Genomic DNA, 111482 nt, shown 5'->3' on the forward strand with positions numbered 1-111482 from the left:
CGGCCGAAAAGTCGGTGAGCTTGAAAGGCTCGGAGCGGGGATCCTGGAAGTTGCAGGTGTTGATGACCCGCCCGTAGGTGAAGACCTTGGCTTCGTGGGGCGAGTTGGGATTGCCGGTAACCCCATGCCGCCGCAGCATCTGGGCATGGGCGGCCAGGAAGTGCTCCACCACCACTAGGTCGCTATCGATGAAGACGATGATGGATCCCTGGGCGTGGCGAAACCCCAGGTTGCGAGCTGCAGCAGGGCCGCGGTGCTCTTGGCACAAGAGTTTCAGGGGCGGCAAGGCCGGCGGCTGGCTCTGCAGCCATTCCACCGTCCCGTCGGTGGAGCCGTCGTCTACCACCACCACCTCGTAGCCGTCGTAGGGGCCGGGCTGCTGTTGCGCCAAGGCTCGCAGACACTGCTGCAAGATGGGAAGGCGGTTGTAGGTGGGAATGATGACGCTGATGTACACCGAGGATCCCTAGCGCTGCAGCCAATGTTAGCGTTTCGGAGGCTTTTTGACGGCCAGCCCAGCTATGGTTGTTCAAAAGAAGAGGGCGAAGCATTTCCTGCAGCTGCGGCAACTTGGGCGCCCAACCTGGAGCCTGCGCCTGCTCGGATTCCTCATGGCTGTGCTGCTACTGCTCCTCAAAGCGTGCGGGGGAAGAGGGGGTTTCTCTTCCCTAGAAGCCCTTCCTCCTCCAACTCTGCCTTCGCCAATGGCTGCTCCTGTTTCCCAGTTCACCATTGACGTTCGTTTCCCCGACAACAGCCTCACTCCCAGCCAACAAGCCATTGTCCGCAGCGCGGCCTTGAGGTGGCAGGAGATCATCATCGAGGATCAGCCGGATCTGCCGCCTACCACCATCCGGGCCGACGAGTGCGATGCGGGGTTTCCCAGCACCCCTCTTGATTTCCCCATCGACGATCTGCTGGTAGAGGTGCGGGCGAGAAACCTGGGCAACGAGCGGATTTTAGGGGGAGCCGCTCCCTGTTTTGTGCGGGCCTCCAATGGCCTGCCTTTCTACTCCGTTGTTGTGTTCAACAGCCAAAACCTCTCGGCTTTGGAAGAGCGGGGGGATCTGCCCATCACCGCCCTGCATGAGCTGGGCCATGCCCTTGGCTTTTTGCCCAGTGTCTGGAATCCCAAGGGGCTGACAGTGGGCTTGGTGGAGCGGGATCAGCCGACGCCGCCGGGCTATGACCCCCGCTTTATCGGCCCGCGGGCAGTTGAGGCTTTCTCCACGCTAGGAGGCAATGCCCCTTCTGTGCCGCTGGAGAACCAATTTGGGGTGGGATCCCGCGATTCCCACTGGCGGGAGAGTGTCTTGGGCCGCGAGCTGATGACCAGCCGTCTCGACCGGGGCGTGCCCAATCCCTTGAGCATCCTCACGGTGGGAGCCATGGCGGATATCGGCTACAAGGTCAATCCGGCAGCAGCCGATAGCTTTGAGCTAGGGCGCAGCCGGGTCATCTTGGAACCGCTGGAACCCTTGGAGCTGCAGGAGCTGGAGCTGGCCCTACCCCTACGGCGCTTTGACGCCACTGGCAGAGAGGTGGGGGATCCCTGAGCCTAAGAATGTTTACCCATAGCCAAGGTGCTTGACCTCAACAATAATGAGTGTTGGGTTGCATAACTTTCGCAATTGGCTATGGGCATTCTCAAAAAGCTGTTCGGTGGTCTTTTTTCCTTCTTTGGCATCCTCTTCGGCGGCCTGGTGGATTTTATTACCGGGCCTTTTCGCCCGGCCTCAACCCAGCCGGCAGCTTCCTCCAAGCCTGCTCCAACGGCTGCGCCTGCTAAGCCTAAGGTGGTGGTCGAGAAGCCGTTTGTGCCCAACGAGATCCCGGCTCCGCGTCCCAACCGTCGCCCCGGCCCAGCTTTGGATCCATTCCGCGCCATGGCCCAAGAGATCCTCTCGGCGCGGGCCTAGGTTGCCCGACTTTGTGAGGAGCAGCCCGTAAGATGGAGGTGGCTCTGGATCCTAGAGACTGCTCCCTATGTCAGAGCAAGAACGGCTGAAACAGCTTGAGCTTGAACTGGAGCAGGCGACTGCGGCTGCTGCTAGGTCGCGGAGCTCGTCCCAGGACAAAGCTGCCCTTTGGGCTTGGGTTGGGACGTGGGGGCGTCCCCTGCTGCCGGTCTTGGTCATCCTGGGCTGTATCCTGCTGGTTGGGCTAGTCTTTCGGGTGTTCGTCACCCTTCTCAGGTGGGCGGTGGTGGCGGGGCTGGGCTACCTGCTCTACGCCTGGGTGGTGGCACCGCGGTTGGGCCTTTCCACCAAAGCGAAGCCGAAGCCGGAGGATCGAGATCTCGACAGCTTCTAATGCGCAGGGATCCCCGCCGAGCCTATGCCTATCTGGCGGCAGCCATCTTGGGTTGGGCCACGGCAGCCAGCGCCTTTAAGTTTGGTTTGCAACACCTTGCGCCGACGGCCTTGCTGATTCTTTCGGCGGGCAGCTCCTGCCTAATCTTGGGGATGGCTCTGGTGGTAACAGGGCGGGCGCATCTTGTTGCCCAACAGAAGGGATCCCAGCTTGCCCTGTCGGCGTTGCAGGGGCTACTTAACCCGTTTGGCTACTACGGGGTGCTCTTCCAGGCTTACGATCGCCTCTCGGCCCAGGCGGCGCTGGCTTTGAACTACACCTGGCCGCTGGTGTTGGCTCTCTTGGCGGTGCCGCTGTTGGGGGAGCGCCTGCGCGGGCGGCTACTGCTGGCCTTGGGAACAAGCCTGCTGGGGGTGGTGCTGGTGGCCACGGGGGGATCCTGGGGCACCTTGCAGGTGGAGGATCCCTGGGGAGTGGTGCTGGCAGTGGGCAGCGCCGCTATTTGGGCTCTCTACTGGCTGCTCAATGTGCGGGATGGACGGGATGCCCTCCTGAAGCTGTTCATGGGATTTCTCTTCGGCAGCGGCTACTGTCTGCTGCTGTTGCCGTTTCAGGAGCTGAGGTGGACAATGGCAGGGCTGGGCTGGGCGGCCTACATCGGCTTGGCGGAGATGGGCTTGACTTTTGTGTTCTGGTTGCGGGCGCTGGAGCTAGCGAACGAGCGGGGATCCCTGGCCAATTGGGTCTATGTAACACCCTTCTTGTCGCTGGGGCTGATTGCGGTGCTGTTGCGGGAGCAGATCGCTCCCGGCTCCGTGCTGGGCCTAGTTCTCATCTTGGCCAGCAACCTCTGGGTCTCCTGGCGGGAAAGACCTCAGCCTGTTCTTTCCTGAGGCTATGGCAGTGAAGCCGGTCCCTCTGTATGTGGCGGCAACGGCCCATGGGTTTGGGCATGTCACTCGCCTGGCGGCGGTGGTAAACGCTTTGCGGCGGCGGGATCCCAATGTCCTGCCCATTTGGGTGACACCAGCCCCCCGCTGGCTCCTGGAGCGCTATGTGGAGGGGCCGTTTCTCCATCGACAGCGGGCCCTGGATGTAGGCGTGGTGCAGCCCGATGGTCTGCAGGCAGATCTGCCGGCTACGTTAGCTGCCCTCAAGACGTTCAAAGCCGGGGCTGAGGCACTGATTCAGGAAGAAGCGGAGTTCATTCGCGCCCAGGGGATACCCTTGGTGTTGGCGGACGTGCCGCCGCTGGCTGCAGCAATTGCCCAGGCCGCCAGGATCCCCTGCTGGATGGCGAGCAACTTCGGCTGGGACTTTATCTATCAAGAGTATGGCCCCCAGTTCCAGCCTTTTGTGGTCTGGATCCGCGAGCTGTACGGGCGGTGCCAGCGGCTGTTTCGCCTGCCCTTTGCCGAGCCCATGGGCGCCTTTCCCTACCAAGAGGCAGTGGGGCTGACGGGGTCGGATCCGCGCTACTTGGCAGAGGAGGTGGCCCAGCGCCTGGGGCTAGAGCGAGAGCGACCCACGGTTTTGTTGACCTTTGGCGGGCTGGGGCTGCAGGGCTTGCCCTACGGGCGGCTGGAGGATTTTCCCGACTGGCAGTTTCTCACCTTTGACCAGCAGGCTCCTGCCTTGCCCAACCTGCGAGTCCTAGACGGTCAAGTGTGGCGGCCAGTGGATGTGATGCCCCTCTGCCGCTGGGTGGTGTCCAAGCCGGGCTATGGCACCTTGGCAGAGGCACTGCGCTGTGGCACGCCCATGGCCTGTGTCAACCGCTTTGGGTTTGCCGAGTCGCCCCTATTGGTGGAGGGATTGCGGCGCTACGGCTGGCATCGCATCCTCTCTGCCGAGGAGTTTTTCGAGGGATCCTGGGACTTCTTGCGGGATCCCCCTCACCCTCCCCAGGCGCCGGAGGAGCTGGATCGCGGGGGCAATGAGGCCATTGCCGGCGCTATTGCGGCCTTCCTGGGGCAGTAGCATAAGAAGCAGCTTCCTAGGAGCGGATCCCATGGCTGGCAGCACGACTGAGTCTTTGCGGCAACTCTACGAGGAACTGCCCTATCCCAACGTGCCCCTCGAGACGTCAGGCCGCAACGCCATCGACAGCCTGTACCGCCTGAGCTGGACGACGGCCCAATACGCCCGTACCCGCGCCATCCTGCCCAGCGAGGGGATCACCATCCTCAATGTCGGCTGTGGCTCTGGCTGGGAGACCTTGCTCTTGGCGGAGGCCAATCCAGGGGCGCGGCTGGTGGCCTGTGATCTGGCGCCAGAGTCAGTGCGAGCAGCCGAGCGGCGCCTGCGCTACCACGGGTTCGGGGAGGTGGAGCTCTACGCCCTAGACTTGTTGGAGGTCGAACGGCTCGGGTTGCAGTTTGACTTTATCAGCCTTAACGATGTGCTCTATTTGCTGGACGACCCGGTGGCTGGGCTAAAGGCCCTCAAGCGAGTGCTCAAGCCAAACGGGATCCTGCGGGCCAACCTGCACCACGCCTACCAGCGGGAGGTGATCTTCCGCATGCAGGAGGCGTTCCAGCTGCTGGGCCTGTTTGAGCTGCCCACCCCCGAAGCTTGCCGGCGGGTGCGGGAGTTTATGGCCAGCCTGGCCTCCGACGAGCTGCGGGCTGCCCTGCACTGGGATCCCAAGATCTACAGCGACGACGGCAACATCCGGGCCAACTACCTCTTGCCTGGGGACAAGGGATTTCTGATCCCAGACCTGATGCGCATGCTCCAAGAGGCAGAGCTGGGCTTGGTTTGCCTCGTGGACTACGCCGACTGGGATCCGGCGCTGCTGTTTAAAGACAAAGCCCTGCCGGCTTGGCTAGAGGCGAAGCTGGACAGGCTCTCTCCCGCCGAGCAAAACCACCTCTACGAGCTGATCTGCCCCAACCACTGCCTCATCGACTTTTGGGCGGAGCACCCTGGCTCTTCCCTGGTCTTGCCCTGGAGTGATGAAGACTGGCTGAGAGGCAGGGTACAGCTCAACCCCATCTTGGCGGACAACGCTGAATTTCGCCACAACTTCGCCCAGGCCCACGAAAAAAAGCAGGAGTTTGCTATGAATTGGCCAGGGGCTAGCCGTGGGCGCCTAACCATTCCCGGGGCCCAGATGGCCTGGCTGGGATCCCTGTTGCAGGGGCCAACAGCGGTGGCCAGCCTCATCGAGCAAGCAGCCCAAGCCAATCAAATCGACCTGGAAGCGTCTCAGGAGCAGGTGCTCACCTACCTGGCAGGGCTGGAGTCGTTTCTGTTTGTGATGTTGGATCCCACCCCTTCCCAAGAGAAGAGGGTTCTCCTCTAGTCCTTGATTCACCGGACAATTGGCCATTTTGTGGCACAACTAACCTTCTGCCTTGACGTAGATGGGCTGAGCTAGTAGGCTAGCCGGTAATCTTCTTGAGTAGGCGTTTTGCCTAGGCTAAAGTTGGCTCCGTCTTTAGCCTGTGTGCCTTATGTGGGCAAGGAGCAACTACCTGCAGCTCGCGGGGAAGTCACGCCTGTGGAGATCCCTCTGGCAGGGTGGTAGGGGTGCCACTAGCCATGGGTCGCTGAAGCAGGAAGAAAGCCTCAACCCCAAGCGAAAGTCTGATTTTGCCCGGGGTTGTATAAGTCTTTCAGAGCGGATTTCAGAGCGGAACGCTAGACCCCGCTGCAAAACGGCAACTGCCGGCAGGCTAGGCCCAGGGATCGTCGTCGAAGGGGCTCTCCTGCCAATAGCCACCTGGCTGGGTTGGAGGAGACTGCTGAGGTGGGGGCGGTGGGTAGCCAATTGGAGGGGAAGGCGGCGGTGTGGGGATGGGAGTTGGCTTTTCCATATCCTCAAGCCGCGGCAGGTTAGCGGGTTTGGGCTCGACCCCGAGGCTTTTCAGCTTGGCCTGGGCCTCTTGGATCTGGGCGTTTAGCTCTTCCAAGTAGGCGCGGTAGTGGTTGACGGCCTCCAGGTATTGCTGAGCTTTGCGCTCGTTGTCTTTGATCACCGCTTCCAGCTCTTTGTTGCGGACGGTGTAGTCGGCCTCCTGGTTGGTAAGGTTTTCAATGGCCTGGTTGAGCACAGCTCGACGGCGCTCCAGTTGGGCAACAATTTCCGAGAGCTGTCGTTCCCGTTCGCTGAGGCTGCGCTCGCGGTTTTGGGTTTGCTCCAGTTGAAAGGCAACTTGGCTAAGTTGTTCGCGCAGGTGCATCACCTGGGGCTCGATCTCGTTGCGCTCCTGCTGCAACTCAAAGACCCGCGCCTCCAAGTTCTCTTTTTCCTGCTGCAGCACTTCTCGCTCGTTCAAGAGGCGGGTATAGAGCTGGTTGAGGAAGTCCACTTCCATCACCACCTGGCTGAGCTGGGTGGCATATTCCCCCACCAAGGCCAACTCCCGGGCCAGGTTTTGGGTTTCGCTGGTGGCTTGGTCAGTGAAAAAGGGAGGAAGCTGGGTGGTTTCTCGGAGGCGTTGGGCAAATTGCCTGAAGCGGAAGGAAAAGTTGCTCGCCATGGCCGGTGCAATAGCCTCGAAGTCGGGAGAATGCCGATGGTCTGGATTCCATCCAATCTAACATCGAGCTGCAGCCTCTTCGGGGCAGAAACCTGCCCTCAAAACTCGGCTAAAGAAAAGCTGGGCTTTAGGGTGTGGCTGTCTTGGCCGAGGAAGCTGGCCCTGGGGATTTGGGCTCCAGACCAGTTTCCACCCCTGCCTTATGGTTGGTTGGGATCCTGGCCAAACGGCGCAGCAGCCGCTGTAGCAAAAGGTTATGGCGAGTGCCAAAGCTGGAAAAGCGGCTTTCAATCTCTTCAGCAGGGATGGGGTCGATCTGGGCCAGCTCCAGATCGCTCAAGAAAAGAACCCGCGCCACAGCAAGAGGGATCTGCAAAAACACATTGGCTCCCCAAAAGCCAAGGGCAGCAATGACTAGACCCGCTAGCCGACTGCCATCGCCGGGAGTAAGGGGGGCAAAGAGAGGTGCCAAGTCGTAAAGACGCTCGAGAACCTCTAGCAGTAGGAACGCCGCCAACACCGTCAAGATCCTGTGTTCCGGGCTCACAAAAGCAGCCAGGATGCGGCGCTGGTCAGGGGAGAGCTCCTCAGGAGGGAAAGCGACCACCCACAGGCTGAAGACATTGAAGGGCTTGCGCCACTGCATGGCTAAAACCGGCCCAATACCTGCCACCGCCACTGCGGCCTGCTCCACGCCCACCGGCAGGAGGGGATCCCCCGTGGCCAACCCGATGACAGTTAGCCCTATCCACAGGGGGAAAAGGAGGATCCCCGCAGCGTGGATCCAGAGGAAAGGTTCCTGCCAGTGGCTGCGCATGGGAAGTCCCCGGGACACCCAAGCAAAGCTAGCGGCGGGACTTGTCCACCACTTCCAATTCTGTGAGGCGGAAGGTTACCAATTTATCCCAGTTGCCGCCTTCAAAAAGGACGGCAGCGTGGTCGTCGGTAACCCGCTGCACCTGGCCCTCAAAGAGGTAGTAGGTATCGTTGGGGTTGATGACCCGCACGGCAACGCCAGGGTAAATCGGAGGAAGCTCCTGGAGAAGGGAGGAAGGTGCAGTCATGACCGGTGTTTACGATTCCTCGCGGGCAAAAAGCCCTACCCTATTATAGGGGGGCATAGGGAAGACCCTCTTTGGCCCCTCCGTTCCTGGCCAAGCCAACCCCAAGCCATGCCTGCCGACCCAGTTTCCCAAACTTGGCACGTTTTGGTGATCGACGACGAGCAGGGAAGGCGAGCCTTGGCCCTCAGTGCCGCCACCTGAGATCCCAGCAACGCCATTGTCATTCATTCGGCGGCTGTTTCTCGTCAACACGCCCTGCTCTTGCGGCTACCGCAAAAGGACGGGCAGTACACCTACCGCTTGCTGGATGGGAATATCGAGGGCAAGCGCAGCACGAACGGCCTCTCGGTCAACGGGCAGAGATGTTTGAGCTGGGATCTCAAAGACGGGGATCAAATTCTGTTGGGAGAGCAGGTGCGGCTGCAATACTACGTTTGCCGCTCTTCTGAGGCCGACTTGCAGCAGTACCTCCAGGAGGTAAGCTTCCGCAGCCTCAAGACCCCAGTCCTGGATCGGCGGGCAACCACGCTGCAGCGGTTCGAGCCGTCCCCAGTCCAAGTAGCACCGCCGGCGCAGGCAGCGGCCAAGGTTGCAGAAGGGGAGCCGAGCTGGCGCAACCCTATCCGGCTGCTGGTGCAGACCATCTGGCGGCGCCTATGGGCGGAGCGGCAACCGTTCCATTAACTCTCAGGAATACCCAGCCGTTCCGAGGCTGGAGGGACAGGCTCTAGGGTGCCCTCAGCCCCTTGGCGATCTTGCTCTGTAACCTCGGCTTGGAGTTCTAGGAGAGAGGAAGGGGCCTCTGGAGCTGCCGTGGTGGCTGCTGTTGCTTCTCCACCCCCCAGCACTCCCCGCAGCCAGAGGGGGGCAACGAAGGTGGTGGCAATCACCATGACAATGATGCTGACGTCGAGGGCGTCGGAAAGAACACCGCTGGCCGATCCCACGCCGGCAAACACCAGGCCCACCTCACCGCGGGGAATCATGCCCACGCCGACAGCGTAACGGCTGAGGCCCGGCTTGCCAAACGCCCCCAGGCCAGCGGCCAGCTTGCCGAAAATGGCAACACTAACCAAGAAGGCGGCAATGATCAACCCTTCCCGGTTGGCAGGGAGGGTGGGGTTAAGGACGGCGAGGTTGGTTTTGGCCCCAACACAGACGAAGAAGATGGGCACCAGCAGGTCGGCAACGGGCTTGATCTGTTCTCCTAGCTCTTGGCGCTTGTCCGTTTCCCCCAAAATCAAGCCAGCGGCAAAGGCGCCCAGAATCGCCTCCAGGTGGATGGCCTGCCCCACGTAGGCCAACAGGAAAGCCAACACCAGAGCCGGCAGAAGGGGGTTGCCGCGGGTCTTCAGGTGGCTGAGGAGAGCCACAAAGTAGGGGCTGAGGAGTCGCCCCAAGACAATAGAGCCGACCAGAAAGACGACAGCGCTGACAAGGATGAGGCCCACATCGGCGACATCAACCTCGCCGGTTTTGGCCAAGCTCGCCACCACGGCCAAGATGATAATGCCCAACACGTCGTCCAGCACGGCGGCGCCAAGGATCACCTGGCCTTCGGGGGAGGTGAGCTTTTGCAGCTCGGCCAAGACGCGGGCGGTGATGCCAATGCTGGTTGCCGTCAGAGCTGCCCCCGCAAAGATGGCGGGGATGACGGGCACATGAAAAAGGTAGAGCAGGCCCAGTGTTCCCGCCGCGAAGGGGACAGCAACCCCAATAACGGCTACAGCCGCCGCCTGCGGGCCAACCCGCAACAGTTCCCCCAGATCGGACTCGAGGCCAATTTCAAAGAGGAGGATAATGACCCCGATTTCCGAGAGGACCTCGATGATCTCAGCCTGGGAGGCAAACACCGGCACCAGGGATCCCTCGTCAAGGCCAGCGGTGGCCTGTAAAAGTTGCATAAGAGCCGAGGCATGGGCCAAAGCAGGCAACGTCTCAGCAGAAGGCGGCCCCTCGGGAAAAACCAGCAGCCCCAGGGCAGAACTGCCCACCAGGACACCCCCCACTAGCTCTCCTAGGACAGGAGGAAAGCCGAAGCGGACGGCTATTTCCCCGGCAATGCGGCTGACCAAGTAGATAACCACCAGTGCCAGCAGCACCGCCACCAAGATCACAGGAGCGAGGTTGTCTCCCCCTGGCGGCTCAACGGAAGCAGCGGCTTCGACAGCTAGCAACACCGGATCCAAGACCCTCCCATGGACAGCTTTCCATCTAGGCTGGCCTCCGCAGAGCAGCATCTCTAGAGTCGCTCTGCCAGGAGACTGTTCCAAAGGCTAACCTCCTGCGTAGCCTGCTGGCAATGCCTAGGGGGCACGAATAGCGCCGGCTACCTGACGATGGGCGGAGGCCATCATCCACCGCTCCCAAGCTGGATCCCAGCCCAGGGGAACAAGGCGGCGCCGTGCAAGTGGCACAATGAGGAAGTCCCCTCTTGCCGGGTTTTCCGACAGGCCCTCTCTTGAATATGCGGCAGCTCCGTCTTCTCCTGCTGGTTGCCTGTTTCCTGTTAACGGGTTGGCTGTCTCCGCCTGCCCATGCTCTTCTCAACGACGACCGCTACGACGGCAACATCTTTGCCCTCTACGGCTCCAATGGGGGCATGGTTCCGCCGCGCGTCTCCCTAAAGCAGGCGAAGGAACAAGGGATCCCGGCCCTTCTTGTCTACTACATCGACGACAGCAGCGATTGCAAACGGTACGCGGCAACTCTCTCCAGCTTGCAGGTTCGCTATGGCCGGGCAGTCTATTTCATTCCTTACTCAGTGGATTCTCTTTTGCCAGGCGATGAGCGCGGCCAGTACTATAGCGGCCGAGTTCCCCAAACCCTTCTTTTTGACTCCCAGGGCAAGCTTGTCTACCACTCCATCGGCAACCGCCCCATCACGGAAGTGGAGAACGCCATTCGGGCTCTTTTCCAGCTGGATCCCCTTCCCCCGGGGGTGATCCAAGCCAAGCCCTTCAACGAAATTCAGACCGGATTTTTCACTCCAGCCAAGACCCAGCCGTGACAGCTCCTCCCGATTCCCCGGATCCGCTTGAGGCTTTGCAAGCAAGGCTTGAGATCTTACAGGCACGGCTAGCCGACCTGCGCCAGCTGGAGCGCCTGTCGCAGCTTTCCCCCGACCAATGGGCTGAGCTCCAGACGGAAGTCAGCCAGCTAGAAGAACGGCTGCAAGCCTATCTGCTGGAAGTGTTTCTCCCTGCAACCTTTTGGCAGGTGGTGCGCTTTGGCGGCCTGGGCCTGCTCCTTGGCATTGCCCTGCAGCGCTGGGTGCTGGGCTAGCTTGCTCTTCCCTCCGCAGCTACTGCAGATCCCGCTCTTGGGAGTGCCAGCAACGGCTAAGAGGCCAGTACAGAGCCGGTGCCCACAAACTACTTAAAATGGCCGAGGTAAGGACATTGCGTTGATGGTTCCACCAGATGCTCTCTAGGGAGCGGGGGCCGGCGCTGCCAAGGCTTCCTAGCGGGGAACTTGCCATGCCTGCCGGGGCAAAGGCCGTCAGCCACATCCATTGCAACGCCATCAGCGTTTCGGCAATCACCACCATGCCAAAGACAATCAAAGCTATGGAGATAAAGTCCTCGTGCACATAGCGCTGTTTCTGCAACCTGGCTGCGAGGATCCCGACCACGGCTAACCCCAGAGCATGGGTAGGATAGGGGTTGGTGAGGGCGTCCTGCAGAAACCCCAGGGTGATCCCGGCAACAGCCCCCTGCCAAGCTTTTCGCCGCACACTCCAGCACACCACCCAAATCAAAGGCCAATCGGGGGTCAAGCCCGCCAGCTCCAAGCCCGGCCCCCGCCACCACGGAGCCACCGCTGCTAACAGCCCTGACAGGACGGTAACCAGCCAGTTGAGGTGAGGTTTAAGAGGGGGAAGCCGCAGGTTGAGCATAGGGGTAGACCAAGGCCCATTCTAGAAACCCTAGCGGCGCCGACAGTTCAACAGTGGCCTGGGGAGCAGGGCTAGCATCTAAGTTAATTGCCCGAACTGTTCCCACGACAATCCCGGCGGGGTAGAGGCTGCTCAGCCCCGAGGTGACCACCACATCGCCCACCTCTACCTGAGGATTTTTATCAAAAAAGTCCAGAATAGCTTCCTGGCTGCCAGTGCCCCGCAAGATACCCATCTGCCGGCTGCGGCTTAGCGTCACCCCCACTCGACTGGTGGGATCGCTAATGAGCAGCACGCGACTGCTGTTGGGGGTTACTGCCTCAACCCGACCAATCAATCCTCCCGGCGCCACCACCACATCCCCTACCTTGATCCCTTGCCGGCTGCCGCGGTCAAGGGTAAGCTGCTGCCACCAGTGATCGGCACTGCGGCCCACTACGGCTGCCGGGATCTTCACCTGGGGCCCTTGCTCGGCAAGCTGCAGCAGCCGCCTTAGCTCGCGGTTTTGGTGCTGCAACTCGGCTACTAGGGCCTGTAGCTCACGGGTAGCGGCCTGCCGGAGCACCTCCTCGGGATTCACGACTGGACGGAGTGGGGCCGTGAGCCGAGTGTACGCCTCTACCAGCAGGGATCCCTTCGTTTGGCGCAGGCTTAGGGCGGCCCCTAGGGCCAAAGTAGCTAGGAGCAGCCCCCCAACCTTGCGCCTCCATTGGCGTAGCCGACTCAAGCACTACTCCTCTTAACCACTCCCACCCAAAATGGAGAGCTGCAAACCCTGCTAGGCCTTGAAGCTGGCACTCAACACCCGACCCAGGGTTTTGAAATCCTCCAAAACTTTCCCCGTGCCGAGCACCACGCAACTGAGGGGATCGGGGGCAATGTGAACCATGATCCCAGTTTCATGGCTAATCAGAGCGTCCAGGCCCTTGAGCAGGGCTCCGCCTCCTGCCAACATGATGCCACGGTCAATGATGTCAGCAGCAAGCTCCGGCGGCGTGCGCTCCAGGGTACGCTTGATGGCCTCCACAATCACTGAGAGAGGCTCGGCCATGCTCTCGCGGATCTCGGTGCTTTTGACCGTCACGGTACGAGGCAGGCCCGAGAGGAGGTGCAGCCCCCGCACTTCCATGCTCAGCTCTTCCTGAGTGGGGTAGGCAGAGCCAATTTGAATTTTGATCTCTTCGGCGGTGCGCTCCCCAATGGTAAGATTGTGGGCTTTTTTCATGTACTGGATGATGGCTTCGCTCAGCTCATCTCCTGCCACCCGCACCGATTCGCTCAGCACGATCCCTTGCAGGCTGAGGACAGCCACCTCAGTAGTGCCGCCGCCAATGTCGACAATCATGTTCCCTACGGGCTCCTGCACCGGTAGGCCAGCCCCAATTGCCGCTGCTACCGGCTCATCCACCAGGTACACTTCCCGCGACCCCGCCTGCAGGGCTGCCTCCATCACCGCCCGCCGCTCCACACCGGTCACCCCACTGGGGATGCCAATGACAATGCGCGGCGCAATCAGGTAATGACCTCCGTGTACCCGCTGGATGAAGTGCTTGAGCATCATCTCTGCCGTGTCAAAGTCGGCAATCACGCCATCCCGCAGAGGGCGCACGGCAACAATGTTGCTGGGGGTACGGCCCAGCATCTTTTTGGCCTCTTCCCCTACCGCCAGAAGTTGCTTGGTGTTTTGGTCGATGGCCACTACAGAAGGCTCTTGCAGGACAATGCCGCGCCCGGCCACGTAGACCAGCGTGTTGGCCGTGCCCAAGTCAATGCCCATGTCACGGGAAAAGCGGCTAAATAGCCCCAGCACGGTAGGTTGCTCCAGTTTTTTGTAAAGAGGCAGCAAGTCTTGCTACCTACTATAGTTCAACCTTGGGAGAGAGTGGAAAAGCAAAAGGGGGGCTAGGGTTGCCATGGAGATTGCCGCGGCTTTGTTCAGCTTGGCCACCCCCAACTTACCTCGCTTGCTGCGCTTTTACCAAGCCCTTCTGGGGATCCCGCCCCAGGTTCGGGTTCCTCCCCAGGGCGAGCCGGTGTATGGGGAGTTTCGGCTGCCGGGACTGCGACTGGGCCTCTACCACAGCCGTGAGCCAGAGTTGGCAGTCCCAGGAAGGGCAGCCAGCCTCTGCCTGCAGGTGCGGGATCTAGCTGGATACTTGGGATCCCTAGCGGCGGTGTTAGCCGAGTACCAAATCTCCCCTTCCCCTCTGCGCCAGGCCTTTCACGGCCAAGAGGTGGAGCTGTGGGATCCCGATGGCAATCGCATCGTCCTGCACCAGCCTTCGGCCCCTTTCTGGGAGGCAATGGCCCTAGGCCCGATCCCTCAAGAAGAGTCCTGGAGCTAACTGCACCTGGAACTGCCGCACTGCCAGGGGCAGGGTTTGAGGTGCAAAAAATAGCCCCCTCTTACAGAGGAGAGGGGAGCGATGAGAAGCTGGGCAAGCGAGATCCCTAGACCACAGCGGTCTTCTTCACCTGAGCCGACAGAGCGCCGGAGGCGTACTTAGCCGCCATCTCATCTAAGGTAACGACAGGAATTTTGGTGCCGTGACCGGCGCAGCCAAAGGCAATGTAGCGCTCGGCGCACACCTTTTGCATTTCCTTGATGGAAGGCTTGAGGAAAGAGCGGGGATCAAAGTCTTTCGGGTTCTCGGCCAGCGCGCGGCGCACAGCAGCCGTAATCGCTAGGCGGTTGTCCGTGTCGATGTTAATTTTGCGCACCCCATTTTTGATGGCCCGCTGGATTTCTTCAATGGGCACACCGTAGGTTTCGGGGATAGAGCCGCCGTACTGGTTGATGATGTCAATGAGCTCTTTAGGCACCGAGGAGGAGCCATGCATCACCAAGTGAGTGTTGGGCAGACGGCGGTGGATCTCCGCAATGCGATCGATGTCCAGGATGTCCCCTGTAGGCCGGCGGGAGAACTTGTAAGCGCCGTGGCTGGTGCCGATGGCTACGGCCAGCGCATCCACCTGGGTTTGCTCCACAAAGTCCACCGCCTGATCCGGGTCGGTAAGCAGTTGGTCGCGGCTAAGAGCCCCTTCGGCGCCGTGGCCGTCTTCCGCCTCGCCGCGGCCCGTCTCTAGTGACCCCAGGCAGCCCAGTTCCCCTTCCACCGTCACGCCAACCGCGTGGGCCACCTTCACCACCTCAGCAGTAACGGCTACGTTGTACTCATAGCTGGCCGGGGTTTTGGCATCTTCTTTGAGGGAGCCATCCATCATGACGCTGGTGAAGCCATTGCGGATGGCAGAGTAGCAGGTGGCGGGGCTGTTGCCATGGTCTTGGTGCATGGCCACGGGGATGTGGGGATAGGTTTCCACCGCCGCCAGGATCAGGTGGCGCAAAAAGTGTTCGCCCGCATACTTGCGCGCCCCTCGAGAGGCTTGCAGGATGACTGGACTGTTGGTTTCATGGGCAGCCTGCATGATTGCTTGGATCTGCTCCATGTTGTTGACGTTGAAAGCTGGAATGCCGTAGTCATGTTCGGCGGCATGATCCAGCAGGATGCGCATGGGAACAAGAGCCATCGCTTACCTCCTGAGGTGCTGACTCGATGCGTTTGAGATTTGCTTACTGTTAATCCTAAGGTATCTTTTACGTTTTGCGGGACAAGATCCCGGGATTTGGGGATCTCGCTGAACAATCCCTGCCACTGTTGGCTGCAATGCCCACGCTTAGGCGCACCAGGCGGCCTGAGAGCCCCAGATACACTGGAGGAGTATTGCTTGACATTTTGCTTGCGTTCGCTTGTGCGGAGGCGTGAGAAAGTGGACTTCAAGCCATGGCGGGTCTTGGGTGCCAAGCAAGGTAGGAAACTCGCCAGTCGAGATCCAAATCGCAGAAAACGGCGTTTGGCTTTGGGGGTAGGCTGGGCCCTCACCTGCTGGTCAGTGGGCCTTTCGGCAGTAGCTTGGGGGATCCCTGGGCAAGCGCCAAGTCAGGTGGCTAGCTGGGTAAAAGACAACCCGGTGCTGCGGCCCCGTCCAGGCGAGACGTTAAACATCCATCGGGTGGAGCCGGATGGATCCCGGTTTACTTTCTTGGCCTCAGTCGCCCCACCAGGCCGGATCATCAACCCCCTGGATCGGGAGACGATCCGCTCGGAACGGATGACCTTTTTTCGCCCACAAGGGCTGACGGCAGAGGATCTCTTTCGAGCTATTCGCGAGGTCTATGGCCCGGAGATCGCCGCCGATTTGGATCAGGCAGTGGAGGTCATCCGCTACCCGGCCCCTGCGGCCCTGGCTGGCAATCCCGGCTATAGCCTTGCCTTGGCCACGCAAGGCGTGGTGCTGCGGGGAAAGCAATTGGTGTATTGGCTAGAGCTGACGCAAAACCCCGATGGCCGCGTGCAGCAAGGGCAAGTGTGGGTGTTCCAAGAAGAATGGCTGCCTAAGGTAGAAGAGGAGCTGAGGCAGCGCTTCCCCTTGCAAGTCAAGGCCCGCTGAAGGGAGCGGCGGTGGTCTGGCTGGTTGGCTTTACGTTGTTTGCCAGCGCTTTCTGCCTCTTTTGGGGGCAGTTGTTGGTGGGCAAGTTGCTGCTGCCGCTGTGGGGAGGATCCCCCCTGGTGTGGGATACCTGCCTGGCCTTTTTCCAGCTTGTCCTGCTATTGGGCTACCTGTGGGCGGATTGGCTGGGGCGGGGCCGCTATCCCGAGCTGGGCGTACTGATCCACGGGATCCTCATGCTGGCGGGGCTTAAGTTTTTGCCTTTTGAGTTCAGGAGCCACCCGCAGCCGGAGGAGGCCTTTCCTCCCCTAGCCCTCTTGGCCAACTTGGCAGTCGGAGCAGGGGTGCCGCTATTGCTCCTCTCGGGGACGTCGCCACTGCTGCAACGGGGGCTGGGCAAGAGTAAGAGGGATCCCTACGGACTCTATGGAGCCAGCAATGCCGGCAGCTTGGCGGGACTGCTGGGTTATCCACTGCTCTTGGAGCCGCGGCTGTCTTTGGCTGAGCAAACCCATCTCTGGAGGGGAGCCTATGCGTTGGTGGCCGGACTGGTGCTCCTGGGCGGGGTGGGGCTGCTGCTAAAAAGACAGGGGACAGATCCCTCTGCCCTAGGGGAGCCAGTCGCAATCGGCAGGGCGGAGCCTAGCTTCTGGGGGAAGGGCTGGCGCTGGGCTGGCTGGGCCTTCTTACCGGCGGGTTTGGTGGTGGCAGTCACCACCCTCCTGACCACCGATGTGGCGGCGGTGCCCTTGCTGTGGGCCATCCCCCTGAGCATTTACCTGGTGACCTTCATGCTGGCCTTCGGCGGCATCCATCCCAACGAGTTGGCTTTGGGAACGACAGCTCTGCTGGCCTGCGGGGCGGTGGGGGCGCAGGTCGTGGGCTGGGTGAGGCCTTGGTTTGCGGTGTTGCCTCTACATCTAGGGGCTTTTGGCTTGGTGAGCTGGGCCTGCCACAGCCAGTTGGTCCGCTGTCGGCCGCCAGCCCAGCAGTTGACCCGGTTTTACCTGTGGCTGGCTTTGGGAGGGAGCTTGGGGGGCCTGTTTGCCGCTTTGCTAGCACCCCAGGTGTTTGAGGCGGTGCTGGAGTATCCACTCCTCCTGAGCCTGGCGCTGGCAGCCTTGGCGCCCCAGGGAGGACGGTTGGGCCTAGGGCTGGGGTTGGGGTTGCTCCTGCCCCTTTTGCTGGTGCACTTTCGTTTCCAGGCGCTCTTTCACCTTGGAGCAGCCGTAGGGCTGGGCTTGGGCTGGGCGGTGCTGGCCCTAGGGAGAGAAGGCAGGAGGGGATGGCCGCGCCGCCTAGGGGTGACCATGGGCTTGGTTTTGCTGCTGGGACAGCTCTGGCTGCCACCGGGGCTGCAGGTGGTAGCCAGCGAGCGCAGTGTCTTCGGCCTCCATCGCCTTGTGGAGTACCGCAACGAGGCGGGATCCTTCCGCAGCCTCCTGCACGGCACCACGCTGCACGGCAGCCAAAACCTGGATCCCCAGAAAGCCTTGGAGCCGCTCACCTATTTTTCCCGCCCAGGGCCGGTGGGCCAGGCGCTCCAGCGGTGGCGGGCGCAGCTAGGCTCTTCTCCGGCTCAGGTTGCGGTGTTGGGGCTGGGGATCGGCACCTTGGCCGCCTACGCCGAGCCGGGGGATGAGTGGACCTTTTTCGAGCTGGATCCCACCGTGGCCAACTGGGCAGGCCGCTACTTTGCTTACCTCGACTGGGCCAGCCAGCGGGCGCGGGTGCGGGTGATTCTGGGCGATGCCCGCCTCCGCCTGCAAGGGATCCCCGATGGCAGCTATGACCTACTGGTGATGGATGCCTTTAGCTCTGACGCTGTGCCCCTGCATCTGCTCACCCAGGAGGCCCTGACCCTCTACCTCAGCAAGCTTAAGCCCCAGGGCTGGCTACTTTTTAACATCACCCACCGCCACCTCAACTTGGCGCCAGTGTTGGCTGCCTTGGCCAGAGAATTGCAGCTTTCCGCCTGGCATCAAGCCCAGGAAGATCTCACCGCTGCCCAGCGCCAGGCGGGGCTGGCCCCTTCCCATTGGGTGCTGATGGCCAGAGGTTCCCTTGCTTTGCAGAGTTCCGACGGGGATCCCTGGCAGCCCCTTCTGCCCCAAGCCGGGGATCCCCTCTGGCGGGACGATTTTTCCAACCTGCTGCAGGTGCTCCGCTGGTCCTAGAGCTCTTGGTCTAGGAGGGGTGGAATTGGCAGAAATCGGGGAGGGACCACAGGACAGAGTTAGTATGAGTTATGATTGTTTGCAGCGTAACTGATATCTATCCGTGAGCACGGCTTATGTCTTCTTCAACTGGGCAAGCCCCCACCGCCGACTCTCAAACCGTCCTGGCCGCGGCCTCTGCACCTTGCTTCGTGGCCATTGGTGGCAGCCTGCGGCCCAACTCCCTGACCTATCGGGCCCTGGAGGTAGTGCGGCGCGAGTTCGAGAAGCTGGGGATACCGCTGCACCTTCTTGATTTGCGGCAGATGAAGTTGCCCTTTGCCGATGGTTCGGAATCCTACCCCGACTATCCCGATGTGGAGGTTTTGCGGGCAACGATGAAGCAGGCCGATGGGATCATTCTGGCCAGCCCGGAGTACCACGGCAGCATCAGCGGCAGCCTGAAGAATGCTTTGGATCTGCTGAGCTTTGAGCACTTGGAGGGCAAGGTCTTTGGGCTCATCAGTGTCTTGGGCGGCGAGAGCAACAGCGACACCCTTAACCAAATGCGCCTGATTGTGCGGTGGCTGCACGGTTGGGCGATCCCAGAGCAAATTGCCATCGGGCGGGCTTGGAGTGCCTTCGATGAGCAGGGCAACCTCAGGGACGAAAACCTGCGGCAGCGCTTCCAGCGCTTTGTGCAAAGTCTGGTAACCAATACGTCCAAATTGCGCGGGATCCCTCTCGTAACCAGGCAGTGAGGACTGCAAGTTAGCTCTGCTGACCCTCTCCCCCTAGGAGGGACAATACCCTGCAGGGGCATCTCCAACTGCCTTGGAAATGTTGGCTTCCAAGAAACAGCAGGGTTAAGGTGAGCCAAGAGGTGGCTGGGCCTGCTTTCCCTCAAACCTGCCCAGCCAATGCTTGAACTATGGTTCAGTCTGTTTCTCCTCACTCTAGTGGAGGGGGGGCAGTCTCTCCGCTAGTGGCCCTACAGGCAACCTTGCAGCAGATGCGGGAGCAGACCGACGCTAAGGCCCTGATTCAGCTCACGCTGGAGTATGTCAAGGCAGTGTTTGGGGCGCCGCTAATTTGGCTAGCCCTCTACGACCCTGCCAATCACCAGTTGGTGGGCCAAGGTGGCGTGACCCTGCGAGAGGAGGATCGACCTCTCTTGCAAGCTGCGTATCCCCTACAGCCGGGGGAGATCCTCGAGCAGGTAGTGTTCGAGCAGCGGCCCATCAGCGTGCCCGACCTTTCCCAGGAGCCGCGCATGGGTCTTTGGCAGCGAGAAGCCAAGCGGCTGGGCGGGATCCAAGGCTGCTTCATCTACCCCTTCTCTACGGTAGGGCGGCGGCGCTGCCTGGGGATCCTGATGCTGGGATCCCAACTGTGGGGCGCTACTACCCACGAGGAGGAAAAGGCGCTCCTGGGGATTTTGCTGGGGCAGTTGGCAGCCTCTTTGCAGAAGCTGGAAGATGCCTGGAAACGGCAGGCCGAAAAGCGCTTTGAAGAGTCGCTCCTGAGATTGGGGGCGGCGATGTGCCAGGCGGGATCCTTGCAAGAACGGGTTAGCCTGGTTACCCAGGAGCTGCAGTCCTGCTTGGGCGCCGTTCACATCCAGGTGTACTGGCACAAGCCCAGGGAGGGACGGTTTGTTCCCCATGAAAGCGCCGCTAGGCCTACTCCTGCCCCCACTGCCAGAGGAACCAAAGCCGGGGTAATCCCGATGGGAGAGGGCAGCCTTGCGCTCCGGGAATTGGGAAACCTGTACTCCTCTCTTGCTGCAGGCCAGGTGGTGGTGGGCGACCTGGAGACAACCCGCGCCGAGGTTCCCCTCAAGTTGATGCAGCAGTGGCGAGCGCAGTCGGCTTTGGCCGCCCCAATCCGGCTGCAGCAGGAGCTGCTGGGGTTTATCTGGGTGCAGTCGGAGGTGCCCCGTACCTGGCAAGCTGCCGAGCGCCAGTTGGTGGCCGCTGCCGCCCATGGGCTGGCCTTGGCCACTCCTCTGGAAAATCTGGATCGTCGCCTCCGCCAGTTGGCCGACGACCAGGAGTTCGTGCATCAGGTAGGCCAGGCCCTCTCCAACCCGGCCCAGCTGCAGCGGGCTCTCCAGCAAGCGGTGGTTGGCCTGGGCCAGCGCCTGCAAGCCGCCGCGGTAGCGGTGTTGACGCTGGATCCCAACCAACCTATCCCCCGCCTCTTCTACGAGTACCGCAGCGAGGGCCAGCAGGCTTTGCCGCAGCAGTTTAGCCCCCTAAGCGAGCAAGATTGGCAGGATCTGTTGCGCAGCGAGGTGGTGGTGGCAGAAAACTACGACCAAGATCTGCGCCTGCTCTCCTGGCGGCAGGAACTGGCCCCTCTGGGGGTGCGTTCCCTCATGCTCACCCACACGGAAGTCGGCGGCTCTGCCACCCCCCCTGCTCTTCCGCAAGGGCTGATCCTCGTGCTCCATCCCCAGCGGCGGGCCTGGAGCCGGGAAGAACGGCAACTGCTGCGCGGGATCGCCCAACCCGTAGGCCTGATCCTGAGGCAAATCCAACTGGAACAGCGGCGGCAACGGCAAGAGCAACTGTTCAACGGCCTGGTTGCTGCCTGTCTGACGCTGCAGAACCTGACTACCCTGCCGGAGCTCTACGCCGCCACCGTCCAACAGACGGCCCAAGCGTTGGGGATCCCCTTGGCGCTGGTGGTTAGTTGGCAGCCAGGGGAGAGCCGGGCCCGCTTGCAGCCGCCTTTTGCCGCCGCCCCCGCGTTTTACCCCACCGGCCCCACTGAGATCGATCGCCAGGATCCCTTGCTGACCCGTGCGCTGCAGGCAAGAGGACCCCTCCAGCTTTCCCAAGACCAGATCCCAGCTGCCAGCCGCACCTGGTTGAACTCGACGGGCCTGGGATCCTGGCTGCTGCTGCCGCTGGGCGAGGGCGGCCCCGAGACTGGCGACTCCCCTGGTCTGGAGCCACTGGGGGTTTTGATCTTGGGAGCAGAGGCAGACAAGGTTTGGGAGCCGGAGGAGCAGGCGGCAGCGACAGTGATTGCCCAAACCTGCGGCTGGACGCTGCGGCGCTTGCTTTGGGTACAAACGCTGCAGGAGCGGCAGGAGGTACTCAGCGAGCTGAACTGGTACAAGCACCGCCGCCTGCTGGATCTGCAAAACGCCCTGCTGGACAGCCTGCGCCGCCTAGGCCAGGTGCCAGCAACGCCAGGAGACGAGGCCACGCGCTGGCAAAAGGTGGTGGAAATTGCCAGAGGGCTGCGGGATCTGGCCGCCTCCGTGGAGCCCTTGTTGCAGGCAGAAACCTGGCAGGCGCAGCCGCAGTTGCAGTCGCTGTCTGTGGCTACTTTGGTGCGCAAGAGCCTGCGCCGGCTGGAGGGTCTGGCCCAGAAACGCAAGCTGTGGCCGCGCGCCCACGGCGACCTGAGCCTTACCGTCTGGGGGGATCCCGGACGCCTGGAGATGGTCCTCTGGGAGGTGCTGGTTGCCGCTGCTTTGCGCAGCCCGGAGGGGGGGCGGCTGGATCTGTGGAGCCGGGTCGCCGTTGGCGAGAGCGGTGCGGAGCACTCTGGCTATGCAGAACTGCTGGTGGTGGATCAGGGCCGCTTTGATCCCCACCTGCTGGCAGCCCTGCAAGGGGATCCCCGGCAGGTCGTCTCTGCCGATCCCTTGTTCCAGTCCCCGCTAGCGGCCAGCCCCGGCTGGGAGCTTAGCCTTTGCCAGCGGATTGTGCAGCGCCTGGGAGGGCAGCTGTCTTTCTACCTCTCCTCTGATGGGCGCTCGGTTTCCCAGCTGCTCCTGCCGCTATCTTTAGGGCGACAAAGCTCTCAGCAGCCAAAACAGGGGCAGGAGGGCCAGCGCTCCTCGATCTAGCCGCCGTAGCTGCAGACGGTGCCAGCGCAGAGGATGGTCGGGACCAGTTAGCCCTCGAGCTTGCATGGCCGCCGCTATCTCCTGCGCTCGCAGGAGCAGGTTTTCAAAAAAGCGCTCCACCAAAGCCAGAAGGGTTTGCATTCCACCCCGAAAGCTGAGGGATCCCCAGCGCACATCGCGGGTGCGCACCGCCCGCACCAAGTTCTGGACTTCCTCCATCACCAGCGGCAGGAAGCGGAGGGCCAAGGTGAGGGTGAGAATCACCTCGGCAACCGGCCAGCCCCAGCGCTGGAGAGGCTGTAACAGCCGGGCAATCCCCGCCGTAATTTCCTCGGGGGCGGTGGTCAGCAAGAACAAATTGGTGGCATAGAGCAGGGTAAAGATGAGGGTACCCAGCCGCAGAGCTACAGAGAGGGAACGCCGCGAGACTTGAAACGTTCGCCCTAGCAGGGAAACCTGCAGCAAACGGTAGCGGTAGGGAACTGGCCAGGCACGGGTTTGCTGCTGCCAGGCCTGGCTGGCCGCTGCCCTCTCCTTCACCTCCAGGTTGGAGTTGGAGATAAGTCCATAGCCCACCACCTGCGCATCCTGCCGCTGCGGCTGGGGGAAGACCCCTAAGCCATCGGGGGCGAAGCTGGTGATCCCAAAAGCAAGCAGGCTGAGGGCCAACACCAGCGAAAGCTGGCCCGACCAGACCCGGCGGGGCAGACGGGCTGCTACCGTCAAGAGCAGGAGAACCGCCACCACGGCCAGCCGCCAGCCACTGCTGGCCAAAATTGGGCTGAGGAGAAAGCTAAGCAACCAGGCCAACTTCACCCGCGGGTCAAGACAGTGCAGCCAGGTGCGCGGCTCTTCCAGATAGATCCCTAGCGGGGCATTGCGCAGAATATCCACCACCGGAAAGCGGGAAACAAGCTATTGCCTGGGCAAGGCAAATGGCAGAAAAGGCTTAGAGTCGCTCGACCAAGCGAGTTGAGCCCGATTGAGCGGCAATCCACCCTCCTGGCGCCCCCTCTTGCTCAACGCGCAACCAGACAGGTACCTGTCCTTCACCTACTCGCACCTCTACCACCCGCAGTAAAGCTTGGCGGGGGGCCGTCCCGACAATGGCTCCGCTTAGGCTAGGCTGCTGGCGGATATTGATGCCATCGTTGGAGATCACCCGCACCCGTTGGACTCCTTGCCACTCAGCCAGGGGGCCAATCAACTCAGGCTCAGGCGAGGGCTTGGCCTGATCCGAATTCTCAAGAGTAACCGGTGGCTGCTCCAGTTGCACCTGGGGCTGTTCCAGCGGCGGTGGTGGGGTGAACAGGCTGCGCAGTATCTGCCAGCTAACCACGAGGGAGAGAATGCCCCCGCCGACCACGGCAGCCAAGCGGAGGTGGAAGGAAGGAGCAGGAGGCTCAGGCCGACTTCGTCTAGAACCCAAGTGGCTGCGGTGGTGACGCTCCACCTCCTGCAGCCCCCTCTTGTAGGCCTGAAGGCTCCCTTCTGATGGGGGAGAGCTGGCTGGCTCCCCGTCCCATGGAGCAGGCCACTTGGGCAAGTGCGACGGCTCTTGGGAAACTCCCTGCGGGAAGGGAGCAGGCGGGTGATTAGCACCCCCAGCAGCGGGCGGTTGGGATAGAGGCAGGGTAGGAGGTGGAGATAGGGTACCTGCTGGCGAGCTCTCGCGGCTAGGCATCTCGTCCAGGTAAGCCTGCACCTGAGGGTTGTCGAAGTAGGTTTTCAGGCTAGCCTGGGCAGGATCCAAGGCGTAAAACTCTGGGAATACCTCATCCTGGAACCACTTTTCCGTAAAGCGACAGAGGCCTGGCAATTGATCCGGGGATCCGGCAGAGTGCTCCTCAATAAACTGCAAGGCTTCGGTTTCCTGACTGGCGCGTAGGTGACTAAGGGCTTCTTCAGTTTGCCCCAACAACAAGCTGCAGATAGCTTGCTCCAGATGCACATCTTGCCGCTGGGCGAGGCGAATCAGGTAGCCGCGCGCCCGCCGCACTAGAGCTGGCCGTTTCTCCACGTAGCCCGCTGTCAGCAGCACCTGCGCAGCCAAGTAGGCAGCGACCAAGGAAGGGCGCTCCGCCTCTTGCTCAAAAAGCTCCTGCTGTTCTTGTAGGGTGAGGTAGCGGCGCACGCGCTGGATGAAGCGTAAGAAATCTTCCGTACTCAAGCCAGAGCCATCTTGCCCACCGCCCTCAATGCCGCCCCGCTCGTCGAGCATGGCCTTGAGGAGAGCCAGCCCCTGCTGCCGCGCCAGGGCAGGAGCTGCAGCTACTCCTTTGCCCATGACAGCTGGGGCATTGGGGTCAAGGAGCTGCAAAATGCGGTAGGGGCGCAGCTTGCCCAGGTCGATGCGGAGCTCTGCCTGGAGCTGAGGAAAAGCCTGACACTCCTCCAGTTCGGCCAAGCCTGTCTGCAAAGAGTGCGCGGCTTCTTCATAGGCTCCTTGTCGCCAGGCTTCCCGGCCTAGCTCTAAACGGGCCACGGCCCGCCCCAAAATGGCATCAGAACGGGCGGGGTGTCCTTGATCAAGCATTTGCTGAGCCAAGCTTAAAGCCGCTGGGTACTCTCCAACTTCACAGCACAGGCACAGCACTCCCGGCAGAAGGGCCTCGTCCACCGTCAGGGTGGGATGCGCTAGGGTTAGGTGTTCGTCGTAGCTGCGCCGTGCCTCAGGGTCGAGCAGCACAGAAGCGGCCTCCTGGACAAGCTGGGCACGAGCCTCCACGGCCTGCGGCGAGAACCCCACCAGCCAAGAACGTTCGCCTGGCCTGAGCTCGCGGCGCTCTTGGTAAGCCTGTTCGATCTGATGCTTGTCTGCCCGTGGCGACAGCATCAAGATTCGGTAGTAGTCGAGGGGCACCCGCACCGTCATCATCTCTTACGTTGTTCTCCTGCTTGGGTCGTCGAGGTGGCGTTTTTGAACACCTGACCCGCCTCGACCTTAACTGTAGTCCTTTTCCTTAACAAAAGGGATCCCCCTGGAAAGCTGGGGCAAGAGGCTGATCAACCCCTCAGCGCTTTGGTTTGGAGCTGGGATCGTGCCCTAGGCCAACGCTTGCCACGACAGCAAGAACGAGCTGACCAAAAGCAGGGATCCCAACAGCCGCCGCCAGCCCCTCCAAGGAATCTCCGCCAAGACACCGCCAGCGCTCAGGCACAAGAAGGGCAGGGCCACTAGGCCCCAGCGGGCGCTTTGTTGTAGGAGGTACAGGGGCGGATCCCCCCGACCCTCCAGCCAAGTTGCTAGCAGGCCCATCCAGAGGGCATGGCCCAAGCCGGCCAGGCTGAGCAAAGTTTGTTGGCGTTCTTCCCAAGGCCAGCCCAGCCGCACCAAGGCTAGCCCTAGGGGCAACATCAAAGTAGCTAGCGTAGGCAGGCCAGTTGGGCCGCTGAGCGAAGGAGAGAGGGTCTCTGTTCCCCGGAAGCGATCCCCAAGCCCCTCCGCTCGCCCGAGCCAGGAGAGGCCCATCACCAACAGCAGCAAGGCTGATCCCTGCAACCCTTGCCGCGGCCGGTGTTGGCTAATCCACAGCAGCGCCCAGAGCAAGGCCAAGGGCCAAACTCGGTAGCTCAGCCCACAGGCCAGCGCCAACCCCTCCCAGCGCAGGCGGGATCCCGGCCTAATGCCGCTGCTAGTTAGTAAGACCAGGAGAGCGAGGATCTCGCTGCTCGGCTCCAACCCCTGGGTCAGCACCCAGGGGCTAAGCCCCCACAGGCCAGCGCTCCAGAAATTGCCCCAGCTCCAACACAACAGTAGGATGGCCAGACAGGCTAGGGTCGACAAGGTTGCCAGCAGTCCTTGCGGCGGGATCCCGCTTTTTTGCCCTAGCCAAGGCAAAAGTTTCTCTGCCAGCCAGTGGTAGAGGGGGAGTTCCAGCGGAGCAAGGGATCCCCCAGAGCTACTGGCAGGCAAAACGCGCCACCACGCTTCCTGAGCCGGTTCTGCTAGAAGGCGAAGCCGTTGCCCAAAGAGCAGTCCTACTCCCCCGCACAGCAGGCAGGGGCCTATCCAACTCAGCTTGGCCGGCTGCCGGCGCCGGAGTAGCCGTTTGCCCTGAGGAGGCATGGCGGGAGGAAACCTCACGGAGAAGAGGGCCTAGTCAACTCTAGATCGCCTGCTGAGGGACACCCCGACTGCTGCCAACGGCGGATAGCTTGGGCGGTGAGCCCGTTTGTAACGTCGCGAACGGGGATCCCGGCTCCAGTTACTCGGAGGCGCACCAACTGCCAGGGATCTCCTGGTTTATCCCGCAATACACAGGCCTCATAGGCCAGATGCAGGGTTTCGCTGCGCCGTCCCGCTAGAGGGTTGTCCGGCTGCGGCGGCTGCCGAGGGAGAACCAAGCGGCGCTCCAGCGTGGTGAAGTAGAGGCAAAAGCCCTGGGCAGTGGAAGCGGCTGGGCTATCCGCCAACTCCTTGGCAGCAAGAGGCTCGACCTGCGGCTGACCCACGAGTACCACCTGAAACTCTGAGCGGGAGCGGCTCAGGGCTAAATTGAGAAACAAAGGCAACTGGGCCGTCAGGGCCTCAGACCAAGTGTGGGGATCGCTGGCACAGACTTCTCCCCTGGCTAGTGTAGGAGCGAGGCCGGACAGTCCCAAAACCACTGCTAGAGCGGCTCCCCGCCTGCCTCCCAACGCCATTTCCCCAACCCTCAGCCCGCAGTCTCCACCAGCGCCTGAAAGCGCTGCCAGGCTGCCAGAGGATCGGCAGCTGCCGTGATGGGGCGACCCACCACCAGATAGTCCGCCCCCGCCTGCAGAGCTGTTGCAGGGCTACAAACCCGCCGCTGGTCGTCCCCCGCCTCTGGATCCCCCAGTCGGATCCCTGGGGTTACCAGCAGAACCTTCGGCCCCAGAGCTTGGCGCAGCCGCCCCACCTCCTGAGGAGAACAGACCAGCCCCGTCAAGCCCTGTTCCAAGGCCAGCTGGGCCAACTGCAACACATAGTCGCCGGGATCCCGCTCGATGCCCAGCTCCCGCCGCACCTGTTCAGGGCCAAGGCTGGTTAAAAGGGTAACTGCTAACAGCCGACAGGAACTGCCCTGGACGGCCGTTGCGGCTGAGTGCAACATGGCGCTCCCGCCGGCCGCATGGACGGTCAGCAAATCCACCCCATGGCCAACGGCTACTCGAACTGCCCGCCCCACTGTGCGGGGAATGTCGTGCAGCTTGAGGTCCAAGAAAATGCGCTTGCCCCGCTCCTTCAGGGCTTGCAGAATTGGAGGGCCAACTGCCGTAAACAGCTCCAGGCCCACCTTCCACCACTGCACTTGGGGTAAACGCTCCACCCACTCCAGCGCCTCCTCAAGGGAGGAGGTATCTAGAGCAACAATAAGGCGGCTATCCTGCATAGCCCACGCCCTCAGGCCAGCTAGCGCGCAGGGCCCTCCTCCCGCGGCTCATAGTGAGGACAGCCCTTGCAAGGGCCATAGGGGTTGACGGCACAGCGCAGTTGCGGGGAAAGGGCATTGTAGCGACAGGTGGGATCCCCAATCCAGCCAGGCGGTGAAGCGATATAGTAGGTATAGACAACTACGCCCCCAAACCCCCAGGGGCTGACGAAAAAGCGGCTGGTGCTAAAGGACTGCCCCTCGGCAGGGTTAAACGCTTCCTCTGGGCGCTCGGGTTCCTCCTCCAGCCGCCAAAAGATTTCCCACTGCCTGAGGGTTTGCTCGATAGGGGTGGCCAGCTGTTCTCCCAGCTCCCTCAAGGCGGCTTCTAGAGCAGCAAGGCCTGCCTCTGCCGCCTGCCTAAAGGCTGCCACCCATTCTTCCAAGAGCTTCTCCCAATCCATTCTGCAGCGACCTGAGGGCTTCCTTTAATACCTTAGCCGCTTGCTTAGGCGATACGGCCAACTTCCTCCGGCAATTGCCCTTGCAGACATTGGCACGGGTATGCCACTTCGCCCGCCTCTGCGCCGAGGGAATGCTGGGCTCGCGACTTGAATTCTTCTCAAGGTTTAGTTGCCGTACGCTGTCGCGGTTAAGGCCTGTCACGGAGGTCTGGGCCGCGGCTTGGCCACCAACAAGCAAGAGGGACAAAACTATCCACGATAATCCCCTAAGGGCAGCGCGGCGCATCTTGGGACTGGGCAGCGGAGGGCTGTTCAATCATAGCAGCTCTCTTGGGCAGCTGGCGGCTTGTCCAAGGCCGCTTTGGGCAGCCCAATCCCCGACCACTGCACGCAACGGCGGCCCTCTTCATCCTCCAGGGATCCCTCGCGGCGATAGGAAAAGAAATCCTGGGGCTGGCCAAAGGTGCAGTGGGGACTGATGGCAATGTGCTCAGGCGGGATCCCTTGCGCTTGGGCCTGGGCAGAGTTGACCCAGCGCAGATCCAGGCGAACCTTGCCAGGGATGGGATCAGGCCAGAGGGCAAGCTGCGGATCCACGCCTGCCGGCAGCGTCTGCAGCACCTTGTCAGCCACTGCTTGGGAAACTTGGTAGGCTGGCCCGGAAATGGCTGGCCCCAGGGCAATGCGGATTTCCTCGGCAGGGATCCCCCCCCCAAGAAAGACCTGGAGCACCTTGGGCAAGATGCCGGCAGCCGTCCCCCTCCAGCCAGCGTGAACTGCTGCCACCCACCGGCGACTGGCAACCAGAATCGGCACACAGTCAGCAGTACCAACCCAGGCAGAGTCTTCTGGGCAGCGGGCAATTACGGCATCGACTGCGGGACGCTGAACCCTGCTTTCTGCTTTCCCTGCCGGGATCGTGGTGAGGGCATCGGCCCACATCCACTGACAGCCGTGGACCTGGTGGCCCCAAGCTGCCCGTTCGGGGGTCAGCCGCAGCTGCTCAGCCAGTTCAGCCGGTTGATAGAAGGAGCTGCGCCGGCACCCAAAAGCATGCGGCCAGTCTGCCAAGAGCTGACACTGCAGCCAACGCCACCCCCCTTTCTCTTGCCAAACCCAGCCCTCCGAACTGCTCATCGGCCCACGCCGCGAAAAGGGGATCTCTGGGCGTGCAGATGTCCCACGTGCTCCTCTAGGCAAAGTCGCAGCTCAACTGGGTTAAAGAGCATTGGCAGAAAGTGGATGCCTCGGCTTTCCCGGAAGAAGAAGAGAATGGGTACAGGTCGCCAGAAAATCTGCCAATCCTGCCATTCGCTGTAGGGGAACTCGCGGATGCGCCGGGAGCCGCTGTAGACTTGCAGGGCTGTGCGGGTAAAGGCCAGCCCGATAAGACAAGTCTGCACCAGCAAAAACAGGCCAAACAATCCCATGGCCAGCCCTGCCCAAAGCGAAAGCCAAAACAGCGGCACTGCCAAAACCAACACTGCCAGACTGAGGCGAAAGTCGGGGGTCAACAAGTGGGCAGAGTAGGGTTTGATCACGCCTTGCTTCTCCTCCGGATCCCAGGGCTATTCTAGCCCCTCCCAACAGCGCTCCCTGGGGTTTCCCCACCTAGTCTCCAAAGAGTTTGATGACTGGCGGCCTGGGATCGAAGACCTCGTTGGGATCCACCTGCGGCTGCCCTACCCCTTGCAGGGGATACAGAGGGCGACCCGTGTCGAATTGAAAGAGATAAATGGGCAACTGACTGCTCCCCAAAGACAAAAAGGCCATGGTATCGATCTGGGTGAGAGCATTGCGGCTGGCCGGTCGGGTGAGGTTAAAGGCGGCGATGCGGTCTTCCAAGGGGGTCTCTGCAGCAGTGCGTCTGCCCAGGCCAATTCTAAACTGCTGGTTCCCCTGCTCATCCACCCCCAAGACCTGCACATCCCCCAGCTCCAGTTGGGGCGCGCTTTCCGGCAGGCCGGCCACCACTGGCGGCGCATCCAGCGGCGGCTGCGAGGGCAAAAAGCGCAACTGCACTCCTTCCGGCAAGATGCGATAGTCCTGGTAGTCGTGCCGGATGGCAAGGGATCCCCTGAACACGCGGCGGGTCAGGCCCTCCAGCGTCCAAAACCCATAGCTCAGGTTGATGCGGGTGCTCTCCGGCAGCCAATAGCGAAGGCCTCCCTCGGGCGCGGGCACTGCCGTAAACCCCATGAGGACGTAGGCCTGTCCCCACACCCCTGACAAAAACAAGAGCACCTGCCGCGGCAGCCCCGACTCCGGATCCAGCCACAGCTCCCGCACCTGGCCTTTTTGAAGGGGTTCCAGGCGCAAGTGCTGGACAGGGGATCCCGCCAGATCCGCCCGTTCTGAGGAGAAGACGCGGTAGCGGGTGGGATCAGCCTCTAAGTGAAAGTTCACCGAGGGCAGGAGCGCTTCGGGCCGGCTCACGTACACCGAATACAGCCTGAGTAAGTCCGATTGGTTGACTGCTTCCAGTTGCCGCGAATCCAACAGGCGGACGCGATCCCCTTCGGCTACCCAAGCCTGCCAACTGCCGTCGCGGCGGCGGAGCACATCCAGGGTGGCTGTAAAGGTCTGGGATCCCTCAACCCGCACCTGCTGGCGGTACTGCAAGTTGGGCAAAGGGGGCAGTTGCTTCAAAGCAGCGTTGTAGCGCTCCAGCCAAAGCTGGGGATCCTGGTCGGAGCCTCTCGAGGAAATGAGCTCCGCTTGGGCCAAAGCCAAATCTGCTGAGGGTAAGCCAACTAGCCCCGCAAGCAAAAGCACAACCCCGCCCAGATAGCCATAGGGGGATCCCTGCCGTCGCCACCTTCTTACAGATTGCCCGGGGGGCATCAGCTCACCTTGGCCTACTTTGCTGAATGGGGAGGCTCTCTCCTGTCTCCATGCCTACTCAATGGCAATAGACTGGGGGCCTTGCGTGGAGGCAGGCGGATCCTCCACCCTCAAGCCCTGCGACTCTAGCCAACTGCGCAGCGGATCCTGCCTTACATCCAAACGCAGCAGGCCGCTGAGAAAGCCCCCGCAGAAGACAACAGGGTTGCTCAGAAAGGTCTTCCAGACCTCGTTGTGAGTAAACATAGTTGGCATCTCAAACCCTTCCCCATCCTAGCAGGGCCCACAGGGAAGAACCCCCTACCCTGCTAGACGGCAATCAATTTCTGGCGATCTATGTTTTGCAGGACACTGAAGATGTTGCTGCCGAGGTTCTGGAACTCCTTGCCGCTCTTGTCAGCAAAATGAAGTACCCAGGGAAGCCTACAGGCTTGGAATCCACTGGCAGGATGAAGCTGGGAAAGGTGGTAAGTCTGCAGGGCCAAGATCTCCAAAGGCGTACTGCCATATTCGTGGACAACTCGCAGGGGTCTTGCGCTACCAATGGAGCTGGGCTGGCTTGTGACCAGAGTAAACGACTTTCGCGAGTAGTCGAAAACAACAGTACCTATTTTGGCATCTTTGTACTTACCTTCTTCCTCTATCCCCATCCTTCCTGTACCGCTTTTGCGTATTCCGACAACATCCACAGCAATCTTTTCTTTTTCTAACTCCTTAATTGTCTTTCCAAATTCACCTTCCTGCACTAAACCATCCCTCATTAAGAGAACCTTGGTGGGATATCGACTGAGCCTGTTATGAAACTTATTGACAAGTTTGGACACAGTCTGATAAATTGCATCACCAGAGAAGGTTTCTCCTCTTTGCACAGCAGGGAGCTCCCAACCTAAGCTCTGCCCATCAGCAAGAACAGCGAAGGCAGAGGCTCCGTAGTACAGCTGTCGATCGGTTCCCACATCGAAGCCGATGATCAGCTCAGGGCGTTCAGGATGGTCGAGGGGTTTCAGGAGTACAGGCTGCCATGCTGCCTTGCACAGAAGGCCTAGGACGACGTTTAGGGCTTTGTAGGAATCAGCGCCAGGGATCATAAACTGAGTTGCTATCCCCGCTTCGAGAGCCTCCACACGGATCTTTTGCTTGTCCTCATTGGGTGACCACGGCATAACGACCAAAACGGTTTTGATCCCTTGCTCAGCCCAGTTTTGCCAGAATCTTTTTCGGGCGAGCTCGTTCTTAGGGTAGTCCTGCCGAGTAGCATAGAAGTCTACTTCGACTTCTACTCCGCTTTTTTGGGCTACCTCAAGCAAGCACTTGCGCACTTCGCTAGGATACTCTCGCTTGTCGTCGTAGAGGTTTAGACATCCAAACTTAGTCTCGCCTACCTTCGCACATCCCTGGTACCTAACCCGGGCGGGATTTTGGACTTGCCTGTGACCCGATCCCAATAGCTTTGGCTTGGGCAAGATGTAGCCCTTAGTCTTCAGTGGTTCAATTTCCCTTCTGATAAGGTTGTAGACTCTCTCTATAATAGTCTTTGCTGTCTTTTTAGACTCTTGCAGTCGTTCTTGTAAACTTTTTCTAATACGCTCAGTAACAGCGGCGCTAACCTTTTTAGCAAGGCTACTGTTGCACTCTAGACTGGCTAGCATTTCCAAGGTTAGGACAGGCGATAGTCTTCGAGAAAGATGGGGAAAACGCCCTTCCCTTGAAGCTACCTCGACTACCCGAGAGCTTTTCACCTCTTCTAGAGGAGCATTGTGTTTTCGCAAATGAAACTCCGCCAGACTAATGTTCAGCCCTGCCAGCTGAACCTCCCACGGCGACTGGTCGGAAAGAATCCTCAGATATTTCCAAGTCCGGTGTTTATCGTATGTGTTCCGAACCAACTTGATTGGAACATCTGGATAGTTTTCCAGCCATTCATGCAAAGTCCACGGTGTGTAGAGACGGTAATGAATATCGACTTCTAAATAAAGCTTTCCGTCTGTTTCAACAGCAACATCTATCATTCTTCCTCTGTGGATTTCCCAGCCATCCCCGAAAAGTTCTACCCCTTCCTGACTAGTCATCCACCAGAGCAAGCCTCCCCCTGTTGATTCAACTTCAGTTTTTTTGAACAGAGACTTAAGGCGGGACTCTATCCTCTTGCGCTCAAAGCTTTCGAGAGCGCTTCTTTCTTGGACATCGGTACAGGTTAAAACCCTAGGCCCTAGCTCTTCTAACGCCCAACCCTCTGTCCTGAGCTTACTGGTTGGAACTTTTTCCTGAGTTATAATTCGATTTCCCAGACGAACAGCTATCACTTCTAGCTGATTACAGATCCTGGAGATTTTGGAAAAAGTTTTCCGCACATCCTCTGGCTCTGGGAGGGGGTTTAGCGTACAGTTGTACTCATAAAAGGTGAGGTCTTCCTGAGTTAGCTCCTTAACAAGAAAGCGATTGAGGATAACTGGGACTTCCTGCTGAAGCAGTCTCATTGGCAACCTCTGAGTTCAAGCTTCTCTCTAGAATAAGCCCTAATTTTCCCGATCGCGCCTTGGGGATCCCCCTAGGTTAGAGCTGCAACAACTCGGGCGGAGCCAGGTCGTGGCTAAGCGCCTCAGCCTCAAAGTGGCCGCTCATGCCCACCACCTGCCACTCAGCACTGCGATTCCCCTGACGGAAGCGCAGCCGTCGAGCCCGCAACGGCACCACGGCTACAACTTCTACTGGAAATTGTTGGTATTCGCCCAAGTACTCCCGGTAGTCCGGCGGCAGGTCGGCACTGCTTTCGATTTGAATCCAAAACACCCGCCCTGCCTGGTTGCCGTAAGCGCGGATCTGCTCCTGACCCTGGTACTGCTCCACGCCGCGTAGCCGCTGCCGCCCCACTTGCATAGACTGAGCCCACTCCGGCAAGGGATCTCCCAAACCAATTGGCCAGGCCGGCCCGCCCAACCCCAGCCAACACACTAGGAGCAGAACCCAGATCCAGGGCCAGCGACGTGCCCTCCTGCGCGCAGGGATCCCGTCCTGAGCAAGCATTGGTTTCCTCCCCAGTTCAACTCAAAACTTGGTCTCAACGTAGGCGAAAGCCAATCCGACCACGTTCACTATCGAAAGCAACGTCGGCGTTGAAAAACAGGGGCATGCCCAACAGTTGCACGCTCTGGTTGCCGTTGACAAAGATCCGATCCCGGCTGGGCGTTACCGGAAAGCCAACCCGGATGCGGTAGTCAAAGGCTCCTCCCAGCACAGCTCGCCACTCCGAGCCTGAGGGTAGGGTAGCGGTGGGAAAAGGAGCGGATCCCAATAGTCGAACGTTGAGGAAGATGTCGGAAGCGCCGCTGTCAAATACGGTGGGGCTAGGGACATTTTGAATAGAAGTATTGCTGATGCTGTAGGCCACTTGCAGAGCTTCATCCCGCCAGGTGGGCGTGCCATCGGGAAAACTTCCCACCTGGGGCAGTGGCCGAAAACTGAAGCCAGCGGTGTTGGCCTCGGTCAGGCCGACGGTGAAAAGGCCCTGAGCAGACTCAAAGCCGCCGGTTTGGATGATGTACCCCGAGCGAAAATTGCCCGGCAGGCGAGTGAGAGGGCTAAACAGGTCGCGATTAGGGCTGCGCTCGTCCAACGAGGTGCCCAGGATCCCAGCAAAGGGCCGCCCTGGTCCAAACAGCCTGTCGGAACAGCTAGCCACCAGCGGCTCCACACAGGTGATTTGGTCAATCAACTGAATCGTGACCGGCTCTCGGCTCTGGATCCCACCCAAGCTGAAGGGAGCGCGAGCCAGCACACCGATAAATTGCGTGCCATCAGCGAAGGTTACCGTGGAAGGGATCCCCGTCCGCTCTAAGCCAAAGCGCCCTGCCACCGACGACAGAATACGCAGCCCTGCTGAGCCGGTATCCAGAAGCACTTCAGCCTCGCTTCCAGCCACACCCACTGTCAAGCCCAGCAACTTAAAGCGGCTGGTGCCCAGAGTGCGCACCGCTAGAGGAATCGACCGGCTGCCCGGCTCAGGCGGAGGAGGGATCAATCCAGGAGGGGAGGTCCCAGAGCCCTTGAGGCTAGAACAGGCGATCCCCAGCAGCACCGCCAGCGCCAGCACCAGCCCCCTCAGCCTGCGCCAGGTTTCCCTTGTCCAGGCTTTCCTCGGGAGCTGCGCTCCTGTCTGCATCAGATCCTCCAGCCACCAAACGCTCGAGCAGGGAAAACCGGACTGTGCCAACCCCCCTGCCCCTAGCTTGCCGAGGGGGCTGCCAAGGCGCGCAGTGCTCGGATTCCCGGCCAAGAACAGTGTAGCCAGAGCCCGAGCCGGGATCCCCCCCTCTGCTAGCGGGACGGGTTCTCGCTCTGCGAGCTAGCCTCCGGCATCAGACAGCCGAGGGCATCACACCCTGCTGGACCCTCTGCTATTAGGGCGAGGTTGCGGTCATAGCGCGCCAGCGCCTCGTAAAAGTTGTCGGTCTTTCGTCTTTGCTTGACCTCGGCCATCAGCCGCTCGTAGGTGGCCTTGTCGATTTTCTCGAAGGGCAAGCGGGGGAAGGGAGCGTCGAAGCGGGCCAGCAGTGCTGCGCTGATGTAGCCCTCGTCGTCGCGGATGGCCTCGTAAATTCGGGATCCCAGCGCTTCGATCTCGTCCTCGCGCAGCTCGATGGTGGCGGAGGTGTTGTGGGTGGTGTAGTACTTTTGCACCTGCATGTAGAAGTCAAACTGAGCCAGAGCAGAGAAGCGCTCAACCTCAATCTCCTCGGCGCCCGGCAAATTGGCCCACTCCACCTCCACCGGCAGCTCCACCAACCACTCGGTGCAGCGGGGATCAAAGGGGTCGTTGAGCAGGTTGCCGTGCTCATCCTTGTCCGACTGGGCGGGCACCACCGAGTAGCCGTAGTCCAGGCAGGCCAGGGCCACGGGGTCGTTTTTGGCAAAGGTGATGCGGCGAATGTAGCGCTGAGCCTTGGGCGGGTGCCAGCCGGGAGAGGCGTTAGTCAGGAGCGACTTGGTGCCGGCAGGTTGAACGGTGGTGCAGCGGTTGGGGCGGCGCAACCCGTGACGGTCGCAGTAGTCCCAAACCACGCGGTGAACGACCTCCTTCCAGAAGCTGAGGTATTCCCGCTCCTGCTGCTTAAACTCCCGCCCCAGAGGCGTATCGGGCCTCCCTTCCTGCCACCAGCGCAGCCAGTCCACCCCAAAGGCTTTGACGCAAAAGTCAAATAGACCAGTAAACGAGACGCCGACAATGGGATCCCATTCCCTTGAGCGCTGGAAGCGGGGCTCAACAAAGCGGTGGTGCAACAGCGCCGCAGCCGACAGGGCCCCTGCCGTAAAGGCCTCCTCTTGCTCCTGGCGGTTGTGGGGATCTAGCCGGTTGAGGTGGATCTCGGCCAGATTGCAGTGGAAGTCGCATCCGATGATCTCACCGCAGTTGTGGACAACCAACCCATTGGCATCAAAGCAGCTTGGGCCGGGCACGGTGCAGTCATAGACCGGTTCCACGCCGTCAGGCTCCAGGGCTGCAACTGTAACCGTAAACCGCTCCCGGTTGAGCCGGCGCTGGCCGCTGCCGAGCAGTTCACCTAGCTTCTGAGCTTTGCGCGGTTCTCGAAAGCCCACCACTGCCTGAAACTGGTGCAGGTTGTCCCCGCTAATGACCAGCTCGTGCTGCACCTGGCAGGCGTAGGGGGCTGGCTGGCGCTTGCTACCAGGCAGCAGACGATACCCAGCGGGACGGCGATTCTCGTAGATGACCGAGACAATCCCTAGACGCGCCAGCATGCGCTGCACAGCTTTGAGGGTGTCCAGGTTGCTTTGGGAAAGCCGCACACTAACTCCCTTCTCTTGACCGCCCTGCACACTGCCGTCTGCGTCAAACAGGCCGCACAAAAAGCCGCGGTGGAAATCAAAGCTTGTGGCTTCCAGTGCCGCAGTCATTTGCTTCTGTCCTGGAGCCATGCCGAACTTAGCTGCCAGTTTCGCCAAGCCGGTGGAATGGATAACCCGGCACTTCAGCTTGGGGTGATAATAGGTCTCTGGCCGGCGAGGTTCGTACCCTACCGCAGCCTGCAACACCTGAGCCGCATGGAGGCTCATCTCCTGCTGCGTATCCTGCCCATAGCGCAGTACAGCCGTGTCATTCCACTGGGTTGTGGCAAGGCTGCCGTCGCCCAGCCAATTCCCCAAGAGCCAGCCTTCCTCCCAGGTCCCCTCACCATCCCAGGGGGTTAGGTCGCGATGGTTGTGCAGCAGAATGCGGTCGCCCGGGCGGAGCTCTTCTGCCGGCACCCATTCCGTGTATTGCGCCTTTGGAGTCTGGGCAATGACTTTGAGAACACGATGGTTGCCCGTCAGCCGAAGAGAAAATCCCTCCTGGGTCACCAGCTTGAGCACGGGCTTGGTGCCGGAGTAGAAAAACCCCTCTGGGGTCGTGCTGAATAGCTCGCCGTTGACGTAGGTGCTGTGCTGCTTGCCAATAAGGTCTTTCACCTGGCGCGGGCCGTCGCCCGTGTGGATCCAAGTGTCTGCGGTAACGCAGGGGTTCAGCCCATACCGTTGCACCCTATGCCACGTTGGCGGTTGGACAGACGGAGAGCTACTAGCTGCCTGCCGCTCCTCTATCCAGCGCCTAGCTCCCTCGGGTCCCTCCGAGGCATAGACGTTGAGGAACTCCCGCTTCAGCTCGGGGGTGTTGATTAGGTCGGCGTTGGCCCGCGCTACGGCTTCCCCAGCCCACTGGATAGCCCCCTCGCCGGAGTAAAACTGCTTGCGCACGGCAGCAATGCACTCTTCCCGCGTTGGCTTGCGGTGAAATACCCGGGTGTGGTTGGCCATGCGCAGGGCATCTCGCTCAGGGTCAATTCTCCAGTTGCCCTGCTCGTCCTGCTGCCAGAGATTGTCTTTGGCGCTAGATCCCAGCTCGTCGTCGGCGGCAAACTGGCGCATACCTGCACTACGGCGGATATTCCCCGCCACCACCGTTGCGGCCGCCTCATCAATGAGCAGGCAGCACTCCACCGAGTTCAGTTGCCTGCCCACGGCTTTGTTGAGGATGGCGGCACAGCGCTGGTACAAGCCGGGCAGCTTGATGGGGTTGGCCACGCCCCCAAACCCTTTTAGCCGCTCCCCAGCGGGGCGCACATGGCTGAGATCCACCGTCACCTCCACCTGACCCCCAAAACTGGGATCCGCCGCCAGCTCCAAGAGAGCTTGGTAAGACTCCACCCAGCCGCGGCGGCTATCGCCCACCTGGATGTGCACGTGAGAGCCCTGGCGCTGGATGCGGGTGTGTTCCTGCCGCGCTTCGGGGGGGGTGGCACCAATGGATCCTACTACCTGCACCTCTAGGCGGTTGAGGATGGGGGGCAACTGGCTGATGAACTGAGGCTCCAGCACCGCTCCCGTGCCACAGCCCATCATGGCCAGATCCATCATCAGGCCAAAGGAGCGCCAGTCCACCACGGTGAGGCTAGTGCAGTTGTAGGCGCCGGAGTAGTTTTCCGGCTTCTGGATCCACTCGGTGCCCATCACCCACAGGGCCCGACCTGAGATCAACGCTTTCAACTGCCGCTGCAGACGTTCCAACAGCTCCCGCTCCTGGGGAGTAAGGCGCCCTAGGCGGGCAATATCGGCCAGGGTGCGATCGCAGACGTCGCTCCAAGTCTCGCGGCTGCCATCGGGGCGGCGCCGACTATAGGTGCGGTAGAACACTGGGGCAGCCGTTGGGGCTGTCGCGGGGAACTCGTCTACAAAACCTGGCGCTTGTTCCTGGGGCGAGGGTACCGCTTTGCTCTGCTCGTAGGAGGAAGTCGATACCATAGCTGTTTCCGTCGTCCCCCAGAAAGAGGGACAAAAAACTAGGGTCACTGTGGCTAACCCGGCCGCTCTAGCAGGGTTGCCTGGTTTGCTGGACAGCTACCCAGGGTACCACAAGGATTCGCTGCGAAGCCCCGGAAAGGGCTAGAGTGGAAAGGAAGGGATCCCCAGGAGAAAGGTTGCCTGCTGTCCTAAAAGCCCTCCTGGGCAAGAGCTGTGTAGGAGTTAAGGCCATGACCAGTCGCCTGCGCATCGGGAATTTGTGGGGGATCCCCTTGTTCCTCGACTACACCTGGTTTCCAGCGGCTCTGCTGCTGGTGCTCTCCTACGGGGTGGTGCCAGCGGTGGGGCTTTTTCTTTCGCTATTGGCCCATGAGTTGGCCCACAGCCTAGTCGCCCGGGCCTATGGAGTACGGGTGAGCTCCATCACCCTGTTCATCTTTGGCGGCATGGCGGCCATTGAGCGAGAAGTGCCTCGCCCCCTGGGCGCTTTTTGGGTGGCTTTGGCAGGGCCCCTTCTCAGTTTGGGCTTGTTTGTCCTCTTCAGCGTGGCTGGAGCTTGGGCGGGGCCAGGGTCGCCGCTGACCTCAATGCTGGCCAGCTTGGCTGCCATCAACCTAGTGATTGCCCTGTTTAACCTGCTGCCAGGGCTGCCCCTGGATGGGGGGCAGATGCTCAAAGCAGCCATCTGGGGTTGGACAGGGGATCGGCAAAAGGGCATGTTGTGGGCAGCTCGAGCTGGCCAGGGAGTGGGCTGGGGCTTGGTGGGCCTGGGTCTAGTAGTGGTATTTTTGGGGAGCCTCAATGGCCTTTGGACGGGGCTAATTGGCTTGTTTATTTTAAATAGCGCCCGTCGCTACGAGCAGTATGCGCAGCTGCAGCGGGTGTTGGCTCGCCTGAAGGCCGCAGATGTCATGAGCCGCCGCTTTCGCGTGGTGGATGCGGGCATGAGCCTGCGGGAGTTTGTCGATCGCTACCTGATCCCTGCCTCCCTCCAGCCAGAGACCGCAGGAGGCGTTCAGGAAGTGTACTTTGCCGAGGAGGACGGTCGCTACCGGGGCCTGGTTAGGCCGGAACTGCTCAACGACATCGAGCGCAGCCAGTGGGATCACCTCACCCTCAAAGCCATTCTCAAGCCAATGGAGCAACTTCAAGGGGTGCGGGAGGAAACTCCTATTGTCCAGGTCATCCAGATGATGGGCCAGGCGGAGTCGCGCCGAGTCTTGGTCTTCACCCCCAGCGGCGCCATTGCCGGCCTGATCGATCGGGGAGACGTGGTGGCCGTAGCCGCGCGGGAGCTGGGAGTGACCCTGCCTAAGGAAGTGGTGCAGCGGGTGCGCGAAAGTGAAGAATGGCCGCCTGGCTTTCAGGTAGAAGAGAGCCTAGTTGGTGAGGGATCCCCCAGCTTGTCGTGGCCAGGATCAACGGATACCCCTTCCCAAGACTAGTAAAGATAAACCCAATTGCTCCCTGAAGGCTCTCAGCGGCGGTTGTGCGAGTAAGATTAAGTTTGTTCTCTACTGATTAAGAACTTTGACCTTGAGCCGCGCACCGCGTCTTCTTCCTGCTTACACCCATCGCCTAAACAACGGGCTAAGCGTCATTCTTCACCCCCTTCCCATTGCCGATTCGGCCACGGTGGACGTCTGGGTCCAAACAGGCGGGCGCAACGAGCCGCCGCAGTGGCTGGGCATATCCCACTTTCTGGAGCACATGGTCTTTAAGGGCAGCGAGCGGCTGGCCCCCGGGGAGCTGGATCGGGTTATTGAAGGGCGGGGAGGGAGCACCAACGCTGCCACTGGCCAGGATTACACCCACTACTACATCACCGTAGCTGCCACCGACCTGCCGGATACCTTGCCCTATCTGGCGGAGGCAGTGTTGCGGGCCAGGATCCCTCCGGAGGAGATGGAGCGGGAGCGCCAGGTGGTTTTGGAGGAGATTCGCCGCGCTGCCGACAACCTAGGGCACACGGCCTATCAGCTTCTCCTGGAAACTGCCTTTGGGGTGGAGCACCCCTATGGGCGACCCGTGCTGGGCACGCCAGAAAGCCTGATGGGGTTGACCCCAGAGCTGCTACGCGCCTACCACCGCGGCTGGTACCGACCCGAGTACATGACGGTGGTGGTGACGGGAGGCATTGATCCTGACCAGGTGCTGGCGCTGGTGGAAAGAGAGTTTGGGGATCCTGCCAGCGGCTCTGCCTGGACAAGGCCCCCAATCCCGCCTCAGCCTCGTCCCCAAGGGATCCTGCGCCGCGAGAGCACCCATACCCGCCTGGAGCAGGCTCGTCTAAAATTGGCCTGGCCCACCGTCAGCCTCGAGGCCTGGGAGCAGGTTTGCGGCCTGGAGCTGTTGGCCGCGGTACTGGGGGGAGGCCGCACTTCGCGGCTGGTGCATCTGTTGCGAGAGCAGCGCGGCTGGGTGAGGAGGGTGGGCTGTTCTTCACTGGTGCTGAAAGAGGGGGGGCTTTTTTGCATTAGTGCTCGCCTGGAAGTGGAAAACCTGGAGCGGGTGGAGGCAACCATCTTGCGCGAGATTGAGAAGCTGCAGCAGGAGGGTATCGGTCAGGCTGAGCTAGATCGAGCGCGGCGCCTGCTGACCCACGAACTCCTCTTCTCTGCCGAGTCGCCTAGCCAACTGGCAAGCATCTACGGCTACTACGAGACCCTGGTTGGGGTGCAGCGCCTGCAGGAGTACCTGGAGCTGTTGCAAGCGTTTACCCCAGCCCAAGTCCGTGAGCTAGCTCAGCAGTACCTCTCTCTGGAGGCTTACGTGGTGGTCTTGCTCAAGCCAGCTGCCTCTGGCGCTGCTGCAGCTTCGGAGCTGCAACTGGCCTGCCGGTAGATCCCTTGCCCCTAGGAGCTTCCCTCTCTTTGCCATGCAACGGGGCCGTTTACAGCGCCTTCGCCTGAGCAACGGCATCACGCTGCTGTTGGGCCAGAATCCGGCGACGGAAATCCTGGCTGCTCACTGTTTTTTTCGCGGCGGCAGCCGGGTGGAGCGACCGCAGCAGGCAGGCTTGAGCCACTTGCTGGCGGCTGTCCTCACCAAGGGCACCCAGCAGCGCGACTCCCAGGCCATTGCTGCCTGGGTGGAATCCCTAGGGGCTGGGCTTGGGGTGGAAAGCTCTGCCGACTGTCTCGAGGTCGCGCTACAGTGTGTGGCGGCTGATTTCCCCGAGCTGCTGAGGTTGCTTGCGGAAATCCTCCGGGAGCCCAGCTTTCCGGAAGCGGAGGTAGAGCGCGAGCGGGAGCTGCTGTTGCAGACCATTCGCGCCCAACAGGAGCGACCCTTCAGCCTTGCCTTCAACCAGGTTCAGCAGACCCTCTATGGGGATCACCCCTATGCCCTTCCCGAGCTGGGATGGCTGGAGACGGTGGGATCCCTGACCCGGGAGGACTTGCTGGCCTACCACGCCACCTACTGCCGCCCGGAGGGAATGGTGATGGCGGTAATCGGTCCAGAGCCGCCGGAGACGATGGCGGCCCAAGTGGAAGCTGTCCTGGGAGATTGGGTGAGCACCAGCCCGCCTGCTCCTGAACTAGACCTGTCGCTGCCCCCTTTGGAGAAGCCGCAACTGCGAAAGCTATTCCAACCCACCCAGCAGACAACGATTGTGCTTGGCTTTCGCGGATCCCCCGCTGCTTCTGCGGATTATCCGGCCCTGAAGCTGCTGGCCACTTACCTAGGCAGCGGCCTGTCCAGCCGCCTGTTTGTGGAGCTGCGGGAGCGCAGTGGCCTGGCCTATGAGGTCTCGGCCTTCTTTGCCACCCGCCGGGATCCTGCCCCTTTTGTGGCCTACCTGGGCACGGCAGCGGAGAACACTCCAGTGGCCCTGGAGCGCCTGCAGGCGGAGATCCATCGCCTACACAAAACCCTCCTCAGCGATGAGGAAGTGGAGATGGCCCAGCGCAAGCTCTTGGGCCAGTATGCCCTCAGCAAACAGACCAACGCCCAGGTGGCGCAACTAGCCGGCTGGTACGAGATTCTGGGCCTGGGCATGGAGTTCGACCAGCAGTATTTGCAGAGGGTGAGGCAGCTCACACCTGCCCAGCTCCAGCAGGCCGCAAAAACCTACCTAGTTAACGCCGCCATTGCTCTGGTGGGGCCGGAAGAAGCTCTGGCAGGGGTTGAATGGTAGGCACGTGCCCCAATAAGGGGTTGGCATTCTCCCCAACCCTGGAGGTGGGATTCTTGACTTGCTCCCTGCAGGCTACACCGGTGCGCCGAGGTGGATGCCACCACCTACCCCTGAAGGGCGCTATTCTCCCGTTACCGAGGTCTGCCCACCTCTTGCGCAGCGCGGGGAGACCCAAGCGAGGTTCGGCGGGAACAGGATTCAGTTTTGGCAGCGGCTGTCTCTTCCACGGCACGACTAGCGGAGGATTTCCGCGTCTGATGGTTCCTCCGCACCTCCCATCAAGGTCGTGTTTTTGAGGACAGCACGACGTTTACACCGGCTGGCGGGAAAGGCCGAGCAGCCTGCCCGCAACGGCATCACGCCCTATCCTCCACCGTAACCAAGCGATAGGGGTGATGGGGACGACCAACGGAGCGGTAGAAATCGCTGCAGACATTGTGAGTAAAGCGATTGCTGAGGCTGCGGGTAACCTGCTGCACCACTTGGCTGCCCACTTCCTGAACCAACTTGCGCGGCAGAACGTGCAAAAACTTGGGCAAATGCAGGCGCACATCCAGATGGAGATCCCAGTGGACACGGGTGGTGGCAGGGGATCCCGGCAGCTCCTCCAGCCGGAAGCTGGCCTGACAATCCACCCGATAGGGCAGGGCAGCATCCCCCGGCAGCTCAATGGAGGTGAGCCGAAATAGGTAATCTTCCTCCGGCCAAATCTTGATCCCAAAGCTGGGCTCCAGCTCAAATCCTAGGCCGCCCATGCGGAAGAACTGCAGCCTGTAGGTTTCAGCAGAGAGGGGCTCCACTCGCAACGGCTGGAAGCAGCGCTGGATCCACTGGCCATGGCCCCGCAGGTAACAAGCCAACGTCTCCCGATCGGTTTCCAGATCCACCTGGCCCCGTCGCCCGGCCTGCAACTCCAAGGGGGTCTTGGCTGGGGGCTGATCCATCTCCTCCAAAAGCGGCTCCCCTCCCTTGGACAGAGCACCTTCACTGAGGGGAACGACGGGCTTGGAGCTGGCGATAGACATCCCGAATATCCACCTGATAGTGAGCAAGAGCCACAAGGCAGTGGTACCAGAGATCCGCCACCTCGCGGGCCAGGGCTGTCTTGTCCCCCTCCTTTGCCGCCATCACCACCTCAGCCGTCTCCTCGCCGAGTTTTTTCAGGATGGCGTTGTCTCCCTTGGCCAGCAGGCTGCTGGTGTAGGAATCGGGCCGGGGATCCGCCTGGCGGGCCTTGACGACGGCAAACACCTGCGACAGGGTATCGGCTGCCGGAATGGGATCCCCTTGCAGCGTGCGGAAGAAGCAGCTCCGTGCCCCCGTGTGGCATGCCGCATCCCCCACCTGCTCCACCAAGATGACCAGCGCGTCGCTGTCGCAGTCGTAGCGGATTTGCTTGACCCACTGGACGTGGCCAGAAGTTTCCCCTTTGGGCCACAGCGCCTGCCGCGAGCGGCTCCAAAACCAGGTGCGGCCTGTTTCCAAAGTTTTCTGCAGGGACTCCCGGTTCATCCAGGCCATCATCAGCACCGTCCCATCCAGGTAGTCCTGCACGATGGCCGGGATCAAACCCTGTTCGTTGTAGCGGAGGCTGTCTAGACGAGCAACCTCTGCTTGTAGAAGAGGGCGGGGCAGATCTGCTGAAGCAGAAGAAGCCATAGGAAGCAGCAGAAAAGTATTGAAAGCAAGATAGCAAAACCAGCTTCAGAAAGGATATCCCTCCAGGTCCCAACCCCCCTTGGCCACTTTCAACAGTCGCAACCAGCCCGGCTGCTGTCAGAACCCAGGGGGTGACAAACTTCACCCCGCAAACCAAGGGAACCTGGCCTAGCTTTGGCCTCAGCTTGAGGTTAAATGCTGCGCTCACCGACTCTTTGCAGCCATAGCTCAATCTAGAGCCACCCTGGGCAGCAGTTTCCGGGTTGGCTTGCGCTCCAGAGGCCAAGTTGGCCGCTCCAGGCGCGTATCCACCAGCACAGCGCTAGGAGAGAAGTCCACCCGCTCCAGCAGCCGCTTCAGCAGTTGGGCGTCGATGGCGTCCCCGCCTCCAGACAGAGGGGCAGTTCCCGCGCCTAGGGGTGTAGGGGTTGCTAGAGGGGATCCCTCCTCACTGCGCCCAGGTTCGGCTAGCAGCAGTTCCGCCACTGCCTGGGCCAGTTCTTGGCCGTACACGCCATCGGGGCCAGAGGGGAGCAGATCCAGCCGTCCCTGCTGAGCAGCCAGGTGGCTTAGGCCCAGTTGCACTGCCACTACGGCCGGGCCCCGATCCCCCTGCCTCAGAGTGCGCTGGCCGGCCAGAATGCCTTTCAGTTGGGCCCTGGCTGCCTCTTGGTCGCTAGCCGGCAAAAGTTGCACCAGCCCCTCCAGCCGATCTCCCTCAGAGCCAGCTTCGGCCTCTGGATAGGGATCCCTTGCCCATAGGCGGTTCAGGTCGTAGAGCAGAATGGCATGGGGCACAGGGCGGCTAGGCTGGTTGGGGCGGGCATGGCCAGTAGCGAGGATCTCCCCTTGGTAGACTAGCGATGTGCTAAAGCCGGAGTCCAGCAGCACCGCCTCGCGGATCCCACTTTTGGGCAAAAGACGGGCCAGGATGGCGGCGTTGACGTGGGTTTTGGTAACTCCGATCACTACCTGGTCTTGGTTGTCCACCCCAAAGAAAGCCCTGGGGCGAAACTCGGCGGCGCTAGAGAGGCGGAAGGAATCGATCTCCGCCTGGGAGAGGGCATGGCCGTCCTTAACCAGCCACAGGCCCGCCACAAACAGATCTGTAACATCCGGCATCAACTGTCGGATGTTCTCAAGCCGGGTCATAGTGTCGGGATCAAAGGGCACAAAGCGCAGCCGATCCCTGCCCAGCAGCACCAGGGGGCGACCGCGCAGCACCTTGTCATCTTCGGGGCGACCGGGGATGAAGGTCTTGTGGTTGGCAGCCATCACCGGCCCCACCATGACGTTGCTGGCGGAGTTAATCCAGGGAATGGAGAAGAAGCTGCCGTTAATGCCCGCATCGGCCTGGTAGCGCTGGACTAGGGTCCTTACCTCGTAGCGCCGTTCTGCATGCACTGTGGCTGCCCGTCCGCCGCGGATGGTGAGTACCCGCACCCCGTCGATCACTTCATCGGTCAAGGCCAACGGCTGAGTAACATCCAGCCAGTAGTCGGGGCTGCGGCCAAGGGTGAAGGTGCGAGCGCCAATAATGGCTTCGGTAAGGCGGAACTGGTTAAAGCGGCGCACCTCCAGCAAGTTGGGAGACTGGCCTGTAAAGCCAGGATCCATGGTGAAAGCCATCCGGTAGCCCGCCTCGGCAAGAAACCGCTTCACTCGCTCGTCCCGATTGCCTTCGGGATAGGCAAAGTAGTAGATGGGGTGGCCCAGCTCCTGCTCCAGCTTGGCCTTGCAGTCAAACACCTCTCGCCGCAGACGGTTGTCGTCTAGCACCCGCAGGTCGGGAGGATGGTTAACGGTGTGGGCGGCAAAGTCGATCAACCCACTGGCGTCCATCTCCCGCATCTGATCCCAGGTAAAGTGATCCTTACTGGTGGGCACGCCGACAAAGCCAGTTTGCACAAAGTAGGTGGCGGGGTAGTTGTACTCCTTTAGAAGCGGGTAGGCGTTCTCGTACAGGCCCAGGTAAGCGTCGTCAAAGGTCAGCAAAATGGCTTTTTCCGGCAAGGGATCCCCGTCGCGTAGGTGTTTGTACAGTTGGTCAATGTGGATGGGGGTCAGCCCCGCCTGCTTAATGGCCTCGAAGTGCTGCCGCAGCTCGGCTACCGTGGTGTCAAACCACACCTGTTTGCGGCCAGCTACCACGTCGTGGTACATGATGGCCGGCACGTAAGAGAGGCTGGCTGTGGGATGAAGGGCAAAGGGATCCCGCTTTTGGGGGAGGGTCAGGCGCTGTTGGGACGCCTTGGCTTGGGCGCGGGGAGCAGGTATCTCGGCTGCAGGCCCTAGCCCCAGTAGGCGGCTAGCCCAGTTGGGATGAGCAGTTACCCAGGCCACTAGGGCGCCGGCGCCAAACCCCAGCACCGTGACCAATAAGGCCAAGAAGCCGAGGAGCCGGAAGCGCAACTTCGTTGGCGGTTGCCGTACGGGAGCAGAAAAACTTCGGTGGCGGAAGGCGGAGGGAGGGAACGGGGTTCCCCTTTTTGCACTGGGGACTGGATAGCCACCCCGGCGCCTCGGCGGCTGTCGAGACGTCATGTTCTCCTCCTCACCGGCAAAACCAGCGTTAGCCTACCACCCTCATCTGCTGGTGGAGATCCAGCAGAGCCACAGCTGCCTTCTAGGCAAGTTAGCTGAGGTTGCTCAACAAATTGGACTCTGTAATGCTGACGATTTTGCCCCCCATTCGGGTAATCCGCTTAACTTCTTGGGAGAGCCGGCTGAAGGGCACTTTGTACTCGACAACGCTCTTGCGCACGCCTCCTCCTACCAGGCCGGATACCTTGATGGTAAAGACCTTATCGCGGTTGGGCGCCGAGGGGCCTGAGGCAGGGCTAGCTGGGGCAGCCTTGGATGGGGAAGCTGCAGCTTCCTGAGGGATCTCGGCAGTTGCCCGCTCCAAGAGGAGTCGCCAGCTGCGGGGATAGGCAGGTGCCAAACGATAGACCACCTTGTAGGAGCCCGCTATGTGGTCATCCTCGGACTCCACCCTCACCACCGTTCCCGGGGGGATATCTAGCTTAGCTCCCTTGGACATGACTTTAATTCCAGGCCAATTGGTGGGCACATCCGTCAGTAGCTCCACCTCAAAGGACTGATCCCCCAACAACAACTTGGCCATGGGAATAACTCCGTTGTGCTCGCTAGCGTCTGCAGCCAGGGATCTGCCCTCGGCCGCCCCTTCACCGCTAGACATTTTACCGTCGCCAGGTGTTCCCCTGAAGCCTCTGGCTAGCCGCTGTCATCCAGGGTAGGTTTGTTGTAGATTTGTTACAGACTGTGGGTTTGTGGCGCTAGTGGAGGGATCCCTATGTTGGGCTTGGCCTTGCCCGATCTGTCGGCAGTTTCCGAGTCGTTGACGGCTGCCTTGCAGCCAGTAGCCCAGTTCTTTGCTGGCTTCAACCTGCCCCAACCAGTTGTGCAATGGGGACATCCTCTGATGATGGGCATTGTGGTAGTGGTCATGGGCAGCTTTGTTGGCCTAACGGGCTGGCGGGGGCGGGTCTTGCGCCTGGCAGGCGGGGGCTCCCTATCGGAATCGGCCCAAAAGCCCCTCTTGGATCACCGCAAAGTAGCCCCCTGGATGGCCACCTTCATTGCCTTGGGCTACACCGGCGGCCTTCTTTCTCTTGTGATGCAGGGCCAGCCCCTGCTGAGGAGCCCTCACTTCTGGACGGGATCCCTGGTGTTGCTGCTGCTGGCGGCCAACAGTGCTTTGTCCCTGAGCGGTTTTGGCGGCAACCGTGAGACCTGGCGCACAGCCCATGCCTATTTGGGCAGCCTCATTCTTTGCTTGCTCTTTACCCATGCCCTGCTGGGCCTGAAGCTGGGTCTATCTCTGTAGCGAGTCCTTAGTAGCCCCTGGAGCCAAACCTAGCGAAGGTACTGCACCAAAGTTCGCGAAGAACGGCCCACCCGTAGCTTGCGCAAGGCATCCCGTTCGATCTGCCGAATCCGCTCCCGCGTCAAGTTAAAGTGATCCCCCACTTCTTGCAGGGTTCTCGCCCTTTGCCCGTCTAGCCCATAGCGCAACTCCAACACTTGCCTCTCAATGGGCTTCAGGGTCTGCAGGGCAGAACGCACATCTTGCCGCAGGGATTGCTCCAGGATCTCCTCAAAGGGTTGCTCCTGCCGTTCATCCGGCAGCAGATCTCCCAGGCGGCTTTCCCCTTCCTGGCCAACCGGCACATCCAACGACAGAGGCAAAGCGGCAGCCTGTTGGATCAGGCGCAACTTCTTGATCTTGATGCCCAGTGCCTCAGCCAGCTCGGCTTCGGTAGGCCGCCGTCCTCGGGCCTTCATGAGCTCGCGGTTGGTGCGCTTGAGCAAGCGCACTTTGTCCACCATGTGCACTGGCAGGCGGATGGTTCGGGCTTGGTTGGCAATGCAGCGGGTAATGCCTTGGCGAATCCACCAGTGGGCGTAGGTGCTGAAGCGAAAACCTCGCTCGGCATTGAATTTCTCAGTGGCTCGAATGAGGCCCATGTTGCCCTCTTGGATTAAGTCCAGAAAGGGCACCCCCCGGTTGAGGTACTTCTTGGCCACACTGACCACCAGACGCAGGTTGGCGTTGATGAGCTTGCGCTGAGCTTGCTCTCCCTGGCGGATGCGCGAGCGCAGAGTAGCTACAGGGATCTGCAGGGCTGCCGCCAACTCCTCATCGCTGGGATCCTGCCCCCGCTGCTGCCGCCATTCCTTGCGGGCTTGATCAATGAGCAGCTTCTGCTGAATTTTGCGCGCCAGCTCGATTTCTTCCGCGTGATCGATGCGGGGCACCCGGCCAATCGTATTCAAGTAGTGGTCGACCGCATCTTCATTGAGGCGCCGGCTACCGGCCTCTAAATCAGCCTCTGCAGCCGAATCCAGAGCCTCCGGCCAGGGCTCCTCGAGCTCCTGAGGGGATAAAGGACGAGAGAAAACCACAGCCACCTGAGGAGAGAACTTCACTTCCTAGTCTAGGGAAGTTTCTCCTCCTGTGTGAGCGAAAATCGATCATGCCCATCTTTTCTGCTAGGAATTTTCTCCCCTGTAGGCGGGAGTAACAGAAATTAACGGGTCAAGCATCCTGGGAATAAACAACCGTGAGCAATTTTCGATCCAGAGCCTAGAGTAGGCTATCTATAAGACAGCTAGGCTACCTGCTCCGACAAAATCGTGCTAGCTTAGGCTACCATGGGGCGCCGGAGAAGCCATCAGACCCCCCAAGCTGGAAAAGACCAGCACCGCCCTGCGGCCAACTTGATTGGAGAGCGGGTGCGCTGGGTACGAGAGAAGTTGCAGCTAACCCAGGATCAACTGGCGGGTCGCCTGGCCAAGTACGGTGTGCATTTGGACTACGTTAAGGTTGGCCAGGTGGAAAAGGGCAAACGGCGGGTCATCGACAGAGAACTGGTGGCTTTTGCCAAGGCGCTGGGGGTCTCGGTTACCTGGCTGCTGAGCGGCGACGAGTCCCACCTCTAGTTTGTTGGGGAAGGCCCGCCGTACTCCCCGGCAGCGCGAGGGCGGCTAAGAAGAGCAGCCCCTGCTGGGGCTGGGCTTAGTCTGGCCTGTAACTGGTAGCAATCGTTACAGATAGTTGAGAAGCTGCAGCAGAGCAAAGCAGAGACTGGCGCTGCCCAATGGCACAGTCAGATTGTCCAGCCCCCACCAAGACAACATCTCCAAGCCCATGGCCACCCCTCCCACCCCGACGCTGATGGCAAGCAACAAGGGAGAGAAGCCAAAGTACCCCACAAGCAGCAGCGCCATCACCAAGCTGCTCACCACCCACATGGTCAGGGATCCCTCCCAGCTCTTTTGGAGAGATCCCAGTCGATACAGGTGTTTGCCCCAGCTTTTGCCCACCAGCCCTGCCAGGGCATCGGCCCAGGTCATCACCAGAATGCCGATGACAGCGAAAACTTGTTGCTGGGGCCGCCAAAACCAGAAGAGCAATAGACCAATGCTGACAGCGTAAAAAAAAGTACCGAAGCTGCGCCGCCCAACGCCGTTTAGGCTAGGCAAGATGGCCACGCGGTAGGAGAGCAGCGCCAAGCCCGCAAACACCAGGGAGAACCCCACTCCCACCCAGCGGGGCACCTGGAGGGCCCAGGCCAGCAAGATGATGTTGCCTACGCCAATGTGGATAACTTTGCGCACCCATTCGCCGTCTACCTGCTGGGAGCGCAGCCATTCCGCAAAAGCAAAAACGGAGGCCAGCCAGAGAGCATAGCAAGCAAGCTGCTGTGTCAGGCCCATGAGCCGGCCTCAGAGCGTTTTCAGGTAGCTAAGCAAGTCTGCCATTGCTTGGGGATCGGGCTGAAACTGGGGCATGGGCGGAGTTTTGCCGCTAGTTACTCGGTCAATGATAAACCGGTCGGAGCGGCGGCTGCTTACTCCCCGCAGGCTGGGGCCCACACGGCCATCCCCTTCTTCGCCATGGCAAGCCGCACAGTTAAGGGCAAATAGCGAGGCTCCCCTGCTGGCTTGCCCTTCTAGACTTAAAACAGCCTCGGTGTAGGGATCCGGCCGCATGGCTGCCGCTAGCCAACTCCAGCCAAAGACCGCTAGACCCACAAGAGCTAGACCCAGTCCCAGGTTCCTCGCCCAGTCAACTGACCACATCGCCTGCAGGAGGGCAAAAAATGGGCTCAGGGGCTGCCACCTGGAGGGCTGAGAGCAGGCTTGCCCTCCTCCCCCGCCAGAAGCCAAGCGAGGGCTACCGGAAATGTCGAGGTGGGGGAAAAAGAAAGGCACAGCCGACAACCCTGAGAGAGACGTTTCAATCTTTTACATTTCCACCAATACAATAGCTTAGGAGCCCCTTCCTGCCAACAATCCGTAACGGCATTTACTTTCTCTTAATGATCTGCAGCAGCTTGCTGAAGCCTGCCCTTCTCCAGCAGGGGTCGGCTGGGAAACAGGCGTTGCATGACTGCCAATTGAGCAAGGGAATCGGCGTTGAGGCTGTGGATGGCGTTGGTCCATTGGAAGTAACTCTGGAGGCGATGACAAACCGCCAAGTTTCCATAAGTAACAACGGCTGCTATCCGCTCCCGCCACCGCCTTAGCCAATCCACCACGTAGTTGGGCAGAGCCTCGTGGACAAAGGCCTGGAGAATCAACTGGCCGCCGCTGCTAAGGGCTGCCTCCAGCAAGCTCAAGGGGGTAAGGGAATGGCTGAGTAGGGGCGGAAGACCCAAGCTCGCGGGAATGCTTAGGGCAGGGGACTCGGCTAGGAGCACTGCCTCAGCGCCCAGGGAGAGATCTTGCCAGATCCAGTTCCAACTGCCAGGCGGCAAGGGGAGAGGCAGAGGCTGACCGCCGGTCACTCCGCCGCGGGCCATGGCTGCCTGACAAGGGGCAATGTCGCTCTCGGCTAGAAGAGATCCCAACTGGGCAGCCCTAGGAAGATGGGAGCGGGCGCTAAACAGCTTGGCAAGGGGTGAATCTTTGGCGAGGGGATCCCCCAGTAGCAAGGGTTTTAAGTGCTCGTCGGGAAAACCGCGGTTGACCTGAGCCCCCATCCAGCCAGGCAGCAAGCTAAAGTCCGTTTCTGCCAGGGGCGGCCACACCTGCTTGAGTAGGGCGGAGGCGGAGGGAAAAAGCCGCTGCTTAGCCCGCAGCAGCCGCGTTACCGACTGGGCAATGGCCTGGGGGTCTAGGGATCCCCGCTGCACAGCTTCCACAACGGCTGCGAGAGCCGCCAAAGGGTCGGGAGGGGCCAAAAGGAGGTCGGCGCCGGCCTGGAGAGCCCGCACCGCCAGCAGGGGGGGATCAGCCAGGTTGGCTAGGAAGTTTTGGTCGAGGCCCTCTGCCACAATGAGACCGCTAAACCCCCACTCTTGGCGCAGCAGCTGGGTCAGCCGCCCCGGCAAAAGAGAGAGCGGCCAGCGCTCGTCCCACTCCGGCAGCACCACTGGCGCAACCGAGATGGCTCCTACCTGGTCCACCAGACCGCGGAACGGCAGCCAGGGTCCTGCTTGCAGCTCCTCCAAGGTGAGGCTTAGGCGAGGACACCAGGGGTCAGCAGTTGGCTTTAGCAACAGCAGGGGGTTGGCCTGCCCCTCTGCCCAGCCCTGGCCGGGGAAGGCTCTGGCGGTGGTTAGAATCCCCTCCGGAACCGCTTGCTCGCAGCCGCGCACAAAGGCCCGCGCCAGTTGCAACGCCAGCTGTGGCTCCTCCGCCAGCGCCAGTCTTGCTAGACCCTGCCCCAGGGGCTCAGCCACCGGGCCAAGCAGCCAGTTGATGCCGATGGCCGCCGCCTCCCGCGCCGTGATCCTTCCCCACTGTTCCGCCCAGCGCTCGGCCTCAGAGCCCAGGCGGCTCAGGCCCAGGGGGTGGGGGAAGGAAGTGGCTCCCTGCAGAGCCAGGCCGCGACTGGCCTCGGCTGCCACAAGAAGGGGCAGAGTCGCCCAAGACTGCGCCTCCTCAATGAGGAGCAGGGCCTCAGCCACATGGCCATCGGTAATCCAGATGCCTCCAATCCCCACCTCTTGGATCAGCCGCTTGAGAACCTCTCGGGGAGGAGCCTGGGATCCCAGGCGGGCCGAGACCGGCACCACTAGCAGTTGCGCCACCTGCTTTGCCAGGGACAAGGGCTGCTCAAGCGCTGCAACCGGGGGTCCAGAACTACCCATGGACACTCCAGGAAAGTCTTCAGCGAGGGGATCCTATCGCTGGCCACAAGGCTGGGCAAGCACCCATCAGCGCCTTTGGGAAGCCCGGCAGCGGTCGCAGGTGCCGCAGGGCAGACCAGGCTGGTTCTCAGGGTAGCCAAAATGCCGCAGGATGACCTGCCAGCGACAGCCGCGGCTGTGGATGAAGTCGTCCATCCCCTGCCAGGGATCCTGCCGCGGCGGCGGCTGCCAGCGGCGGTGCAGCACTTGAAAGTGAAAGGGATCTGGCCAATGCAGACAGCCCATCTCCTGCAGCAGGCCCAGGGCCACCCGCGTCTCTCCGGGGGGCAAGTCGGCGTAGGATCCCTGGGGGGGCAGCGTTTGCAGCAAACGCCGCGCCTGGGCCAGCAAGCGCTCCTGCTGGGAATAGAAATAGGCTTGGCGCTGGCGATCGGTGGGATCCAAGAGGCCTGTCGGCTCGGAGACCAACATCAGGGCCTGGCAAGGGCCGCCATCCCGCCCGCCCCGCCCCACCTCCTGCAGGTAGTCCATTAAGTTGGGGGGCGGGTGAAAGTGCAGCACCCAGCGCACGTCGGGCTTGTTGATCCCCAAGCCGAAGGCGTTGGTGCAGACCAGAAAGCGCAGCTCGCCCTCCAGCCAAGCCCGCTCCAGCCGACGGCGGGATCCCGCCTCCAGGCCGCCGTGGTAGGTGGCGGTTTTCTGGTTGCGGCAGCCCAACCACTCGGCCAGCTCCTCTCCATCCCGCCGCGTGCGCACGTACACCAGGCCCGAGCCGGAGTTTTCCGCCAGAAAGCGCAGCAGGCGCCGACGGCGATCCGCTGGGCTCCAGGCCACCGCCACGTTGAGAGAAATGTTGGTTCGCAGCGGGTCAGCGCGAATGCATTCCGGATTCTGCAGGTCGAGGATGTGGCGCAGGCGGCTGAGGGTTTCGGGATCGGCAGTGGCGGTAAAGGCAGCAATGGGAAAGGCAGGCTGGCCCAGGGCAGGGCGCACCAATCCCAGACGGCGGTAGTCGGGCCGGAAGGATCCCCCCCAGTGCACCAAGGTGTGCGCCTCGTCGACAATGAGGCCGTTGAGGGGCACCTGCTGCAGCCGCTCCCAGACTGGCGGGCTGAAGAGGGTTTCCGGCCCCAGATACAGTAGACGCAGCCGGTTCTCCTCCAAAGCCCGCAACACCCGCTTGCGCAGAGCTGGATCCAGCTCGCTGTGCAAACAGGCCGCTGGCAGACGGCGCTTCCAGAGATCCTGCACCTGGTCTTCCATCAGGGCAATCAGAGGCGAGACCACCAGGGTCAGCCCTGTCTGCAGCAAGGCCGGCAGTTGAAAGCACAGAGACTTGCCGAAACCCGTCGGCAACACCACCAGTGCATCCCGCTTCTCCAGCAAGGCACGGATGACCCGCTCCTGAGGTGGGCGCAGTGCCTCGTAGCCCCAATACTGCTTGAGGGCCCGTTGAATCTGTTGCCAATCCTGCAAGGAACACTCTCCCCCTCTGCAACCTGAGCCCGCCTGCCCCCCTTGCCAAAGACGCTGATTCTGGCACCCCTACCTGTGCGATCCTAGAGCTGGGACTTCCTAGTGCTCCCCTACCCTTGCCATGACAGCCATCGACTCCCCCCGCCTGCTGCAGCCCAGGACGGCCTCGGTTCACCGCCGCACCAACGAAACGGACGTTCAAGTGCATCTCAACCTCGATGGCAGAGGGCAGTACGAGATCGACACCGGGATCCCCTTCTTGGACCACATGCTGGCCCAGCTCAGCACCCATGGGCTAATTGATCTCCAGATCAAGGCCGTGGGGGATCTGCACATCGACGACCACCACACCAATGAGGACGTGGGCATTGCCCTGGGACAGGCGCTGGCGCAGGCGCTGCAGGATCGGCGCGGCATTTACCGTTTTGGTCACTTCTGGGCTCCGTTGGATGAGGCGCTGGTGCAGGTGGTGCTGGACTTTTCCGGGCGCCCCCACCTCAGCTATGGTCTGGAGCTGACCGTCGAACGCATTGGCCGCTACGAAACCCAGTTGGTGCGCGAGTTCTACCAGGCGGTGGCCAACCACGCCCAGCTTACCCTGCACATCCGCCAGGTTGCTGGTCTCAATGCCCACCACATCGTCGAGGCCAGTTTCAAGGCCTTTGCCCGCGCCCTGCGCATGGCCGTAGAACGGGATCCGCGCCGACAAGATGGGATCCCCAGCTCAAAAGGGGTGCTGTAACTCTCGCCCAAGCCGGGGACGGCGCGACTGGCCAAAACAGCAGTGCCGCAAGCGGGCCAACTCCGCCTCGCTGAGATCCTGCCACTGGCCAGGAGCCAGACCTGCTAGGGAAAGGGGGCCTAGTCCTACCCGCACCAGCCTCAGCGTTGGGATCCCGACCGCAGCAGTCATGCGGCGCACCTGGCGATTGCGACCTTCCCGCAGCGTCAGCTCCAGCCAGGTGGTGGGGATGGAGCGGCGAAAGCGAATGGGCGGATCCCGCGGTGGCAGATCCGGCTCCTCGGCCAGAACTCTAACCTCAGCCGGTCGGGTCTTTCGCCCCTGGATGATCACTCCCTCTTGCAACTGTTGCAGAGCCTGCGGCGTAGGGATCCCTTCCACCTGCACCCAGTAGGTGCGCTTGTGGCCAAACTTGGGATCGATCAGGCGGGCGTGGAGCTGGCCGTCATCGGTGAGCAAGAGCAGTCCTTCGCTATCGCGATCTAGCCGCCCCACTGGATAGACCCTGGGCACTGGGATGAAGGCCTTGAGGGTGAGGCGCCCTGCCGGGTCGGTAAACTGGGTGAGCACGCCGTAGGGTTTATAAAACTTGAGGTAGCGCATGGCAGACGGCTTCCGTCTTTGGACTAGGCAGTGCAACTTCAACGGTAAGATTCAGGAAGCAGCATTTCTCCACAGGCAGCAGCGTTTGGTGGATTGCACCTAATGGCGATAGACAACACTCTACTCTGGGTTTTAGTGGCAACGGCAGGGCTCTCCCTTCTCAGCTTGGTCTATGTCTGGGTGGACGAAGCCCTCAAACGGCGCCGCTACGAGCGGCAAAAGCAAGAAGAAGCCGTTCCCTCCACCGCTGCTGCTTCTGAACCTGAAGCCGGGATCCCGCCTGCTGCTTCTGACACTGGATCCGCTGCCCTAGAGCCAGAAACCGAGCCTAGCCCTCCTGCTCAGGAAGTAACGGCAACCCCTGAAACCCTCGACACCACGCCCGAGCAAGTCGATAAACCAGGGGAAACGCCGGAGACCTAAGGGCAACCTCCTTTCTAACCTCGCTCCAGGAGCAGCTGCGCTAACCTGAGACAGAACTGCCCTAGCCACCGCTAGCGACGCCTCGGGCGACAGATCCCTATGCTGAGCCTGTTGCGGATTGAGAACTTCGCCCTGATCGAGCAGTTGGAGATCCCCTTTGGGGCAGGGCTCAACGTGCTTACCGGGGAAACGGGGGCAGGTAAGTCCATTATTCTCGAGGCCCTCGATGCGGCTTTGGGCGGGCCAGCGCGGGCTTTGCGTAGTGGCAGCAAGCGGGGCCTAGTGGAAGCTATCTTTCAACCCAATGCCGATCTGGAAGCCTGGCTAGAGCAAGAACAGATTGAGCCCCTGGAAGAGGGCCTGGTCTGCAGCCGCGAACTGGTGGTGCGTAGCGGCAAGCTCACCAGCCGCCTGCGAGTCAACGGGGTGGTGGTCAACAAAGCCCAGATGCTCAGGCTGCGCTCCCAACTGCTGGAGATCACTGCCCAAGGGCAAACGGCTCAAATTCAGTCTCCCCAAGCCCAGCGCCGCTGGCTGGATGCCTTTGGCGGCGAAGAGCTGCTGCGGGCACGGACCCAGGTGGCAGCTTGCTACCAGACCTGGAGCCAGCTCAAAGCTGAAATGGAGTCCCGGCAGCAGACTCAACAACTGCGCCTGCAGCGCCTAGATCTGTTGGAGCTGCAAGCCCGAGAGCTGGCTGCCCTGCGCCTGGAGGATCCCGACGAGCTGAGCAAACTGGAGCGGGAGCGGGAGCGCCTGGCCCACCGGGTAGAGCTGCGGCAGCAAAGCCATGCCGCCTACCAACTGCTCTACCAAAATGACAGCGGCTCGCCAGCCATCGCCGATCTCCTGGCCCAGGCCGAGCGGCTGCTGCAGAGCATGGCTCAACGGGATCCCGAGCTTGCCCCCTTGGCGGAAATGGTTAGCAACGCCCTCGTGCAGGTAGAGGAAGCGGGGCGGGAGCTGCTGCGCTACGGCGAGGCCCTGGAGGCCGATCCCAGTCGGTTAAGCAAAATTGAACGGCGCTTAGCTCAACTGCGCCAGGCCTGCCGCAAATACGGCCCCACCTTGACGGAGGTGATGGCTCATGCGGAGCGGGTGCAGGTGGAGCTAGCCCGCCTGCGGGACGAGAGCACCGACTTGGAGGAACTAGAGGCGCAGCTGAACCAAGCAGCCCAGGAGCTGGAGCACCACTGCCAGAGGCTCTCCCAACTGCGGCAGCAGGCAGCCCGGAAACTGGAGAGAGCCCTGCTGGAGGAACTCAGGCCCCTGGGGATGAGCGGCGTGCAGTTCCAGGTGCAGATTCAAGCCGGATCTCCCACTGCCGAAGGGGTGGATCAGGTGAGCTTTTGGTTTAGTCCCAACCCTGGGGAGCCCCTGCAACCGCTAGCCGACATTGCCTCCGGCGGCGAGATGAGCCGTTTTCTCCTGGCCTTAAAAGCAGTCTTCAGCCGCGTCGATCCGGTGGCTACCCTGGTCTTTGACGAGATCGACGTCGGCGTATCCGGCAAGGTAGCACAGGCCATTGCCGCCAAACTGCACCAGCTTGCCCGTAGCCGCCAGGTTCTCTGCGTTACCCACCAACCCTTGATTGCTGCCCTAGCGGATCACCACCTGCGGGTTCACAAAGTGGTGCAAGAAGGGCGAACTTGCGTGCGGGTGGATCCTCTGGGAGAAGAAGAGCGCCGGGAAGAATTGGCCCAACTAGCTGCCGGCCACTCCGCCCAGGAAGCGATGAGCTTCGTGGAAGCCCTTCTCAAGCAAGCAGCCCAATTGCGCCAGCTGCAGCTGGCTAGCTCTGTTTAGCCCCTGCCTCAGCCCCCTAAAAACAGCTCCAGCACCTGGGGATTGCGCAACAAGTTGGGGCCAGTATCTTCAAAGCGGTTTTCTCCCATCGAGAGGACGTAGCCCCAGTCCGCTAAGCTCAGGGCCTGCTTGGCATTTTGCTCCACCATCAGGATGCTGACGCCAAGGCGGTTGATTTCTTGCAAGAGGGCAAAGGTCTGCTCGACATACAGCGGCGACAGGCCGGCTGTCGGCTCATCCAGCAACAACAGTCGCGGCTCCGCCATCAACGCCCGCCCTATGGCTAGCATCTGCCGCTGCCCGCCGGAGAGGGATCCCGCCGCTTGCTTTCGCTTTTCCCTTAGCGGCGGAAACAGCTCGTAAACCCGCTCCCGTTGGGCAGTGTAGTCGTCGCGCCGGATAAAGGCTCCCATCTCCAGGTTTTCCTCGACGGTGAGGGAGGGAAAGACATTGTTGGTCTGAGGCACAAAGCCGATCCCCCGCCGCACCAGTTGCTCGGCAGCAAGATGCGTGATGTCAGAACCTTGGAACAGCACTCGGCCCGAGCGGATGGTGGCCAACCCAAAGAGGGATTTAAGCACTGTCGATTTGCCTGCTCCGTTGGGGCCGATGATCACCACGATTTGCCCCGGGTTGACCTTGAGGCGGATCCCTTTGAGGATGTCCACGCCGCGGTAGCCGCTATAGAGATCTTGAATCTCGAGCAAAGGAGTCATGGCGGGGATCCCTCCGGCGAGAGGGTGGAGGCCGGTTCCGAGCTGAGGGCATCTGCTAAAGCGATGGATCCCAAATAGGCCTCGCGCACGGCAGGGTTTTGCCGAATTTCCTGCATGGGTCCCTGGGTTAACACCCTTCCCCCCGCCATGACCACCACGTGGTGGCAAAGGCGGGTCACCAGATCCAGGTCGTGTTCAATGATGCAGAAGGTGCAGCCGCGCTCGCGGTTGAGGTACTCAATAAAGCGGATTAGGTCTGCCAGCAACGTGCGGTTGACCCCAGCCCCCGGCTCGTCCAAGAGGATGACCCGCGCATCGGTCATCAGGGTGCGTCCCAGTTCCAGCAGCTTCTTTTGCCCGCCCGAAAGGTTGACTGCCAGTTGATCCCGCAGGTGGATGAGGTTGAGCCGTTCCAAAACTTCTTCAGCCCGAGCCTGAAGCTGGCGCTCCTGCCGCTGTACTCGCCGCCAGCGGAACCAGGCGTTAAATAGGTTTTCTCCAGCCTGATGGGGAGGAACAACCATTAAGTTTTCCAGAACGGTCATGCGGCCAAACTCCCGCGGGATCTGGAAGGTGCGCACCAGCCCACGTTGAAACAACTGGTGGGGAGGCAAGCCCGTGACGTCTTCCCCATCTAGCCAGATGCGTCCGCTATTGGGCCGAATAAAACCGGCAATGATGTTGAAAAGAGTTGTTTTCCCCGCCCCGTTGGGACCAATCAAGCCCGTGATCCGACCAGCTTCGATGCGGAAGGAACAGTGATCTAGGGCATTGACGCCGCCAAACTGTTTGGAGATGTTGTCAATAACGATCACACCGCTACCCTGGGAAAGCTCCATTCCCTAGTAGATTCACTATTTTATGAGCTTTCGTCGTAGGGTAAAGAAGCTTATTTAACCAAACTCGCCGATAGGCTTGCCAAGAAGCCCCCTGGCAGGGGTTGGGTTGGCTCTTGGAGGGAACCCTTTGAGGTGGGCTAACGTCTACTTCTATACCATCGACCTTTGAGAATTGCAGTTTTATTCCCTCATTGGAGCTCATTGGAGGTTCTTGGTTATGTCTCCCATGCACAAACTGACCCGGCGGGCCTTCGCGACGGCGGCAGCCCTGACAGCAGCAGCACTGGCCACCACCCTGCTGCCAAGCACAGCTCAGCAAGCAGCCAAAGCCCCGATTAAGATAGGAGCGCTGCTGTCTTTGACGGGCGACCTGCAGGCCTATGGGGAGAACTGCCTCAAGGGCATCAAGCTGGCCCTCAAGCAGATCAACGAAGCTGGCGGCGTCCTTGGATCTCAAATTCAAGTGGTGGAGGCGGATGACCAAACTTCAGCGCAGCCGGCTATTGATGCGGCCAAGCGGCTAGTGAACGTGGAGAAGGTGGCCGCCATTGTTGGCGCTTTGGGCAGTGGTGTTACCATTCCGGTGGCCACGACAGTCACGGTTCCCAGCAAGATTCCGCAAATTTCACCGGCCTCTACCGCGCCCACCATCACCACCTTGGACGACAATGACTTTTTGTTCCGCACCGTTCCTTCCGATGCTTTCCAAGGGGTAGCCCTAGCGCAGATTACCCGTGAAGAGAAGCTGGATCGCCTGGCTGTTATCTACATCAACAACGACTACGGCCAGGGTCTAGCCGACAGTTTCAAGGCTGCCTTTGAGAAGCGGGGGGGCAAGATCACCAAGGCCGTCCCCTACGAGCCAGGCAAAGCTTCCTACCGCGGCGAGCTGGATCAGCTCAAGGAAGGGAACCCCCAGGCGCTGGTGGTCATTGGCTATCCAGAAAACGGCGCGGTTATCTTGCGGCAAGCCTTGGAAGGGGGGCTATTTAAGCGCTTTGTCTTAACAGACGGCATGCGCTCTCCTGATCTGGCTGCCCAGGTGGGGGCAGACAAGCTAGAGGGATCCATTGGCACTTCGCCCCAGGCCCGCACTGACACCAAGGCTTACCAGAGCTTTGTTCAAGCCTACAAAGCTGCCTACGGGGAAGTGCCCCCCACTCCCTACATCGACACTGCCTACGATGCTGCCTTCCTTCTGGCTCTGGCCATCCAAAAAGCGGGCAGCACCGATGGCACTGCTATCCGCGATGCCCTGCGGCAAGTGGCCAATCCCCCTGGCACCGAAATCCTGCCTGGCGAGTGGGCCAAGGCGGTGGAGCTGCTGAAGAAAGGGGAAGACATCAATTACACTGGCGCTTCTGGCTCGCTGGACTTCGATGAAAAGGGAGACGTAGCCGGAACCTTTGCCCACTGGACCTTCAAGGGCGGGAAGATCGTAGACTTGAAGGTGTTTGAGCCGAAGAGCTAAAGACTGGGCTGCTGTTTTCGACGAGTAGGGGTTTGCTGGGGAGATGACTGGCAAGCCCCTGCTTTTCACTGCCAGCGCAGCTCCCACTCGTTGGATTTTGGGGTAAGGCCAACCTTCATTGAGGGGAGGACGTCACGCGTACTCGGCAATGACGACCGTGATGTTGTCCCGACCCCCTCGCTCTTTGGCTGCCTCGATTAACTCCAGGACAAGCTGCTCCAGGTCTGGCACCTTCAAGCAATATTCGGCAATGACTTCGTCGTCCAGCTCCTCGGTTAGTCCATCGCTGCACAACAGGAGGCGATCCCCAGGAAGCAGGGTAATGGGTTGGATAGCAGGTGGCCCTGTGTCAGGCCGGCCCAGGCAGCGCTCAAGGATGTGCCGCCAGGGGTGGATGCGGGCCTGCTCTTGGGTTAACTCCCCCTGGCGAACCGAGCGGGCGACTAGCGTGTGATCTTCCGTCATCTGCTGCAGCTGGGATCCGCGCAGGCGGTAGAGGCGGGAGTCGCCGATGTGAGCACTCCAGCAATTGTTGTTGGGATCCACCATCGCCACCACCACAGTGGTGCCCATGTCTGCCCGTTGCGGGTTTTCCCGCTGATCTTTGAGAATGGCCTCGTTGGCGGCTTCCACTGCTTCGCTGAGGAGCTTGGGCGCCGGCACCATCTCCCAGCCTCGATCCAAATAGGCTCGAATGGTCTCAACTGCTAGCTGGCTGGCTACGGCTCCTGCTGCATGTCCACCCATGCCATCGGCAACGATGAAGTAGCGACCTTCCGGATCGCAGTAGTAAGCATCCTGATTGCCGCTGCGAACCTTGCCCGGATCCGTAGCGCCAGCATAGCGTCGCATCACCTCAGCCGATCCAATTCCTTTGCCTTTAAGAGTACCCTGAGCAGCGCCGCGGCGGCCAAGACAGCCAAGGCCAGGGTGACCATCGCTAAAGTAGCATGCCCAGCCAAAAATAGCTGCGTGGCGCTAAGAAAAAAAGTTGCAAACAGCACCGCGTAAGTGGTGCCCCAGCCCGTCGAGTTGAGCTGACGCAGCAGGCGTTCCGTCTCAATGGAGCGAACCCGCAGGCGCAGCTCCCCCTGTTCCAATTTACTTAAGGCCGTCTCCAGGCGGCGGGGCAGGCTGAGGCTGGTGCTGGTAAACTCTACCGCCTGGCGGCTGACCTGAGCCAGCAGGGTTTCCCTCTCGGGGTGGCTACTGTTCATGAGCTCCTCTGCAAAAGGCTTGGCCACCTCAATAAAGTTAAACTCTGGATCCAGCCCTTTTCCCAGCCCCTCCAGGGTCGTGAGGGCTCGCAGGACAAAGGTAAAGGTGGCGGGGAAGCGAAACGGCTGCTCATAGGCCAGCTCGTAGAGGTCTTCGCTGATGGCCGCCACCGAGATCTCGTCCAGCTTGCTGGAGAAGGGTTTGTCTAGGAAGTGATCCAGAAGGTACTGCACCGAGCGGCGTACTGGTGCCAGATCGGCAGTGGGTACTAGAACACCCAGCTCCACCAGCAGGGCCACCACCTGGTCGGCATTCTTGGCCACCACTGCTGCTAGCATATCTGCCAGTTTTTCCTTGATGCCGGGACGAAGGCGCCCCATCATGCCGAAGTCGTAGAAGATCAGCGTGCCATCTGGCTTGACGGCAATATTGCCGGGGTGGGGATCGGCGTGGAAAAAGCCGTCTTTGAGCAGTTGCCGCAGATAGGCCTCCGCCCCCAAGCGGGCCAAAGCCTTGCGATCCAATCCCGCCGCGCTCAGCGCCTCGTAGTCGCTAATTTTGATCCCTGGCAGGTATTCCAATGTCAGCAGACGGGGGGAGGTGTAGCGCCAGTACACCTTGGGAACAGCAATCTGGGGCACGTCGCGAAAGTTGCGGCGGAAAGTGTCGGCGTTGCGGCCCTCGTTGAGATAGTCCACCTCCTCCCAGAGGGTGCGGCGACACTCTTCGTAGATGCCAATCCAGTCGCGGCCCGCTCCACCCCACGGGGTGTGGTGCTGAAAAAACTCAGCAATGCCGCGACCGATCTCCAGGTCAATGGTAAATAGCTGCACCAAGCCCGGCCGCTGTACCTTCACCACCACTTCTTCGCCGCTTTTTAGCTTGGCGCGATGCACTTGCCCCAAGCTGGCTGCCGCCAAAGGGGTGGGATCGAAGTAGCTGTAAATCTGCTCAATGGGCTTGCCGAGCTCCTGCTGCACGATGGTCGCCACCTGTTCGTAACCAAAGGCGGGCACCTGATCCTGCAGCTTGGACAGCTCCTCGACGTACTCGGAGGGGAAGAGATCGGCGCGGGTGGAGAAAAACTGCCCCACCTTAATAAAGGTAGGGCCGAGGTGGAGCAACGTCTCGCGGATCCAAATGGCTCGGGCGCGGCGGCGTTTAGCCTTTCGCTCTGGCGTGGGCTGCCCCCCATAGCTCCAGGCCTGCTGATCCAGCCAGAGATAGAAGAGCCAGGTCAGCACAAAGCGCCAGATGTCGAAAAGACGGCCCCAGCGGCTGTAGTTCTCTCGGGCCCACCGGTAGGCGGTATAGGGCTTAGCAGGCTTGGATCCCTTTGCTGTGCTTGCCTTCAAGCGTTTCGATTCCGGTACTTCTGCAACTCAGAGCGTAGCTGCGCCACCTCGGCCCGCAGGTCATCTAGAGTTGCCTGCAAATCCTCCACCTTGTAGGTGGACGAGGCCATTTCTTGGGTAGCTAGCGATGCTTCCGCCTCAGCTCGGGCCATGACATCCTGGGCAAAAGTCTGCCAGCCCTCCTGCAGCTCTGCCCATAGCTTGCCCACCTCCGCAGCAAGGTCGGCAAGAGCGCCTTCCCAACGCTCGCGCAGAACATCGGCCACTGCTTTGCCGACGAAAAAAGCTCGCACAACGGGATTCCTCATGCAGCCCAAGTGTTAAGAAGCATCACCCAGATTATAACGAATCTTGCCGCAACCGAACTGCCGAGCCCCCCAGCCAAACAGCCTCGGAGCATCGGCTCGGCAGTCCCGCAAGCAATTGTCCTAGAGAGCTTGTCTAGGGCTAGCGACGGTTGGTGGTCATGTCGGGGATCTTCAGATCGAAGACGCTAATGTTTTGCCGCGCTGCCGGCTTGGGGTTGAGCATGCGAGCCATGTTGAGGAAGTTCTCCGGATCGCCGGGCTTAGGCAAGCGAACAACCCGATAGGTGCGCACCACCTCCCGAGCCGAGGGCCTCACGCCGGAGATATCCCGCCAACGGGCTCCGTAGCGGGGGGTAACCAAGTTGGTCGGTTTCTCCGAAAGGCGGCGGCGCTGGTAGGGCACCACATCGTCCCCAAAAGCAGCGTCGTACTCCTCGCTATCGACAATGGCGTCGATAAAGCCGTCTAGGCCGCGGGTGGCCAGAATGATGGAGTACTTGATGCGCTCCATTTGGCTGTAGGTGGGCCGACCCAGGAAGCGCTGGAAGGTGATCTCAACGAAGCGGTAGTTGTCGTTGGGAACCATGACCAAGTCGCGGTAGACCTCCGACTTGCCCAGGCCCCGGATAAACTCTTTTACCGAAATTGCTCCATTGCGCAGCTGGGATTCCAGCGCTTTCTGCCGGTAGCTCTCCAGCATCAGGTGCTCGCTGAAGATTTGGCGGTAGGCGGCGCGGATAACATTCTCAATGCCCGCCGGGTCATCGGGGCGGTAGACGGGCGGAGTTTCGTCGCTGGGTACAAAGTAGCGGTTTACCCGCTCGTTTTGCGTAGTGGGGCGATCGGCAATCAACGGAAGAGACATAGGCTGTGCTCCTAACAAGAAACAAACAACAAAGAAGAGAGCCTACGCCTCCCTAGCCAGTTCCTGCTGGCTTAGGCGAGCGCGGAGAGGGATCAGAGGATCCGCATCCTGCAAAGCTATCTGAAGGGCTGCCTCGGCAGCAGCTCGCAGAGAAAGTTCTCCCAGGCGGGCTAGATCCGTTAGGGCTGCAACGGCGGCATAGCGCACTCCCCAATCGGCATCCCCCAGGCATTGCCGCAGTAGCTGCAAAGCTTGCTCTTGATCGGACAGGGGTCGCTGGGCAGCCACCCGTCCCAGCCCGCGCGTTGCTGCCCGCCGCACGCTGGGGGCAAAATCGGCCACAATGGCCTCGACCAAAAAGGGGTAGGCATCCCCATGGCCAATGCGGGCTAAAGCTCGCACCGAGTAGGCCCGCGCCCCGTAGTCAAAGCCGTCAATGTTGGCCAGCAAGGGCTGTACTGCCGCTTCTCCAAAGCGCAGCACCTCCTCCAGAGCCGCCTCCCCTACAGCAGGACGGTTGAAGCCAAAAGCGCGAATGAGCAGGGGGATCCCTTCTACCTGCCCTAGGGATCCCAGGGCTCGCACCACCCCCAGCAGCTCTGCCTCTGAAGTGGCCTGCTCCAGCTGGGTAGCCAGTTGGGCCACAGCAGGAGGAAGCCCTTGTGCAGCTGATGAAGAGGACATGACCAGCCTAGAAGCTAAGGTAGTAAGGTTAGAGGTTCCAGGTCTAAAACAGCTTGTCCAGCTGGGGGATAATTGCCGCTGCCACCTGATCTGGCGGCACCCACCCCAACTGCAAGGCCACGTCAAACAGCCGCTTTAAAGCATTGAGGCGCAGGTTGAGGGCTACGTTGGCGGTTGCCAGCAGGGATGCCCCCGCTAGCCAGCCCGATTCAGCCAGATCAAAGAGGGCCGCCTGGCGCAAGCTAAAGTTAGGGTGGGCTAGCAGCGCCACCAAAATCTGGGTCAGCTCCTCCGCTTGGGTAAAGCGATAGAGTACCCAAGCTGCTGCCGAGCGCACTCTTTCTGAGGGGTGATCTAAGAAGGGCCGAATGGCTGCTTCCGCTTCTGTGGCGTTGAGGTGGCCCAGCGCCTCAATGAAAGCCTCCCAAGGCTGCTCCTCTTGCGACCTTAACAAAGCTAAAAGAGGCTGCACCGCCCGTTTATCTCCCAACTGGGCTAGAGCGTAGGCCGCCTCTTCTCGCACCAGCAAATCGCTACAGCTAAGCGCCTCAATTAGCCCAGGTACCGCCCGGACATCGCCAATTTGCCCTAGAGCTTTAGCGGCACTACGCCGCAGCGGATAGCCTCCCAACGCCGTGCGATCCCGCTCGTCCTGCAGCGCCAATAGCAAAGGCTCCACTGCCCGCGCCTCGCGAGTCGTGCCCAGGTACCAGGCTGCATAGTAGCGATCCTGCGGATCGTCTCCTTGCAGCCAAGCTATTGCTTGCTCCCAGGTAAGCTGCTGGGGCAGCACCGCCGTGTTGGAGGCTATGCGAGCTGTTGCCGAACCGTTCATGTAACTAGGGCAGCTCTCTCAACGACTGCTTGCCCAGAGCCACGCTCCAGCGCAGCCAGATCCTTCACTGGGAAGTAGGAGATCCCGTAAGAGGAGTAACCCGGAGAACCTTGCCACCCATCCGGAGAATGCGCTGCATCTCAGCAGACAGCCGGCTGTAGGGAACTGTAAGCGTAGCAGTGCTGCGGCGTACCTTCGCTGAGGTGGTCAGGGCATCGGGCGGGTTAAGGAGGCCAGTGTACTCAATCTTGTAAACCCGGCTACCGGCTTCCGTTAGAGCTTCCGGGCTGCTGGTGCTTTGACCAAACATGGCTTTCCCCCGCTGTTAACACTCCCGCTTATCAAAGTCGCATGGGCAAAAAGGAGCTTTTCCAAAGCGCTATCAAGCTGCTTTGCAGCAAGTTTAGGAATGCTTTCCCTCTGGCTTGAGCCTGCAGGCAAGCAACCCGGCTTTCTCCAGGCTGCTGCCTGCCAGGCAAACTGCTAGAAGGAATTGCCCTCCTGCCTAAGGAGCCCTAGCTTAGCCTCCCCTAGCTAAGGGCGTTGATGGCGTAGTCGAAGTAGATGGCAGCTTCATTGGCCGCTTGGCCCTTCAGCATGCCCAGAGCACGGCTCTTCATGTGTTGCAGAGCCACAATGTACCAGCTGGGGGAAAGGTTAAAAGCGCGGTTCACTTCCCGCAGACCGGCCACCAGGTATTCATCGAGAGGACCAGTGCCACCGGCAACCAGCGAGTAGGTGATAAAGCGCAGGTAGTAGCCGATGTCACGGGCACACTTGGCCTGGAAGACCTCGCCATGCCCCATTTCACCCGGCTGGCTCAAGTAGGGGAAGCGCTTGAACACTTCCTGCACCGCTTCGCGCACCAGCGTCTGCTGGTTCTGGGTCAACACCCGAGCCGCTTCTAGGGAGGCAGCAGCCCGCTGGTAGCGACCGCTCACCGCCTGCAGCTCGCTGGCGTTGAGAAAGCGCCCTTGATTGTCAGCAGCGGCAATTGCTTCGGTGATAACGGTTTTCATTTGCAACTCCTCAATACGTTGACTGTTAGTAAAAGCAACCAACAGGCAGCTCCTTTACTGCCCCGTTAGATTCCCGGCTGGCTATGAAAGAAACTGACCCTCGCCAAAAACCGAGATACCTTACAGAATGGCAGCAGCCGCCTTATCGAAGTAGCTGGCCACTTCGCTTTGGATTGCTGAGCAGTCGCCAGGGGTGATGCCGTTTGGATCCATGATCTTGGCCAGAGCTTCCCTCTTCATAGCCGCAATGGCATTGGCCATGGAGCTGGTGGGCACCCCCAGCGCAATGTAAGTTTCTCGCAGACCGTTCAGGCAGCGATCTTCCAGCACTGAGCTGTCCCCTGCCAAGGTGGCGTAGGTAATGTAGCGCAGGATAATCTCAAGGTCGCGCAGGCAAGCAGCCATGCGACGGTTAGTGTAGGCGTTACCGCCAGGAGCAATGAGATCTGGCTCCTGGGCAAACAGAGAACGGGCTGCGTTGACCACAATTTGGGCAGCGTTGCTGGTCATGCGATTGACGGCATCCAGGCGCTTGTTGCCTTCTGCCACCAAAGCTTCCAAACGGGCAAAGTCTTGTTCGCTTAGAAAAGCCCCACGTGCATCTGCCTGAGTAATCACCCGGGTAAAGGCGTCTTGCATAATGGATCTCCTTTTGTTTTTTTCCAAAGTCAAGGATGAGCGACTGGCTGATCCTCTCAAAAGCCAGCTACCGAGCCTTGCTGGATGCGGAATCCGTTTCCCAAAAACCGGGGATCCCGTGGAGGTTGCTTGAAACTCCCCCACTGAAGCCCCAGAGTTTGAGATCGGTCGAGAACTCCTGCAACCTTCAGACAGCCGAGCATCCAGGTCAATTTTATAGCGCGGGAGCGATGAGGATTTTGTGAAGATTTACAAACAAGCCGACACCGAAAGGTCTAGTCGGCTGCCGAGTTTCCAGTTCTAGAGTCCAGCGAGCAGGGAATTGGCCGGCAGGGGGCTAAAAGGATGTAAATATTTGTTTCATTCCCTTTGAGGGCTCCGGCTGCAGCCGTCAAAGGTGCAGAGTTCCCACTCCTTGCAGGGCAGCCTTGAGATCGCGGCAGAAGTAGGCAATCTGTTGCAGCCCCTGGGCAGGGGTGGGAGCTCTGGTCAGCCGCTGCACAAAGGCGCTGCCAACAATGGCTGCATCTGCTCCCCAGAGGGCGATCTGGCGGGCTTGCTCGGGGGTAGAGATGCCGAAGCCCACCCCAATCGGCAGGGAGGTGGATTGGCGCAACTGCTGCAGCAAGGCAGGGAGCCGCTGCTCCAGAGTGGATCGCTCGCCGGTAACGCCGGTGGTGCTGACCAGGTAGACAAAGCCGCTGGAGTGTTGGGCGATGCGCCTCATGCGCTCAGGGGGGCTGGTGGGGGCCACCAGTAAGATGAGGTCGATCCCCTCTGCCTGCGTCGCTTCCCGCAGGGGTTCAGCCTCTTCTAGGGGTAGGTCGGGGACGACTAAGCCGGCACAGCCGGCCCGGCGCAGCTGCTGCACAAAGGTGGGAATGCCGAGCTGGTAGATGGGGTTATAGTAGGTAAAGAGGATGAGAGGGGCCTGCAGCGAGAGGCCCTGCAACCCCTGCAAAATGGCGCCCAGGGTCACGCCCCGCCGGAGAGCACGGCTAGCTGCTGCTTGGATCACCGGCCCATCGGCCAGGGGATCCGAGTAGGGCACCCCCAGCTCGATAAGATCGGCGCCGCTCTGATCCAGAACCTGCAAAGCCTCAAAGGTGGTTTCCAAGTTGGGATCCCCGGCGGTGAGGTAGGGGATGAGGGCTTTTTCACCACGGCTGCGCAGCGCCTGAAAGCAGGCTGTGATCCGAGTGGGCATGGGATCCATTCGATTCTGAGGAGATTGAGAGCATCCCCCACTGTAGCGCCTGCCGGGATCCCTAGGGGAGAGGCACGAAATCGTAGCCGGTACCGGAGCGGTTGCCGGGCTCAACCCGCACCAGCACATAGGGAGCATTGCGGTCGCCGGAGGGCAAAAAGCGCACCTCTCCCGAAGCCCCGTCCTGGAGGAGGAAGTTGGGATCCTGCAAACGGGCCAGCACAGCGTTGCGGCTGGTGGCTCCTTGGCTGAAAGCTTGCAAGAAAACCCGGGTGGCATCATAAGCCAGAGCGGTGCGCCAGCTCACCTGCCCTCCCCAGAGCTGGGCTGCCTTCTGGGCAAAGCCGCGGTTGCGCGGCACCTGGGGATGCCAGGGTACCGCCACCACCAAGCCCTCTACCGCTGCTCCCCCTTCTTGCAATGTGGTGAGGCTGAAGAGCACATCGCCGCCCAGAAGAGCAAGGGGCTTACCAGCTACAGCGTTCTCGCGGGCTACGGCCAGCGCTTTTTCGGCTACGGAAGCCGTGGGAGCTAAAAAAGCTACCTGGGCTCCTTGGCCGACGGCCCTTTGCAGGCTGGCCTGGGGGTTGAAGTCCGACGCCGATAAGTCGAACTCCGCCAGCACGATGCCCCCTTCGCTGGTCAGGGTGGAGGCAAAGGCGTCCCGCAGGCTGGAGCTGTAGGCGCTGTTGGGGTTGTAGAAGATGGCCACCCTTTGCAACCGCAACGTGTTGAGAGCATAACGGGCCAGTTGTGTGCCAGCCACTTGATCCGAGGGCACGGTGCGAAAAATGGCATCCCCCAGCATGCTGATGCGAGTGCTGGTGGAGGTGGAGGAGATCATCGCCAAGCCAGCAGGCTGATAAACCTCGGCTGCAGCCAGGGTGGCATCGCTGGTGTTATGGCCAATCACCCCCAAGATCTCAGGCTGCGCCACCAGGGCTTTGGCCACCGCTGCTGCTCGCTCAGGGTTATCGCCATCGTCGGCAATCACTACCCGCAGCAGCCGTCCTCCGATTCCCCCCTGTTGGAAAAGCTCCTCCTGAGCTTGCGCCACCCCGCGCAGGGTCTCTTTGGCGCGGTTGGGGTTGCTGGAGATGGGCACCACCACCGCCAGGCTCAAGGGACTGCCCTGCTGCTGGGCGCGGGCGTTGTTCAAGAAAATGCGAGCTTCTGGGTCGTTGCGGTTGCTTTGCAGACCCATCTCCAACACCGAGATGGCCGCGCTGAGGTTACCTTGGCGCAATAGCTCCGCCGCTGCCGTGGCCGTGGGGCTGCTATCGGCAAACAAGGTGCGCTCGCCGCTGGTCAGGAGCAGATCTTGTGCTCCACCCCCCAACCCTGGCAGCGACACCTGAGGCAGAGGGATCCCTTGCGGCCAGCGAACATAGCCCGCCCGCCAAGCACGATGACCGCCCCAGAGTAGCAATAGACCCAGGACGATGTAGACAATGGGTGGCGGAGACTTGACAACCATGATTCAGGGAAGAAAACGCCGACCTTCGGCCAGCAAAGACACTGATCGCGCCCTCAGGGATCCTCAAAAACCCGTCTTTTCAAGGACTTTCAGAGGCTTCTCGAAGAATAACTTAAGGGTGGGGACGCTAGGAAGGGCTGTTGCGGTATTGGCGCTCTAGCTGCTCCACAATGGAAATGGGAACGGATGAGGTCTCGGAGGGCTCTTCTGGCGAGGTGCCGATCTGCGTCTCGGTCTCCACATTGAACTGCCGAGATGTTGCCCAAACCACTGCTGCAATCAGCAAAAGGACGATAGCGGCACCGTAAAGAAAGGCGACGATGGCCATCGGGTCAATGGTTTAGCTTTCCCCTTCCATGATAAAGGCTGTCGAGAATTACCCACTTCAGGATCCCTTAGAGCAAGCCCTATGGGACTGGCACCGAGGCCAGGCCAAGGGATCCCTGCTCTTGCATGCCTACGGCCTGGAGGGGATCCCGTTGGCGGAAGAGCCCCAGGTGGTCTCCCCCGAGGTGTTCTTCACCCAAGAGCTGCCGGAGGTGGAGGCCATGGCTTTGGATCTCTGTCGCGGTCGGGTGCTGGACATCGGCGCCGGCACGGGCCGCCACAGCCTGCTGCTGCAGGAGGAAGGATTGGCCGTGGCTGCCTTGGATCGCTCGCCCGTGGCGTTGCAGATCATGGCCGAACGGGGAGTGCGCTGCCGCATTGCTGCCGATCTTTTCCACTGGGCAGGGCCGGAAGAGCCCTTCGACACGCTGCTATTGCTGATGAACGGCGCTGGCCTCCTGGGATCCCTAGAGGGGTTGGAGCGTTTTTTGTGCCGGGCTCGCCATTGGATTCAGCCCACCGGCCAGTTGCTTGTGGACTCTACCGAGCTCAGCGACTTCAGCGAAGAGGGCGACTCGGCGCGTCTGGAGGATCTGCTGCAGGATCCAGAGCCGACCGTTCCTAGGGACTTAGAGGGGGGGAAAGCAGAAACCAAGGTAGTGAACTTTGTGGCTGAGTACAACGGCCGGCGCGGGGATCCTTTCCCCTGGCTTTTTGTGGACCCAGAAACCCTGCTGCACTATGCCCACGCCAACGGCTGGCAAGGACAAATTCTCTACCAGGAGGCGGAGGGGGCTTTCCTAGCGCGGCTTACCCCTTTGTGAGCGGCTCATCTCTAGGGAGGCCAGCCAAACCCCACAGCAGGGCTCTAGGCGATACTCTAGTAAGGTGTTCTCGAGTTCAACCGGTGCAAACGATGGCTCAGCCTGCCCTGCGCATCCTGCTTGTGCGCCACGGTGAGAGCACCTTCAACGTCGAAAATCGCATCCAAGGTCGCTCCGATCTCTCTCGCCTCACCCCCAGTGGAGAAGCGCAGGCGCAACGGCTAGCTGAGGCCCTGACCGGGATCCCTTTGGATTACGTCTACTCTAGCCCTCTCTCCCGCGCCCTCGACACTGCCCACATTCTTCTCAAGGAGCGAGCGGGGGTCCCTTTGTTGATTAGCGAGCAGCTGCGGGAGATTGACCTAACGGAGTGGGAAGGCCTGACCTTTGCCGAGGTGAAGGAAAAGTACCCAGAAGAGTACTCCCGATGGCGGTACCATCCCGAGGAGCTGGAGCTAGGGGGACGCTTTCCGGTGCGGGATCTCTGGCAGCAAGCCCAGGGCTTTTGGCAACAGTTGGCTGAGCAGGTGCAGGCGGATCCCCGCTCAGAGCGAGGGAAGGATCCTAAGCATCCCCTCAACGTTCTTATCGTCGGCCACAGCGGCCTCAACCGTGCCCTGGTCAGCACGGCCATTGGCTTGGGGCCAGTCCACTACCACCGCCTGGGGCAAAACAACTGTGCCATTAGCGTCCTCAACTTTCCCCAGGGCCTGGGGGGGCCACCCCAACTGGAATCCTGGAACATCACCGCCCATCTGGGCCAATCCCTGCCCCAGCGCAAGCAGGGGATGCGCATTCTGCTGGTGCGCCATGGAGAGACGCAGTGGAACCGGGAGCAACGCTTCCAGGGGCAGCGGGATATCCCCCTCAACGCCACCGGCGAGGAGCAGGCAGCCAAGGTAGCCGAATTTCTGGCGGATCAGCCGCTGAATCTAGCCTTTTCCAGCCCCCTCAAGCGGCCCTGGGCTACTGCTGATGCCATTTGCCGCTACCACCCCAACCTCATTCTGCGTCCAATGGTGGAGCTGCAAGAAATCTGCCACGGCGACTGGGAGGGCAAGCTGCAGAGCGAGGTGGAGGCCCAATACCCCGGCGAGCTGGAGCGCTGGCAGCGGGATCCTGCGGCTGTGCAGATGCCCAACGGGGAAAATCTCTACCAAGTTTGGGCCCGCACCCGCTCAGCCTGGGAAGAAATTTTGGCCACTACTGCTGCTCAGTTTCCTGAAGGTACGGCAGTGGTGGTAGCCCATGATGCCATCAACAAAGCCATCATCTGCCAGTTGTTCGACCTTTCTCCCCATGCCTTTTGGATCTTCAAGCAAGGCAATGGCGGCATTACCGTCATCGACTACCCGGAAGGAAAGGAGGGTGCCCCAGTCTTAAGAGTGCTCAACCTCACCACCCACCTGTCCGGCCAGATTTTCGACTGCACCACGGCGGGCGCTCTCTAGGGGGTAAGAGATGGGATCCCCTCTCCTTGCCGACCTGGGTTTGCCAGACATTTGCCTCCAAGGGGTACGCCTGTTGGATCCCTGCCGCCAGCGCGACGGCGTGGCTGACGTTTGGCTACGTCGGGGCCGCCTCCTGCTTGTCGAGGCAACGGCAATCCCCGCCAAGATCCCCCGTCTGGACGCCGCCGGCTGGGTGCTGGGCCCAGGCCTGATCGATTTGTACACCTCTAGTGGCGAGCTGGAAGACAATGGCCTCTCCGCTGGCCGCGAGACTCTCACTTCCTTGGCAGCAGCGGCGCGGGCAGGCGGCTTTACCCAAGTTGGCCTGCTGCCCACTCCTCTTGCGGGGACAGCAGCCTTTCCCGTGCTGGATCAGCCAGAGCAGCTAGGTCGCTATCGTCGCCGGCCTGGGGATCCTCGCTGGCTGCCCTGGGCTGCCTTGAGCTTGGGTGGCCGGGAAGAAGCTCCCAGCCCTTGGGGAGAGCTGGCCCGCGCTGGAGCCATTGGCTTTGTGGCCCGGCTTGGGGGAGCAGAGTCGCTGCGCTCCCTGGCCCTGGTGCGACAAGCTCTGGAGTACTTGCGGCCCTGGAACAAGCCCCTGCTGGTTTGGGCCTGGGATCCCACCCTAGGTGGTTCGGGCAGTCTCTACGAGGGGGTATGGGCTCTGCGCCTGGGGCTAAAGGGCATCCCAGCCAGTGCCGAGACCGCCGCCCTAGCCCGCCTCCTGGAAGTGCTGCGCAGCGTTCCCTCGCCGCCGCCAGTGCATGTGATGCGCCTCAGCCAAGCCCGCAGCCTGGAGCTTATCCAGCAGGCGCAGGCAGAGGGGCTGCCGGTTACCGCCAGTACCACCTGGATGCACCTCCTCCTGTCGGAGGAAGCTGTCTTCGAGCGCGGCTACGATCCCAACTTGCGCCTACTGCCTCCTCTTCCCCGTGCCGCCGACCGGGAGGCCCTCATTGCCGGGATCCGCAGCGGTAGCCTGGGCATTGCCGTCGATCATGCCCCCTACACCTACGAGGAGAAGACCCTGCCCTTTGCCGACGCACCCCCTGGGGCCATGGGTCTGGAGCTGGCCCTGCCGCTGCTATGGCAGAACTTGGTGGAGACGGGAGCGCTGACGGCGCTACAGCTCTGGTCGGCCCTTAGCCTCTACCCGGCCCGCTGCCTGGGGTTGGAGCCGCCCAGCCTGGAGCCCGGCAGCGATTGGGTGCTCTTTGATCCAACCCATACCTGGACAGTTTCGGCAGCCACGCTCCGCTCCCACTCGCAGGCCACTCCCTGGCTGGGCAAGACCCTACGCGGCAGGGTGCTGCACACCCACGTGGAGGAAGAGAGCAAGCGCTGAGCTGCAGAAGGAGACATTGCCCTCCCCCTGGCTTGACAATGGAGGTAGGAAGGGGATCCCCAGCTTGCCCAATGCCAACGCAGATTCTTCCCCCCACCCCCGAGCACCTTGCCCTAGCCGCTGAAGCCCTGCGGCAAGGTCAACTGGTAGCCATGCCTACGGAGACGGTGTACGGCCTGGCGGGCCACGGCTTCAACGAACAGGCGGTGGCCACCATCTTTGCTGTCAAGGAGCGCCCCCGTTTCGATCCCCTGATCTTGCACCTGCCAGCTGGGGTCTGCCTTGAGGCGCTGGACGGGGAGCTGGTGGATCTGTCGGCTTTTACTGCCGCCGCCCGCGCTCGGCTGGGATCCCTTGTCGACACCTTCTGGCCGGGCCCGCTGACGCTGGTGCTGCCCAAGGGACCCCGGGTGCTGGATCTCGTCACCAGTGGCTTGCCTACAGTGGCGCTGCGGATGCCTGCCCACCCCGTGGCCCAGGCTTTGCTGCAGGCAGTTCAGGTGCCTCTAGCTGCCCCCAGCGCCAACCGCTTTGGCCGCCTTAGCCCCACCTCCGCCCAGGCGGTCTATGCCGAGTTGGCGGGGCGGATCCCCTACATTTTGGACGGAGGAGAGTGCAGCGTGGGCTTGGAATCGACCGTGCTTAAGCTCAGCCCTGACGGCACGCCCACGCTGTTGCGCCCTGGCGGGATCCCGCGGGAAGTGCTGGAAGCTCATCTCGGCCTGCCCCTCCAGACTGCACCGGACAGCAACCTAAGGCCCGAAGCACCGGGAGGGCTCAGCAGCCACTACGCCCCCACCAAGCCCCTCTGGTTGTTGCCCGTTGCCTTTGACCAGCTCCGCCCTGAGGAGTGGCAGCGGTTGCGGCAGGAGACAGCTGAACATGCCCACCTGGGCGTCCTCAGTTTCTCAGCCGATGCCCAGGCGCTGGCGGAGAGCTTTGCCCACCACTGGGCGGGAGTTGCGCTGACCTTTGAATGCCTGGGGCCTGATCCCGCCGCGGCAGCGCGGGCTCTCTTTGCCAGCCTGCGCCGCTTGGACGAAGGGGCAGCCACCCTGCTGCTGGCTGAGCCCCCCCCGGTTTTGACAGGGCTGGGCTATGCGATTATGGATCGGCTACGACGGGCCAGCAAGCCATGGAAGACTCCCCTCTTGTCGCCATCGTAATGGGCAGCGATTCGGATCTGCCCACCTTGGCCCCCGCCGCTCAGGTGTGCGAGGAGTTTGGGATCCCCTATCTCCTCCAGATCCTCAGCGCTCACCGCACCCCCGAAGCGATGTTGGAGTTCGCCCGCAGCGCCCACACCCGCGGCATCCGCGTCATCATCGCCGGCGCTGGCGGGGCGGCCCATCTGCCGGGGATGGTAGCCTCCCTTACCCCTCTGCCAGTCATCGGGGTGCCGGTGTTCAGCCAATCCCTGCAGGGGCTGGACTCCCTGTATTCGATAGTGCAGATGCCCAAGGGGATCCCCGTGGCTACCGTAGCCATTGGCAACGGCTATAACGCCGGTCTCTTGGCGGTGCAGATCCTAGCCAGCGGGGATCCTGAACTGCTACAGCGGGTGCTTGCCTACCGGGAAAACCTCAAGCAGGCTGTGCAGGAGAAAAATGCCCAGTTGCAAGCTCAGGGGTGGAAAGCCTATCTCCGCTCTGCCGACAGAGCATAATGATTGTGAAAAAGCGTTGACCTGTCTTGGCAAAGAAAAAGTTGGGAGAGTTGCCAGCGGTGAAGAAGGGATCCAGTCGCCCCTCTTCTGGCCAGGGATCCTGGCAGGAGTATCTTCAGCAGGTTCAGAAAGGGGCAGAGGAAAGGGGAGCTCAAGCGGCGGGGTGGCTGCTGGGGGGATCGCAGGGGCGGGTTTTGGCGGTGTCAGGCTTGGCGTTGGCGGGGCTAGCTTTTTGGCACTGGCGCCTGGCCCTTTCCCTAGCAGTGGGCACTGGGGTGATGCTAGGGGTGTACGCGGCTTGCAGCCCTGAGTTTAGCCGCCGCTGGCAGGAGTGGCAAGCTTGGTTTCGCCAAGCCAATCGCTCCCTTTTGCTAGCCGTTGCGGGCGGGGCAGCCGCCACTCTTGGCACCTACCTTGCAGTCTCAATCTGGGCAGAAGCCAACCAGCGCTGGCTGGCCACGGGCGCCATTGTGCAGGGGCTAGCCACCTTTGCCTTGCTGTCACTGCTGTTTTGGGAGTGGCTCAGCCGCCGGCAAGAGCGGCAGCGTTCTCAATGGGAGCGGGATCTTAGCGACATTGCTTCCCCCGATCCCTACAGGCGGCTGCTGGGGGTACGCCGGCTGCAGAGCCGCCTGCCCCATCTGGATCCCGAACAAACTCGGCTGGCAGTGGATTATCTGCGCCTGGCCCTTGACCAAGAAACCGTGGCCGTTGTGCGGGAGGCCCTCTTGGAAGCCCTGCAGGGATGGGGGATCCTGCGCCGCCTTAACGATTTGACCAGTCCCAACCCAGCTGAAAGCGGCGGCGATCCCTCGGCAAGCCGCAGAGGCAACGCCTAAACAGCTAGCAGCTCCACCACGGGAAGTAAGGAACTCGAGCCAGAGGCTGTCCGTCGTAAAGAGTGTAAACCTACTCTTTACGGAGGGTTACATTCCATGGTTCGCAAGCTCTTCACGCTCTCTTTAGCCGTTGCCTCGGCCACAGTGTTGGCTGTGGCTCCTGGAGTCCATGCCAGCAGCCCTAGCCCAGCGCCTGCAAGCGCGAAGACTGCGGCTCCTGCCCAAAAAGCCAAAACCATTGTGGATGTTGCCACTGAGGCTGGCTCCTTCACCACCTTGCTCAAAGCCCTGGAGGCTGCTGACCTGGTGAAGACGCTCTCTGAGGAGGGCCCCTTCACCGTTTTTGCCCCTACTGATGAAGCCTTTGCGGCCCTGCCGAAAGGCACGCTAGACGACTTGCTCAAGCCAGAAAACAAGGAGAAATTGAAGCGAGTGCTCAGCTACCATGTCGTGTCTGGCGAGCTTCTCTCTCAAAATCTAGAGGCCGGTAAGGTGACTACCCTTGCTGAAGTGCCGGTGGAGATCTCTATCAAGGATGGGATCCGGGTCAACGACGCCAAGGTGGCAACCCCCGATCTCAAAGCCTCCAACGGCATTATCCACGTCATTGACAAAGTCCTCCTGCCACCGGAGAAATAGTCTTCTCGGCCTTGCAATCCTAAATCTAAGTCTGTAGAAAGCCTCCCTAGCACCCCCAGCTTCAAGGCTGGGGGCTTCGGGCGCGATCCCTGGCTTGGCTCTTGGGATTCCTACAAGTCAATACCAACGCTGGAGTTGTAGATTGCCTCCACCGACACACCGGCCACCCGCTGGGGACGCACGATCATGTACTCATTGTCCATTTGCTTGGGCAAGGTGATGAACTCGTCCCCACCCACCATCAGTTGGTTGATCAGCTCTGTGTATTCTCTGGCTTCCTTGACCCGTACCTGCAGGGTCTGACCCCCTTCCAGCATGATGTGAACGAGGTAGCCATCGGGTTTTCTGGGCATGGGCGCTCCTGCTTGGCTGCAGCAAAGGTCGATAAACATTATTCCCCCCTTCGAGAAACTTGACCAACCTCCGGCTCCTCCTGTCGGCAGGAGGCCATAACAAGCGGTGGATAGGAGAGGGGGCTTCCCCGGGGTGGTCGATGGGCCTACAGTAACAGGATGTGCCCATTTTGGGTTCTTTCCCGCTACCTCTTGTGGCTGGAATGGCTGACACGCCTTGCCCTCAACGGCTGGACTGGCGCAACCTCAACACCCTCTGGGGATCCGTTTTGGCCGAGACCTTGAGCCGGCTGGGCTGTCGGGTGGCGGTGGTGTGTCCGGGATCCCGCTCTGCCCCCCTCACCTATGCTCTGGCGCAGCACCCTGAGATCGAGGCCATTCCGGTGCTGGATGAGCGGTCGGCGGCCTTCTTTGCCCTTGGCTTGGCCCAGCAGCTGCGGCAGCCCATCCCGCTAGTGTGTACCTCTGGCAGCGCCGGCGCCCATTTTTTCCCCGCTCTCATCGAGGCGGCAGAAAGTGGTTGGCCACTTCTGGTTTTGACGGCGGATCGGCCGCCGGAGCTGCGCCACTGCCGCGCCGGGCAGACCATCGACCAGGTGAAGCTCTACGGCCACTACCCCAACTGGCAGGCGGAGCTAGCCCTGCCCAGCGCCGACCTAGAAGCTCTGGCCTACCTGCGCCAGACCGTCATTCACGCCTGGGAGCGTGCCCTCTACCCTTTCCCGGGTCCAGTGCACCTCAACGTGCCTTTGCGGGAGCCCTTGGCTCCCATTGCTGACAGCAGCACCGCGCCCCTGGCCCGTTGGCAGAAAAATCTGGAGTTTGAGAAGAGCTTTTTTCGGGGGGTTGCTCCGGCCGGATCTTCCTGCCAGGCGCTGCGGGGCAGTCTTCAGATGGAGAGGGCTTCCTTTTGGCAGGAGTGGTGCAGCTGTGAGCGGGGAGCGATCTTGGCAGGGCCGGCCCAAGCGGCGGATCCCCGCGCCTACGCTGAGGCAGTGGCCCGTCTGGCCCTAGCCCTGGGCTGGCCGGTGTTGGCAGAAGGCCTTTCCCCCCTGCGCAACTACGCTTCCCTTAACCCCTACCTCATCACCACCTACGATTTTCTCCTCCAGGGAGAGCAGCCCCATCTTTGGCCAGAGCAGGTGATCCAACTGGGACCCTTGCCCACCAGCAAGGCCCTGCGGCAAGCCCTGGCCCAAGCCCGACCCCGCACCTGGCTACTCGACCCTCGGCCCCAGAACGCCGATCCTCTCCACAACTCCACGACCCACTTGCCCTTTGCCGTGGAGGAGGTGGCGGCAGGGATCCCGGCAGGCAAAGCCAAAACAACCGCTTTTCTGCAAGCCTGGCTGCAGGCGGAAGCAAAAGCTCGGGTTGAGCTGGATCGGCTGCTGGCAGCTCTGCCGGAGTGGTTTGAGGGCAAGATTGCCTGGTGGCTGGCCCATCACCTGCCGCCGGAGACGCCGCTATTTATTGCCAACAGCACACCGGTGCGGGATGTGGAGTGGTTTTGGCCACCCAACGACCGCCATATCCGGCCTTACTTTAACCGCGGCACCAACGGCATCGACGGCATCCTCTCGACCGCCTTTGGGGTGGCCCATCGCCAGCGCCCGACGGTGGTGCTGACCGGGGATCTGGCCTTTTTGCACGACTGCGGTGGCCTGCGTCTTGCCCAATGCCTTCAGGGATCCCTGACGATTCTTCTCATCAACAACCAGGGGGGCGGTATCTTTGAGCTCTTGCCCATTGCCAAGGCGGGTCGCCAGGAGCCCAACCCTCCCTTTGAGCCCTACTTTGCCACCCCCCAGGCCGTGGATTTTGCCCTCCTCTGCCAGGCCCATGGCATCCCCCACCGGCGGATAGAGACCTGGGAGGAGCTGGCCCAAGCCTTGGATCCCTTGCCGACCCAGGGGGTGCGGGTGTTGGAGATCCTTACGGATCGGCGGGCGGACGCGCAGCGACGGCAGGACTGGTTTCAGCGCTGGTCTGAGCGGCCATCCACGCCGTAACCCGGCTCCAGATTTGCTCCGGCAGATCCTCGGCCTCGCAGTCCAGCCATTGGATCCCTGGCATGGCCCGAAACCAGGTCATCTGCCGCTTGGCAAACTGGCGGGTGCGCCGCACAATCAAAGGCTGCAGCTCTGCTTCTGGGATCCGCCCTTCTAGGTAGGCGCCAATCTCCGCGTAGCCCAAGGTTTGTAAGAGGGGCAGGTCTGGCCCGTAGCGCTCCCGCAGCGTTTTCACCTCCTCAATCCAGCCTGCTGCCAGCATTTCTGCCGTGCGCCGAGCAATGCGTTGTTCCAGACGGGGCATTGGGCAGCGCAGCCCCAAGATGAGGATGGGGTAGCTGGGAGGATGGGCCTGCCTCAGGCGGGAAGCTGGCTTGCCGGTGGTGTAGATGATCTCCAAAGCCCGCAGGGTGCGCACCGTGTCATGGGGATGGATGTGCTCGGCGGCAACGGGATCCAACTGCTGCAGCCAGGCGTAGCGGATCTCGGGCGGCCACGTCTCTAGTTGAGCGCGCAACTCGGGCTGCGGCGGAACTGCCGGGATCCCCAGCCCTGCGGTAATGGATTGGATGTAGAGCCCCGTCCCCCCTACCAGAATGGGAGTCTGTCCCTGCCGATGGGCCTCGGCAATGCGCGACTGGGCCGCCTGCTGAAACTCGGCCACGGTGTAGGTGTGGCGGGGATCCACAAAGTCCATCAACTCGTGCGGCCAGAGGGCCCGCTCAGCGGGGGTAGGCTTGGCAGTGCCGATGTCGAACTCCCGGTAGACCTGGCGAGAGTCGGCATTCAGCAGAGGGGATCCCAGCCGCTGGGCCAGCAGCAGCGCCTGACGTGACTTGCCAGTGGCGGTGGGGCCGGCAATAACAATTAGGCCTGGAGTTACCATGCCGGAAGTGTTACTTGTTGTACTGGGTGGCAGACATTCAGAACCTGCAAAAATTTATGCAAGGCAACAAAATTTCTAAAAGGCTTTAGCTCTGTGGCTAGAATAGACTTCCTAACAGCTTTGGGCTCTTTGAAATTGCGGTGATCTCATCTTACGTTCTAGCTTTTGTTGGGTTGGACACTCAGCTTAGGCTGTCTCTCCAGCTCCCGAGGCTAGCCCCATGGCTGCTTGCCTGGGTCAAGCCTGGTCTCGGCTACCTGGGCTGGGCAGTTGGGGCAGGGGTCCTAGCGGCGTTGCTGGCGTGGAAACCTTGTCCAGCCCTGGCGGAAGTTTTGGTGCTCAAGCAAGGAGAAGTGCGCACTCTGCCCTTGTTGCAAACGCGGGCTCGACCCTCCTTGCAGATGGAGATGCTTTATCTAGGCATGGTGGAGGAGCGCTTCTTAGGCTACGCCCACGCCAACAACTGGGAGACTATTTCCAGCGACCGAGAGGATCCCCGCTGGAGCCGCTGGCAACTGCGACCGGGCGGTGAGGCCCTCTATCCGCCGGATGCCCCTCCGTCGCGGGATCCCTCAGAGCCCCCCCTCTATGCCCGTGGGTTTTATGTAGAGGCCTACTTCATGGGCGGGCGGCTAGTGGGGATGCACCTCATTTACAATCCGGAAGAGCCAGGCTTCAATTTCAGGCAACTGCAAAGGCTTGTTCGCGCCTGGTTTCCCGATAACCGCCTAATGTTGCACTACCAGGTGCTGCCAGAGGATCCCGACCAGCATGTCCTAAGGGCCTACTGGGGCACCATCCCTCCCCCTTACCTTGCCGACATTCAGCGCAACAGCCGCCTGCCCTTCTGCCAGGTTTTTTTCAGCCCTACCTCGCCTCAGCCGCTTGTTCCCCCCTCTGCGCCTCCTCACTGCCTAGGTCAAGCTGAAGCAGGTGCCTCCCCTGCCGCTGCCCAGAAGAAGACGGCCGCTCTGCGCTAAAGCTTTGCGCGGGCTAGGGCTTGAGCTGAGGCTGCTTGCGGCGTTGCCGGCCTACGGGAAGAAAGCCCTAAACCGTCACCAGCTCGGGGCGGCGGCTGTGGCGAATGGCGCGAATGGCTTCCCCGTAGTCCTTGGCCTTGAATACGGCTGAGCCCGCCACCAGGGCATTGGCCCCCGCCTCGATGACCTGCCAGGCGTTGCTGGCCTTGATGCCGCCATCCACCTCGATCCAGGGATCCAAGCCCCGCTCGTCGCACAGGGCCCGTAACTGGCGAATCTTGGGCACCACCGCCGAGATGAAGCTCTGGCCGCCAAAGCCAGGGTTGACGCTCATGATCAACACCAGGTCCACCAGATCCAGCACGTACTGAATCAGCTCCAGAGGGCTGGCCGGGTTGAGCACCACACCTGCCTGTTTGCCCAGATCCTTGATTTGGCTGAGGGTGCGGTGCAGGTGGATGGTGGAGCTGGACTCGGCGTGAACGGAGATGATGTCGGCCCCCGCCTTGGCAAAGTCGGCCACATATTTCTCCGGCTCCACAATCATCAGGTGGACATCCAGAGGCTTGGCCGTAACCGGGCGCAGCGCTTCCACCACCAGCGGGCCGATGGTGATGTTGGGCACAAAGCGGCCATCCATCACATCTACGTGGATCCAGTCGGCTCCTGCCTCGTCCACTGCCCGCACTTCTTCCCCCAAGCGGCTAAAATCGGCTGAAAGAATAGAAGGGGCGACAACGATCGGCTTTTGCCCAGAGGCTGCTGAGGGCTGAGTCATGGTGAGTACCCAAGGTGTAAACCGCAAAACAGGGGAGCCTGCTCCTCTATGGTACGGAGTTTGATCCCCTTTGCAAAGCACCAGCCGGCTTCTAGGGGATCCCGACAAAGCCGGCCCTGGCCAGTTGCACCCTCCGGAAAACTTGGGCCAGAGGCTCTCAGCGATCCGGCGGCTGCGCGTTGCTCTGAGGCTCTGGAGAGGCTTGCTCTGAGGGAGCTGGCTTCACTTTTTCTTCTAGCCGCAGGGCAAGCTGCTGCAACTGCATATAGATGCTGTTGACGGCCAGCATGGCCAGGACAGTGCCGAAAAACTTGGTGCGGGATCCCATAGACCAACCCCTGGGCAAGGCCAAACACTCGTTGCCCTAGCTCCAACTTAGCGCACAGGCGGAACAGACCCTCAGAGAAGAACTTCATTAAGACCTAGCGTCATGCCTGCCTATCAGCACTTACATACTGCCCTTTGGGTTAGCGATCTGGCCAGGGCTGAGCATTTCTACGGGACGGTGCTCGGCCTCCCCAAAGCAGAGCGGTTTCCCTTTGACTTTCCCGGCGCTTGGTACCAGGTGGGCTCCTCTCAGATTCACTTGATTGTTACTGAGGAGCCGCTTGACCAAGGGCAGCCAGCCAGTGGGGGCAGCAAGGCGAAGTGGGGGCGCCTTCCCCATGTGGCGCTGGGCGTGGAAGACCTGGAAGCGGTAAAGGCCCGCCTGCTGCAGGCAGGCTACGAGGTGCAGCCAAGCGCTTCCGGGCGAGCGGCGCTGTTTGTTCGGGATCCCGACGGGAACGTGATCGAGCTAAGCTCCCTAAGTCCCCCTCAGCCATGACTGCGATGACAGAGCCCCATTCGCCCCAGCGGCGCGGCGCCCTGCCCCTCTTTGACCCCTCCACTGCCCTAGTCAGCTCGGCCCAAATGCGCTGCCTCGAGGAGCAGATCTTCGCTGCCGGCATGCCTGTGGCCGCTCTCATGGAAAAGGTGGGCCTGGCCGTTTTTGCCCAGTTGCGGCAGGATTTCCCCCATGCGCAGCGCATTGGCATCCTCTGCGGCACAGGGCACAACGGCGGCGACGGCTTGGTGGTTGGACGAGAGCTGCGGCTGGCCCAAAAGGAGGTGAAGGTTTGGCTGGGCAAGCCGGATGATCTCAAGCCCCTGACTGCCGACCACGCTCGCTATCTCAGGGCGCTGGGGGCGGAGTTTGTGGATCGGCTGGAGGAGTTGGCCGACTGCGATCTACTGATTGACGCCCTGTTTGGCATTGGCCTAAACCGACCCCTGGGGGATCCCTGGGCGAAGGCAGTGGAGTGGGCCAACGGCAGCGGCATTCCCATCCTCAGCCTGGATCTGCCCTCTGGCCTCAACGACCAGACAGGCAAGATCTGGGGCTGCTGTATCCGCGCCAGCCATACCTATGCCCTGGGCCTCTGGAAGCGGGGCCTGTGGCAGGAGGCAGCTCTGCCTTGGGTAGGACAGCTGCGTCGCATTGATTTTGGGATCCCCCCTTGGGCCTGCCCGGCGGAGGCGGTTCCCCAGTTGTTGCTGCAACCCTGGCCCCATTTCCCCCCCGACCCGCCCTTGGACACCCACAAGTACCGCCAGGGATCCCTGCTGCTGGTAGCAGGCTCGACGGCCTATGCCGGGGCGGCAGTGTTGGCCGGCCTGGGATCCCGCGCCAGCGGCGTGGGCATGGTAACCCTAGTGGCGCCGGCGGAGTTGAAGGAGCTGATCCACAGCGCTTTGCCAGAGGTGTTGGTGCACCACTGGGAAGGGATCCCTTCTTTGCCCCCAGTGGCTGAGAAGCCCTTCCAGGCGGTGGCGGTGGGGCCGGGCCTTGGGGAAACCCGCCAGCTGCTTTTGGAGATCTTGCTGCGGGATTGGGCCGGGATCCCCTGGGTGATCGACGCCGATGGCCTCAATGCCTTAGCGGAGATGGGGGTGGAGCGCCTGCCAGAAAACGGGATCCAAGCTATCCTCACCCCGCACCTGGGGGAATTTCGCCGGCTTTTTCCTGGGATCTCGCTTGAGGATCGCCTCGAGGCAGCCCAAAAGGCAGCAGCCCAGAGTGGGGCGGTGGTGGTCTTGAAGGGGGCACGGACGATCATCGCCTCTCCCACAGGGGAATGCTGGGTAAACCCGGAGAGCACACCAGCTTTGGCTCGCGGCGGCAGCGGCGATGTTTTAACTGGCTTAATTGGTGGACTAGTGGCGCGCAGAAGGGCCCAACTGGGTCAGGCGATGGGGATCTCAGAGCTACTGAGTTGCGCCTGTGCCGGGGTGTGGTGGCATGCCCAGGCAGCTATCCAGCTGGTGGGGGAGCGGGGTCCGACGGGGGTGGATCCAGTCCACCTAGCGGAGCACCTGCCCAAAGCGCTGCAGATTCTGCGGGGACAGAAGTCGGTCTAAGGTTGCAAGAACCCCAGCGCCAGCCCCAAGAAAATGAACAGGCCAAAACTAATCCGATAGACAATAAACAGCCAGGTGCTGCTGCGCTGCAAAAATCGAATGAGCCAATCGATGGACCAGTAGGAGAAGACAAAGGCCGAGAGCGCCCCCAGCCCCTGCGCTAGCAGCGCCTCTGTTCTGAACTCGGAGACAAACTCTTCCACCCCGGCCAAAAAGAGAGCGGGGATTCCCAGCAAGAAGGAGTAGCGGGCGGCAGCCGAGCGCTGCAAATCGAGCAGCAGAGCCGCCGTCAGCGTCACGCCGGAGCGGGATACCCCTGGGATCAAAGCCAAGGCCTGGGCCAGCCCCACCCAGATCCCGTCCCAAATGCCTAGGCTGTCTAGGCCTCGCCGGCGATTCCCCACCCGTTCTGCCCAGCCCAAAGCCAGGGCCAAGCCAATAGCGGCAGCAGCAATCACCCACAACTGGCGGGGCGGGGATCCCCAAATGGCCTTGACGGCCCATCCGGCCACCCCAATCGGCAACGTTCCCACCAGGATCCCCATGAGCAGCCGCCAAGACTCCTGCTGGAAGTCTCGCTCTTGCCAAGCCCTCCAGGAGCCAAGGAGCAACTGGCGCAGGTCAGAGGCAAAGTAGATCAACACTGCTCCCAGACTGCCCAGCTGGATCACCGCCGCAAACGAAGCTCCCGCATCTGGCCAGCCCAGCAAAGCTGGAAACACCCGCAGGTGGGCTGTGCTGCTGATGGGCAGGAACTCGGTGATCCCTTGCACCATGCCCAAGATCAGGGCCTGCCACCAATTGGGATACCAGATGTCGGCCAGCACCAAAGACCGTCTCTCTCGATAGACCAGGCTGCCGTCCGGAGGAGAGTTCCCCTTAGAACGTGAGCCGCTCGGGATCGTCGATGGTAATCAGCCAGTTGCCCACCTTGCGGAAGAGGGGGTTGGGCTCTGTCCCCCGCACCCGCGCCTCTACCCGGTAGATGCCAGCAGCGGAGGGATTGCGCACATTGGAGAGCACCAAGCGGATCTCCTGGCCGGCGGCAATGGGTTGACGGGCTACCACCTCCAAAGAGCGAAACTCCTCGTTCCAGTACACTTCCGCCAGCTCCACCGGCTTGCCCTCCGCCTCTAGGCGCACATTCTTCGGGTCGATGACGGCATCGAAATTGCTATCCGCCTTGATCTGCACCTCTGCCACTGCCACATTTTGGGGTGGGATCTTCAGGCGATAGCGATCCAGCCGGCCGCGAATGCCGCGAAAATCCAGCCGATAGCTGAGGACAGGCACCCCCTCGCTGCCAGTGATGACAAAGCCCGACTGCGCCCTTGCCGAAGGGAGCAACAGCAGGGATCCCACTAGGCCTGCCAAAGCCAACCTTGCCCCCAGCCAAGGCAAGCAAAGACTCTGGGAATACTTCACCGCTCTCAACACCCAAGCTTCCCGAAAGACTTCGACTCAAGTACCCCCTGCTGCCGACCGAGCAAGCAGCAAGGCCATGAAGATGGAATCAAGTTGCTGTCTATTGTAAGGGGGTGAGATCCGCTCTGAAAGACTTATACAACGCTGGACAAAAGCGGACTTTTGCTCCAGGTTGACGCTTTCTCCCTGCTTCCACGACCCGTAGCTAATGGCAGAGCCTACCCCCCGCCAGAGGGATCTCCACAGGCGTCACTTCCCCACAAGCTGCAGGTAGGTGCTCCTTGCCCCCATAAGGCACACCGGCTAAAGACGGAGCCAACTTTAGCCTAGGCAAAGGGCCTACCAGAAAAGATGTACTCGCAAGCCTACTAGCTCAGCCCATCTCCGTCAAGACAGGAGGTTGGTCATGCCACAAAGTGGCTGACTGTCCAGTGAATCAAGGACCAGAGGAGAGCCCTTCTAACGAGAGCGCCCAGAGCTCAGTCGGGTGCGGGAATGCGCAGTTTTTTCGCCGCCCTAATGCCCTACAACATCCAGAAGCTTGGGGGATGGGTGTCGAAGGATCCCGCTGGAGGGATCACTTCAAGAAACTAAGTACCCCCACCCCGAGTACCATCAGCACCCAGAGCAGGGATCCCACCAAAAGGACATTCTTGGCCCGGCTCCAGTCGCTGGCCGAGCTAAGGAGCACCGGCACCGCCACCACCAACAGCAAGCTGTAGAGCACCAGCACCAACAGAGCGATTTGGAAAATGAGCATCATCTTTACGGATCCCTCCCAAAGGTTCTGTTTTGGATAAAAGCTCCCAGCAACAGCGGGCGACTACTCACTGCGCACCGGCAGCAGGGTAGATAGGATCTGACTATACCAAAACTGGGGCCCCTCCCTCTGGCCCGCCTGGCAAGGGAGCAGCTTTATTTGGATACAACCTGGATTCGGAAAGGGTTGAAGTCCGTTGCCACGTCAAAGTAGTCCTCCTGCTCTTGCTGCTTCAGCCAGCCGGTAATGGCGTAGGTGAGGGGAGTACAGGCTGCTTCAACGGCACACTTGAACACGTAGTTGGAGACGATGAGGCCCATAAGACCAGGGAACACCCCCCAGAAGGCGATGAGAATAAACAGGCCCGTATCCACCGCTTGGCCCACCAGGGTCGAGCTGATGGTGCGCGTCCACAGCCAGCGTCCCCGGGTCCACACCTTCAGGCGCGCCAGCACATAGGCATTGGCAAAGCTGCCGCTCCAGTAGGCAATTAGACTGGCCAGCACAATGCGGGGGGTAAGGCCGAGGATCTGGTCGTAGGCTTCCTGGTGGGGCCAATCAGGGGCTGCCGGCAGGGATCCCACAATCATCAAGGTCACGGACATCAGGGCTGCCGAGAAAAACCCCAGCCAGATCACCCGCCGCGAGCGAGCATAGCCGTAGACCTCGGTGAGGATGTCGCCGAAAATGTAGCTGAGGGGGAAAAGAATGGTGCCGCCATCGAAGGTAAAGGGCCCCAAGAGCACGATCTTGGCCGAGGCGATGTTGGAGATGAGCAGCACCGCCACGAACAGGGCCGTCACCGCATCCAGGTGTCGGTAGGCGCGCTCAAAGCTTTGCTCAGCCATCAAGACCCCCCAACAGTTTACGGATATGCCGCAGCTCTTTGACGATTAGGGCTAAGCCCTGGCTGTGCCGTTCCACTTCGCTGGTGAGCTTACGGATTTGCTCTTCTAGGTTAGCGCTGTGAGACTCCTGACGATCTAGGCGCTGGTTGAGGTTGGCAAGCCGCGTCACTACTTCCCGCTGGATCAGGTTTTCCGTACCTTGGATAAGCAGCGTCTCGATGGCGGTGAGCTTGTTCAAGAGCAACTGGGTGTTGGTTTCTGATCCCGCTTCCGCTGCCGCTGCAGGAGTCACCTGCAGGGCCTTTTGGATTTGAGCCAGAAGAGTCTCCGCTTCAAACGGCTTTTCGATAAAATCGAAGTCGACAAAAGGCTCGGGGATGCGGGCCGTTACTTGTTCCTTCATCCCCGACATCATGATAACGGGGGTATTTTTCAGACTGTCTTCGCGGCGGATGGCTTGGAGGGTGTCGTAGCCATCCATCTTGGGCATGACAAAATCCAGCAGGATCAGGTCGGGGTGATGCTTTTTGGCGACCTCCAAGCCCGTCGGTCCGTCTTTAGCCTCCAGCACCTGGAAATGGTCAGCCAGGATGCTGGCCACCATCTTGCGGATCATGATGCTATCGTCAATGACCAACACCGTTTTGGTCGTCATGGCTTTTCCCATCAGTTCAGCCTGATCTGCCCCTTCCTTGAGCTCAGGAGGCAAGTGGAAACCCACCATTAGAGTACTCTCCTGCTTGGCGGAGGTTGTGCTCAGGGATCCAATTTGCCGGCTTCTCTTGCCGCCTAGCGGTTGTCGGCCCACCCTGGCCGCCTTGCTATAATCTACTATCGCATTGTAAACAAACGTTAAGAACCCGTTTGCACTGGCAGGGTCATGAGCTTCCAGTTAAGCCCCGAGCTGTCGCTGCCTATCCCATCGCCGGTGGGGGAGGCTGCTTACCGTGCCTTTCAGTGGGGCAAAAACCTCTTCGGCTTTGCCCACAAGGCTCTCTCCACCCAAGCTGCCGAACTGATGCTCTCTGCCCTCAGGGAGCTGCAGAGCTTTGTCTCCGGCAAGCCTCTGCCACCGCGGGAGCGGGTGAAGGTGAGCGCAGCTACTTTGCAGGAGTTGCGGGCTCGCTACGAGCGACTTCTAGAAGTTGATTGGCAAGATGCGGAAGCAGGCTACTACCCTCACGCGCTTCTCTTCGACAACCCCTGGCTGGACTTTGCCCGCTATTACCCAGCGGTGTGGTTGGAACTGCCCCAGATTGCCCGACGGGTACACGGCCGGCGCTACCAAGAGTTTTCTCCAGACATCTCCACAGAGGGCTACCCAAAATACTACCTTCAGAACTTCCACTACCAAACCAACGGCTACCTGAGCGATCGCTCGGCTGAGCTCTACGACTTGCAGGTGGAGTTGCTGTTTGGGGGTACGGCGGATGCGATGCGGCGACGGGTGATCCGCCTGCTCAAGGATGCCCTCGATCCCAACCTATCTGCTCCCCACATCCTCGACGTAGCCTGTGGCACAGGGCGGATGCTGCGCCTTTTGCGGGGATCCCTGCCCAAGGCGGCGCTGTATGGCTTGGATCTTTCTCCTGCCTATCTGCGCAAGGCCAACCGGCTGTTGCAGGAGTTGCCCGGGGAGCTGCCGCAGCTTATTCGCGCCAACGCCGAGGCCATGCCCTACGCTGACGCTTTCTTCGATGCAGTTGTCAGCGTTTTTCTTTTCCACGAGCTGCCTGGCCCGGTTCGGCAAAACGTCATCAACGAGATCAGCCGGGTGGTGAAGCCAGGGGGCGTGGTTGTCGTCTGCGACTCGGTGCAGCTGCTGGATTCGCCGGAGCTGGAGGAGACGATGGAAGCTTTTGCGCAAACCTTCCACGAGCCCTACTACCGCGACTACATCCGCGACGATCTGGGAGCGCGCCTGCAGCGGGCAGGCTGTGAGGTGTTGCGCCGAGAAACCCACTACGTTAGCACTTACCTCTTGGCCCGTAAGAGTTGAGCGCCCTTGCCAAAAGCTCAAGAAGAGATTCGCAGTAGTCTACCTAGGGGTATAGTAGTAGCAGGCACCAAACTTGATACGAAGCCAGGCCACCAAGACCATGGACGGGAAGGTGGCTAGCGTTCATCTCTTTACTTAGGCTCATGTCTCCTCCGCATGGATCCCTCCGTGCCGGCATCACTGCACTGAAGCAGGAGCGCTACTTAGAGGCGATCAACCTTCTTGAGTCTTTCTGCTACTGCTGCTCGATTCAAGGAAGCTCGCCGCGCCAGAGGGAACGCAGCCGTCCTAAGCTAGACCCAGAGGAATGTGCTCTGGCTCGAGTGGCCCTGGTCATAGCCTATCAGGGCAGTGGCGACTTGGAACGGTCGACAGCCCTCTGCCAGGAGCTGTTGGAGCAGGGGGAGACTCCTTCAACTCCCCCCTGGGCACGGGAATGGGCAGCGCAGGCTCTTGCTACCCTCAAGCAGGCAGCAGAACACCCTATGCCCCCTGAGGAGGTGATGGCACGGTTGCCTGTCCTCCAGCAGTTGGAGGCCTGTCAGCCCCGCTGTAGCTCTCGCGACCCGGCCCCCTATCTGCTCAAGGCCACCCACTGACTGGCTGAATTTAAGAAGCTGGACTTTGGCAGCTAGGTTCTATCCTTTTCGCAGTAGGAAAGCTCCGAAAGTATGCCTGCCACTGAGCCCACTACCTATCACTTCATCGTTGGCAGTCTAGATTTTTTGCGGTCTGAACCTCTGGAGGAGGTGCTGGAGGAGCGTCGGCGACATTACGCGGAGCAGCATCGCCCCATTGATTTCCACTGGGTGCCCCAGCCAGCTTTCATGGAAGCTCCCGAGTTAAAACCCCTGCGCAACAAGTTGAAGGAGCCGCTGGGGGCAGTGGTCTCGACTAACGAGAATTTCATTCGCTGGCTGGCGGTGCGCCTTGGCTTTGTGGAAAAGGGCAGCTTTGTGGCCCCCAGTGAGTCGATTCCGGATCCCTTGCGCTCCCTGTCGTTGTCGGAAAGCTGAGAGGCTTGTCCCCATTGCTGCCTTGGCACCTTGCTGCGCCCAGAAGGACAAGCTGGGCAGCGAGGGGTAAGCTGCCCTAAAGGTGGCCGGAGAGGCGGGTTTGATTGCAGGCTAGGTCAAAATTTAAGATTAGGGCACCTCTCCCGCTCCAGCAGCAGCAAGGCTGTCGGGCAGCAGGAAAGGTGGGGGAGGGAGATAGGCTGGGCGGGGGCACCATGACTTGGGAACAACGAAGGGACTGGCTGCAAGAGGGAGCGGAGCTCTACTTAGTGTCAACAGCGGCTATGGAGACGCTGAAGTCAGAGGAGCTGGGTTCTCCCCTTGAGCCGATAACAAGCCCTGCCTCTAGCTTGCCAGGGGGCCCAGCCGGGGATCCCTTGCCAGAGCCGCCTCCCGAGGATCCCAAAGAGAACAGCCCAACGGAGAAGCTAGAACAGGCGGATCCCCCTTTCTCAGGGACAGGCCTGGGAAACTTCGCGGCTGTGCTGGGCCAACGCAATTTCCTGCTGCTGTGGATGGGGCAGGTGTTTTCCCAGCTGGCCGACAAGGTGTTGTTGGTGCTGCTAATTGGGGTGACTTCCAAGCGGTTTCAGCCAGAGGGGGCTTCCATCAGCGGCTGGGTAGCGGCGGTTATGCTGGCCTTTACCCTGCCGGCAGTGTTGTTGGGCAGCTTGGCAGGGGTATTCGTGGATCGCTGGCCTAAGAAGGCCGTGCTGGTGCTCTCCAACGTGGTGCGCGGCATCCTAGTGCTGCTGCTGCCGCTGCTGCTCTGGCTGACGGCGGGGCGTGACCTTTGGCCAGGGATCCCTTTGGGCTTTGGCGGGCTGCTGCTGATTAGCTTTGCCGTCTCTGTCTTGACCCAGTTTTTTGCCCCTGCCGAACAGGCCACTCTGCCGCTAATCCTGACCAGGCGGGAGCTGTTGGCGGCCAACTCCCTTTACACCACGACGATGATGGCTTCGCTGGTTGTCGGCTTTGCCATTGGCGAGCCGCTGTTGACGCTGGCGGAGCGTTGGGTGCGCACCTGGTTGCCCGGCTGGGAGGTGGGGCCAGAGCTGTTGGTGGGGGGAGCCTACCTTTTGGCGGGATCCCTCCTGCTGCTGTTGCAACCTCACGAGAAGCTAGAGCCCCGCTCCTGGGAAGCCCCCCATCTCTGGGAAGATCTCAAGCTAGGCCTGCAATACATCGGGCAAATGCCCCTGGTCCGCGCAGCCCTGCTGCAGATGGTGGTGCTCTACTCGCTGTTTGCGGCGCTGGCGGTCTTGGCAGTGCGGATGGCGGAGGTGATGGCGGAGCTGGAAGCCGATCAGTTTGGAGTGTTGCTGGCTGCTGCCGGTCTAGGCATGGGGATTGGCGCCTTTTGGGTAGGACACATAGGCCGAGGAGTAAGCCGTCGGGCCTGGAGCGGGCTGGGATCCCTCCTGCTGTCTCTAGCACTGGTGGCTTTGTCGTGGACAGAGAGGAAGCTGTTTCCCAGCTTAGCCTGGATTGCCCTGCTGGGCTGTGGAGGGGCTTTGGTGGCGGTGCCGATGCAAACTCTGCTCCAGGAGGAAACTCCTGAACATCTGCGGGGCAAGGTGTTTGGGTTGCTCAACAATGCCGTTAACATTGCCCTCAGCTTGCCGCTGGTGTTGACAGGGGTAGCGGAAACCTATCTGGGCCTTTCCTGGACGTTTCTTGCCCTGGCAGTCTTAAATGCGTCGGCAGGAATGTACTTCTGGAGTTTGTTGAATAGAGAGGCTTGACTTCTTCGCCAGCTCTAGCTAGGTTGCTCCTTCCCAGCAGCGGTGCCGGCCTCCCCAAGCCCTCCGCGCCGCTGACGGCAGGGCAAGGCAGAGCTTAGGAGCAGCCCCATAGCCACGCGCCGTCCTGCTGTCGGGCTGCTGCTAGCTTTCCCATGCCCAGGCAGCAAGCAGAGGGGGGATCCGCGTCTGCTAACCTTATGGGAGGTTTAACCGTTCTAGCAGCGTAGGGATCCACCCATGCACATTGCCTGGATAGGCAAGAAAACACCCTTTTGTGGCAACGTCACCTACAGCCGCGAGGTAACCAACGGCCTTTTGGAGCGGGGCCATCAGGTGAGCTTTTTCCACTTCACCAACGAAGAGGCCGCCGCTGAGGGGGGATCCCGTCCGGGGAGCAACTGGCGTGCCGAGCTGGAGGGGCGGGATGTCTCTCTGCCCTGTCTCTACAAGTCGCAGATCTACACGATCCCGGCTCCTAACGCCCGGCGGCTGCTGGAGCAAGCCCTGCGGGAATTGCAGCCGGATTTGGTGCATGCTTCTTTGACCATTTCGCCCATTGATTTTGCGTTGCCCGAGATCTGTGCTGAGCTCAACCAGCCCCTAGTGGCCACTTTCCACCCAGCTTTTGACCGACGGCGGCGCAACATCGCCTCCCGCACCCAATACTTGGCCTATCAGCTCTATGCCCCCTGTTTGGCCCACTACGATCGCACCATCGTCTTCTCGGAAACGCAGCGCCAGGTCCTGGTCAAACTGGGGGTGGGCAGCGAGCAGGTGGTGGTCATTCCCAATGGCGTCGATGTTGACAAGTATTCGCCAGGGCCCTCCACCCTCAAGCAGCGGCTAGGGCTAGAGCGGGTCTTCGTCTACCAAGGGCGGATCTCGCCGGAAAAGAATGTCGAGGCCCTGCTCAAAGCCTGGAAGCAGGCTCAAATGGGGGAAAAGTGCGGCCTGCTCATTGTGGGGGATGGACCCCTGCTCAATACCCTCAAGCCTTTCTACACCCGCCAGCACGGGATCTACTGGCTGGGCTATGTTGCCGACGAGCAGGAGCGCATTGAGATCTTGCGGGGATCCGACGTGTTCATTCTCCCCTCCTTGATCGAGGGGCTGTCTTTGTCGCTGTTGGAGGCGATGGCCTGTGGGGTAGCGGCGGTGGCCACTGACGTCGGCGCCGATGGCGAGGTTCTGGCGGACGGAGCCGGGATCCTGTTGGATCCAAGCCGAGTGACGGTGGAGCTGCAAACGCTATTGCCCCTCTTGCGGGATCAGCGGGAGTTTACCCAACTGCTGGGAATGAAAGCCCGCCAACGGGTTCTGGAGCGCTACACCCTCAGCCACAACCTCAGCCGCCTGGAACAGCTCTACCGAGAGGTGTGTCAGGGATCCCGTCAGCCCAGAAGGGCGTAGCCGCCAATGACCTCGACAACATTAACTCAAGCAGAGCCTTGGGGAGAAGACGGGGTAGAGCCTGTGCTATCTTTGCTAGACTGCATCGTTATGTTGCTGAGGGATTGGCTCTACCTTCCCCATGGAGGAGCACAGCCCGCAAAAAGCTTTACCGGCCCAGCCGCCCGCCGGGCGAGCAGGTTTGTCCTGGTCGGACTCCTTGCTTCCTCCCAAAGTTCTGCCTGCCTCGCTGCCGTCCACAACCGACCCGAGCACTCCCAGCTCAGGGCAGGAGGATCCCCGCTCTAGGCTTGGTACTGCCAAGGAGAAGGAGCCGCCAGCCCTCTTGCCCAGTCGGGCCAACAAAGCTGAAGCGGGAGCAGACCAGCAGTCGATGCTGTACTTGTTGGGAGGATTGGCTTTTGCCCTGCGCTCCTTCAATAACCTCAACCAGATCCTGGAGTTCACGGCTTTTGTGGCCAGCCAACTCACTGAGGCTGACGGGGGAGCGCTGGTGTTGTTTAACCCCAACGGCACCATTCAACTAGATCAACTGCACTGTTTCGATCTCGAGCGCCGCGAGCAGATTCGCGCCGAGATGGAGCAGATTGCCCAAGCCCTATCTGCTCAGGAGCCTCTTCTCAAACTAGAGGGATCCCTGGCGGTGAAGATCCCAGCTCTTGAACATCTTCTGGACGAGCGTCTGCGCCAGAGCCTGGGGCCGGATGGGCGCCTATTTGGCACGCCGCTGTTGATCCGTAACTCTGTCCAGGGTCGCTTGTACGTCTTCAGCCGCCAGCCCAACTACCACTGGACCGAGCCTCGCCAGCAACTTTTGCGCCTAGTGGCTGACCAAGCGGGTGTAGCCATCGAGAATGAGCGCCTGCGGACAGCCTTGCGCCGCAGAATGGCCCTGGAAAAGGAAATGGAGATCGGCTCCTACATCCAGACCCAGCTGTTGCCCCGCCAATACCCCCAAGTTCGGGGCATTCGACTGGCAGCCCGCTGCCGCGTAGCCAGCAAAGTGGGGGGCGACTACTACGATTTCATCAAGATCCCGAGGGGGCCTGCCTCTGCAGAGCCGGCCAGCAACCGGGCGGAACCGCCTGAGCCCTCCGCAGACTCTCGCCTAGCGATTGTCATTGGGGATGTCATGGGCAAAGGTGTACCTGCCGGGCTGCTAATGAGCATGACCCGCGCCATGGTGCGGGCAGAAGCTCTTAACGGCCACTCGCCGGCCCGCGTTCTCCAACATCTCAATCGGGCCATGTACAGCGATCTCAAACACTCCAGTCGCTTTATCAGCCTGTTTTACTCGGAGTACGATCCCTGCTCCCGTCGCCTGTGCTTTGGCAACGCCGCCCACAACCCTCCCCTCTGGTGGCAGGCCCGCACCCGCGAGATTCAGCCTTTGGATACGGAAGGGGCGCTGATTGGCTTGGAGGAGCACAGCCAATACTCAGAAAGCTGTGTGCAACTGCAGCCAGGAGATGTTGTAGTCTACTACACCGATGGCTATATTGAGGTTGCCAATACCCGCGGGGAGCGGCTGGAGACCGCCGGTCTAATGGATGCTATCCAGCGGGCTGCCAGCTGCTACGAGTCGCCAGAGGAGATCCTGGAAAGTCTCTTTGCGCAGATGGATGCTTTCCGAGGCCGCCAGGGAGTCCACTTTGTTGTCCCAGAGCCAGCGGTGGAGCTAGAGCTCCTGTTCCGGGAGGAAATTTCCCTGCGACCTATGCCGGTGGACGATACCACCCTGGTGGTGCTGAAGGTGTTGCCGGAGCCTGAGGCCGCCTAGCTCCAGAAGGTCTGTAGTCGGATGGCCAAGGGTAGGGCTACCGTTTGCGCTAGTGGGACGGAACCTCACCTGCCCTAGTGTGACGCGCAGAGTTTACAGTACTCTCTAGCTGGGGGAATTTGTCCGTCTTTACTTGAGCTTTACCGGAGGTATGGGCATGAACTTCACTTCCTCTTACCTGCCAGCTCCGCCCGCCTTGCAGACAAAGGCCATCGTTGCCCAGGTGTTCCGCCAAGATGTGCTGGGCGATATCCGCAAAGGTTGGAACAACTTTGTGGAATCAGGCCAAGTTTGGGCGCTTCTGATAGGGCTGGTGGCGGGCTACATGCTCAAGAGCATCACCAGCTCCCACTAAGGCTAGGTGGGCTTTGGCAGGGGTCTTCTAGCCATTGCAAGGCAGGCTTTTGTTTCCACGGCAGCCATCTCTTTGGGTGCTGGTTCCTATGCCTGAGCCAACCTCACCGTCCACCCCCCGTCCCTGGAGCAGCCGCTTCGAGGGATCCCTACACCCCCAAATTGCCCGCTTCAACGCCAGCATAAGCTTTGACATTCGCCTTTTGCCCTACGAGGTGGCCGGATCCCTGGCCCACGTGCAGATGCTGGGGGCCTGCGGCATCCTGAGCCGGGAAGAGGCGGAGCAAATTCGGCAAGGGCTGGAGCAGATCCAGAAAGAGGCAGCCGAGGGGAGTTTTCAGCCTGACCCAGAGGCTGAAGATGTCCACTACGCCGTCGAGCGCCGGCTGGTAGCGTTGGTAGGGGAGGTGGGGAAAAAGCTGCACACCGGCCGCTCCCGCAACGACCAAGTGGCCACCGACTTGCGCCTTTACCTGCGGGATCAAATTGACGCCATCCGCCATTCTCTCTGGGAGCTGCGAGGGGTTTTGCTGGAGTTGGCTAGCCAGCACGTGGAGACAATCCTGCCCGGCTACACTCACCTGCAGCGGGCCCAGCCCGTTAGCCTAGCCCATCACCTTTTGGCCTACGAAGAGATGTTCTGGCGGGACTGGCAAAGGCTGGGGCGAGTGCGGGAGGAGGTCAACGTCTGTCCCCTGGGATCTGGGGCGCTAGCCGGCACTTCCCTGCCCATCGACCGGCAGTTTGTTGCTCATCTGCTGGGGTTTGAGCGCATCAGTGCCAACAGCCTGGATGCAGTGAGCGACCGCGACTTCCTCGTAGAGTTCCACGCCGCCGCCAGCTTGATCATGGTTCACCTCAGCCGCCTCTCGGAAGAGATTGTCCTCTGGGCCTCGCAGGAGTTTGGCTTTGTCGCCCTCACCGATACCTGTGCTACCGGCTCTAGCCTTATGCCCCAGAAGAAAAACCCCGACGTGGCAGAACTAGTGCGGGGCAAAACCGGGCGGGTGTTTGGGCATCTGCAAGCCCTGCTGGTTACCCTCAAAGGGCTGCCCCTGGCCTACAACAAAGACTTGCAGGAGGACAAGGAGGGGCTTTTTGATACTGTCGATACTGTCAAAGCTTGCCTAGAGGCGATGCGGATCCTCCTGCGAGAAGGGATCCAGTTCCAAACCCAGCGCCTGGAGGCCGCGGTGCAGGCAGACTTTTCCAATGCCACCGATGTAGCCGACTACCTGGTGCGCAAAGGAGTCCCTTTTCGCACTGCTCACGACTTGGTGGGGCGGATTGTGCGCACCTGTCTTGCGGAAGGGATCCTGTTAAAGGACTTGCCCCTGGAGCGCTGGAAAAGCTTTCACCCGGCCTTTGAGGAGGATATCTTTACGGCCATCGATCCCCGTCAGGTTGTGGCTGCGCGGCTTAGCCCCGGGGGAACCGGTTTTGCCGCAGTGCGGCAGGCCCTGCAGCGAGCCCATGCCCGCCACCAGCAACCAGACTAGCGTAAACTCTGGCTCAGCCCACCCTAGGAGAAGCTCCCTAGTGGCGGCAGGATGCGATCCCGAACCATCTCCCCACCCCCCTTCCCTCTGGGGGAAGCGGGAGCAGCAGCCCCAAGTTTTAGCGACTTCCGCGCCCGTCCCTATTCCTGCTCTGAGGGCAAGATGTGGGAGTAGTTTCTGTACACCCTGCTGCGCCTCAACGGCATTCCCAACAAGGAGTTGGTGGTTGCTGTCATCCGCCAGCCCTAGAGATCGCCACTGGTTAGTGCAGGCAGGGCGGCAGTTGAGCTGGCTGCGGCGGGAGGGTTACGAGCGCCTGAGTGCAATTTTACGAAAGATTGAAGCCTAGGCGAAGAAATATTGAGAACAGCTCTGAATCATGCCGAAATAGCCTCTGAGGATGGTAGCCTGAAACAGACTCTGGGAAACACTCTTTACCTTCTCTTGGGTTGAAATGTCTAACAAGTTTAACCCCTTTGACAAACCCTCCAAGGGTAATTGGGCAGGCCGCACTTTTTCTGCTGCTGTTGGCGCCTCCTTGGCTGCTGGGGTTTGCATAGCTCACGGCAAGCCCCTTCTCCTCTCGCTGCTGGTGGCCACTTGGGCAACGGTGTTTACTCTCATCTGTGACGAAATGGAGTGGATTTAAGCCTAGCAGTAGCTTTGCCTTCTCCCACGACCAACATTTCTCTCATTTTGTGCGATAAAAGCTGAAAGAAGATCGTTAAAACCCAACCTAAAGAGAGGGATTCTTGTTCCTCCGCTTCGACTTCGGGGGCTGCAGGATCCCTCTTCATCTGTTCTAGTGGGCGTGTGGAGGTGGAGCTGCCACCAGGTTGCCTGTTGGCAGAGCTAAAGTGGGGCAGGTCTTCACGACAAGGGCAGCTATAGTCTCTGTTGAGAACCCTGCCGACCAAAGGCCCTCCGGAGCAGATTAGTCCATTGCCCTTGATCCCATGGCTTCCCCTCCTCTGGTTTCTGTAATCTTGGGTACGCGGCCCGAGGCCATTAAGCTAGCCCCAGTGATCCAGGCCCTGCGGGCCAGTCCCTACCTGCGCACCGAGGTCGTCCTGACGGGGCAACACCGAGAGATGGTGGATCAGGTGATGCGGCTTTTTGGCCTCCAGGCGGACTGGGACTTGGGGATCATGCGGCCTTGCCAAAGCCTAGCTGATATTACCGAAGCCACCCTGCGCGGCCTAGAACCCTACTTGCAAGGGAAACAGCCCCAACTGGTTTTGGTCCAGGGTGACACCACGACAGCCTTTGCTGCCGCCCTAGCTGCTTTTTACCAACGCATTCCCGTGGGGCATGTGGAAGCCGGCCTGCGCACCGACGATCTTTACCACCCTTTTCCCGAGGAGGCCAACCGCCGCCTCATCTCCCAGTTGGCTACCCTCCACTTTGCCCCCACGCCGCAGGCCGTGGAAAACCTCAAGCGCAGCCACGTGGTGGGATCCATCTACTGCACGGGCAACACCGTCATCGATGCCCTACAGCAGGTGGCTTCCCTTGGGATCCCCTGTCCTATCCCCGGCCTAGACTGGAAGCGCTATCGCGTTTTGCTGGTTACCATACACCGGCGGGAAAACTGGGGGGATCCCCTTCAAGCCATTGCCAAGGCTCTCCTGCGACTTTTGGCTGAGTTCCCCGACACGGCTATTCTTTTGCCTCTCCACCCCAACCCAGTCGTGCGGGAGCCCCTGCAAGCGCTCTTGGGATCCCAGGAGCGGGTCTTTCTCACTGATCCCTTGGACTATCCCTGCTGGGTAAGCGCCATGCAGCGCTGTACTTTCATTCTCACTGATTCGGGTGGCATTCAGGAAGAGGCCCCTGCCCTGGGCAAGCCAGTGCTGGTGCTGCGGCAAACCACTGAACGCCCCGAGGCGATTGCTGCTGGCACCGCCCGCCTGGTCGGCACCCACCCCGAAAAGATCCTGGAGGCGGCTCGGGAGTTGCTTACCGACCCTCAAGCCTACGCCCGCATGGCACAAGCCAAAAACCCCTTCGGTGACGGCACAGCCGCCCAGCAAATTTGCCGCCTCATCGAGAGTCAGTTCACCTCAAGAGCTAGTATTCTAAGCAGAGATTAGCTTACAGGAAGATACCAGCCTGTTTTAAGGGCAACGGTCTATCCCCTTCAGCTCTATGTACTGTAGAGCATATGGGTTCGTAGGCAGGTTAGCATTCCTAGAAAGCTCAACTTCAAGGGGGGATGCGTAAGTAAAGTAGCGAACATAAAAGAGCCTAGACTATCCCAGTGAGGCCTTTTGGAAGCTGTTACCTGGCAAAAAACGTTTTTAACATTGGCAAAGAAGGGGAGTTGCCTTAGGATCGGCTAGGATGTTTAGCATTGGCTAGGATAATAACTAGGATAATAAAGATATCCTGAGGGCTGATATGCCATCCAGTTGGTCTTATACCTCCTTCCCTAGTCCTGATCAGGGTCTGGAGCAGGCCCACTCAGCTTCTTCTTGCTCCAGCCGACCCTCCCTAGGCGAAGGGCTGGCAGCCAACTTTGAAGGGAACGGGGCTCAGACTAAGGCGGCAGGTTATCCAGAGGAAAGCATGCTGAGCAATGCCGCAAAAATCAAGGTCGTGGGGGTGGGGGGAGGAGGTGGCAACGCAGTCAACCGGATGGCAGCTAGTAATCTCAAGGGCGTCGAGTTTTGGAGCATCAACACCGATGCCCAGGCGCTTGCCCAATCCTCGGCGCCAACAGTCAACCGTCTGCAAATCGGGCAAAAGCTAACTCGTGGACTAGGGGCAGGCGGCAATCCGGCCATTGGTCAAAAAGCGGCCGAGGAGTCCAGCGAGGAAATTGCCGCCATTCTCAAAGGGGCAGATCTGGTCTTCATTGCTGCTGGCATGGGAGGGGGCACAGGAACGGGGGGAGCGCCAGTGGTGGCCCAGATTGCCAAGGCTAGCGGCGCCCTGACCGTGGGAGTGGTGACGCGGCCTTTTTCTTTTGAGGGCAAGCGGCGCGCCAAGCAAGCTGAAGAAGGGATCCAAGCCCTGCAGGAGGCAGTGGATACCTTGATTGTGATCCCCAACGACAAGTTGCTCTCGGTAATCTCTGAGCAAACCCCTGTGCACGAAGCCTTTCGCGTTGCCGATGATGTCCTACGCCAGGGAGTGCAAGGTATCTCGGACATCATTCTCATCCCCGGCATGATCAACGTGGATTTTGCCGATGTGCGCAGCGTCATGGCCGATGCTGGGACTGCCCTGATGGGCATTGGGATGGGATCCGGTAAGTCCCGTGCCCGCGAAGCCGCCATTACTGCTGTGTCCTCTCCCCTTTTGGAAACCTCCATCGAGGGGGCCAAGGGCGTACTCTTCAACATCACGGGCGGACTGGATCTGTCGTTGCACGAGGTAACGGTAGCAGCGGAGATCATCGCCGAGGCTGTAGATCCAGAGGCCAACATTATCTTTGGCACGGTGCAAGACGAGCGCATGCAAGGCGAGGTGCGCATCACCGTTATCGCCACAGGTTTTGACCGCTCGCGATCGGCTGCTAGCCCTCCCGCGGCGAAGACCTCCACAGCCAACTCGGTGGGAACGCGCAAGCCCTCCTCAGAGCCACCCCCTCGGCAGCCCCCTGAGCCTGAGCCCCCGACTTCTGGGGGGTTGGACATCCCCGAGTTTTTACGCCGCCGCCGTCCCACCCTCTAGCCAGGGGAGGGGGCAATGCTGGGGAAAGCTTTGGAGGTGGGGAGGAGTCATGAACATTGTTGTACTAGCGGGAGGCCGTTCGGCAGAACGGCAGATCTCCCTAGTGACAGGGAGAGCCTGCAAGCGGGCTCTGGAGGACTTGGGGCATCGGGTCAAGCTCATCGACCCGGAGGAAGATTTGCCCCTGCGTCTCTGGCAGGAACGGCAATCTGGCTGCGACTTCGTCTGGATTGCCCTGCATGGTCCGGGTGGCGAGGATGGTGTGGTGCAGGGGATGCTGGACTGGCTGGGCCTGCCCTACCAGGGATCCGGGCCGCTGGCCAGCGCCCTAGCTATGGACAAGCTGGTCTCCAAGCAGATCTTTCGTGCCGAAGGGGTCCCTACCCCTGACTGGTTGGTCTGGGATGAGGCACAGCCGCTCTCCTGGGCTGAGTGTGCGGCGCGCTTGGGATCGCCGCTGGTGGTAAAGCCCAGCAACAGTGGCTCGACGCTGGGGATCAGCATTGTGCAGGATGAGCAGTCGTTTGCCCAGGGGCTGGAGTTGGCCCGCTCGATCTCAGCGCGGGTTTTCCTGGAGCGCTACATTCCTGGCAAGGAGATTACCCTTGCTATTCTCTCCGGCCAAGTTCTGCCGGCCATTGAGATCATCCCGGCGCGAGGGGATTTCTACGATTACGAAGCCAAGTACGCCCCCGGCGGCTCGCGGCACTTGATCCCCTGTTCCCTCAGCTCGTCAGGATTAGCCCGCTGTGAGGCCGTGGGCCTCGAGGCCTATCGGGTGCTGGGGTGCGAGGGCTTGGCGCGGGTGGATCTGCGGGTGGACGCCGACGAGAACCCCTGGGTGCTGGAGGTGAATACCTTGCCTGGCATGACTCCTACCTCCCTCTGTCCTGAGGCAGCGGCGGCTCTGGGCTGGACGTTTACGGAGCTGGTAGACCGGATCTTGCAAGATGCCCTGCAGAGAGCGGCTGCAACTCGTTCAGCCTTGCCTGCATCTCGGTCTTCTCCGCTGGGTTCGCCAGCCTGATAGGAACGCTGGCTTTCTGGTAGCAGCGCCTCCGAAAGTGGCGGCAGCGGCTTCGGGGTAAAATTGGGCAGAAAGGCCCCCTGCAGAGGAGGTTTCCCTGCAGAGGCAGGGCAGCGGTGAGTTCTATGCAAGAAAAAACCATTGTCCGCAATTATTTCAACACCGTTGGCTTCGAGCGCTGGCGCCGCATCTACGGCGAAGAGGAAGTTAACTTCGTCCAAAAGGACATCCGACTGGGCCATGCCCGCACGATTGAAACGGTGTTGCAGTGGCTGGGGGATCCCTCCGGTTTGCGCATTTGCGATGCCGGGTGTGGGGTGGGCAGCCTTAGCCTGCCTCTGGCTGCTCGTGGGGCGCAGGTGTTTGCCAGCGACATTTCCGAACAAATGGTCAACGAAGCACGTCGCCGGCAGCAGATTGAGCTGGGATCCCTGGACAACCCCCAGTTTCAGGTCTTGGATCTGGAGGAGCTAACGGGGCAGTACGATGTTGTCATCTGCCTGGACGTGATGATCCACTACCCCGAAGCCGACGCCCTGCGCATGCTTAAGCACTTGACCAGCCTGGCCAAGTCCCGCCTGATCTTCAGCTTTGCTCCCAAAAGCCCCTGGCTGACGCTGCTCAAGAAAGTAGGGGAGTTCTTCCCTGGATCCACCAAAACCACCCGTGCCTACCTCCACCGCGAGGCCACCTTGGTCAGCCACCTTGTCGGGTGGGGCTGGAAAGTCCAGCAACGACAAGCCATTCAAACCCGCTTCTACTTCGCCCGTCTGCTCGATCTGGTGCGCTAAATCCGGCGGAGGGGAGCCGATAACTTTTGCAGGACAAGCCGCGCCTTGTCCTACACTTCCCAATCGGGTGTTGGCAACTGGAAACGGCGGCCTCTTGGCAAGGGAACGGTCGGGATCCCTAGTTTGCAGCTGGCTTTGGACTTCCCGGCACTCGCAGCAGCTCTGCCCCTTCGAGTACCCGCGCCGAGCGGATGACATCTCCCACCTGGATGCGCTCCACCCACTCCAGGCCACCGGTGACATAGCCAAACACGGCATAGCGCCCATCCAAAATTGGCAGAGCAGAGAGGGCGATATAGAACTGGGAAGAGGCCGAATCCAGAGGGCTGGAGCGGGCCATGCCCACCGCCCCCAAACGATGGGGCAAAACCAACTTGCTCAGGGCTACGGGATCCTCAATCAAAGTGTTGTAGCGGGGGTAGGGTTCTCCGCGCACCTGGATTTCCAAAGGGATAGTGCGCAGGCGGTTGCTGCCTGGCTCGGTGGCGCCACCGGTGCCATCCCCTCGGGGATCTCCTCCCTGCACCACAAACGGTTGGGGATCTTTCTCTACCCGATGGAAAGTCAAGCCGTTGTAGAAGCCCCGCTGCACCAAGTCGACAAATTGGCCAGCCGTAAGGGGCGCCGCATCGCCGCGGATCTCTAGAAGCACCCGCCCTAGGCCTTCGGCGGTCTCGATTTCCAGTTCCACCACTGCCTTGCCCTGCAGCTGGGGGCGATCGGCGTAGGCCGCCGGGATCCCCTTTGAGGCTTCCGGTGCAGGAGGCATGCTGCGGCAGGCCAGCAGACTGAGACAGACATATCCCAACACGCAGGCAATCCCCGCCCTGCGACGGCTCCCTTTCCCCAGCCTGCCCACTGCCATCTGTGCGCTTCCCTCCTAAATTGACTGAGGTAACCCCAACTGCAGGGTAACGCTGCGGACGCCATTGCTCACGGCCACCCCGTGGGGGCTGATGGAGGTGACCCGCCACTCGCCTTTCACCGTCTGGCCAACCGGCACCTGCCGCATCACTTTGTCCACCAAGATCAAGGCCTTGGGAGCGCCTGGATCGTGGATCAACCCCACCAATTTCATCTGCGGCGGTGCTGGAGGCGGAATCCGTGCGGGCGGATTAGACACGCGAGCGGAAGGGGGAGGGCCGGCTGCTAGAGCAACAGAGGGGCTGGCGGCCGCTGTCAGCCTTGCCGAGGGCGCCTCTGGCTTCTTCCCTCTTGGCTCTTGAGACGGAACCTGTTCAGGCAACTTGGGAGGGTTTTCATCCTTCGAAGCCAAGGAGAGCTCTTGGGCTGGTAGGGAAGCAGAATAGACAGGCTCAGGCCTCTCGTGGCTGGGATCAACTACCAGCTGCGGGCGCAGGGTCATCCAAAAGGCCAGACCTGCCACCAGCGCGGCTGCCGAAGCCAAGCCCAGCAGCAGTCCACCTCTCGCTGAAGAACGGCGGGGAAGCAAAGGGGGGCGCGTACCCCAATAGGGATACTCCTCCGCCCCCTCTTCCTCTAGGCTTTGCTCCAACTCCTCCAAGAGCTCATCCAGCAGAGAGTCTGCTTGAGTTGTGTAGCTGGACAAGGCCCACGGAGAACAACGGCTCCTGGCTGCTGAAGCATCAAACCCAGACACGGAAACAGGCCCTCCCTACCTTGGACGGCAAGGAGCCCGCGGCTTGAAACACCCCAGCCGCCAACCGCCGTCTCCCTAGCCCAGCGACCTTAGAGGAGCCGCATTTCTGGGTACTCGGTCAACAGCGCCTCTGCCGACAGGGTGTCTCCTTCTAGCTGCGGCGTCCACAGCACCTCGATGGCCACAATCCGCTCGGCAGGGATGGAGGCCAACTGCATCAGCCACTGCCGCAGCTCCGCCACAGACTTAACTACAGGTAGTGTACCTAAGTTACCGCGATACGCAACCAGTAGAGTGACGACCAGGTACTCGCCAACCTCGGGGATCCCGGCAGCCGCCCGCCGCAGAGCTGCTTGAGGAAGCTGCTGGATCTGGTTGTTGCGGTTGGTGAGGGTTTCGGCGCTAAACTTGCTCCGCTCTTGCAAAGAGGCTTGATAGAACAGGGATTCGGCGCGGGAGAGGGGCAGCTTCTCCGCCTCGGCATAGCCATAGGCCCAGTAGTCGCTGTAGCGCATCAAGCCAAGGCTAACCTCTTGCAACAATTGGCTCAGCCCCTCTGGTGACTGGGTATCCGCTTCCAGAGCCAGCGCATTGATCTCCTTTTGCAGTTGGCGGGCGCTGGCCAGTAGGCCCACCTTCACTTGGGCAACGGTTACCTGCGGGTCGCCAACTTCCTCTTCTTCGGCAACAGCCGAGCGCAGGCTGCGCACTAGAAAGCTACCAGCCCCAATCAAGAGCAGCAACGCCAGCAGGCTGCCACCGCCTCCCCAAAACAAGGGCACCACCAGCGGAAAGCCAAACCCCCCGCCATAGCTGGGGTACACGGGAGCCGAGCGAGGGCCGACAGAGCGGGGAGCCGAGAAGGTCGGGGAGCGGAAAGAGCCGCCGCCAATGCGGCCACCGCTGCGCGCCCAGACAGCGCTCACAGGGGCCAAAGCCAGGATCAAAGCCAGGGCAAGAGCCAACAGAGAGCGGCAGGTGCGACCAATTTGTTTCAGCATGTTCACAGTTTATCCATCACAGGGCTAGTCCTTACTCAATTGTAGGCTTTCTCCTCAGGCGCTAGAGGCCAAGGACGCGCTCCGCTTAACCAGCAGCTTGGAGCATTACAGACCATTACAATCTGTAGCGAGCCCCCTAGAGATGGGCACTAGACCCCTAACCCATGGGCAAATAGGGGCCGGCAGGCGGTCAAGAGGAGGAGCAATGCAAGTGGAAGTGCCAGTTCAAGAGCGATCTCTTCAGCCCTTGGCCCAGAGGAAGATTCGGCTATTGGTGTTGGACATCGATGGCACGCTGGCGGGGCCTTCCAACCAGGTTTCGGAGCCAGTGCGGCAAGCCATTCAAAGGGCCAAAGCCGCAGGCGTGCGGGTGGCCATTGCCACCGGTCGGATGCATTGTTCTGCCGAGCGATTTCACTATGAGATTGGAGCCGATATGCCGCTCTGCAGCTACCAGGGGGCACTCATTCGCGATCCCGATAGCCAAAAGACGTTAAAGCACTGGTGCTTGGACTGGTCGCTGACTGAAGAGTTGTTGCAGCTGCTGCAGGATCTGCCGGTGGGGGTGCACCTCTACATCGACGACCAGCTCTACTTGCGGGAGCTCAACCCCTTGAGCCGCGCCTATGCCGAGCGCTCGCAGGTGCCGTTTCAGATCTTTTCTCCTGCCCAATATGGGCAAAGACCCACCAAGATCCTGGTGGTTTCGGAAGATACGGAGTTTTTGCAGGAACTCCAGAGATCCCTGCGGCAGCGGTATTCTCCCGAGCAGCTCTACCTCACGCGGTCAGAGCCCATTTTCTTGGAAGCCACCCACCCGGCAGTCAACAAGGGCAATGCAGTGCGCTTTTTGGCAGAAGAGGTGTTAGGGGTGTCGGCAGAGCAGGTCATGGCCATTGGCGATGGCGACAACGACATCGAGATGTTGCGGTATGCAGGGATCGGGGTAGCCATGGGGAATGCCTCGCCGGCCTTGCTGCCCTATGCCGATTGGGTTGCCCCTCCTGTTACCGAAGATGGGGTGGCGGTGGCCATCGAGACCTTTATCCTCAACTAGGCAGGGAGGCAGGGCGTGGCAGCTTCTCCTTTCCCCCAGCTCATCCTGCGCCCGGAGCAGCAACAGGTCTTGGCCTATCAATCGGGGCCACTGGGGATTTCCGCTGTTCCAGGAAGCGGCAAGACGTTTATCCTGGAGCTGCTAATTGCCGATCTCATCCTCAAGCGCGGCGTCCCACCGGAGCGCATTGGGGTGTTTACCTACATGCGTTCGGCGCGGGTTAACTTGCTGCGCCGTATCAACCAACGCCTGCAGGAGGCAGGCTACCCAGATCGCTTTACCCAAGCCTTTACCTTGCATTCGCTGGCACTGCGGGTGTTGCGGGAGGCCCCAGGCCCTTGGGAGGAGCTGTCCATCTTGGAGGGGTATGAGCAGGAGCGCCTCCTCACCCGCCTTTGCCGCGCCTGGCTCAACTCCCACACCCACCTCTGGGAGCCTTTGATCCCTACGGATGAGCATTTCCCCCAAAAGGTAGCCCAAAACCGGCGGCGGTTCCGGCGCAGCTTCCAGGAGATGGTGCAGGCGGTAATTAGCACGGCCAAGAATCTCCGCCTAGGGCCGGAGGCGCTCCCTCGCGAGGGCTACCTAGGCTGGGCGGCTCCTGTGTACGATGCCTACCAAGCGGAGCTGCGCCGCCGCGGCCAGCTGGACTACGACGACCTGGGCTGGCAGGCCATGGATCTGCTGGAGCGCGACGCGGAGCTGCGGCGGCAGGTGCAAAGCTGGTACGACTACCTGTTCGAGGACGAGGCCCAGGACAGCTCCCCCCTGCAGGAAGAGCTGCTGCGGCTGCTCAGCCAGCGCACGGGCAACCTGGTGCGGGTAGGGGATCCCAACCAGAGCATCATGGGCACCTTCACCACGGCTGAGCCACGGCTGTTTCGCGCCTTTTGTCAGGCCAGCCCCCAAATCATCTCCCTACAGGAGTCCAGCCGCAGCGCTCCCCAGATCCTGGAGCTAGCCAACCGCCTGGTGGACTGGGTTACTCGGGAACACCCAATCCCAGCCCTGCGCACTGCCCTGGCCCCCCAGCCCATTCGCCCAGCCAGTGCCGGCAGCCCAAATCCCCCGGCTAGCGAAGGACAGGTGGAGTTTCGCTGCGTCAGCGGCACTCCCGAGCGGGAGCTGCAGGAGGTGGCCCAGTGGGCTCTGGCAGCCGCCCAAACCTTCCCCGACCAGACAGTGGCTATTCTGGTGACCACCAACGAGCTGGGGGGCAAGGCCCTCGACTACCTGCGGGAAATGGGAGGGGAGCGGGTTGTCGACCTGTTGCGGGGCAGCCCCAGCCAGCGACGGGTGCTGCTGCAGCTCAAGGGGGTAATTGACTGGTTGGCCGAGCCCACTTCCTCTGCTCGCCTGGCTGCGGCAGTGGATCGCCTGGCCGATTGGGCCGGGATCCCGCGAACTGAGCTGGAGCCAATGCTGGGCTGGATCCGCGCCTCGCTGCCGGAGCGGCTGCTCTTTCCCCAGTTTGATCCAGCCCCCGTGCTGCCTGAGAGCCCCTCTTGGCAGAGCTTGGGCCGCTTGCTGCGCACCCTGGCCAGTTGGCTGCGGGCCGGGCGGTCTCCCTGGCCGGAGGTGCTGAATGTCATTGTCCAAAGCCTCTACCGCAAGCCGGAAGAGCTGTTTGTGGGCTGCTATGTCCTCAACCAGCTGGAGCAGGTGCTGGGATCCCTGCCCGAGACCGATTGGCAAGAAGTTGCCCAGGAGTTTCAGGTAATTCTGGATCGCCGCCTCCACAACCTGCCCTCCGAGATCTTGGCCTTCAACCCCGAGCCGGGCACGATCACGGTTGCCACTCTGCACCGGGCCAAGGGTTTGGAGTGGGATCAGGTTTTCATCCCCCAGGTGTCGGCCTACGAGTTTCCTACCCACTACGAGGAGCGACCGGTGGGGCTGAGGTTTTTGGAAGACGTCGATATGAAGGCAGAAGCCCTAGCCCAGTTGCGGCAGCTCAGCCCCAGAAGCTACTGGGATCTGCAGGCCAACTCTCCTACCGAACAGGCCTTTTTGGACTTGGCTGCCGAGCGGTTGCGGCTGCTGTATGTGGGCATCACCCGCAGCAAACGGCGGCTGACCCTCTCGGTCTCTACCCAATCTTCCTATGGCAAAGAGCAGAGCCCAGCTTTGGCCTTTCGCGTGCTCAGGCACAGTTTCGGGCTCAATTAGCCCCAGTCCAGCCCTCCCACGGCCTGCTAACATAGCTAAGCCCACGGGGGCAGTCGTTACAGGCCATGGGTGTTTTGCCATGCAACCTCGCCGTGTTGCCCGCGAACTGGCCTTGCTGGGGGTCAGCCAACTGCCGACCACGGCGGCCAAACTCAGCGAAAAACAATTGGAAGACTTGCTGTTGGCAGCTATCCGCACCTTGCAGGAAGAAACCCATGAAACCCTTGCAACCGCAGCAGCGGAGATCCAGCGCAGCGACCGCCTGTTGCAGGAGAGCGATCCCCTGTTGTTGGCCGTTTCTGAGGCGAAGGAGGAGAGCGGATCCCGTTCCCTGGCTCTCCGCCTTCAGCAGGCCCAGCGGCAGCTACAGCGTCTGGAAAGGGCTTTGCAGGAGGTCGCTGTGCCAAAGGAGTTGCCGGAGCTGGTCTACCAAGCCCAGGTGGCCCTCGGCAACGCGGGTCAAGCCCTGGAGCACCTGGAGCAGCGGCTGCAGAGCGTCCGCCACATCCTGGAGGAAGTTGTTCAGTTGTCCCAAAAGGCCGTCAACCGCCTGGGGGCTGCCCTCTCCATGCCGGAGCTGTTGCACATTGTCCAAGCGCCGGAGGTGCGCGCCTATGCCCTGCAACTGTTGACTGCCCTGCACACCCACAAGGAAGCTATCGATGCGCGCCTGCAGGGGGTCTTGGTGGGCTGGCAACTGCAGCGGGTGGGGCGGATCGAGCGCGATATCCTGCGCCTGGCGGTGGTGGAGATGGAAATACTGGCCAGCAGCCCCGTTAAGGTCGCCATCAACGAAGCTGTAGAGTTGGCCAAAAAGTATGGGGATCCGGAGGCTGCCGCTTTCGTCAACGGCGTGCTGCGACGAGTGGTGGACAGCCAGGAGACACTTGCTGACAGTTCCCCCGGCTAAAACCGGGATCCCAAGATCTGCCTTGGACAATGGCAGGGGATCCCCCCAAGAAACCTCTTGCACGGCTGCTGCTTATTCGCCTCTAGCCTGTTCTTGCCGGGCCTGCTCCCGCTCTTGCTTGAGGTGGGCTACCTCGGCTTCCAGCTCTTGAATGCGGTGCAGCAACTGCTCAATTGCCCGTCCTACCGGGTCGGGCATGAGGTGGTGGTCGAGGTCAATGCCGTGGGCGGGGATGCGGCGCTGATGGGGTGGGAGGACTGCCCGGCCTGGGATCCCAACCACCGTCATCCCAGGGGGCACATCGTGAATCACGACGGCGTTGGCTCCAATGCGGGCTCTAGCGCCAATGCGGACTGGGCCAAGGATTTTCGCTCCTGTGCCTACAATTACCCCATCTTCCAGGGTAGGATGCCGTTTGCCCTTCGTCCAAGAGGTGCCCCCCAAGGTAACGCCGTGATAGATGGTAACATCGTCGCCAATTTCCGCAGTCTCGCCGATGACCACGCCGCAGCCATGGTCGATGAAAAAGCGCCGTCCAATCCGGGCTGCTGGGTGAATTTCAATCAAGGTGAGGGAGCGGGAAATAGAACTGATCAGCCGGGCCAGCAAGAAGCAGCGCCGCTGCCACAGCCAATGGGCGATGCGGTGCAGAAACAAGGCATGGACGCCTGGGTAGGTAAGGAGGACCTCCCAGCGGTTGCGAGCTGCCGGATCCCGCTCAAAGACACAGTCGACATCTTCCCAAAATTGCTGCCAGAACCCCAGCTTTGGCTTTGGCTGGCTGGAGGGGGGAGCCTCACCTCTGTCTAGTTGGGAGCTTTCTGCCGCCGACTGCTTGGCCTCAGTCAGCATGAACGGTCTCCGATAGGGAACCTCCACTTCTCCCCTTCTAGCACTTTTTGTTGCCAGTGGGAGGGATCCCTGGCAGCCTACACCTGTTGACCAAGAAAACTGGGTTCAAGCCCCGCCCTTAAGGCCTCCGGCCCGAAGAGCGCGAGAGGGCGGCTTTTGCTAGAATGCGAAAATTGCTCCACCCATTCATAGGAGGGTGCAGCGCACAGCTAAACGTATCTGGGCTTAGGCCCAGTAGTTGGGGCTATGGCATCCCC

The 111482-nt window shown here is 60.9% G+C and carries 110 protein-coding genes (1 of these 110 running past the window's edge); 50 read left to right on the forward strand and 60 right to left on the reverse strand.

All coding sequences use genetic code 11. From position 1 onward, the window contains the following. A protein-coding gene (locus NW812_RS00765; RefSeq protein WP_414393178.1) for a glycosyltransferase family 2 protein crosses the window boundary here: on the reverse strand, window positions 1-457 show its beginning. It extends 527 nt beyond the left edge of the window; 457 of the gene's 984 nt are visible here — the first part of the coding sequence; the start codon lies at window positions 455-457; the stop codon falls past the left edge of the window. Window positions 458-704: 247 nt separating this feature from the next. Here NW812_RS00765 and NW812_RS00770 point away from each other — a divergent pair, with 247 nt between their 5' ends. From NW812_RS00770 to NW812_RS00795, 6 genes are all read left to right on the forward strand, one after another. After that, entirely contained in the window at window positions 705-1556 is an 852-nt protein-coding gene (locus tag NW812_RS00770) for a leishmanolysin-related zinc metalloendopeptidase (protein WP_414393180.1), read from the forward strand. Between the two features lie 81 nt (window positions 1557-1637). Next, entirely contained in the window at window positions 1638-1919 is a 282-nt protein-coding gene (locus NW812_RS00775) for a hypothetical protein (protein WP_414393181.1), read from the forward strand. 67 nt (window positions 1920-1986) lie between these two features. Then, window positions 1987-2313, forward strand: a complete 327-nt coding sequence (locus NW812_RS00780) for a hypothetical protein (RefSeq protein ID WP_414393183.1) — start codon at window positions 1987-1989, stop codon at window positions 2311-2313. Next, complete coding sequence (locus tag NW812_RS00785) at window positions 2313-3206, forward strand: DMT family transporter (RefSeq protein ID WP_414393185.1); 894 nt, start codon at window positions 2313-2315, stop codon at window positions 3204-3206. Before NW812_RS00780 ends, NW812_RS00785 begins: the two co-directional genes overlap by 1 nt. Window positions 3207-3210: 4 nt before the next feature. Further along, window positions 3211-4293 carry a glycosyl transferase gene (locus NW812_RS00790; RefSeq protein WP_414393187.1) on the forward strand — a complete coding sequence of 361 codons (1083 nt, stop codon included), beginning with the start codon at window positions 3211-3213 and terminating at the stop codon, window positions 4291-4293. Window positions 4294-4324: 31 nt separating this feature from the next. Beyond that, window positions 4325-5620: a class I SAM-dependent methyltransferase gene (locus NW812_RS00795; protein ID WP_414393188.1), complete on the forward strand. Its 1296-nt coding sequence runs from the start codon at window positions 4325-4327 to the stop codon at window positions 5618-5620. A 373-nt stretch (window positions 5621-5993) separates the two neighbouring features. On the opposite strand, the gene NW812_RS00800 is transcribed toward NW812_RS00795, so the two are convergent. From NW812_RS00800 to NW812_RS00810, 3 genes are all read right to left on the reverse strand, one after another. Continuing rightward, window positions 5994-6800, reverse strand: a complete 807-nt coding sequence (locus NW812_RS00800) for a hypothetical protein (protein WP_414393190.1) — start codon at window positions 6798-6800, stop codon at window positions 5994-5996. A gap of 127 nt (window positions 6801-6927) precedes the next feature. Next, window positions 6928-7635 carry a low-complexity tail membrane protein gene (locus NW812_RS00805; RefSeq protein ID WP_414393191.1) on the reverse strand — a complete coding sequence of 236 codons (708 nt, stop codon included), beginning with the start codon at window positions 7633-7635 and terminating at the stop codon, window positions 6928-6930. 10 nt (window positions 7636-7645) lie between these two features. Then, on the reverse strand, window positions 7646-7864 hold the full coding sequence (locus NW812_RS00810) for an NAD(P)H dehydrogenase subunit NdhS (RefSeq protein WP_414393193.1): 219 nt from the start codon (window positions 7862-7864) through the stop codon (window positions 7646-7648). A gap of 216 nt (window positions 7865-8080) precedes the next feature. Between NW812_RS00810 and NW812_RS00815 the strand changes: the two genes are divergently transcribed. Then, the gene (locus NW812_RS00815) at window positions 8081-8548 is read left to right on the forward strand and encodes an FHA domain-containing protein (protein ID WP_414393781.1); all 468 of its coding nucleotides are present in this window, start codon (window positions 8081-8083) and stop codon (window positions 8546-8548) included. Here the strand turns inward: NW812_RS00815 and NW812_RS00820 are convergent. Then, window positions 8545-10104, reverse strand: coding sequence for a cation:proton antiporter (locus NW812_RS00820; protein ID WP_414393783.1), 1560 nt, complete (start codon window positions 10102-10104; stop codon window positions 8545-8547). The two genes, NW812_RS00815 and NW812_RS00820, sit on opposite strands and share 4 nt — an antisense overlap. Window positions 10105-10298: 194 nt before the next feature. On the opposite strand from NW812_RS00820, the gene NW812_RS00825 reads away from it, so the two are divergent. Together NW812_RS00825 and NW812_RS00830 are read left to right on the forward strand one after the other, a co-directional pair. Further along, a complete protein-coding gene (locus tag NW812_RS00825; RefSeq protein ID WP_414393195.1) occupies window positions 10299-10874 on the forward strand; it encodes a thylakoid membrane photosystem I accumulation factor in 576 nt (191 codons plus the stop codon). Window positions 10875-10909: 35 nt separating this feature from the next. Further along, complete coding sequence (locus NW812_RS00830; RefSeq protein ID WP_414393197.1) at window positions 10910-11149, forward strand: hypothetical protein; 240 nt, start codon at window positions 10910-10912, stop codon at window positions 11147-11149. Between the two features lie 19 nt (window positions 11150-11168). Here the strand turns inward: NW812_RS00830 and mreD are convergent, their stop codons facing one another. From mreD to NW812_RS00845, 3 genes are read right to left on the reverse strand one after another with little or no spacing between them, the layout of a single operon-like run. Continuing rightward, the gene (mreD, locus tag NW812_RS00835; RefSeq protein WP_414393199.1) at window positions 11169-11762 is read right to left on the reverse strand and encodes a rod shape-determining protein MreD; all 594 of its coding nucleotides are present in this window, start codon (window positions 11760-11762) and stop codon (window positions 11169-11171) included. Then, complete coding sequence (mreC, locus tag NW812_RS00840) at window positions 11734-12489, reverse strand: rod shape-determining protein MreC (RefSeq protein WP_414393201.1); 756 nt, start codon at window positions 12487-12489, stop codon at window positions 11734-11736. The genes mreD and mreC overlap by 29 nt, the downstream gene beginning before the upstream one ends. Before the next feature lie 51 nt (window positions 12490-12540). Beyond that, entirely contained in the window at window positions 12541-13569 is a 1029-nt protein-coding gene (locus tag NW812_RS00845) for a rod shape-determining protein (RefSeq protein WP_414393785.1), read from the reverse strand. 106 nt (window positions 13570-13675) lie between these two features. On the opposite strand from NW812_RS00845, the gene NW812_RS00850 reads away from it, so the two are divergent. Next, window positions 13676-14107, forward strand: a complete 432-nt coding sequence (locus NW812_RS00850; protein ID WP_414393203.1) for a VOC family protein — start codon at window positions 13676-13678, stop codon at window positions 14105-14107. A gap of 106 nt (window positions 14108-14213) precedes the next feature. On the opposite strand, the gene fba is transcribed toward NW812_RS00850, so the two are convergent. Continuing rightward, a complete protein-coding gene (gene fba, locus NW812_RS00855; RefSeq protein ID WP_414393205.1) occupies window positions 14214-15293 on the reverse strand; it encodes a class II fructose-bisphosphate aldolase in 1080 nt (359 codons plus the stop codon). A gap of 324 nt (window positions 15294-15617) precedes the next feature. On the opposite strand from fba, the gene NW812_RS00860 reads away from it, so the two are divergent. From NW812_RS00860 to NW812_RS00875, 4 genes are all read left to right on the forward strand, one after another. Then, window positions 15618-16214: a hypothetical protein gene (locus tag NW812_RS00860; protein ID WP_414393207.1), complete on the forward strand. Its 597-nt coding sequence runs from the start codon at window positions 15618-15620 to the stop codon at window positions 16212-16214. 11 nt (window positions 16215-16225) lie between these two features. Further along, window positions 16226-18391 carry a fused MFS/spermidine synthase gene (locus NW812_RS00865; protein WP_414393209.1) on the forward strand — a complete coding sequence of 722 codons (2166 nt, stop codon included), beginning with the start codon at window positions 16226-16228 and terminating at the stop codon, window positions 18389-18391. Window positions 18392-18507: 116 nt separating this feature from the next. Beyond that, a complete protein-coding gene (locus NW812_RS00870) occupies window positions 18508-19131 on the forward strand; it encodes an NADPH-dependent FMN reductase (RefSeq protein ID WP_414393211.1) in 624 nt (207 codons plus the stop codon). Window positions 19132-19301: 170 nt separating this feature from the next. Next, window positions 19302-22238: a GAF domain-containing protein gene (locus tag NW812_RS00875; protein ID WP_414393213.1), complete on the forward strand. Its 2937-nt coding sequence runs from the start codon at window positions 19302-19304 to the stop codon at window positions 22236-22238. On the opposite strand, the gene NW812_RS00880 is transcribed toward NW812_RS00875, so the two are convergent. The 14 genes from NW812_RS00880 to nrdJ form a co-directional block, all read right to left on the reverse strand. Beyond that, the gene (locus NW812_RS00880; RefSeq protein ID WP_414393214.1) at window positions 22176-23132 is read right to left on the reverse strand and encodes an energy-coupling factor transporter transmembrane component T family protein; all 957 of its coding nucleotides are present in this window, start codon (window positions 23130-23132) and stop codon (window positions 22176-22178) included. The two genes, NW812_RS00875 and NW812_RS00880, sit on opposite strands and share 63 nt — an antisense overlap. A 55-nt stretch (window positions 23133-23187) precedes the next feature. After that, window positions 23188-25116, reverse strand: coding sequence for an SH3 domain-containing protein (locus tag NW812_RS00885; RefSeq protein WP_414393216.1), 1929 nt, complete (start codon window positions 25114-25116; stop codon window positions 23188-23190). Between the two features lie 168 nt (window positions 25117-25284). Beyond that, window positions 25285-26325: a hypothetical protein gene (locus tag NW812_RS00890; RefSeq protein WP_414393217.1), complete on the reverse strand. Its 1041-nt coding sequence runs from the start codon at window positions 26323-26325 to the stop codon at window positions 25285-25287. Then, a complete protein-coding gene (locus NW812_RS00895; protein WP_414393219.1) occupies window positions 26322-26885 on the reverse strand; it encodes a hypothetical protein in 564 nt (187 codons plus the stop codon). Before NW812_RS00895 ends, NW812_RS00890 begins: the two co-directional genes overlap by 4 nt. An 11-nt stretch (window positions 26886-26896) precedes the next feature. After that, complete coding sequence (gene pyrF / locus NW812_RS00900) at window positions 26897-27595, reverse strand: orotidine-5'-phosphate decarboxylase (RefSeq protein ID WP_414393221.1); 699 nt, start codon at window positions 27593-27595, stop codon at window positions 26897-26899. A 20-nt stretch (window positions 27596-27615) separates the two neighbouring features. Beyond that, window positions 27616-28038: a DUF6464 family protein gene (locus tag NW812_RS00905; RefSeq protein WP_414393222.1), complete on the reverse strand. Its 423-nt coding sequence runs from the start codon at window positions 28036-28038 to the stop codon at window positions 27616-27618. 312 nt (window positions 28039-28350) lie between these two features. Continuing rightward, window positions 28351-29175 (reverse strand): polyphenol oxidase family protein, encoded by an 825-nt coding sequence (locus NW812_RS00910; protein WP_414393223.1) that lies wholly within the window; start codon window positions 29173-29175, stop codon window positions 28351-28353. Beyond that, window positions 29172-29579 (reverse strand): DUF3119 family protein, encoded by a 408-nt coding sequence (locus tag NW812_RS00915; RefSeq protein WP_414393224.1) that lies wholly within the window; start codon window positions 29577-29579, stop codon window positions 29172-29174. The genes NW812_RS00910 and NW812_RS00915 overlap by 4 nt, the downstream gene beginning before the upstream one ends. A 70-nt stretch (window positions 29580-29649) precedes the next feature. Next, the gene (locus tag NW812_RS00920) at window positions 29650-30882 is read right to left on the reverse strand and encodes a hypothetical protein (protein ID WP_414393226.1); all 1233 of its coding nucleotides are present in this window, start codon (window positions 30880-30882) and stop codon (window positions 29650-29652) included. Between the two features lie 54 nt (window positions 30883-30936). After that, window positions 30937-31128, reverse strand: a complete 192-nt coding sequence (locus NW812_RS00925; protein ID WP_414393228.1) for a hypothetical protein — start codon at window positions 31126-31128, stop codon at window positions 30937-30939. A gap of 62 nt (window positions 31129-31190) precedes the next feature. Further along, window positions 31191-33359: an argonaute PAZ domain-containing protein gene (locus tag NW812_RS00930; protein ID WP_414393230.1), complete on the reverse strand. Its 2169-nt coding sequence runs from the start codon at window positions 33357-33359 to the stop codon at window positions 31191-31193. Between the two features lie 76 nt (window positions 33360-33435). Continuing rightward, complete coding sequence (locus NW812_RS00935) at window positions 33436-33906, reverse strand: hypothetical protein (protein WP_414393232.1); 471 nt, start codon at window positions 33904-33906, stop codon at window positions 33436-33438. 34 nt (window positions 33907-33940) lie between these two features. Beyond that, on the reverse strand, window positions 33941-35041 hold the full coding sequence (locus tag NW812_RS00940) for a hypothetical protein (RefSeq protein ID WP_414393234.1): 1101 nt from the start codon (window positions 35039-35041) through the stop codon (window positions 33941-33943). A gap of 155 nt (window positions 35042-35196) precedes the next feature. Beyond that, window positions 35197-38676: a ribonucleoside-triphosphate reductase, adenosylcobalamin-dependent gene (gene nrdJ / locus NW812_RS00945; RefSeq protein WP_414393236.1), complete on the reverse strand. Its 3480-nt coding sequence runs from the start codon at window positions 38674-38676 to the stop codon at window positions 35197-35199. A gap of 230 nt (window positions 38677-38906) precedes the next feature. Between nrdJ and NW812_RS00950 the strand changes: the two genes are divergently transcribed. The 3 genes from NW812_RS00950 (at window position 38907) to NW812_RS00960 (ending at window position 42817) form a co-directional block, all read left to right on the forward strand. Continuing rightward, window positions 38907-40121, forward strand: a complete 1215-nt coding sequence (locus NW812_RS00950; RefSeq protein ID WP_414393238.1) for a site-2 protease family protein — start codon at window positions 38907-38909, stop codon at window positions 40119-40121. Window positions 40122-40212: 91 nt separating this feature from the next. After that, window positions 40213-41520: a M16 family metallopeptidase gene (locus NW812_RS00955; RefSeq protein WP_414393239.1), complete on the forward strand. Its 1308-nt coding sequence runs from the start codon at window positions 40213-40215 to the stop codon at window positions 41518-41520. Window positions 41521-41554: 34 nt separating this feature from the next. Next, complete coding sequence (locus tag NW812_RS00960; RefSeq protein ID WP_414393241.1) at window positions 41555-42817, forward strand: M16 family metallopeptidase; 1263 nt, start codon at window positions 41555-41557, stop codon at window positions 42815-42817. A 356-nt stretch (window positions 42818-43173) separates the two neighbouring features. Here the strand turns inward: NW812_RS00960 and NW812_RS00965 are convergent, their stop codons facing one another. From NW812_RS00965 to NW812_RS00980, 4 genes are all read right to left on the reverse strand, one after another. Beyond that, on the reverse strand, window positions 43174-43842 hold the full coding sequence (locus NW812_RS00965; protein WP_414393243.1) for a DUF1997 domain-containing protein: 669 nt from the start codon (window positions 43840-43842) through the stop codon (window positions 43174-43176). Then, entirely contained in the window at window positions 43802-44476 is a 675-nt protein-coding gene (hisIE, locus tag NW812_RS00970; RefSeq protein ID WP_414393245.1) for a bifunctional phosphoribosyl-AMP cyclohydrolase/phosphoribosyl-ATP diphosphatase HisIE, read from the reverse strand. The genes NW812_RS00965 and hisIE overlap by 41 nt, the downstream gene beginning before the upstream one ends. A gap of 228 nt (window positions 44477-44704) precedes the next feature. Further along, window positions 44705-46864 carry a polysaccharide deacetylase family protein gene (locus tag NW812_RS00975; RefSeq protein ID WP_414393247.1) on the reverse strand — a complete coding sequence of 720 codons (2160 nt, stop codon included), beginning with the start codon at window positions 46862-46864 and terminating at the stop codon, window positions 44705-44707. 247 nt (window positions 46865-47111) lie between these two features. Further along, the gene (locus tag NW812_RS00980) at window positions 47112-47603 is read right to left on the reverse strand and encodes a phycobilisome linker polypeptide (protein WP_414393249.1); all 492 of its coding nucleotides are present in this window, start codon (window positions 47601-47603) and stop codon (window positions 47112-47114) included. 189 nt (window positions 47604-47792) lie between these two features. Here NW812_RS00980 and NW812_RS00985 point away from each other — a divergent pair, with 189 nt between their 5' ends. Further along, on the forward strand, window positions 47793-48326 hold the full coding sequence (locus NW812_RS00985) for a DUF4079 domain-containing protein (RefSeq protein ID WP_414393251.1): 534 nt from the start codon (window positions 47793-47795) through the stop codon (window positions 48324-48326). Window positions 48327-48355: 29 nt separating this feature from the next. On the opposite strand, the gene NW812_RS00990 is transcribed toward NW812_RS00985, so the two are convergent. Beyond that, entirely contained in the window at window positions 48356-49429 is a 1074-nt protein-coding gene (locus tag NW812_RS00990) for an RpoD/SigA family RNA polymerase sigma factor (RefSeq protein ID WP_414393253.1), read from the reverse strand. A gap of 225 nt (window positions 49430-49654) precedes the next feature. On the opposite strand from NW812_RS00990, the gene NW812_RS00995 reads away from it, so the two are divergent. Next, window positions 49655-49942, forward strand: coding sequence for a helix-turn-helix domain-containing protein (locus tag NW812_RS00995; protein WP_414393255.1), 288 nt, complete (start codon window positions 49655-49657; stop codon window positions 49940-49942). 105 nt (window positions 49943-50047) lie between these two features. On the opposite strand, the gene NW812_RS01000 is transcribed toward NW812_RS00995, so the two are convergent. The 4 genes from NW812_RS01000 to NW812_RS01015 all read right to left on the reverse strand — a co-directional run bounded on the left by NW812_RS01000 (window position 50048) and on the right by NW812_RS01015 (window position 54576). Then, window positions 50048-50719 (reverse strand): diacylglycerol/polyprenol kinase family protein, encoded by a 672-nt coding sequence (locus NW812_RS01000; protein WP_414393257.1) that lies wholly within the window; start codon window positions 50717-50719, stop codon window positions 50048-50050. 9 nt (window positions 50720-50728) lie between these two features. Then, window positions 50729-51217, reverse strand: a complete 489-nt coding sequence (locus NW812_RS01005; protein WP_414393258.1) for a c-type cytochrome — start codon at window positions 51215-51217, stop codon at window positions 50729-50731. Between the two features lie 104 nt (window positions 51218-51321). Continuing rightward, window positions 51322-53058, reverse strand: a complete 1737-nt coding sequence (locus tag NW812_RS01010) for a glycoside hydrolase family 3 N-terminal domain-containing protein (RefSeq protein ID WP_414393260.1) — start codon at window positions 53056-53058, stop codon at window positions 51322-51324. Between the two features lie 108 nt (window positions 53059-53166). Continuing rightward, complete coding sequence (locus NW812_RS01015) at window positions 53167-54576, reverse strand: RecQ family ATP-dependent DNA helicase (RefSeq protein ID WP_414393261.1); 1410 nt, start codon at window positions 54574-54576, stop codon at window positions 53167-53169. Between the two features lie 121 nt (window positions 54577-54697). Between NW812_RS01015 and hisB the strand changes: the two genes are divergently transcribed. Beyond that, window positions 54698-55318, forward strand: coding sequence for an imidazoleglycerol-phosphate dehydratase HisB (hisB, locus tag NW812_RS01020; protein WP_099812743.1), 621 nt, complete (start codon window positions 54698-54700; stop codon window positions 55316-55318). On the opposite strand, the gene NW812_RS01025 is transcribed toward hisB, so the two are convergent. Next, window positions 55301-55921 (reverse strand): pseudouridine synthase, encoded by a 621-nt coding sequence (locus NW812_RS01025; RefSeq protein ID WP_414393262.1) that lies wholly within the window; start codon window positions 55919-55921, stop codon window positions 55301-55303. The two genes, hisB and NW812_RS01025, sit on opposite strands and share 18 nt — an antisense overlap. A 102-nt stretch (window positions 55922-56023) precedes the next feature. On the opposite strand from NW812_RS01025, the gene NW812_RS01030 reads away from it, so the two are divergent. Then, the gene (locus NW812_RS01030; protein ID WP_414393264.1) at window positions 56024-56344 is read left to right on the forward strand and encodes a hypothetical protein; all 321 of its coding nucleotides are present in this window, start codon (window positions 56024-56026) and stop codon (window positions 56342-56344) included. A gap of 99 nt (window positions 56345-56443) precedes the next feature. Continuing rightward, entirely contained in the window at window positions 56444-58150 is a 1707-nt protein-coding gene (gene recN, locus NW812_RS01035; protein WP_414393266.1) for a DNA repair protein RecN, read from the forward strand. An 8-nt stretch (window positions 58151-58158) separates the two neighbouring features. On the opposite strand, the gene NW812_RS01040 is transcribed toward recN, so the two are convergent. Then, window positions 58159-58866 (reverse strand): ABC transporter ATP-binding protein, encoded by a 708-nt coding sequence (locus NW812_RS01040; protein ID WP_414393268.1) that lies wholly within the window; start codon window positions 58864-58866, stop codon window positions 58159-58161. Then, entirely contained in the window at window positions 58863-59681 is an 819-nt protein-coding gene (locus NW812_RS01045; protein WP_414393270.1) for an ABC transporter ATP-binding protein, read from the reverse strand. The genes NW812_RS01040 and NW812_RS01045 overlap by 4 nt, the downstream gene beginning before the upstream one ends. 250 nt (window positions 59682-59931) lie before the next feature. Between NW812_RS01045 and NW812_RS01050 the strand changes: the two genes are divergently transcribed. Continuing rightward, window positions 59932-61176 (forward strand): ABC transporter substrate-binding protein, encoded by a 1245-nt coding sequence (locus tag NW812_RS01050; RefSeq protein ID WP_414393272.1) that lies wholly within the window; start codon window positions 59932-59934, stop codon window positions 61174-61176. A 132-nt stretch (window positions 61177-61308) separates the two neighbouring features. Here the strand turns inward: NW812_RS01050 and NW812_RS01055 are convergent, their stop codons facing one another. From NW812_RS01055 to NW812_RS01110, 12 genes are all read right to left on the reverse strand, one after another. Further along, window positions 61309-62028 (reverse strand): Stp1/IreP family PP2C-type Ser/Thr phosphatase, encoded by a 720-nt coding sequence (locus NW812_RS01055; RefSeq protein ID WP_414393273.1) that lies wholly within the window; start codon window positions 62026-62028, stop codon window positions 61309-61311. Next, window positions 62028-63749, reverse strand: coding sequence for an ABC1 kinase family protein (locus NW812_RS01060; RefSeq protein WP_414393275.1), 1722 nt, complete (start codon window positions 63747-63749; stop codon window positions 62028-62030). Before NW812_RS01060 ends, NW812_RS01055 begins: the two co-directional genes overlap by 1 nt. Then, complete coding sequence (locus NW812_RS01065) at window positions 63746-64057, reverse strand: DUF6825 family protein (RefSeq protein WP_414393277.1); 312 nt, start codon at window positions 64055-64057, stop codon at window positions 63746-63748. The genes NW812_RS01060 and NW812_RS01065 overlap by 4 nt, the downstream gene beginning before the upstream one ends. Before the next feature lie 139 nt (window positions 64058-64196). Next, entirely contained in the window at window positions 64197-64922 is a 726-nt protein-coding gene (locus NW812_RS01070) for a phycobilisome rod-core linker polypeptide (protein ID WP_414393278.1), read from the reverse strand. A 42-nt stretch (window positions 64923-64964) separates the two neighbouring features. Continuing rightward, window positions 64965-65606 carry a HEAT repeat domain-containing protein gene (locus NW812_RS01075; protein ID WP_414393280.1) on the reverse strand — a complete coding sequence of 214 codons (642 nt, stop codon included), beginning with the start codon at window positions 65604-65606 and terminating at the stop codon, window positions 64965-64967. Window positions 65607-65649: 43 nt separating this feature from the next. Continuing rightward, window positions 65650-66441, reverse strand: a complete 792-nt coding sequence (locus NW812_RS01080; protein ID WP_414393282.1) for a HEAT repeat domain-containing protein — start codon at window positions 66439-66441, stop codon at window positions 65650-65652. Between the two features lie 64 nt (window positions 66442-66505). Further along, window positions 66506-66751 (reverse strand): phycobilisome linker polypeptide, encoded by a 246-nt coding sequence (locus NW812_RS01085; RefSeq protein WP_414393284.1) that lies wholly within the window; start codon window positions 66749-66751, stop codon window positions 66506-66508. Window positions 66752-66971: 220 nt separating this feature from the next. Continuing rightward, window positions 66972-67460: a phycocyanin subunit alpha gene (locus tag NW812_RS01090; protein ID WP_414359365.1), complete on the reverse strand. Its 489-nt coding sequence runs from the start codon at window positions 67458-67460 to the stop codon at window positions 66972-66974. 120 nt (window positions 67461-67580) lie between these two features. Then, the gene (locus tag NW812_RS01095; RefSeq protein ID WP_414393286.1) at window positions 67581-68099 is read right to left on the reverse strand and encodes a phycocyanin subunit beta; all 519 of its coding nucleotides are present in this window, start codon (window positions 68097-68099) and stop codon (window positions 67581-67583) included. Between the two features lie 391 nt (window positions 68100-68490). Then, a complete protein-coding gene (gene trpA / locus NW812_RS01100; protein WP_414393288.1) occupies window positions 68491-69306 on the reverse strand; it encodes a tryptophan synthase subunit alpha in 816 nt (271 codons plus the stop codon). 61 nt (window positions 69307-69367) lie between these two features. After that, a complete protein-coding gene (locus tag NW812_RS01105) occupies window positions 69368-70783 on the reverse strand; it encodes an ABC transporter substrate-binding protein (RefSeq protein ID WP_414393290.1) in 1416 nt (471 codons plus the stop codon). 127 nt (window positions 70784-70910) lie between these two features. Continuing rightward, window positions 70911-71111, reverse strand: a complete 201-nt coding sequence (locus NW812_RS01110; RefSeq protein WP_414393292.1) for a hypothetical protein — start codon at window positions 71109-71111, stop codon at window positions 70911-70913. 28 nt (window positions 71112-71139) lie between these two features. On the opposite strand from NW812_RS01110, the gene NW812_RS01115 reads away from it, so the two are divergent. From NW812_RS01115 to NW812_RS01145, 7 genes are all read left to right on the forward strand, one after another. Further along, window positions 71140-71934, forward strand: a complete 795-nt coding sequence (locus NW812_RS01115) for a class I SAM-dependent methyltransferase (protein ID WP_414393294.1) — start codon at window positions 71140-71142, stop codon at window positions 71932-71934. A gap of 92 nt (window positions 71935-72026) precedes the next feature. Next, window positions 72027-73385, forward strand: a complete 1359-nt coding sequence (locus NW812_RS01120) for a histidine phosphatase family protein (protein ID WP_414393296.1) — start codon at window positions 72027-72029, stop codon at window positions 73383-73385. Between the two features lie 10 nt (window positions 73386-73395). Next, a complete protein-coding gene (locus tag NW812_RS01125; protein ID WP_414393298.1) occupies window positions 73396-74730 on the forward strand; it encodes a dihydroorotase in 1335 nt (444 codons plus the stop codon). 71 nt (window positions 74731-74801) lie between these two features. Then, window positions 74802-75896 (forward strand): L-threonylcarbamoyladenylate synthase, encoded by a 1095-nt coding sequence (locus NW812_RS01130; RefSeq protein ID WP_414393299.1) that lies wholly within the window; start codon window positions 74802-74804, stop codon window positions 75894-75896. Beyond that, the gene (purE, locus tag NW812_RS01135) at window positions 75866-76396 is read left to right on the forward strand and encodes a 5-(carboxyamino)imidazole ribonucleotide mutase (protein ID WP_414393301.1); all 531 of its coding nucleotides are present in this window, start codon (window positions 75866-75868) and stop codon (window positions 76394-76396) included. The genes NW812_RS01130 and purE overlap by 31 nt, the downstream gene beginning before the upstream one ends. Before the next feature lie 26 nt (window positions 76397-76422). Continuing rightward, window positions 76423-77235: a hypothetical protein gene (locus NW812_RS01140; protein ID WP_414393303.1), complete on the forward strand. Its 813-nt coding sequence runs from the start codon at window positions 76423-76425 to the stop codon at window positions 77233-77235. 96 nt (window positions 77236-77331) lie between these two features. Beyond that, window positions 77332-77874 carry a fasciclin domain-containing protein gene (locus NW812_RS01145; RefSeq protein WP_414393304.1) on the forward strand — a complete coding sequence of 181 codons (543 nt, stop codon included), beginning with the start codon at window positions 77332-77334 and terminating at the stop codon, window positions 77872-77874. A 110-nt stretch (window positions 77875-77984) separates the two neighbouring features. Here NW812_RS01145 and NW812_RS01150 read toward each other — a convergent pair whose 3' ends face one another. After that, window positions 77985-78227, reverse strand: a complete 243-nt coding sequence (locus tag NW812_RS01150; RefSeq protein ID WP_414393306.1) for a hypothetical protein — start codon at window positions 78225-78227, stop codon at window positions 77985-77987. A 203-nt stretch (window positions 78228-78430) separates the two neighbouring features. Between NW812_RS01150 and menD the strand changes: the two genes are divergently transcribed. Further along, window positions 78431-80239, forward strand: coding sequence for a 2-succinyl-5-enolpyruvyl-6-hydroxy-3-cyclohexene-1-carboxylic-acid synthase (gene menD, locus NW812_RS01155; protein ID WP_414393308.1), 1809 nt, complete (start codon window positions 78431-78433; stop codon window positions 80237-80239). Here the strand turns inward: menD and miaA are convergent. Further along, window positions 80163-81125 carry a tRNA (adenosine(37)-N6)-dimethylallyltransferase MiaA gene (miaA, locus tag NW812_RS01160; RefSeq protein WP_414393310.1) on the reverse strand — a complete coding sequence of 321 codons (963 nt, stop codon included), beginning with the start codon at window positions 81123-81125 and terminating at the stop codon, window positions 80163-80165. The two genes, menD and miaA, sit on opposite strands and share 77 nt — an antisense overlap. A gap of 293 nt (window positions 81126-81418) precedes the next feature. Between miaA and NW812_RS01165 the strand changes: the two genes are divergently transcribed. After that, window positions 81419-82105, forward strand: a complete 687-nt coding sequence (locus NW812_RS01165) for a hypothetical protein (RefSeq protein WP_414393312.1) — start codon at window positions 81419-81421, stop codon at window positions 82103-82105. A gap of 67 nt (window positions 82106-82172) precedes the next feature. On the opposite strand, the gene rpe is transcribed toward NW812_RS01165, so the two are convergent. Next, the gene (gene rpe, locus NW812_RS01170) at window positions 82173-82883 is read right to left on the reverse strand and encodes a ribulose-phosphate 3-epimerase (protein WP_414393314.1); all 711 of its coding nucleotides are present in this window, start codon (window positions 82881-82883) and stop codon (window positions 82173-82175) included. Window positions 82884-83040: 157 nt separating this feature from the next. Then, complete coding sequence (locus tag NW812_RS01175; RefSeq protein WP_414393316.1) at window positions 83041-83229, reverse strand: hypothetical protein; 189 nt, start codon at window positions 83227-83229, stop codon at window positions 83041-83043. A gap of 84 nt (window positions 83230-83313) precedes the next feature. Here NW812_RS01175 and NW812_RS01180 point away from each other — a divergent pair, with 84 nt between their 5' ends. Then, a complete protein-coding gene (locus tag NW812_RS01180; RefSeq protein WP_414393318.1) occupies window positions 83314-83709 on the forward strand; it encodes a VOC family protein in 396 nt (131 codons plus the stop codon). After that, on the forward strand, window positions 83706-85283 hold the full coding sequence (locus NW812_RS01185) for an NAD(P)H-hydrate dehydratase (RefSeq protein WP_414393319.1): 1578 nt from the start codon (window positions 83706-83708) through the stop codon (window positions 85281-85283). Before NW812_RS01180 ends, NW812_RS01185 begins: the two co-directional genes overlap by 4 nt. Here NW812_RS01185 and NW812_RS01190 read toward each other — a convergent pair. From NW812_RS01190 to NW812_RS01210, 5 genes are all read right to left on the reverse strand, one after another. Then, the gene (locus NW812_RS01190; RefSeq protein WP_414393787.1) at window positions 85280-86110 is read right to left on the reverse strand and encodes an undecaprenyl-diphosphate phosphatase; all 831 of its coding nucleotides are present in this window, start codon (window positions 86108-86110) and stop codon (window positions 85280-85282) included. The genes NW812_RS01185 and NW812_RS01190 overlap by 4 nt on opposite strands. A gap of 52 nt (window positions 86111-86162) precedes the next feature. Further along, window positions 86163-86720, reverse strand: a complete 558-nt coding sequence (locus NW812_RS01195) for a DUF2808 domain-containing protein (protein WP_414393321.1) — start codon at window positions 86718-86720, stop codon at window positions 86163-86165. Between the two features lie 565 nt (window positions 86721-87285). Next, window positions 87286-87468: a photosystem II reaction center protein PsbZ gene (gene psbZ / locus NW812_RS01200; RefSeq protein ID WP_414393323.1), complete on the reverse strand. Its 183-nt coding sequence runs from the start codon at window positions 87466-87468 to the stop codon at window positions 87286-87288. A 155-nt stretch (window positions 87469-87623) separates the two neighbouring features. Continuing rightward, a complete protein-coding gene (locus tag NW812_RS01205) occupies window positions 87624-88316 on the reverse strand; it encodes a queuosine precursor transporter (RefSeq protein ID WP_414393324.1) in 693 nt (230 codons plus the stop codon). Continuing rightward, on the reverse strand, window positions 88309-89124 hold the full coding sequence (locus tag NW812_RS01210) for a response regulator (RefSeq protein WP_414393326.1): 816 nt from the start codon (window positions 89122-89124) through the stop codon (window positions 88309-88311). Before NW812_RS01210 ends, NW812_RS01205 begins: the two co-directional genes overlap by 8 nt. Before the next feature lie 72 nt (window positions 89125-89196). On the opposite strand from NW812_RS01210, the gene NW812_RS01215 reads away from it, so the two are divergent. The 13 genes from NW812_RS01215 (at window position 89197) to bchM (ending at window position 103615) form a co-directional block, all read left to right on the forward strand. Next, window positions 89197-90315: a class I SAM-dependent methyltransferase gene (locus NW812_RS01215; protein WP_414393328.1), complete on the forward strand. Its 1119-nt coding sequence runs from the start codon at window positions 89197-89199 to the stop codon at window positions 90313-90315. A gap of 143 nt (window positions 90316-90458) precedes the next feature. Then, complete coding sequence (locus NW812_RS01220) at window positions 90459-90914, forward strand: hypothetical protein (RefSeq protein WP_414393330.1); 456 nt, start codon at window positions 90459-90461, stop codon at window positions 90912-90914. Window positions 90915-90986: 72 nt separating this feature from the next. Then, window positions 90987-91331, forward strand: coding sequence for an MgPME-cyclase complex family protein (locus NW812_RS01225; protein WP_414393331.1), 345 nt, complete (start codon window positions 90987-90989; stop codon window positions 91329-91331). Between the two features lie 215 nt (window positions 91332-91546). Beyond that, window positions 91547-93076 (forward strand): MFS transporter, encoded by a 1530-nt coding sequence (locus tag NW812_RS01230; RefSeq protein ID WP_414393333.1) that lies wholly within the window; start codon window positions 91547-91549, stop codon window positions 93074-93076. A 237-nt stretch (window positions 93077-93313) separates the two neighbouring features. After that, window positions 93314-94486: a glycosyltransferase family 4 protein gene (locus NW812_RS01235; RefSeq protein ID WP_414393335.1), complete on the forward strand. Its 1173-nt coding sequence runs from the start codon at window positions 93314-93316 to the stop codon at window positions 94484-94486. Between the two features lie 373 nt (window positions 94487-94859). After that, window positions 94860-96266 (forward strand): PP2C family protein-serine/threonine phosphatase, encoded by a 1407-nt coding sequence (locus tag NW812_RS01240; protein ID WP_414393336.1) that lies wholly within the window; start codon window positions 94860-94862, stop codon window positions 96264-96266. Between the two features lie 157 nt (window positions 96267-96423). Then, window positions 96424-96621 (forward strand): hypothetical protein, encoded by a 198-nt coding sequence (locus tag NW812_RS01245; RefSeq protein WP_414393338.1) that lies wholly within the window; start codon window positions 96424-96426, stop codon window positions 96619-96621. Between the two features lie 88 nt (window positions 96622-96709). After that, window positions 96710-98119, forward strand: coding sequence for an argininosuccinate lyase (gene argH, locus NW812_RS01250; RefSeq protein WP_414393340.1), 1410 nt, complete (start codon window positions 96710-96712; stop codon window positions 98117-98119). A 454-nt stretch (window positions 98120-98573) separates the two neighbouring features. Further along, the gene (locus NW812_RS01255; RefSeq protein WP_414393342.1) at window positions 98574-98768 is read left to right on the forward strand and encodes a hypothetical protein; all 195 of its coding nucleotides are present in this window, start codon (window positions 98574-98576) and stop codon (window positions 98766-98768) included. Between the two features lie 307 nt (window positions 98769-99075). Beyond that, complete coding sequence (gene wecB / locus NW812_RS01260) at window positions 99076-100212, forward strand: non-hydrolyzing UDP-N-acetylglucosamine 2-epimerase (RefSeq protein ID WP_414393344.1); 1137 nt, start codon at window positions 99076-99078, stop codon at window positions 100210-100212. 475 nt (window positions 100213-100687) lie between these two features. Next, window positions 100688-101797, forward strand: coding sequence for a cell division protein FtsZ (gene ftsZ / locus NW812_RS01265; protein WP_414393345.1), 1110 nt, complete (start codon window positions 100688-100690; stop codon window positions 101795-101797). Window positions 101798-101846: 49 nt separating this feature from the next. After that, entirely contained in the window at window positions 101847-102824 is a 978-nt protein-coding gene (locus NW812_RS01270; RefSeq protein WP_414393347.1) for a D-alanine--D-alanine ligase, read from the forward strand. A gap of 125 nt (window positions 102825-102949) precedes the next feature. Next, window positions 102950-103615 (forward strand): magnesium protoporphyrin IX methyltransferase, encoded by a 666-nt coding sequence (gene bchM / locus NW812_RS01275; RefSeq protein WP_414393348.1) that lies wholly within the window; start codon window positions 102950-102952, stop codon window positions 103613-103615. A gap of 118 nt (window positions 103616-103733) precedes the next feature. Here the strand turns inward: bchM and NW812_RS01280 are convergent, their stop codons facing one another. The 3 genes from NW812_RS01280 to NW812_RS01290 all read right to left on the reverse strand — a co-directional run bounded on the left by NW812_RS01280 (window position 103734) and on the right by NW812_RS01290 (window position 106237). Beyond that, on the reverse strand, window positions 103734-104480 hold the full coding sequence (locus tag NW812_RS01280) for a peptidylprolyl isomerase (protein ID WP_414393350.1): 747 nt from the start codon (window positions 104478-104480) through the stop codon (window positions 103734-103736). Between the two features lie 15 nt (window positions 104481-104495). Then, on the reverse strand, window positions 104496-105185 hold the full coding sequence (locus NW812_RS01285; RefSeq protein ID WP_414393352.1) for a hypothetical protein: 690 nt from the start codon (window positions 105183-105185) through the stop codon (window positions 104496-104498). A 140-nt stretch (window positions 105186-105325) separates the two neighbouring features. Further along, complete coding sequence (locus tag NW812_RS01290; protein ID WP_414393354.1) at window positions 105326-106237, reverse strand: DUF1517 domain-containing protein; 912 nt, start codon at window positions 106235-106237, stop codon at window positions 105326-105328. 205 nt (window positions 106238-106442) lie between these two features. Between NW812_RS01290 and NW812_RS01295 the strand changes: the two genes are divergently transcribed. The 3 genes from NW812_RS01295 (at window position 106443) to nusB (ending at window position 110373) form a co-directional block, all read left to right on the forward strand. Then, a complete protein-coding gene (locus NW812_RS01295) occupies window positions 106443-107294 on the forward strand; it encodes a Cof-type HAD-IIB family hydrolase (protein WP_414393356.1) in 852 nt (283 codons plus the stop codon). 15 nt (window positions 107295-107309) lie between these two features. Next, window positions 107310-109463: an ATP-dependent helicase gene (locus NW812_RS01300; protein WP_414393358.1), complete on the forward strand. Its 2154-nt coding sequence runs from the start codon at window positions 107310-107312 to the stop codon at window positions 109461-109463. A gap of 79 nt (window positions 109464-109542) precedes the next feature. Continuing rightward, entirely contained in the window at window positions 109543-110373 is an 831-nt protein-coding gene (nusB, locus tag NW812_RS01305; protein ID WP_414393360.1) for a transcription antitermination factor NusB, read from the forward strand. 72 nt (window positions 110374-110445) lie between these two features. On the opposite strand, the gene cysE is transcribed toward nusB, so the two are convergent. Continuing rightward, the gene (gene cysE, locus NW812_RS01310; protein WP_414393362.1) at window positions 110446-111225 is read right to left on the reverse strand and encodes a serine O-acetyltransferase; all 780 of its coding nucleotides are present in this window, start codon (window positions 111223-111225) and stop codon (window positions 110446-110448) included. Window positions 111226-111482 lie beyond the last annotated feature (257 nt).

The organism is Synechococcus sp. O70.2, assembly GCF_047462135.1.
In the GTDB taxonomy this organism is placed as follows: Bacteria; Cyanobacteriota; Cyanobacteriia; order Thermostichales; family Thermostichaceae; genus Thermostichus.

What these genes read in the sequence shown, in the direction of transcription:
- NW812_RS00770 (WP_414393180.1), top strand. Translation starts at nt 705, where the DNA reads ATGGCTGCTCCTGTTTCCCAGTTCACCATTGACGTTCGTTTCCCCGAC.
- NW812_RS00775 (WP_414393181.1), top strand. Translation starts at nt 1,638, where the DNA reads ATGGGCATTCTCAAAAAGCTGTTCGGTGGTCTTTTTTCCTTCTTTGGC.
- NW812_RS00780 (WP_414393183.1), top strand. Translation starts at nt 1,987, where the DNA reads ATGTCAGAGCAAGAACGGCTGAAACAGCTTGAGCTTGAACTGGAGCAG.
- NW812_RS00785 (WP_414393185.1), top strand. Translation starts at nt 2,313, where the DNA reads ATGCGCAGGGATCCCCGCCGAGCCTATGCCTATCTGGCGGCAGCCATC.
- NW812_RS00790 (WP_414393187.1), top strand. Translation starts at nt 3,211, where the DNA reads ATGGCAGTGAAGCCGGTCCCTCTGTATGTGGCGGCAACGGCCCATGGG.
- NW812_RS00795 (WP_414393188.1), top strand. Translation starts at nt 4,325, where the DNA reads ATGGCTGGCAGCACGACTGAGTCTTTGCGGCAACTCTACGAGGAACTG.
- NW812_RS00800 (WP_414393190.1), bottom strand. Translation starts at nt 6,800, where the DNA reads ATGGCGAGCAACTTTTCCTTCCGCTTCAGGCAATTTGCCCAACGCCTC.
- NW812_RS00810 (WP_414393193.1), bottom strand. Translation starts at nt 7,864, where the DNA reads ATGACTGCACCTTCCTCCCTTCTCCAGGAGCTTCCTCCGATTTACCCT.
- NW812_RS00820 (WP_414393783.1), bottom strand. Translation starts at nt 10,104, where the DNA reads ATGCTGCTCTGCGGAGGCCAGCCTAGATGGAAAGCTGTCCATGGGAGG.
- mreD (WP_414393199.1), bottom strand. Translation starts at nt 11,762, where the DNA reads ATGCTCAACCTGCGGCTTCCCCCTCTTAAACCTCACCTCAACTGGCTG.
- NW812_RS00850 (WP_414393203.1), top strand. Translation starts at nt 13,676, where the DNA reads ATGGAGATTGCCGCGGCTTTGTTCAGCTTGGCCACCCCCAACTTACCT.
- fba (WP_414393205.1), bottom strand. Translation starts at nt 15,293, where the DNA reads ATGGCTCTTGTTCCCATGCGCATCCTGCTGGATCATGCCGCCGAACAT.
- NW812_RS00870 (WP_414393211.1), top strand. Translation starts at nt 18,508, where the DNA reads ATGTCTTCTTCAACTGGGCAAGCCCCCACCGCCGACTCTCAAACCGTC.
- NW812_RS00875 (WP_414393213.1), top strand. Translation starts at nt 19,302, where the DNA reads ATGGTTCAGTCTGTTTCTCCTCACTCTAGTGGAGGGGGGGCAGTCTCT.
- NW812_RS00885 (WP_414393216.1), bottom strand. Translation starts at nt 25,116, where the DNA reads ATGATGACGGTGCGGGTGCCCCTCGACTACTACCGAATCTTGATGCTG.
- NW812_RS00895 (WP_414393219.1), bottom strand. Translation starts at nt 26,885, where the DNA reads ATGGCGTTGGGAGGCAGGCGGGGAGCCGCTCTAGCAGTGGTTTTGGGA.
- pyrF (WP_414393221.1), bottom strand. Translation starts at nt 27,595, where the DNA reads ATGCAGGATAGCCGCCTTATTGTTGCTCTAGATACCTCCTCCCTTGAG.
- NW812_RS00905 (WP_414393222.1), bottom strand. Translation starts at nt 28,038, where the DNA reads ATGGATTGGGAGAAGCTCTTGGAAGAATGGGTGGCAGCCTTTAGGCAG.
- NW812_RS00910 (WP_414393223.1), bottom strand. Translation starts at nt 29,175, where the DNA reads ATGAGCAGTTCGGAGGGCTGGGTTTGGCAAGAGAAAGGGGGGTGGCGT.
- NW812_RS00920 (WP_414393226.1), bottom strand. Translation starts at nt 30,882, where the DNA reads ATGCCCCCCGGGCAATCTGTAAGAAGGTGGCGACGGCAGGGATCCCCC.
- NW812_RS00925 (WP_414393228.1), bottom strand. Translation starts at nt 31,128, where the DNA reads ATGTTTACTCACAACGAGGTCTGGAAGACCTTTCTGAGCAACCCTGTT.
- NW812_RS00930 (WP_414393230.1), bottom strand. Translation starts at nt 33,359, where the DNA reads ATGAGACTGCTTCAGCAGGAAGTCCCAGTTATCCTCAATCGCTTTCTT.
- NW812_RS00935 (WP_414393232.1), bottom strand. Translation starts at nt 33,906, where the DNA reads ATGCTTGCTCAGGACGGGATCCCTGCGCGCAGGAGGGCACGTCGCTGG.
- NW812_RS00940 (WP_414393234.1), bottom strand. Translation starts at nt 35,041, where the DNA reads ATGCAGACAGGAGCGCAGCTCCCGAGGAAAGCCTGGACAAGGGAAACC.
- nrdJ (WP_414393236.1), bottom strand. Translation starts at nt 38,676, where the DNA reads ATGGTATCGACTTCCTCCTACGAGCAGAGCAAAGCGGTACCCTCGCCC.
- NW812_RS00950 (WP_414393238.1), top strand. Translation starts at nt 38,907, where the DNA reads ATGACCAGTCGCCTGCGCATCGGGAATTTGTGGGGGATCCCCTTGTTC.
- NW812_RS00960 (WP_414393241.1), top strand. Translation starts at nt 41,555, where the DNA reads ATGCAACGGGGCCGTTTACAGCGCCTTCGCCTGAGCAACGGCATCACG.
- NW812_RS00965 (WP_414393243.1), bottom strand. Translation starts at nt 43,842, where the DNA reads ATGTCTATCGCCAGCTCCAAGCCCGTCGTTCCCCTCAGTGAAGGTGCT.
- hisIE (WP_414393245.1), bottom strand. Translation starts at nt 44,476, where the DNA reads ATGGCTTCTTCTGCTTCAGCAGATCTGCCCCGCCCTCTTCTACAAGCA.
- NW812_RS00980 (WP_414393249.1), bottom strand. Translation starts at nt 47,603, where the DNA reads ATGGCCAAGTTGTTGTTGGGGGATCAGTCCTTTGAGGTGGAGCTACTG.
- NW812_RS00985 (WP_414393251.1), top strand. Translation starts at nt 47,793, where the DNA reads ATGTTGGGCTTGGCCTTGCCCGATCTGTCGGCAGTTTCCGAGTCGTTG.
- NW812_RS00995 (WP_414393255.1), top strand. Translation starts at nt 49,655, where the DNA reads ATGGGGCGCCGGAGAAGCCATCAGACCCCCCAAGCTGGAAAAGACCAG.
- NW812_RS01000 (WP_414393257.1), bottom strand. Translation starts at nt 50,719, where the DNA reads ATGGGCCTGACACAGCAGCTTGCTTGCTATGCTCTCTGGCTGGCCTCC.
- hisB (WP_099812743.1), top strand. Translation starts at nt 54,698, where the DNA reads ATGACAGCCATCGACTCCCCCCGCCTGCTGCAGCCCAGGACGGCCTCG.
- NW812_RS01025 (WP_414393262.1), bottom strand. Translation starts at nt 55,921, where the DNA reads ATGCGCTACCTCAAGTTTTATAAACCCTACGGCGTGCTCACCCAGTTT.
- NW812_RS01030 (WP_414393264.1), top strand. Translation starts at nt 56,024, where the DNA reads ATGGCGATAGACAACACTCTACTCTGGGTTTTAGTGGCAACGGCAGGG.
- recN (WP_414393266.1), top strand. Translation starts at nt 56,444, where the DNA reads ATGCTGAGCCTGTTGCGGATTGAGAACTTCGCCCTGATCGAGCAGTTG.
- NW812_RS01040 (WP_414393268.1), bottom strand. Translation starts at nt 58,866, where the DNA reads ATGACTCCTTTGCTCGAGATTCAAGATCTCTATAGCGGCTACCGCGGC.
- NW812_RS01050 (WP_414393272.1), top strand. Translation starts at nt 59,932, where the DNA reads ATGCACAAACTGACCCGGCGGGCCTTCGCGACGGCGGCAGCCCTGACA.
- NW812_RS01055 (WP_414393273.1), bottom strand. Translation starts at nt 62,028, where the DNA reads ATGCGACGCTATGCTGGCGCTACGGATCCGGGCAAGGTTCGCAGCGGC.
- NW812_RS01065 (WP_414393277.1), bottom strand. Translation starts at nt 64,057, where the DNA reads ATGAGGAATCCCGTTGTGCGAGCTTTTTTCGTCGGCAAAGCAGTGGCC.
- NW812_RS01070 (WP_414393278.1), bottom strand. Translation starts at nt 64,922, where the DNA reads ATGTCTCTTCCGTTGATTGCCGATCGCCCCACTACGCAAAACGAGCGG.
- NW812_RS01075 (WP_414393280.1), bottom strand. Translation starts at nt 65,606, where the DNA reads ATGTCCTCTTCATCAGCTGCACAAGGGCTTCCTCCTGCTGTGGCCCAA.
- NW812_RS01080 (WP_414393282.1), bottom strand. Translation starts at nt 66,441, where the DNA reads ATGAACGGTTCGGCAACAGCTCGCATAGCCTCCAACACGGCGGTGCTG.
- NW812_RS01085 (WP_414393284.1), bottom strand. Translation starts at nt 66,751, where the DNA reads ATGTTTGGTCAAAGCACCAGCAGCCCGGAAGCTCTAACGGAAGCCGGT.
- NW812_RS01090 (WP_414359365.1), bottom strand. Translation starts at nt 67,460, where the DNA reads ATGAAAACCGTTATCACCGAAGCAATTGCCGCTGCTGACAATCAAGGG.
- NW812_RS01095 (WP_414393286.1), bottom strand. Translation starts at nt 68,099, where the DNA reads ATGCAAGACGCCTTTACCCGGGTGATTACTCAGGCAGATGCACGTGGG.
- trpA (WP_414393288.1), bottom strand. Translation starts at nt 69,306, where the DNA reads ATGCCCACTCGGATCACAGCCTGCTTTCAGGCGCTGCGCAGCCGTGGT.
- NW812_RS01105 (WP_414393290.1), bottom strand. Translation starts at nt 70,783, where the DNA reads ATGGTTGTCAAGTCTCCGCCACCCATTGTCTACATCGTCCTGGGTCTA.
- NW812_RS01110 (WP_414393292.1), bottom strand. Translation starts at nt 71,111, where the DNA reads ATGGCCATCGTCGCCTTTCTTTACGGTGCCGCTATCGTCCTTTTGCTG.
- NW812_RS01115 (WP_414393294.1), top strand. Translation starts at nt 71,140, where the DNA reads ATGATAAAGGCTGTCGAGAATTACCCACTTCAGGATCCCTTAGAGCAA.
- NW812_RS01120 (WP_414393296.1), top strand. Translation starts at nt 72,027, where the DNA reads ATGGCTCAGCCTGCCCTGCGCATCCTGCTTGTGCGCCACGGTGAGAGC.
- NW812_RS01125 (WP_414393298.1), top strand. Translation starts at nt 73,396, where the DNA reads ATGGGATCCCCTCTCCTTGCCGACCTGGGTTTGCCAGACATTTGCCTC.
- NW812_RS01130 (WP_414393299.1), top strand. Translation starts at nt 74,802, where the DNA reads ATGCCAACGCAGATTCTTCCCCCCACCCCCGAGCACCTTGCCCTAGCC.
- purE (WP_414393301.1), top strand. Translation starts at nt 75,866, where the DNA reads ATGGAAGACTCCCCTCTTGTCGCCATCGTAATGGGCAGCGATTCGGAT.
- NW812_RS01145 (WP_414393304.1), top strand. Translation starts at nt 77,332, where the DNA reads ATGGTTCGCAAGCTCTTCACGCTCTCTTTAGCCGTTGCCTCGGCCACA.
- NW812_RS01150 (WP_414393306.1), bottom strand. Translation starts at nt 78,227, where the DNA reads ATGCCCAGAAAACCCGATGGCTACCTCGTTCACATCATGCTGGAAGGG.
- menD (WP_414393308.1), top strand. Translation starts at nt 78,431, where the DNA reads ATGGCTGACACGCCTTGCCCTCAACGGCTGGACTGGCGCAACCTCAAC.
- miaA (WP_414393310.1), bottom strand. Translation starts at nt 81,125, where the DNA reads ATGGTAACTCCAGGCCTAATTGTTATTGCCGGCCCCACCGCCACTGGC.
- rpe (WP_414393314.1), bottom strand. Translation starts at nt 82,883, where the DNA reads ATGACTCAGCCCTCAGCAGCCTCTGGGCAAAAGCCGATCGTTGTCGCC.
- NW812_RS01180 (WP_414393318.1), top strand. Translation starts at nt 83,314, where the DNA reads ATGCCTGCCTATCAGCACTTACATACTGCCCTTTGGGTTAGCGATCTG.
- NW812_RS01185 (WP_414393319.1), top strand. Translation starts at nt 83,706, where the DNA reads ATGACTGCGATGACAGAGCCCCATTCGCCCCAGCGGCGCGGCGCCCTG.
- psbZ (WP_414393323.1), bottom strand. Translation starts at nt 87,468, where the DNA reads ATGCTCATTTTCCAAATCGCTCTGTTGGTGCTGGTGCTCTACAGCTTG.
- NW812_RS01205 (WP_414393324.1), bottom strand. Translation starts at nt 88,316, where the DNA reads ATGGCTGAGCAAAGCTTTGAGCGCGCCTACCGACACCTGGATGCGGTG.
- NW812_RS01215 (WP_414393328.1), top strand. Translation starts at nt 89,197, where the DNA reads ATGAGCTTCCAGTTAAGCCCCGAGCTGTCGCTGCCTATCCCATCGCCG.
- NW812_RS01220 (WP_414393330.1), top strand. Translation starts at nt 90,459, where the DNA reads ATGTCTCCTCCGCATGGATCCCTCCGTGCCGGCATCACTGCACTGAAG.
- NW812_RS01225 (WP_414393331.1), top strand. Translation starts at nt 90,987, where the DNA reads ATGCCTGCCACTGAGCCCACTACCTATCACTTCATCGTTGGCAGTCTA.
- NW812_RS01230 (WP_414393333.1), top strand. Translation starts at nt 91,547, where the DNA reads ATGACTTGGGAACAACGAAGGGACTGGCTGCAAGAGGGAGCGGAGCTC.
- NW812_RS01235 (WP_414393335.1), top strand. Translation starts at nt 93,314, where the DNA reads ATGCACATTGCCTGGATAGGCAAGAAAACACCCTTTTGTGGCAACGTC.
- NW812_RS01240 (WP_414393336.1), top strand. Translation starts at nt 94,860, where the DNA reads ATGCTGTACTTGTTGGGAGGATTGGCTTTTGCCCTGCGCTCCTTCAAT.
- NW812_RS01245 (WP_414393338.1), top strand. Translation starts at nt 96,424, where the DNA reads ATGAACTTCACTTCCTCTTACCTGCCAGCTCCGCCCGCCTTGCAGACA.
- argH (WP_414393340.1), top strand. Translation starts at nt 96,710, where the DNA reads ATGCCTGAGCCAACCTCACCGTCCACCCCCCGTCCCTGGAGCAGCCGC.
- NW812_RS01255 (WP_414393342.1), top strand. Translation starts at nt 98,574, where the DNA reads ATGTCTAACAAGTTTAACCCCTTTGACAAACCCTCCAAGGGTAATTGG.
- wecB (WP_414393344.1), top strand. Translation starts at nt 99,076, where the DNA reads ATGGCTTCCCCTCCTCTGGTTTCTGTAATCTTGGGTACGCGGCCCGAG.
- ftsZ (WP_414393345.1), top strand. Translation starts at nt 100,688, where the DNA reads ATGCTGAGCAATGCCGCAAAAATCAAGGTCGTGGGGGTGGGGGGAGGA.
- NW812_RS01270 (WP_414393347.1), top strand. Translation starts at nt 101,847, where the DNA reads ATGAACATTGTTGTACTAGCGGGAGGCCGTTCGGCAGAACGGCAGATC.
- bchM (WP_414393348.1), top strand. Translation starts at nt 102,950, where the DNA reads ATGCAAGAAAAAACCATTGTCCGCAATTATTTCAACACCGTTGGCTTC.
- NW812_RS01280 (WP_414393350.1), bottom strand. Translation starts at nt 104,480, where the DNA reads ATGGCAGTGGGCAGGCTGGGGAAAGGGAGCCGTCGCAGGGCGGGGATT.
- NW812_RS01290 (WP_414393354.1), bottom strand. Translation starts at nt 106,237, where the DNA reads ATGCTGAAACAAATTGGTCGCACCTGCCGCTCTCTGTTGGCTCTTGCC.
- NW812_RS01295 (WP_414393356.1), top strand. Translation starts at nt 106,443, where the DNA reads ATGCAAGTGGAAGTGCCAGTTCAAGAGCGATCTCTTCAGCCCTTGGCC.
- nusB (WP_414393360.1), top strand. Translation starts at nt 109,543, where the DNA reads ATGCAACCTCGCCGTGTTGCCCGCGAACTGGCCTTGCTGGGGGTCAGC.
- cysE (WP_414393362.1), bottom strand. Translation starts at nt 111,225, where the DNA reads ATGCTGACTGAGGCCAAGCAGTCGGCGGCAGAAAGCTCCCAACTAGAC.